This window comes from Prescottella sp. D32, assembly GCF_037287305.1.
GTDB lineage: Bacteria > Actinomycetota > Actinomycetes > Mycobacteriales > Mycobacteriaceae > Prescottella > Prescottella equi.
Map to the genome: position 1 here is coordinate 918,892 of NZ_JARBSW010000001.1, position 115,343 is coordinate 1,034,234.

88 protein-coding genes and 1 tRNA gene (2 of these 89 only partly in view) are annotated in these 115,343 nt (G+C 68.7%); 49 read left to right on the forward strand and 40 right to left on the reverse strand.

The genetic code is table 11. The features are described from left to right. The 4 genes in view from PSS76_RS04175 to PSS76_RS04190 are tightly spaced (at most 8 nt apart) and all read right to left on the reverse strand, a layout consistent with a single transcriptional unit that may run on beyond the window. Nucleotides 1-547: the 5' end (the start) of an ABC transporter substrate-binding protein gene (locus PSS76_RS04175; protein WP_238772321.1), read on the reverse strand. 626 nt of this gene lie to the left of the window's left edge; the window shows 547 of its 1,173 coding nt (coding positions 1-547); the start codon lies at nt 545-547; its stop codon lies beyond the left edge, outside the window. After that, nucleotides 544-1,290: an ABC transporter ATP-binding protein gene (locus PSS76_RS04180; protein WP_238772324.1), complete on the reverse strand. Its 747-nt coding sequence runs from the start codon at nt 1,288-1,290 to the stop codon at nt 544-546. The genes PSS76_RS04175 and PSS76_RS04180 overlap by 4 nt, the downstream gene beginning before the upstream one ends. Beyond that, entirely contained in the window at nt 1,266-2,315 is a 1,050-nt protein-coding gene (locus PSS76_RS04185) for an acyl-CoA dehydrogenase family protein (RefSeq protein ID WP_238772327.1), read from the reverse strand. The genes PSS76_RS04180 and PSS76_RS04185 overlap by 25 nt, the downstream gene beginning before the upstream one ends. A gap of 8 nt (nt 2,316-2,323) precedes the next feature. Next, on the reverse strand, nt 2,324-2,863 hold the full coding sequence (locus PSS76_RS04190) for a DUF4242 domain-containing protein (RefSeq protein WP_005517624.1): 540 nt from the start codon (nt 2,861-2,863) through the stop codon (nt 2,324-2,326). 318 nt (nt 2,864-3,181) lie between these two features. On the opposite strand from PSS76_RS04190, the gene PSS76_RS04195 reads away from it, so the two are divergent. The 3 genes from PSS76_RS04195 to PSS76_RS04205 all read left to right on the forward strand — a co-directional run bounded on the left by PSS76_RS04195 (nt 3,182) and on the right by PSS76_RS04205 (nt 6,141). After that, complete coding sequence (locus PSS76_RS04195; protein ID WP_238772330.1) at nt 3,182-3,781, forward strand: TetR/AcrR family transcriptional regulator; 600 nt, start codon at nt 3,182-3,184, stop codon at nt 3,779-3,781. Nucleotides 3,782-3,937: 156 nt separating this feature from the next. Further along, entirely contained in the window at nt 3,938-5,155 is a 1,218-nt protein-coding gene (locus tag PSS76_RS04200; RefSeq protein WP_337455886.1) for a S1 family peptidase, read from the forward strand. Nucleotides 5,156-5,343: 188 nt separating this feature from the next. Further along, nucleotides 5,344-6,141, forward strand: coding sequence for a hypothetical protein (locus PSS76_RS04205; protein WP_221278215.1), 798 nt, complete (start codon nt 5,344-5,346; stop codon nt 6,139-6,141). Nucleotides 6,142-6,214: 73 nt separating this feature from the next. Here PSS76_RS04205 and PSS76_RS04210 read toward each other — a convergent pair whose 3' ends face one another. Beyond that, nucleotides 6,215-6,607, reverse strand: coding sequence for a hypothetical protein (locus PSS76_RS04210; protein ID WP_041674849.1), 393 nt, complete (start codon nt 6,605-6,607; stop codon nt 6,215-6,217). Between the two features lie 372 nt (nt 6,608-6,979). On the opposite strand from PSS76_RS04210, the gene PSS76_RS04215 reads away from it, so the two are divergent. Beyond that, a complete protein-coding gene (locus PSS76_RS04215) occupies nt 6,980-7,108 on the forward strand; it encodes a hypothetical protein (protein WP_269455585.1) in 129 nt (42 codons plus the stop codon). A gap of 23 nt (nt 7,109-7,131) precedes the next feature. Here PSS76_RS04215 and PSS76_RS04220 read toward each other — a convergent pair whose 3' ends face one another. Together PSS76_RS04220 and PSS76_RS04225 are read right to left on the reverse strand one after the other, a co-directional pair. After that, complete coding sequence (locus PSS76_RS04220; RefSeq protein ID WP_337455887.1) at nt 7,132-7,401, reverse strand: hypothetical protein; 270 nt, start codon at nt 7,399-7,401, stop codon at nt 7,132-7,134. Nucleotides 7,402-7,493: 92 nt separating this feature from the next. Continuing rightward, nucleotides 7,494-7,622, reverse strand: a complete 129-nt coding sequence (locus PSS76_RS04225) for a hypothetical protein (protein WP_005517631.1) — start codon at nt 7,620-7,622, stop codon at nt 7,494-7,496. Between the two features lie 403 nt (nt 7,623-8,025). Here PSS76_RS04225 and PSS76_RS04230 point away from each other — a divergent pair, with 403 nt between their 5' ends. Then, the gene (locus PSS76_RS04230; RefSeq protein ID WP_337455888.1) at nt 8,026-8,166 is read left to right on the forward strand and encodes a hypothetical protein; all 141 of its coding nucleotides are present in this window, start codon (nt 8,026-8,028) and stop codon (nt 8,164-8,166) included. Between the two features lie 162 nt (nt 8,167-8,328). Here PSS76_RS04230 and PSS76_RS04235 read toward each other — a convergent pair whose 3' ends face one another. Next, nucleotides 8,329-8,646: a hypothetical protein gene (locus PSS76_RS04235; protein ID WP_337455889.1), complete on the reverse strand. Its 318-nt coding sequence runs from the start codon at nt 8,644-8,646 to the stop codon at nt 8,329-8,331. A gap of 264 nt (nt 8,647-8,910) precedes the next feature. Further along, nucleotides 8,911-8,981, reverse strand: a tRNA-Gly gene (locus PSS76_RS04240). Between the two features lie 156 nt (nt 8,982-9,137). Between PSS76_RS04240 and dcd the strand changes: the two genes are divergently transcribed. The 9 genes from dcd (at nt 9,138) to PSS76_RS23905 (ending at nt 20,131) form a co-directional block, all read left to right on the forward strand. Continuing rightward, the gene (gene dcd, locus PSS76_RS04245; protein ID WP_005517634.1) at nt 9,138-9,725 is read left to right on the forward strand and encodes a dCTP deaminase; all 588 of its coding nucleotides are present in this window, start codon (nt 9,138-9,140) and stop codon (nt 9,723-9,725) included. A 708-nt stretch (nt 9,726-10,433) separates the two neighbouring features. After that, nucleotides 10,434-11,981 (forward strand): sugar transferase, encoded by a 1,548-nt coding sequence (locus tag PSS76_RS04250; protein WP_306256223.1) that lies wholly within the window; start codon nt 10,434-10,436, stop codon nt 11,979-11,981. A gap of 86 nt (nt 11,982-12,067) precedes the next feature. Then, a complete protein-coding gene (locus PSS76_RS04255) occupies nt 12,068-13,396 on the forward strand; it encodes a UDP-glucose dehydrogenase family protein (protein WP_337455890.1) in 1,329 nt (442 codons plus the stop codon). Between the two features lie 88 nt (nt 13,397-13,484). Next, nucleotides 13,485-14,624: a glycosyltransferase gene (locus PSS76_RS04260; RefSeq protein ID WP_337455892.1), complete on the forward strand. Its 1,140-nt coding sequence runs from the start codon at nt 13,485-13,487 to the stop codon at nt 14,622-14,624. 6 nt (nt 14,625-14,630) lie between these two features. Beyond that, nucleotides 14,631-15,773, forward strand: coding sequence for a glycosyltransferase (locus PSS76_RS04265; RefSeq protein WP_337455893.1), 1,143 nt, complete (start codon nt 14,631-14,633; stop codon nt 15,771-15,773). Beyond that, entirely contained in the window at nt 15,770-17,047 is a 1,278-nt protein-coding gene (locus tag PSS76_RS04270; RefSeq protein ID WP_337455894.1) for a lipopolysaccharide biosynthesis protein, read from the forward strand. Before PSS76_RS04265 ends, PSS76_RS04270 begins: the two co-directional genes overlap by 4 nt. Before the next feature lie 52 nt (nt 17,048-17,099). Beyond that, nucleotides 17,100-18,143, forward strand: a complete 1,044-nt coding sequence (locus PSS76_RS04275) for a glycosyltransferase family 4 protein (protein WP_337455895.1) — start codon at nt 17,100-17,102, stop codon at nt 18,141-18,143. A 58-nt stretch (nt 18,144-18,201) separates the two neighbouring features. Further along, complete coding sequence (locus tag PSS76_RS04280) at nt 18,202-19,482, forward strand: hypothetical protein (protein WP_337455897.1); 1,281 nt, start codon at nt 18,202-18,204, stop codon at nt 19,480-19,482. 94 nt (nt 19,483-19,576) lie between these two features. Next, nucleotides 19,577-20,131 carry an acyltransferase gene (locus PSS76_RS23905; RefSeq protein ID WP_443147367.1) on the forward strand — a complete coding sequence of 185 codons (555 nt, stop codon included), beginning with the start codon at nt 19,577-19,579 and terminating at the stop codon, nt 20,129-20,131. A 566-nt stretch (nt 20,132-20,697) separates the two neighbouring features. Here PSS76_RS23905 and PSS76_RS04285 read toward each other — a convergent pair. Further along, on the reverse strand, nt 20,698-22,425 hold the full coding sequence (locus PSS76_RS04285) for a DUF4012 domain-containing protein (RefSeq protein ID WP_443147368.1): 1,728 nt from the start codon (nt 22,423-22,425) through the stop codon (nt 20,698-20,700). A gap of 327 nt (nt 22,426-22,752) precedes the next feature. On the opposite strand from PSS76_RS04285, the gene PSS76_RS04290 reads away from it, so the two are divergent. After that, entirely contained in the window at nt 22,753-41,466 is an 18,714-nt protein-coding gene (locus PSS76_RS04290; RefSeq protein WP_337456140.1) for a non-ribosomal peptide synthetase, read from the forward strand. Between the two features lie 57 nt (nt 41,467-41,523). Beyond that, a complete protein-coding gene (locus PSS76_RS04295; RefSeq protein ID WP_081205897.1) occupies nt 41,524-42,984 on the forward strand; it encodes a tyrosine-protein kinase domain-containing protein in 1,461 nt (486 codons plus the stop codon). Nucleotides 42,985-43,069: 85 nt separating this feature from the next. On the opposite strand, the gene PSS76_RS04300 is transcribed toward PSS76_RS04295, so the two are convergent. After that, on the reverse strand, nt 43,070-43,594 hold the full coding sequence (locus PSS76_RS04300) for an arsenate reductase/protein-tyrosine-phosphatase family protein (RefSeq protein WP_084922836.1): 525 nt from the start codon (nt 43,592-43,594) through the stop codon (nt 43,070-43,072). Nucleotides 43,595-43,691: 97 nt separating this feature from the next. Here PSS76_RS04300 and PSS76_RS04305 point away from each other — a divergent pair, with 97 nt between their 5' ends. Further along, nucleotides 43,692-44,867 (forward strand): DUF7159 family protein, encoded by a 1,176-nt coding sequence (locus PSS76_RS04305; RefSeq protein WP_337455901.1) that lies wholly within the window; start codon nt 43,692-43,694, stop codon nt 44,865-44,867. Nucleotides 44,868-44,877: 10 nt separating this feature from the next. On the opposite strand, the gene PSS76_RS04310 is transcribed toward PSS76_RS04305, so the two are convergent. The 4 genes from PSS76_RS04310 to PSS76_RS04325 all read right to left on the reverse strand — a co-directional run bounded on the left by PSS76_RS04310 (nt 44,878) and on the right by PSS76_RS04325 (nt 48,522). Then, nucleotides 44,878-46,200 carry a YibE/F family protein gene (locus PSS76_RS04310; protein WP_337455902.1) on the reverse strand — a complete coding sequence of 441 codons (1,323 nt, stop codon included), beginning with the start codon at nt 46,198-46,200 and terminating at the stop codon, nt 44,878-44,880. A 283-nt stretch (nt 46,201-46,483) separates the two neighbouring features. Next, a complete protein-coding gene (locus tag PSS76_RS04315; RefSeq protein ID WP_005517658.1) occupies nt 46,484-47,746 on the reverse strand; it encodes a pyridoxal phosphate-dependent aminotransferase in 1,263 nt (420 codons plus the stop codon). 89 nt (nt 47,747-47,835) lie between these two features. Then, nucleotides 47,836-48,003, reverse strand: coding sequence for a hypothetical protein (locus tag PSS76_RS04320; protein ID WP_337455903.1), 168 nt, complete (start codon nt 48,001-48,003; stop codon nt 47,836-47,838). Nucleotides 48,004-48,099: 96 nt separating this feature from the next. Beyond that, the gene (locus tag PSS76_RS04325) at nt 48,100-48,522 is read right to left on the reverse strand and encodes a TIGR03668 family PPOX class F420-dependent oxidoreductase (protein WP_337455904.1); all 423 of its coding nucleotides are present in this window, start codon (nt 48,520-48,522) and stop codon (nt 48,100-48,102) included. A gap of 48 nt (nt 48,523-48,570) precedes the next feature. On the opposite strand from PSS76_RS04325, the gene PSS76_RS04330 reads away from it, so the two are divergent. Next, nucleotides 48,571-50,520 (forward strand): dipeptidyl-peptidase 5, encoded by a 1,950-nt coding sequence (locus tag PSS76_RS04330; protein ID WP_081185227.1) that lies wholly within the window; start codon nt 48,571-48,573, stop codon nt 50,518-50,520. A gap of 101 nt (nt 50,521-50,621) precedes the next feature. Here PSS76_RS04330 and PSS76_RS04335 read toward each other — a convergent pair whose 3' ends face one another. Together PSS76_RS04335 and PSS76_RS04340 are read right to left on the reverse strand one after the other, a co-directional pair. Next, entirely contained in the window at nt 50,622-51,581 is a 960-nt protein-coding gene (locus PSS76_RS04335; protein WP_337455905.1) for a type IV toxin-antitoxin system AbiEi family antitoxin domain-containing protein, read from the reverse strand. A 236-nt stretch (nt 51,582-51,817) separates the two neighbouring features. Continuing rightward, nucleotides 51,818-55,036, reverse strand: coding sequence for a (Fe-S)-binding protein (locus tag PSS76_RS04340; protein ID WP_337455906.1), 3,219 nt, complete (start codon nt 55,034-55,036; stop codon nt 51,818-51,820). Nucleotides 55,037-55,554: 518 nt separating this feature from the next. Between PSS76_RS04340 and PSS76_RS04345 the strand changes: the two genes are divergently transcribed. Next, the gene (locus tag PSS76_RS04345; RefSeq protein ID WP_013417187.1) at nt 55,555-56,190 is read left to right on the forward strand and encodes a DUF8020 domain-containing protein; all 636 of its coding nucleotides are present in this window, start codon (nt 55,555-55,557) and stop codon (nt 56,188-56,190) included. Between the two features lie 99 nt (nt 56,191-56,289). Here PSS76_RS04345 and PSS76_RS04350 read toward each other — a convergent pair whose 3' ends face one another. From PSS76_RS04350 to PSS76_RS04365, 4 genes are all read right to left on the reverse strand, one after another. After that, the gene (locus tag PSS76_RS04350; RefSeq protein WP_064059149.1) at nt 56,290-57,606 is read right to left on the reverse strand and encodes a S1 family peptidase; all 1,317 of its coding nucleotides are present in this window, start codon (nt 57,604-57,606) and stop codon (nt 56,290-56,292) included. A 161-nt stretch (nt 57,607-57,767) separates the two neighbouring features. Continuing rightward, nucleotides 57,768-59,144, reverse strand: a complete 1,377-nt coding sequence (locus PSS76_RS04355) for a S1 family peptidase (RefSeq protein ID WP_005517675.1) — start codon at nt 59,142-59,144, stop codon at nt 57,768-57,770. A gap of 82 nt (nt 59,145-59,226) precedes the next feature. Next, nucleotides 59,227-61,728: a LuxR C-terminal-related transcriptional regulator gene (locus tag PSS76_RS04360; protein WP_337455907.1), complete on the reverse strand. Its 2,502-nt coding sequence runs from the start codon at nt 61,726-61,728 to the stop codon at nt 59,227-59,229. Between the two features lie 3 nt (nt 61,729-61,731). Next, the gene (locus PSS76_RS04365) at nt 61,732-63,507 is read right to left on the reverse strand and encodes an Hsp70 family protein (RefSeq protein ID WP_337455908.1); all 1,776 of its coding nucleotides are present in this window, start codon (nt 63,505-63,507) and stop codon (nt 61,732-61,734) included. 301 nt (nt 63,508-63,808) lie between these two features. Here PSS76_RS04365 and PSS76_RS04370 point away from each other — a divergent pair, with 301 nt between their 5' ends. From PSS76_RS04370 to PSS76_RS04380, 3 genes are all read left to right on the forward strand, one after another. Continuing rightward, a complete protein-coding gene (locus PSS76_RS04370; RefSeq protein ID WP_337455909.1) occupies nt 63,809-66,292 on the forward strand; it encodes an IniB N-terminal domain-containing protein in 2,484 nt (827 codons plus the stop codon). 146 nt (nt 66,293-66,438) lie between these two features. Continuing rightward, nucleotides 66,439-68,283, forward strand: a complete 1,845-nt coding sequence (locus PSS76_RS04375) for a dynamin family protein (RefSeq protein ID WP_022597877.1) — start codon at nt 66,439-66,441, stop codon at nt 68,281-68,283. Further along, nucleotides 68,280-69,827, forward strand: a complete 1,548-nt coding sequence (locus tag PSS76_RS04380; RefSeq protein WP_069855589.1) for a dynamin family protein — start codon at nt 68,280-68,282, stop codon at nt 69,825-69,827. The genes PSS76_RS04375 and PSS76_RS04380 overlap by 4 nt, the downstream gene beginning before the upstream one ends. Here the strand turns inward: PSS76_RS04380 and PSS76_RS04385 are convergent, their stop codons facing one another. Further along, complete coding sequence (locus tag PSS76_RS04385) at nt 69,828-71,636, reverse strand: penicillin-binding transpeptidase domain-containing protein (protein WP_337455910.1); 1,809 nt, start codon at nt 71,634-71,636, stop codon at nt 69,828-69,830. Between the two features lie 123 nt (nt 71,637-71,759). Between PSS76_RS04385 and PSS76_RS04390 the strand changes: the two genes are divergently transcribed. The 4 genes from PSS76_RS04390 (at nt 71,760) to PSS76_RS04405 (ending at nt 74,219) form a co-directional block, all read left to right on the forward strand. After that, the gene (locus tag PSS76_RS04390; protein ID WP_005517683.1) at nt 71,760-72,656 is read left to right on the forward strand and encodes a LysR family transcriptional regulator; all 897 of its coding nucleotides are present in this window, start codon (nt 71,760-71,762) and stop codon (nt 72,654-72,656) included. Further along, nucleotides 72,653-73,546, forward strand: a complete 894-nt coding sequence (locus tag PSS76_RS04395) for a serine hydrolase (protein WP_337455911.1) — start codon at nt 72,653-72,655, stop codon at nt 73,544-73,546. Before PSS76_RS04390 ends, PSS76_RS04395 begins: the two co-directional genes overlap by 4 nt. Nucleotides 73,547-73,797: 251 nt before the next feature. Beyond that, nucleotides 73,798-74,037: a hypothetical protein gene (locus tag PSS76_RS04400; RefSeq protein ID WP_005517685.1), complete on the forward strand. Its 240-nt coding sequence runs from the start codon at nt 73,798-73,800 to the stop codon at nt 74,035-74,037. A gap of 32 nt (nt 74,038-74,069) precedes the next feature. Further along, on the forward strand, nt 74,070-74,219 hold the full coding sequence (locus PSS76_RS04405; RefSeq protein WP_005517686.1) for a hypothetical protein: 150 nt from the start codon (nt 74,070-74,072) through the stop codon (nt 74,217-74,219). Between the two features lie 33 nt (nt 74,220-74,252). Here the strand turns inward: PSS76_RS04405 and PSS76_RS04410 are convergent, their stop codons facing one another. Further along, nucleotides 74,253-75,668, reverse strand: a complete 1,416-nt coding sequence (locus PSS76_RS04410) for a phytoene desaturase family protein (protein WP_337455912.1) — start codon at nt 75,666-75,668, stop codon at nt 74,253-74,255. Continuing rightward, nucleotides 75,665-76,237: a hypothetical protein gene (locus PSS76_RS04415; RefSeq protein ID WP_081205886.1), complete on the reverse strand. Its 573-nt coding sequence runs from the start codon at nt 76,235-76,237 to the stop codon at nt 75,665-75,667. The genes PSS76_RS04410 and PSS76_RS04415 overlap by 4 nt, the downstream gene beginning before the upstream one ends. 251 nt (nt 76,238-76,488) lie before the next feature. Between PSS76_RS04415 and dnaK the strand changes: the two genes are divergently transcribed. From dnaK to PSS76_RS04435, 4 genes are read left to right on the forward strand one after another with little or no spacing between them, the layout of a single operon-like run. Next, nucleotides 76,489-78,330 carry a molecular chaperone DnaK gene (dnaK, locus tag PSS76_RS04420; protein ID WP_005517690.1) on the forward strand — a complete coding sequence of 614 codons (1,842 nt, stop codon included), beginning with the start codon at nt 76,489-76,491 and terminating at the stop codon, nt 78,328-78,330. Next, a complete protein-coding gene (grpE, locus tag PSS76_RS04425; RefSeq protein ID WP_005517691.1) occupies nt 78,327-78,896 on the forward strand; it encodes a nucleotide exchange factor GrpE in 570 nt (189 codons plus the stop codon). The genes dnaK and grpE overlap by 4 nt, the downstream gene beginning before the upstream one ends. A gap of 34 nt (nt 78,897-78,930) precedes the next feature. Further along, nucleotides 78,931-80,100: a molecular chaperone DnaJ gene (dnaJ, locus tag PSS76_RS04430; RefSeq protein WP_064059138.1), complete on the forward strand. Its 1,170-nt coding sequence runs from the start codon at nt 78,931-78,933 to the stop codon at nt 80,098-80,100. A gap of 33 nt (nt 80,101-80,133) precedes the next feature. Then, nucleotides 80,134-80,541 (forward strand): heat shock protein transcriptional repressor HspR, encoded by a 408-nt coding sequence (locus tag PSS76_RS04435; protein ID WP_005517693.1) that lies wholly within the window; start codon nt 80,134-80,136, stop codon nt 80,539-80,541. 72 nt (nt 80,542-80,613) lie between these two features. On the opposite strand, the gene PSS76_RS04440 is transcribed toward PSS76_RS04435, so the two are convergent. Continuing rightward, entirely contained in the window at nt 80,614-81,477 is an 864-nt protein-coding gene (locus tag PSS76_RS04440; RefSeq protein WP_084979993.1) for an endonuclease domain-containing protein, read from the reverse strand. Nucleotides 81,478-81,909: 432 nt separating this feature from the next. Here PSS76_RS04440 and PSS76_RS04445 point away from each other — a divergent pair, with 432 nt between their 5' ends. The 5 genes from PSS76_RS04445 to PSS76_RS04465 all read left to right on the forward strand — a co-directional run bounded on the left by PSS76_RS04445 (nt 81,910) and on the right by PSS76_RS04465 (nt 87,570). Further along, nucleotides 81,910-83,124, forward strand: a complete 1,215-nt coding sequence (locus tag PSS76_RS04445) for an ABC transporter substrate-binding protein (RefSeq protein ID WP_005517695.1) — start codon at nt 81,910-81,912, stop codon at nt 83,122-83,124. A gap of 46 nt (nt 83,125-83,170) precedes the next feature. Beyond that, nucleotides 83,171-84,028: a branched-chain amino acid ABC transporter permease gene (locus PSS76_RS04450; RefSeq protein WP_005517696.1), complete on the forward strand. Its 858-nt coding sequence runs from the start codon at nt 83,171-83,173 to the stop codon at nt 84,026-84,028. A gap of 2 nt (nt 84,029-84,030) precedes the next feature. Beyond that, on the forward strand, nt 84,031-85,854 hold the full coding sequence (locus tag PSS76_RS04455; protein WP_005517697.1) for a branched-chain amino acid ABC transporter ATP-binding protein/permease: 1,824 nt from the start codon (nt 84,031-84,033) through the stop codon (nt 85,852-85,854). Continuing rightward, nucleotides 85,854-86,573, forward strand: a complete 720-nt coding sequence (locus tag PSS76_RS04460) for an ABC transporter ATP-binding protein (protein WP_013417170.1) — start codon at nt 85,854-85,856, stop codon at nt 86,571-86,573. Before PSS76_RS04455 ends, PSS76_RS04460 begins: the two co-directional genes overlap by 1 nt. Before the next feature lie 112 nt (nt 86,574-86,685). Further along, complete coding sequence (locus PSS76_RS04465) at nt 86,686-87,570, forward strand: TIGR03619 family F420-dependent LLM class oxidoreductase (RefSeq protein ID WP_069855945.1); 885 nt, start codon at nt 86,686-86,688, stop codon at nt 87,568-87,570. Between the two features lie 4 nt (nt 87,571-87,574). Here PSS76_RS04465 and PSS76_RS04470 read toward each other — a convergent pair whose 3' ends face one another. Then, nucleotides 87,575-88,447, reverse strand: a complete 873-nt coding sequence (locus PSS76_RS04470) for a TIGR03619 family F420-dependent LLM class oxidoreductase (protein WP_064079226.1) — start codon at nt 88,445-88,447, stop codon at nt 87,575-87,577. A gap of 72 nt (nt 88,448-88,519) precedes the next feature. Further along, nucleotides 88,520-88,771 carry a hypothetical protein gene (locus PSS76_RS04475; protein ID WP_005517705.1) on the reverse strand — a complete coding sequence of 84 codons (252 nt, stop codon included), beginning with the start codon at nt 88,769-88,771 and terminating at the stop codon, nt 88,520-88,522. A 150-nt stretch (nt 88,772-88,921) separates the two neighbouring features. Here PSS76_RS04475 and PSS76_RS04480 point away from each other — a divergent pair, with 150 nt between their 5' ends. Further along, complete coding sequence (locus tag PSS76_RS04480; protein ID WP_005517706.1) at nt 88,922-89,626, forward strand: PadR family transcriptional regulator; 705 nt, start codon at nt 88,922-88,924, stop codon at nt 89,624-89,626. Between the two features lie 36 nt (nt 89,627-89,662). Here the strand turns inward: PSS76_RS04480 and PSS76_RS04485 are convergent, their stop codons facing one another. The 4 genes from PSS76_RS04485 to PSS76_RS04500 form a co-directional block, all read right to left on the reverse strand. Beyond that, nucleotides 89,663-90,454: an IclR family transcriptional regulator gene (locus PSS76_RS04485; protein ID WP_069855944.1), complete on the reverse strand. Its 792-nt coding sequence runs from the start codon at nt 90,452-90,454 to the stop codon at nt 89,663-89,665. Between the two features lie 197 nt (nt 90,455-90,651). Beyond that, a complete protein-coding gene (bphC, locus tag PSS76_RS04490) occupies nt 90,652-91,584 on the reverse strand; it encodes a biphenyl-2,3-diol 1,2-dioxygenase (protein WP_005517708.1) in 933 nt (310 codons plus the stop codon). Between the two features lie 44 nt (nt 91,585-91,628). Then, complete coding sequence (locus tag PSS76_RS04495) at nt 91,629-92,810, reverse strand: acyl-CoA dehydrogenase family protein (protein ID WP_005517709.1); 1,182 nt, start codon at nt 92,808-92,810, stop codon at nt 91,629-91,631. Nucleotides 92,811-92,852: 42 nt separating this feature from the next. Then, nucleotides 92,853-94,019: a 3-ketosteroid-9-alpha-monooxygenase, oxygenase component gene (locus tag PSS76_RS04500; RefSeq protein WP_013417167.1), complete on the reverse strand. Its 1,167-nt coding sequence runs from the start codon at nt 94,017-94,019 to the stop codon at nt 92,853-92,855. Between the two features lie 257 nt (nt 94,020-94,276). On the opposite strand from PSS76_RS04500, the gene PSS76_RS04505 reads away from it, so the two are divergent. The 4 genes from PSS76_RS04505 (at nt 94,277) to PSS76_RS04520 (ending at nt 98,481) form a co-directional block, all read left to right on the forward strand. Further along, on the forward strand, nt 94,277-95,086 hold the full coding sequence (locus PSS76_RS04505) for a mycofactocin-coupled SDR family oxidoreductase (protein WP_005517712.1): 810 nt from the start codon (nt 94,277-94,279) through the stop codon (nt 95,084-95,086). Further along, on the forward strand, nt 95,086-95,919 hold the full coding sequence (locus PSS76_RS04510; protein ID WP_145273212.1) for a mycofactocin-coupled SDR family oxidoreductase: 834 nt from the start codon (nt 95,086-95,088) through the stop codon (nt 95,917-95,919). The genes PSS76_RS04505 and PSS76_RS04510 overlap by 1 nt, the downstream gene beginning before the upstream one ends. Nucleotides 95,920-95,929: 10 nt before the next feature. Then, nucleotides 95,930-96,754, forward strand: coding sequence for an SDR family NAD(P)-dependent oxidoreductase (locus PSS76_RS04515; protein WP_081184252.1), 825 nt, complete (start codon nt 95,930-95,932; stop codon nt 96,752-96,754). A gap of 149 nt (nt 96,755-96,903) precedes the next feature. Next, nucleotides 96,904-98,481 (forward strand): AMP-binding protein, encoded by a 1,578-nt coding sequence (locus PSS76_RS04520; protein ID WP_041674435.1) that lies wholly within the window; start codon nt 96,904-96,906, stop codon nt 98,479-98,481. Nucleotides 98,482-98,506: 25 nt separating this feature from the next. Here the strand turns inward: PSS76_RS04520 and PSS76_RS04525 are convergent, their stop codons facing one another. The 6 genes from PSS76_RS04525 to PSS76_RS04550 form a co-directional block, all read right to left on the reverse strand. Continuing rightward, entirely contained in the window at nt 98,507-99,265 is a 759-nt protein-coding gene (locus PSS76_RS04525) for an FAD-binding oxidoreductase (RefSeq protein ID WP_005517716.1), read from the reverse strand. Between the two features lie 43 nt (nt 99,266-99,308). Beyond that, nucleotides 99,309-99,686, reverse strand: coding sequence for a hypothetical protein (locus tag PSS76_RS04530; RefSeq protein ID WP_084979907.1), 378 nt, complete (start codon nt 99,684-99,686; stop codon nt 99,309-99,311). Nucleotides 99,687-99,765: 79 nt separating this feature from the next. Further along, on the reverse strand, nt 99,766-100,620 hold the full coding sequence (locus PSS76_RS04535; RefSeq protein WP_084979905.1) for an NmrA/HSCARG family protein: 855 nt from the start codon (nt 100,618-100,620) through the stop codon (nt 99,766-99,768). A 61-nt stretch (nt 100,621-100,681) separates the two neighbouring features. Beyond that, nucleotides 100,682-101,179: a nuclear transport factor 2 family protein gene (locus PSS76_RS04540; protein WP_013417161.1), complete on the reverse strand. Its 498-nt coding sequence runs from the start codon at nt 101,177-101,179 to the stop codon at nt 100,682-100,684. A gap of 16 nt (nt 101,180-101,195) precedes the next feature. Continuing rightward, on the reverse strand, nt 101,196-102,416 hold the full coding sequence (locus PSS76_RS04545) for an ABC transporter substrate-binding protein (protein ID WP_084979903.1): 1,221 nt from the start codon (nt 102,414-102,416) through the stop codon (nt 101,196-101,198). Nucleotides 102,417-102,614: 198 nt separating this feature from the next. Continuing rightward, on the reverse strand, nt 102,615-103,778 hold the full coding sequence (locus tag PSS76_RS04550; protein ID WP_064079233.1) for an FAD-binding oxidoreductase: 1,164 nt from the start codon (nt 103,776-103,778) through the stop codon (nt 102,615-102,617). 242 nt (nt 103,779-104,020) lie between these two features. On the opposite strand from PSS76_RS04550, the gene clpB reads away from it, so the two are divergent. Beyond that, nucleotides 104,021-106,573, forward strand: coding sequence for an ATP-dependent chaperone ClpB (clpB, locus tag PSS76_RS04555; protein WP_337455917.1), 2,553 nt, complete (start codon nt 104,021-104,023; stop codon nt 106,571-106,573). 65 nt (nt 106,574-106,638) lie between these two features. On the opposite strand, the gene PSS76_RS04560 is transcribed toward clpB, so the two are convergent. Beyond that, the gene (locus tag PSS76_RS04560) at nt 106,639-107,583 is read right to left on the reverse strand and encodes an alpha/beta fold hydrolase (protein WP_013417158.1); all 945 of its coding nucleotides are present in this window, start codon (nt 107,581-107,583) and stop codon (nt 106,639-106,641) included. Nucleotides 107,584-107,731: 148 nt separating this feature from the next. Here PSS76_RS04560 and PSS76_RS04565 point away from each other — a divergent pair, with 148 nt between their 5' ends. Together PSS76_RS04565 and PSS76_RS04570 are read left to right on the forward strand one after the other, a co-directional pair. Next, nucleotides 107,732-107,875 carry a hypothetical protein gene (locus tag PSS76_RS04565; RefSeq protein ID WP_005517726.1) on the forward strand — a complete coding sequence of 48 codons (144 nt, stop codon included), beginning with the start codon at nt 107,732-107,734 and terminating at the stop codon, nt 107,873-107,875. A 94-nt stretch (nt 107,876-107,969) separates the two neighbouring features. Next, nucleotides 107,970-108,368 (forward strand): DUF1801 domain-containing protein, encoded by a 399-nt coding sequence (locus PSS76_RS04570; protein WP_337455918.1) that lies wholly within the window; start codon nt 107,970-107,972, stop codon nt 108,366-108,368. Nucleotides 108,369-108,429: 61 nt separating this feature from the next. On the opposite strand, the gene PSS76_RS04575 is transcribed toward PSS76_RS04570, so the two are convergent. Further along, nucleotides 108,430-110,055 carry a flavin-containing monooxygenase gene (locus PSS76_RS04575; protein ID WP_337455920.1) on the reverse strand — a complete coding sequence of 542 codons (1,626 nt, stop codon included), beginning with the start codon at nt 110,053-110,055 and terminating at the stop codon, nt 108,430-108,432. A 262-nt stretch (nt 110,056-110,317) separates the two neighbouring features. Here PSS76_RS04575 and PSS76_RS04580 point away from each other — a divergent pair, with 262 nt between their 5' ends. From PSS76_RS04580 to pyrE, 5 genes are all read left to right on the forward strand, one after another. Continuing rightward, nucleotides 110,318-110,737 carry an Hsp15 family ribosome-associated heat shock protein gene (locus PSS76_RS04580; protein ID WP_005517730.1) on the forward strand — a complete coding sequence of 140 codons (420 nt, stop codon included), beginning with the start codon at nt 110,318-110,320 and terminating at the stop codon, nt 110,735-110,737. A 38-nt stretch (nt 110,738-110,775) separates the two neighbouring features. After that, a complete protein-coding gene (locus tag PSS76_RS04585; protein WP_337455921.1) occupies nt 110,776-111,660 on the forward strand; it encodes a DUF5666 domain-containing protein in 885 nt (294 codons plus the stop codon). Between the two features lie 62 nt (nt 111,661-111,722). Next, complete coding sequence (locus PSS76_RS04590; protein ID WP_013417154.1) at nt 111,723-112,394, forward strand: TtfA family protein; 672 nt, start codon at nt 111,723-111,725, stop codon at nt 112,392-112,394. A gap of 70 nt (nt 112,395-112,464) precedes the next feature. After that, complete coding sequence (locus PSS76_RS04595) at nt 112,465-113,010, forward strand: LemA family protein (RefSeq protein ID WP_237168220.1); 546 nt, start codon at nt 112,465-112,467, stop codon at nt 113,008-113,010. Between the two features lie 84 nt (nt 113,011-113,094). Beyond that, on the forward strand, nt 113,095-113,628 hold the full coding sequence (pyrE, locus tag PSS76_RS04600; protein WP_005517738.1) for an orotate phosphoribosyltransferase: 534 nt from the start codon (nt 113,095-113,097) through the stop codon (nt 113,626-113,628). 81 nt (nt 113,629-113,709) lie between these two features. Here the strand turns inward: pyrE and PSS76_RS04605 are convergent, their stop codons facing one another. After that, nucleotides 113,710-114,219 carry a hypothetical protein gene (locus tag PSS76_RS04605; protein ID WP_013417152.1) on the reverse strand — a complete coding sequence of 170 codons (510 nt, stop codon included), beginning with the start codon at nt 114,217-114,219 and terminating at the stop codon, nt 113,710-113,712. A gap of 155 nt (nt 114,220-114,374) precedes the next feature. Between PSS76_RS04605 and galT the strand changes: the two genes are divergently transcribed. Further along, a protein-coding gene (galT, locus tag PSS76_RS04610; RefSeq protein WP_337455924.1) for a galactose-1-phosphate uridylyltransferase crosses the window boundary here: on the forward strand, nt 114,375-115,343 show its 5' portion. It continues 147 nt past the right edge of the window; the window shows 969 of its 1,116 coding nt (coding positions 1-969); it begins with the start codon at nt 114,375-114,377; its stop codon lies beyond the right edge, outside the window.

The following is a 115,343-nucleotide window of genomic DNA, read 5'->3' on the forward strand; positions in this document are numbered from 1 at the left end:
CCGTGCCGTCCGATCTCGACGGGGCGGTGCGCACCACCGGACGGAGGCCGCCCGCGCGCAGCAACTTCTGCAACACGATGTTGTGGATCGACCACCAGAAGGGGATCGCGACCTGGCGTCCTGCGAGCTGACCTAGTTCGGTGATGTCGGGCGCCACGGTCAGCGCGGACCCGTTGGTGTGGTTCCAACCCAGGACACGCGCCGCGCCGCCGAGCGAGTAGCGCAGCTGCACCGCCATCGGCATCAGCAGGTGCACGACGTCGACGTGCCGACTCATGAACGCCTCGGCAAGGCTCGACCAGCTGCGGAACATCACCGGTTGCGTGGGGCTCACCGGGTTGCCGTCGAACGATCCGGTGTTGTGAGCAATCAGCAACGGGGCCGCGTCGGTGATGGGCAGGTAACCCACCCGTAGGTGCCCGGTGGTGTTCGCCCGGCTGGTACCGGCGGTCCGCGCGAGGTCGACGATCCCGGCGATCCCGCCGGCCGCGGCCAGTCCCACCGCGCCCTGCAGCAGCGTGCGCCGGCTCAGCGCTCCTCCGCTCACGGTCGGGGCGCCCCGACCAGTGTGGACGTGCGGTAGGCCGACAGGATGTCGCTCCGCAACGCGTCGTCGTCGACAGTGGCTGTCGCACAGTCCCATTCGCGTCGAACAGTGCCGCCTTCCCCGATCAGGACGATGCGGTGTCCGAGGACGATCGCCTCGTCGATGTCGTGCGTGACGAGGATCGTGGTGCAGTCGAGGTCCTCGGCGACGCCCGCGAGCCAATGCTGCAGATCGCCACGGATCGCGGGGTCGAGGGCGCTGAACGGCTCGTCCAGCAGCAGCAGGCGGGGTCGGATCGACACCGCGCGGATCACCGCGACACGCTGCGCCTGACCGCCCGAGAGCTCGTCCGGGTACGCGTCGGCCAGCTCGGCGAGTCCGAAACGGTACAGGAGGTCGTCGGCGTACGACGGATCGAAGACGGCGTCGTTGGCGGCGAATCTTCCGCCCAGCCGGACGTTCTCGCGGACCGTGAGCCACGGCATCAGGAGAGGCTTCTGGAACACGACGCCGGTGCGCGGACGGGTGTCGCCGCGCACTCCGTCCCAGTCGATCGTGCCGGAGTCGAATTCGTCGAGCCCCGCGATGATCCGGAGCAGGGTCGACTTGCCGCTTCCGCTGCTGCCGACGATCGCGAGGATCTCGCCCGATTCGACGTCGAGATTCACCCCGTCCAGGACGGGTCGGCGACGACCGTGGAAACTCTTGCGGCCGTCGGCTATCGAGACTGCGCGAGTTCCCACCGCAGTTGTCCTTCCGAGGGTGACTGGATGGGTAGGAAGGCGGCTTCGCGGAAGCGCCGGTTGGTCGGGTGCTTCGCGGCGTACCCGGCGCCGCCGCGTAGCGTCGCCTCCAGACGTGTCGCCGCGACCGCGACCTGCGATCCGTCCAGGCGGAGCTGGATCAGGTCCCGAACAGGAGTGTCGTCGATTCGCGTGGCGAAGTCGTACAACCGATTTCGCAGCGAACGACAGTCGTTCTCGAGTCTCGCGTGCTCGTCGACGAACTCCTCGCCGAGGCCCGTCAGCAGCGCCGCGCTCTCGGTCAGCGACGTGCCCGCGATGCCACTGCAGAACGACGTCTGCAGCGCCAGGAAGGTGGGCCGGATGGACCGGCAGAACGGGGTCAGCTCGGTGCTGATGATCTGCGACACGGGCACGAACACCCGGTCGAAGACCAGGGACGTCGAGGCGGTGGCGCCGAGTGCGAGGAGCTCCGGCGCGGGATTGATGCAGACCCCCGACGAGTCGGCATCGACCACCGCGACGTACGTGGACCCGTCGTCGCCGCGTGCCGGGAACACGATCACGGCATCGTCGAACACGTTGGACGCCCAGCGGATCGGGCCGCTCACTTCGATGCCGCCGTCCACCGTCGTGGCGATGAGCGGGACGTCGCCGAGGCCGGCGGCCTGCCGCAGTCCGGCCGCCATCGCGGTCACACCGATCGTGTCGCCGGACGCCAGGCGGTCCCGGTACCGCTCACGCACGGCCGCCGGCCCCCGGTCGACGTACTCGAGGCACATCCGGTGCGCCCACACGCCGAAACCGGCGCTCAGGCTCTCCGCGGCGACGTCCTCGATGACCGCGACCATCTCCGCGAGCGGTCCTTCTCCGAATCCGAGGTCGAGCAGCCCGAGGGAACCGAGCAGCGCGACATCCTCGCGGGTGTCGGTCTCGCCCCGGTCGAGCTGGACGGCCCGATCGCGCACGAAGGCACGAGCCTGCACCCGTTGCGGGGTGTGCGTGGAAGAGATGATCGCGGTCATGGGAGGTTCTACCGTTCGGTGTCGAGCTGGTGCAGGCGGCTGACGGGGGTGCTGACGACCTCGCGGGCGCGGCGCACGGCGTCCTCGTCGGGGGCGTTGTAGAAGCACAGGCACTTGGCGGTGTCCTCGCGGACGTACGTCCGCAGGAAGCTGACCTCCGGGATGTTCGCGTAGAGCGGCGACTTCTCCTTCTTGCGGGTCAGGTAGGTCTCCATGTCGATCTCGGCCGGGATGTCCCACTCGACCAGGTAGCCGGCGTCGGGGCGGGCTGCCTTGATCTCCTCGATGTCCGCGCCGACGATGCGAACCAGGTGCGGGCCGTCGAGTTCTGCGGCGTCGAGGGCGTCGGCGTCGAGCAGCGGCGCTGCGCAGCCGTCGAACTCGGTGATGGCGAAGATGCGTTCGCCGCCCTTGGTCACCTGGGTCTCGATCAGCTCGCCGCCGGCAGCTGCGGTGGAGGAGTCGAACTCCTTGATGATCTGCTCGATCTGGTCCCGGCGCGCGGCGCTGGGGGCGATCTCGTACAGGTACAGGGCCTTCGAGGACATGACGGAACCTTCCGGGAGTGGGTTGTGGACACCGCCGCGGGGCCGCGCCGACGGAGGTCGTGCGACGGTGGCGCGAAGAGCCGAAGGAACGGCAGCTGCAGACAGGCGTGAGCGAACGCCGATGGCAGAGAGGCGGGTCCGGGGTCGCTGAGATCAGCGCATCATGGGACGACGACACGCAGCGCCGGCGACCCGCACCAGATCAAGGTGCAGGCGGCGGGTGAGGAAACTGCGGGTCACGGGCAGCAGTCTAGGCATAGACAGACCTGTCTGTCTACTCGTGCACGGTGGCGCGACCGGGGTCGCTACGCTGTCCTGGTGTCTCCCTCCCTGCAACTGCGGAAACCGACCCCGACGGACGTGGCGTCGCCTGCCGAGCGACTGCTCGCGGCCGCGACGGAACTGTTCGCAGCCAACGGGATCCGCGCGGTCGGGATCGATCGCATCCTTGCCGAGTCGGGGGTGGCGAAGGCCAGCCTGTATTCCTCGTACGGGTCCAAGGACGGGCTGGTGCACGCCTATCTCGAGGCACTCGACCTCCGGGACCGCACCCGCTGGGAGGGGGCGGTCGCCGACGTCGCCGAGCCGCTGGATCGGGTTCTCGCCTTCTTCGACCTGGCTGCCGCGTCCGCGCCGGTGCGCAACTTCCGCGGATGCCAGTACCTCAACGCGGCAACCGAGTTCCCGGGCGACGAGGTCCCGATGCTCGCGCCGGTGCAGGCGCACCGGGAGTGGGTGCTCGCGCGGATCGTCGAGAACCTCGCGGCGGCTGCCGTCCCGGATGCGGAGGCGGTCGCGGCTCGGGTCCAGCTGATCTACGACGGCGCGCTCGCCGGCTCCAAGTTCACGCATTCGGAGGAACCGATCCACCTCGGTCGACGGATGGCCGAGGAACTGTTGCGGCCTACCCGGAACTGACTGCGCGGAACCGCGGTACAGATCCGGTGTCGTGCCGTATCTTTGCCATGCCGCTCGGCGCCCAGGTCGTCGACCCGCGGCGGGGTGCGGTCACCTATTGACGGCACCCACCCGAGGGGCGATATGCGTTCGAGGCTCATGCGTTCCGCTGTTGTTGTGTCCGCCACGATCGTGGCGGCAGCGTTGTCGGCCACCGCAGGTGCACAGGCCGCGCCCGATTCGGCTCAGCCGTCGCCGGCCGCTCTGCCGAAAGATCTCGTCATTGCACTGCAACGCGACCTGGACATGACGCCGCAGGAGTACCTCGACCGCGCTGCCGCTGCGCAACGGGTCGCCGCGTACGCGAGCGAGCAGCGCCGATCGGATTCGGTTGGGGTCGGTGGTGCATGGCTCGCGCAGGACGGGACGCCGACCGTCGCGGTCACCACGCAGGCGGCGGCCAACCGAGTTGCCGCCGCCGGCTATCGGGCCCAGATGGTTCCGCTCTCGACCAGCGGCCTGGAGTCGGCGCCGACGGTGCCGAACCTGCGGTCCACGCCGCCGCCGAGCTTCCACGTCGCGACCGGCACGACGCCGTCCACGATGGGCGGCGACTCCTACATCACCGCCGCAGCGCCCATCGCGTCGGCGTCGTCGTACCTCGTGTGTTCGTTCGGGTTCGCAGCGGCCGACTCGGCGGGCAATCCCCTGGCGCTCAGTGCCGGTCACTGCGACCCGAACCGGCCCGCGACCGGCACGTCGAATGCGGCGGGAGTGTACGAGCCGAAGATCGGAGACCTGCGAAACAGCAGATTGGTGGGCAGTTTCGCGGAGTCGGGCATCGGAGACGAGGGCGGGAACCTGGACTACTCCGTGATCGGGCTGGTCTCCGACGTCGTCCCGACGACCGGTCTCGGACAGCCGACGGTCCGCGGCGAGAACGGCAGCACGCTCACCATCACGGGGGCCGCGGTTCCGGTGGCCGGGGCCCCGGTGTGCAAGTCCGGTCAGACGTCCGGATACACGTGCGGGACGATCGATTTCGCCGACTACAGCACCCTTCTCGGCGGAGACGATGGCGAGAGCTGGAACGTGCGTGGATTCTCGACCACCGCGTGCACCCTCGGTGGCGACAGCGGCGGCGCGATCGTCACCGGCACGCTCGCGCTCGGCATCACCAGTGGATCGAGCGTCGCGCAGTACAGGGACTGTGCCACCGCGGCAGCCGAGAACCCCGAGGGCGTCATGAGTCTCGGCATCCCGATTCAGGCGGTCCTCGCGAGGGTGAATCAGTCGTCGAACGGCTGTGTCACGCTCCGCACCGCCGCCAATACCGCAGGCCTCGCGAACTGCGGTGTCGAAAGCGGCTTCGGCTCATTGTCGTTCGGTAGCTGAGACACAGCCGACATCTGCTGGTCGGTGTTCGACTGCTGAGGGCGGCGCGACGCCCGCAGCCGGACGCGCATGGGGGGCGCTCACCACCCCTCGGGGGGCTATCCGCAGGTAGGGGGCCCGACGGACGCTGGATGCCGGAACTCGACGACATGTCGAGAGAGGCTCCTCGACCGAAAGGACCCGCCCTCATGCCACGCATTCTCGGTACCTCCGCCCCCACCGTCGTCGCCGACCTGCACGAGCACGGACCTCCGACCGCCGCCGAACCCGTCGGGACGACCACACGTCACCACTGGACCTTCGCCCGGATCGGGTTGTACCTGCTGCTCGCGTCGCTGCCGCTGCTCGCGATCTCCGCGCAGGTGTTCGGCGTCGTGTCCATGAACGCCACGGGTGCGCTGGTGATCATTCCGCTCGCGGCCGTCCTCGTCGTAGCGTGCGTCATCGCACCGCACCCGATCGACCGCATCGTCGGGTACGGACTGGGTTGGGGAATGTTCGCGTGCCTGGTGTACGACGTCTTCCGGCTCGACACCGTGTACCTGCTCGGTCTGTGGGACGACTTCATCCCGAAGATGGGCACCTGGCTCCACTCGGGCACGGACACCCAGACGGGCGCGATCGTCGGCTACCTGTGGCGCTACTTCGGCGACGGCGGCGGCATCGGCATCGCCTTCTTCCTCATCGCTCTCGCGCTCGGACTGCAGCACCGGTCCCGCCGCACCGTCCTGGCCGCGTTCGTCACCGGCGCCGTCTTCCCGGTCTGGGCCGGGCTCATCGGAACGGTCGCCCTGTCGCCGAGCGGGGAACACGACATGTTCCCCCTCACGACGAGGACGGTCACGCTGTCGCTTATCGGGCACCTGATCTTCGGGCTGGTGCTGGGGCTCGGCTTCCTGCGGGCGCGGTCCACCCTCGGTCGGCATTGGCCGTGGCCGCCGCTGCTGGCGGGGCGGTCGGCCGGCACCGACGGATCGGATCGGTAGTTCCGAGAGCGGGAGGGGCAGAGCATGTGTGCTCTGCCCCTCCCGTCGCGGTGCGACCGATCCTCGGTGCCTGTCAGGGAACGACGATGTCCGTCGAGACCGGGATACTCGGATGGTCGGTCCGCATGGTGAGGCGCACCCGGCCCGGACCGGTGTCCACGTGAACGAACGCCGGGCTGGTGCTGTTGTTGCTCGCCGGTACGTACCGACTCACCGTGCCCGAGCGGCCGGTGTCGAAGTTCTGCCAGTCGACGATGGCGGTCACGTCGCAGGCGAGAGTGGTCGACGCCCACTCGCCCAGCGGCGAGAAGCCCTGCGCGATGCGGAGTTCGACGGAGTGCACGGCACCCGGCGCGGAGGAGTACTCCCACAACGGGCCGTCGAACGCATTGCCCGAGGCTGTCAGCATGCCGGCGCACAATCCGTCGCCGAGGGTCCAGACCGGGGCCATCCCGACGTCGGTCATCGCGCACGTCCGTGGTCCCACATTCGACCATCCGAGCATGCACGGATCGGCGGCACTGGCCACGCCCGGCGCCGCGACGAACACTGCAGCGCCGAGGGTCCCGGCGGCTGCGGCTGAAACGAGTCGATGTGAAGTTTTCATGCCCGGAACATCGTGCGGTTGGTCGCCTTCATTACGGACGGCCACGCTCGACCTGCCTCAGCAAGTACTTCCGCTGCGCCCCACCGGAATCGATTCGTTTTCTTTCACCATTCAATGAGACAGAGTGCACAATTTGGACTACTGTGCACTCGGGCGGCCCGGAACGGACCGGGCAGTCTGTCCTGCCGTGCTTATGCCGGAGGGCATTCATGGAAGTCGGGGAGTAGGAATATGGGCTCGTCTGAAGCTGATCTCGCGCTGATCAAGAAGATTCAGCCAGTTGTCACGGGCGTCGGAACCCTCATCGGAGGTCTCGGTGCAATTCTCGGCCTCATCGGCGCAGTGGCTGCGCTCGGCTGACGCCGGTCGTCCGGGCTACCCCGCTACTTTCGTCGATCGCTGTCCGACGCACGCCGCCAGGTCCAGACGGCAACCACTATGGCCGCTGCCGACAGCAGGTCGGAGACCGTCAGGCCATGGCCAGGGTTGAGGGTCCACAGCACGGTGCCCTCGAGTGGGCCGTTGCCGAATACCCACGCCACTGCCAGGGCGGCCAAGCACAGTGCCGCGGGGCGGCTCGGCTTCGCCAGACACCAGGCCTCCGCGACGACAAGCAGATTCATCGTCAGCACGGGGTAGAAGACGTCGGCCACGAGTGTCCTTATACACGACGTCGGCCGGGTGTACGAGGTCCAGACGTACACCCGGCCGACGCCGTTCCGCGGGCGCGCAAGCGCCGGCGGGATTACTCCGCGCTGCCGAACAGTGCCGCGCTGCCGAAGTCGATGAGGTTGCGGAACGAGTTCAGGAATCCCGTGCCGAGAGCATCGATGCTCATGACGGGGATGCGAATGATGTCGACGAGCGAGCCCATGGAATTACCTCCGATGTAGGGGAGCGCCGTGCCCGCGGGGAATGTGCGGACGCCATTTCGGCGCAGGTTGGGTGTGGGGAACTGACTAGTCGGCGCTGCTGCCGAAGAGGCCGCCGACCCAGTCGAGCAGCGTGTTGATCGTGCTCGATCCGAGATCGATCGACGTGACGTACGTGAAGATGTCTTCGAACGAGCCCATGAGGCCTCCTTGGATTCGTGGCGACGCGAACGCGCCGGCCGGATTCGCGAACGATGCGGCGCTTCGCCCCCGTGCGCGTCACGATCGATGCTCGTGATTCGCGGGACGTTACCAGACAAACCGGTTGCTTTCCTGGTGTTAAGGGTGATGCGCGGAGACCGCATCGACCGCCGGTGAACGCCGGGCCGTCTGGCCGTTTGTTCGGTGGCAGGGTCACGTCCGAGTGACCACCAGCGCTACCGCGAGGGGTCGTCCCGCGCCGGCCGCGGCAGGGGCCGGTTCGCGGACGCCGCTGCCGTCGCCGACGGTGCCGTCGAGACGGCAACCGCGCTGGCCGGAATGTAGCGTGAGACGTACTGGTGGTCAACGTGTTCGGCCCGGTAGCCGATCGCCTCGTACAGTGCTGCCGCGGCGAGGAGGGAGACGGCGAAGGTTGCCCAGAACGCGGCGTCCTTTCGCGTACTCGCCGGGAGGGGCCTTCGGCGCCGAGGGGGCTGACGGTGGCGCTTACCCATGCTGAGGGCCCTTCTCCATCGGATCGGCGGCCGGACTGACGGGCAGTCCGGCCGGCCGGTTCTTGCCGTTGACGTCCGCCCGCTCCTGCTCCGTCGTCGGAAAGAGCCTTCCGTTACCGCTGCAGAATGCGATCTGGAGCGCGCCCAGAAAGAGCGCGACGAGGGTGCCGGCAGCGATGGGAATCGAGAGGTCGCGCTGCTCCTCCGCCAGCGCGGCGATGGTGGCGACGGTACCGGCGCCGGCAGCGGTCGCCAGCGACGCGATCGGGATGCGGCATAGCAGTTTTCCGTGTCTTGGGCGTGCACTCACCCCGCGAGTATCGACACTCCTGGGTGAAACCGGTTAATCGGTTGGTTTCTGTATCGATCATGAAAGGGGTGGGCCTCGACGCTGCGGTCGTTGCGGTTACACCCAGTTGCGCCTACGGAATCGCGGCTGACGTCAAGAAGGCGTCCACCGGCTGGGCGAATGGGACGAGAGTGAACGAGGAGCTCTCCCGCGGCGGTGGGCGGGTGTGGGCGCTCTGGCGCGAGCTTGCCGACGAGGATCCACTGAGAGGACCTCGGTAATGAGAGCCGATGACGGGAATCGAACCCGCGTATTCAGCTTGGGAAGCTGATGTTCTACCATTGAACTACATCGGCATGCAGGGTTTTCCCTGGTCCAGGGTGTTTATCGCCTGCAAGCGGCAACTGTAGCAGACCGGCCTCGTGTGGGTGTCGCAGTGGCCGCCGTAACGCCGGACCGCGCAGGTGGCGAGGTCCGCGATCGGCTCAGCCGCCACCCGGTAGCCTCTTGCTGTGCTGCTCTCAGATCGTGACATCCGTGCCGAGCATTCCTCTGGGCGATTGGGCATCGACCCTTTCGATCCGGAGGCGGTGCAGCCGTCCAGTGTGGATGTGCGGCTGGACGGACTGTTCCGAGTGTTCGACAACACCAAGTACACGCACATCGATCCGGCGTTGCGTCAGGACGAGCTGACGTCGCTGGTGGAGCCGGCTGCGGGGGAGCCGTTCGTTCTGCACCCCGGCGAATTCGTGCTCGGTTCCACGCTCGAGGTGTGCTCGCTGCCCGATGATCTGGCTGGGCGGCTGGAGGGCAAATCCAGCCTGGGGCGACTGGGGCTGCTGACGCACTCGACCGCAGGCTTCATCGACCCGGGGTTCAGCGGGCACATCACGCTCGAACTCTCCAACGTCGCGAACCTGCCGATCACGCTGTGGCCGGGGATGAAGATCGGGCAGCTGTGCCTGTTCCGCCTCAGTAGCGCCGCCGAGAATCCTTACGGCAGTTCCGTAGTCGGATCGAAGTATCAGGGGCAGCGAGGCCCCACACCCTCGCGCGCCTACCTCAACTTCCCCAAGCATCCGGGCGGACTTGTCCGCTGACAGCTCAGGGCTCCCTGAGGCCGAGGGCGGTGCAGACCCGGGTGGTTGAACCCTGAATCGGTCGGCGACCAGCCGGTATGTGTTCTTCATCACACCGACAAGTCGGTTTGGCCCGCCGCGAAGGCGATGATTCGCGCCGGCACGGTCGGGGTCGGCTGCAGCCCCGAGGTGGGTTGACGTGACCTTTCGGCCCGAAACGGGCACAAAGAATCCGACCAGTCCCCCTGTGGGGCCGGGTACGGTTGATTGCTGCGAGATGTCTCCGCAGGTCCCGCGCCGTTACTTGCGAGTAGCCGTGCGGCCCCATGGCTGGTGCGCGGCCGGCGGGCACCCTGTCCTCGATCGGGACCTTCGATCCGCGCATCTGAACTGGACATACGTTCAGCGACAGGTCGGGACGAATCGCACACCAGTGGTCCCGGATCGAGACTTCGTTCGTCCGACTCGTGGGCGTCGGTTACCCGTGCTACAACGATTGCTGCGGCTACCGGAACGGACCTATCAGCCCTCCGGAAGCGCACCCCGGAAGTGCTGGCCATGGATCAGACCCGAAGGTCCGTAAGCGCGAAGTGTCCAGTACGGTTGATCGGTCGATCGAGCGCTTGATGGCGTGAGTCGGCCGAGGGGGTGGATGTAGTGGGGATGCCTTCGGGGGGCAACTCATGGTGATCGACCCGTCGGGGGTCATGGCAAGTCTGTGCACGGTCGATGGAGGGTGGAGGAGTGACGGCGACGCATTCCCTGGAGACAGGGGCGGGGGACAGATTCGAGGCCGATACACGGCTTCGGGTGGTCGATTCCGCTGACTCACAACATAGTTCGCGTAGCGTATGGCAGCGCCGCTACGTCGCTGGCCTGTGGCTGGCGGATGCGCTCATTGTCGGCGTGGCAGTGGGTATCGCTCAGCTGGTTCGGTTCGGAACCGAAACCCGTGAGGTCACGGCGACAGCGGTTTCCGGGCTGAGCTACACCGCGGCGTCGGTGGCCCTGGCGTTGTCGTGGCTGTCGATGCTGACGATCCACCGGACGCGGTCCGCGCGAGTAATCGGAAACGGTGCCGAGGAGTACCGGCGCATCGTCGTCGCCACCGTCCAGCTGTTCGGCATCGTCGCGATCATCAGCCTCCTGTTCCAGCTCGAAATCGCACGCGGCTACTTGGCTATCGCCTTCCCGGTCGGCTTGCTGAGCCTCCTCACGGCGCGATGGCTGTTCCGGAAAGTAGTGGCGCGCCAGCGATCGAGTGGCAAGTGCAGTACGTCGGTTCTGGTTGTGGGCAGCCGGCAGTCGGTTCTGACGATGACGCGCAACTTCGGTCGCGACGCAGGATCGGGTTTCCGGGTGGTGGGCGTGTGTCTGCCCGGTCCCGGCAGCACCGACGGCGACAGCGTGGTGGTGGACGGGCGTGAGATTCCCGTTCTCGGGGACGAGTACTCAGTGGTCCAGGCACTCCGGCACTGTGGCGCCGACACTGTGGTGGTGACCGCCACCGAACAACTGGGGCACGAGGGGATTCGGAGCCTGGTTTGGGAGCTCGAGCCCCACGACGTGGACCTGGTGGTCGCGCCGGGCGTTGTCGACGTGGCGGGACCGCGGCTCGTGATGCGTCCGGTGGCGGGCTTCCCCCTGATCCATGTAGAGAAGCCGCGATACCACGGAGCCAAGCGTTTCGGGAAGTCCGCCTTCGATTTCTGCTTCTCGCTGCTCGCGCTGGTCCTGGTGTCGCCCGTGATGCTGATGATCGCGATCGCCGTGAAAGCCACCAGCACAGGTCCTGTGCTCTACAAGTCGGAGCGGATCGGCCTGGACGGCAAGCCGTTCCAGATGCTCAAGTTCCGCACCATGGTGGACGGCGCCGACAAGCAGGTGGCTGCGCTCCTCGGCGAGAACGAGGGCGCGGGCGTGCTGTTCAAGATGAAGCACGACCCGCGGATCACACCGGTTGGCCGGTTCCTCCGCAAGTTCAGCCTGGACGAGCTACCCCAGTTCCTGAATGTACTGCGCCGCGAGATGAGCGTCGTAGGTCCGCGCCCGCCGCTGCGTCGGGAGGTCGAGGCCTACGACGGAGAGGTGCGGCGGCGACTGCTCGTAAAGCCGGGTCTGACCGGCCTGTGGCAGGTGAGTGGCCGCAGCGATCTGTCCTGGGATGAGACTGTGCGCCTCGATCTCTCGTATGTCGAGAACTGGTCGATGATGCAGGACATCCTCATCGTTGGAAAGACCGTCCGCGCCGTCACTGCTGGCAGTGGAGCGTACTAAGCCGGTCTTCCGTATTTCTTTCATGGCGCTTCTGGATGTGGACGCAATATCCGGCATCCGACTTCTCTTGGATTGAGGCACAAACGATGAGCACTTCAATTGCAGTGTTCGGCACTGGATACCTCGGAGCGACCCACGCCGCGTGCATGGCGGAGCTTGGCCATCAGGTTCTCGGCGTTGATGTCGACGAATCGAAGCTTGCAAAGCTAGAGGCCGGAGAGGTGCCGTTCTATGAACCGGGGTTGGACGAGGTTCTTCAGCGGAACATCGCTGCCGGCCGCCTGCGGTTCACCGCATCCTATGAGGAGGCCGCCGATTTTGCGGACGTGCACTTCATCGGTGTGGGCACGCCTCAGAAGAAGGGGGAGTTTGCTGCTGACCTTAGGTATGTCGACGCAGTGATCCAACGGCTCGCCCCGCTCTTGACCCGCCCTACGGTCATCTTCGGTAAGTCGACGGTGCCGGTCGGCACCGCGGAGCGATTGGGCGCCATGGCCCGTGCCTTGGCGCCAGCGGGTTCCGACGTCGAGGTTGCCTGGAACCCGGAGTTCCTCCGGGAGGGTTTCGCAGTCCAAGACACTCTGCATCCGGACAGGCTCGTTCTTGGGATCGATCGCGACCGGCCAGGACGCGCCGAGGAAGTTGCTCGTGAAGTTTACGGCCGACTGCTCGATGAGGAGATCCCGTTTCTGGTCACAGACCTTGCTACATCGGAATTGGTGAAGACCTCGGCAAATGCATTCCTCGCCACGAAGATCTCCTTCATCAATGCAATGGCTGAGGTCTGCGAGGCTGCCGGTGCGGATGTAACGGTCCTTGCCGACGCAATCGGGCATGATGCCCGAATCGGTCGCCGGTTCCTCAACGCCGGTGTCGGATTCGGCGGCGGATGTCTGCCCAAGGACATTCGGGCCTTTATGGCCCGGGCGGGCGAGCTCGGAGCGGATCAGGCGCTGACCTTTCTGCGTGAAGTGGATGCGATCAATATGCGTCGGCGCACACGAATGGTGGAGATGGTCCGCGAAGCCTGTGGAGGGGCGCTGTTGGGGAGCCGTATCGCCGTGCTAGGTGCGGCCTTCAAACCGGAGTCCGACGACGTGCGTGATTCGCCAGCTTTGAATATCGCGGGCCAAATTCAATTGCAGGGCGCTGCGGTAACTGTCTATGACCCGAAGGCGATGGAGAACTCACGCAATCTATTCCCGACGCTTAGTTATGCCTCCAGTTTGGTCGATGCAGTGGAAGGCGCTGACGTAACCTTAGTGCTGACTGAATGGCAAGAATTTCGTAACCTGAAACCATCTCGGATCGCCGATCTTGTTCGCCATCGCCGAATTATTGATGGAAGGAATTGCTTGCAATCGGAAGCATGGCGCGCGGCTGGGTGGGATTACCGCGGGATGGGTCGAGGGTAACTATCATGTGTCGTAAAGGATCGACGCCGTGCAATGTGCGGCGCACCGATGAGCAACTCCCGGGTCGCATTCGAGACTGGCGTGGTCGATGAGCGGGATTATTGCTCATGAATGGATTGAAAATACTGGTGGCGCCGAAAAAGTGGTGGAGGCATTTTCGGAGCTTTCCCCCAACTCGCCATTGCTATGCCTTTGGGACGATGCTCCGGGGCGCTTCCATGAATCGAGGGTCGTCGAAAGTGTGATTGCAAAGACGCCGCTACGCAGAAATAAGGCGCTTGCGCTACCTGTGATGCCGTGGGTCTGGAGGCGTTGGCCGAAAACCCAGGGTGATTGGGTGCTCATAAGCAGTCATCTATTCGCCCACCACCTTCGTATAACCGGAAATGAAGAAATCGACCGTTTTGTATACGTGCATACACCTGCTAGATATATATGGGAACCTGATTTAGATGAACGGGGTAAGTCAGCGGCAGCGCGAACCGTCGCTCCATTGCTGAGGCTGCTCGATCGACAGCGGGCGCAAGAAGGTGGCACGTATGCTGCCAATAGCCGGTTCGTGGCCGAACGGATCGCCCGCTGTTGGGAAATAGATGCGCAGACAATATATCCGCCAGTTGATGTCGCGGCGATTCAGAGCGTCGCTGATTGGCGAGATGAACTGAGTGACGAGGATTCGGCGCGTTTGGCGGGTTTGCCCGACAGTTTCATTCTTGGCGCCTCCCGACTGGTCTCGTACAAGAAGCTTGACGTTGTGATCCAGGCTGGGCAAACTACCGATACGCCCGTCGTCATCGCAGGTGAAGGCCCCGACCTTCCGAGGCTCAAGGCAATCGCCGACGCTGCGCGAGTGCCGGTCCACTTTATGGAGCGTACAAGCACTGCGCTACTCTACGCTCTCTACCAACAGTGCTTGGTCTACGTCTTCGCTGGCGTCGAGGACTTCGGAATTATGCCGGTAGAAGCGATGGCGGCCGGTGCGCCTGTTGTGGGAAATCGAGTTGGAGGTGTCGCGGAGACAGTGCTCGACGGCTTTAGTGGCGCACTATGCGACCCTAGCGATGGTAAGGATCTGCATGCCGCGCTTACTCGTGCAGCGAGCTGTGATCCGGAGATTAGCCGCCTTCAAGCCCGAAAATTCGATGTAATTCGATTCAAAGAAGAAATTGTCGAGTGGATCGGAAATGACAGGATCTCAGGGCACGCCGAGAAGGCTCGAAAGGTGTAGACGCGAGTGGCGCCGAACGTAACGATACTTTCGACAGCTGATTTCCACAGCGCAGTGTGGACGAACAAGCAATATATGGCTGTCGGTTTGGCAGGCCATACCGATGTTCAGTACATCGAGTCAATGGGGCTACGGACCCCTACCTTGTCGCGATCGGATTTGGCACGGATGGCGAACCGGGTCAACCCGTTCCGGGCGAAGGCTGGAGGGGTGACACCAGCAGCGCCTTCGATTCCCGAGTCGTTAACCATCATCTCTCCGCCGGTGGTGCCAGTCCACGGCAGTTCGGCGGTCAGGGGCTTCAATCGAAGGTTGGTAGAGCGAATACTTGTTCCGAAACTGAGAGCCGACGAGGGCGATGTACTTTGGACATTTTCGCCTATCACATACGGACTTGAAGATCGATTCTCGAAAGTTGTATACCACTCGGTCGACCTTCTTCACACCCTCCCCGGCGTCCCGGCCCGTGCACTGCTCGACGCCGAGCGGCGCCTAGTCCGGGCCGCGGACGCAGTGATTGCGAGCAGTAAAGGGGTGCACGATCACCTATGTCGACTCGGTGCCAAGGTCCATTTGTGGGAAAACGTCGCGGACGTCGAACTCTTCGGTAAAGCGCCGATTTCTGAGCGGCTTCCTCGGGTGCTCTTTGCCGGCAACATTACGCCAACAAAAGTCAACTTTGAACTTCTTCACGAGGTTGCGCGCCGCGGAATCAGACTCGACCTGGCCGGGCCGGTCAGTATCGACGGCGTGGAAAGCCGTCGCGAACTCGAGGAACTACTTGACAATCCGAACGTTAAATACCTCGGAAACTTGCCCCTGGAGGATCTAGCCCGAAACTGTGCTGAATCAACTGTCGGCGTAATTCCATACCACGTGAACGACTATACTCGAGGCGTGTTCCCGCTGAAAGTATATGAGTACATGTCGGCCGGAATGGATGTAGTGAGTACGCCTATCCCCAGTCTGGAGCAATCGCTGCCGGAAGGCGTCAAGCTCGCGCCGCCGGAATCTTTCGTCGACGCTGTCGAGCAAGCTGTCAATGAGTGGACGGTCGAGGCTGCTTCTCTCCGTCGCAGGCTGGCGGAAGGACACTCGTGGTCCCATCGCATTGACCAAGCTTGGAATTTGATTGGCGGGGGTTCGTGACGATCGGCGAAACTCCGGTTAGGCGCGACGAGCCGCGAGGCCGTATGCACTCGGCGATATTTGGTGAGAAATCTCGAGGCATCCTGGCCTATGGATTGGGGCCCGTGCTGGGTTTGATGAGTGGCCCTATTCTAGCTCACGCAATGGGGCCGGTAGGTCGTGGTCAGTTTGCGGGGGTAATGCAGCCGATTACGATCGCCGCGGCGTTTGCCAGTATAGGCATCCCTAGTGCGGTAGCCTTCTTTTCTGCGAGCGGCACGGATGTTCGAGCCTGTTTCCGAGTCGGGCTTAGGCTCTGCATTATTCCCGCGACAATCGTCGCCGCGGTAATGATCTGGTATGCCGGCATAATTAGCGAGAGACAGGGGATCGGGCTGGCTTTCGTTCTTTCGTGCTGGTCCGCGATTCTACTATCAGCCGTTGTTCAAATTCGACGTGGATCTTGGCAAGGCGTCGGACGGTGGCGTATTCTTGATACAGAGCGCGCCACGGGGGCTCTACTTAGGTTCATTTTCGTCGTCGTTGTCGCACTGCTAGGAGCGACATCTGCAGAGTATTTTGTCGCTGCAGCGCTCGCGTCTTTCGCTATCGCCGCCTCGCTTCTGTTTAGACGGCTTCCGAAGACCCGTTTCGATTCGGACGTTACCACGCCACCCAATCGCAAAGCTGTGGCGAAATACGCTATTTTTGCTTCAGTGGGCACCATCGCCACAATAGCTAGTTCGCGTCTGGATCAGTTGTTGATGCCAGCCGCATCCACCAGTGCAGAGCTTGGGTACTACGCGATCGCCGTCACAGTTGCCGAAATCCCATTAGTCCTCGCAACACTCGCTGCACGAAATGCGCTTCCTAGTGCTGCGCGAGGAGCCGCGAACTCGAAGATATTTCGCGATGCCAGCCTGTTTTTCGTAGTGTGCGTTGTCTCGGTTGTCGGAATCGTCGCCCTTGCGGGGCCTATAACTCCGATTGTGTTTGGTGCCGATTTCGCCCCGAGTGTGGTCCCCATGCAGATCCTGGCTATTTCCAGTATCCCCCTCTGGATTTCTGTATTCTGCTCGTCGATTCTCTCGGGCCGGGGCTATCCGGGTGCAGGATCTGTTGTTTCTCTTACCTCGCTCGGGGTTACGGCGGTGGCCTTCGTTGTACTATGGGACCACATCGATAGCTTGGTGGCCGCGCAGATCTCTCTTGCAACGAGTGCTATATCAGCAATAGTAGGTGCCGTCATGGTCATAAAACTACGGCGATGCCGAGTGAATGGTGTGCGAGAGTGAAGAGCGGCCTATTCGGCGGGCGCTTCGCGGAGTTTCTGAAGGGGATCCAAGAATGAAGATTGCGGTCGTTGCTTCCTCTGAGACTGCAGGCGGGGCGGAGCAGTATCTTTACCGCTTGTACGCTGAGCTAAGAAAGTCGTACGGCATTCAGCCTTATCTAGTTGGAAGTCTGCCTCATTGGCCGGAATCGTTGGGTCCGGTAATTGCTGCGGGTATCACGCCGAAACTAACCCGACGTGAACCAATGATTCGGCAGGGAATACGCTCGGTCAGTTCGCTGAGAAGCACACTGCGGGCATTGGACGAGCTCGGGCCTGACTTGGTGCACGTTCAATACTTCAAAGAAAAGCTGATGCTCCCTAGGATCCTGCAGAGAAAGGGAGTCCCGGTTGTCTGGACTGAGCATGGACCGGTCCCGGACAGCCTTCCTCGTGCAGCGCGCACAATATACGCTTGGCAGGCTGCCGTATCGAAGCCGATCGGGATCAGCGCTGGAGTAACTGAGTCGCTCCAGCGGTCTGGCATTGCGGCAGTTACAGTTGGGAATCCCTTCCCCGATGTCGCTTCGGCAAATTCCGACGGCGTCAACGAAAAGATTCGTCCGACAGTCCTCTACGCGGGCCGACTTCATAAGTTCAAGCGTGTTCATTTGGTACTTGAGGCTGCTGCGGCGCTTCCTCATGTTGATTTCATTGTTGCGGGTACGGGGCCTGAAGCTTCGAACCTGGAGAACCAGGCGGCTTCGAACGTACAGTTGGTCGGAAATTTGCCGAATCTTGATGAACTGTATGCCAAGGCTGATGTATTGGTAATTGCTTCAGGGTCTGCTGCTCGGGAGGGATGCCCAATGGTGATGCTCGAGGCTCGGTCGCGCGGAATACCCGTTGTTATGGCTAAAGATTGCCATGCGGCACTTGAGGCGGTTGAACTGGGCTGCGAACTTTTCGAACCCACAGACGCGGAGTTGGTCGCCGCGATCGGCAGAGCGCTAGCGGGTGGGCGACGTGAGGTTTCGGACGAGGCTCGTGCAGAGCGTTCCACGAGTCACTGGGCGAGGTTGCATTATGGCGTAATGCAGGAGGCGGTTGGCCGATGACACGGAACTTTGATTTCACCGCCTCTCTTGGTGGAAGAGTCGGACCTTGCTAGGGCAAATGGCGTTGGCGGCGGTGGTGCTCGGCGTCTTTTGGCGTGGGTACCGAAAGTTTGTGAGCCGGCGGTTGTGGGACGCTGTGGTTTCGCTGACAGCAGCAATCATGTATGTATTCTGCTTGTGGATACCAGGGCGGTTGCAAGCAGCGGAGGTCCTTGACAGCAAGATTTCGTCCGCTGGGATAGTCTTCAGGCCGGATCCCCTTGAGCTCGATCAACTGGCCTTGTTCTGGGCGCTAGAATTGCTTGTAGTGTTCCTGGTGGAATTGGGGATTGTAGCAACCTTCCCTCGGGTGAAGGCAATAGAAGATCGCCATTCACGGAAACATTGGCAGATCGTCGCGGTTGTCCTAATTATAGCTGGGTTCTGCGCCTATATGGTGTTCCCAGTAGCTCTTGAATCGAGAGGCTTGGAGGGGCAAGGTCTAGTCGTCCTGTTGCGGACTGCCTTGGTTTGCGGACTGGCGGTACTAGCATACTTTGATGGATTCGGGCTGTGGCGATTTAGGATTGCCCTGTTCGCCGGAACGTTCTTCCTCATCCTAGAAAACGTTCGAAGCCCGTTGGCAGTGATTGTCATTGCATACGTTTGCGGTCTACTTGTCCGAGGATCCATATATAGGTTGCGTATCGTCGTCGCAATGCTATGCGTCACCGTGTGCGCGATCTTGGCTGGAACATTCATGTCGGAAATGAGAGCAAATTCGACTCGAGGCGAAGGTCGAGATGCGGGTGCGATCGTCGCAGAAGTGCTGGATGACCCCGCGGACGCGGTATACGGTGCTGGCATCGATACGCTTGATGGGTATAGATTCGCGCGCGAGATTGCGGGTTTTGAACCAGCTAGGCCGGCAGACTTGTTCTCGCCGGTGACAACGTTCATTCCTCGGTCGCTCTGGCCGGAAAAGCCGCGTTCGGTTTCAGTGGAAGTCAGTTCCAAGTATCTTGGGTATAAAGCGAGTGGTCAGTTCCTGTCGCCGATAGGCTATCTTCGGCTGACCATGGGGAGCTACGTTTCTGGACTCCTTTTGTTTGCAGTAATATTTGGGGTTTTTGCTTATCTTGCCCAAAGACTCAGGGGGACCATCTGGTTTGCGATTCTTATGGTCGTGGTTTTCCGGTTCCTTCTCGGCGGGTCAATGTTTGATGTTTACTACGGCCTGGTGCTTGTTGTAATTCTGTCCGGTGCGTCGCTAGGGGTGTCATTGCTGAAGCGAGATTTTCCGGTCGTTGAACATAGAGAGAATCGCGGTTTGATTTCCACGTCTGCGGCGTCTGACTGACCTGCATTGTTGTCGGCGGGTTGAACTTGTCCAAAAGCGAAGGGAAGTCGAGGTTTCAGGACCCGACACCCGGCATAGAGGGAATTGGGAGTTGATGGTGACTGCGCGAAGCGTTCGGTCAAAGCTTGCAGAGGTGGTTTATCGGGATGGTGGTGACCCGCATTCCCTGGTGTGGTCCTTCTTTGTCAATGGGGTGGTTTCTTCGTATATTTTCTCCGCACGGGTTCGGCCGCAACTTCTCCGATTGCTCGGGTTGAAGATTAGTCGACGCGCCACCGTGCGGCCTGGCGCTTTCTTTCGGAGTAAGGATGTCACCATCGGGGATGGGAGCTTCATCGGGTACCACGCCTTCTTCGACTGCAGAGCTGGCATCAAGATCGGAAAAAATGTCAGTATCGGTTCTCATACCGTATTCGTCGACTCCGACCACGATATTAGCAATCCTAAAAATCGGGCTGGCGTTGGGGTTCGGCGGCCGATTGTGATCAACGACGGTGCGAGAATTTCGACGCGCTCGATGATCCTCCCCGGCGTCACGATTGGTGAAGGTGCGGTCATCGGCGCCGGGTCCCTAGTCACAAAGGATGTTGAGCCACATTCTCTGTATTATGGTGTCCCAGCGGTTAAGCGGCGCGAACTGCCCCGGTAGAGGTAATCGGGTCTCGTTGTAGCCTCGACGGGGCGTGCACACTACAACGGTCCGTCGATGGGGGTCGATCAACACGATCGGTTTGCTCCCCAGAAGGACAGCACGGCCGTCTCTATTATTCTATGCCGACCAGTGGGAAGATGGTTGTGTAGAGTCGAGTACTCGGTCGGACAGCTTTACGGCGTTCACGGCATAGTCGGCGGTGATACTTGGTTCGCGTTGCCCTCAGTGCCGTTGGGTGGGGAGTATCCGCAATAGGCACGCTGCCGCGTTCGGTGGCGCGTTGCGGAGGGTGGTGCGAGGGGAGGTCCGGGGCCAGAGATGACTTGTTTATTGCATCGCGTCCGCGAGCGATTGGTTCTCGTTTGGTTACTGAGGGCGAAGTATTTCGCATGAGTAGATCAGTGTGTAACGATATTTAGGGCAGCGGTGGGGTCGGCGGTAGTCGTGTGCGGTGGTTCCCGACGCTGGAAGTCTGGAGTCGTTGTCGCTCCCACACACACGTAGGCATGGCGAATCCGCCTGATGGTGGAATCGGGATCCGCATGACCTAGGTGAGAATGTGTCTAGTATCCGCAGGAAGGTGCGGACGTAGTGATGGTGGCGTTGTCGACGAGCGCCTGCATTGGGACACGGGCGTTGCCTGGGCTGGCAGGCTCCGTCAACTCGTACTTCACCTCGATCGTCTGCCCCTGCCGCACCTGGGTCTGGATGTCGAACACCGGGTGCCCGCGCTCAGCGCCTGTGAAGGCGAAGGCCGGCTTGCCGTCCACGGTCACCTTGTTGAGCTTCGCGCCCTGGGTTGCGACCAACGACAGATTGGTGAGATTGGTGCCCACAGGGGCGCCCGCCGGGTTGTCGAACATGCCCGCAACATATTTCGTGTAGTCACCAGGCGGCAGCGTGTTGGTGAGGCGGATAGTCACCGTCGACTTGCGAGTGTCGCCCACACAGCTTTCGGCGGTGTAGTCGATCTCCCGCTGCAGGTAGTAGTCGAGCTTGTTTCCGCCCAGATTGTTCACCACCACACCGGCATACGGCGCCGGATCGTCCGGGACGGTGTGCCCCAGCACCGTGCCCTCGAGAACCTGCTGCTCCGTGGGATTCGCGCTCCACACGGCAATCCGACGTTCGCTCGCGGCGCGTCCGAGCGCTTCCAGCAGCGCCTGAGGGTTCGAGATCTTTCCGGTCATGCGCTCCACCACCTTGCCGGCGATGGTCTGCAGGTATGCCTTGCGGGCGTTGTTGTCGTTCGCGAAACGCGAATACGCGGTGGATTCGGTGAGCTCCACGACATTGTCGGCCGTGACCTTCTCGCCGTCCGGCATCGTCACCGGGCCCACCACGTCCAGAATGTAGCTGAGCGCCACCGGATCCGTGGCGATCACACCATCCACCTGCTCACCCGATTCCTGCGCCCACAGCGACCGCCAGATCTGCGCCGCGTACGGGAAATGCGAGCTGACGTTGCTGTTGCGGAAATCGGTGGTGGGGCGACTGATGCCGTACTGCTTCTCGAAGTCCGGGCCGAGGTCGAGAGGCTTCTTGTCCTCGATCGAGAGTTCCTTGTTGCTGCCCAGATCCTCCACGCGGACGGCGCCGTCCACGGCGCGCAGTTCGCCGAAGCCTCCCAACAGCCCACCGGTACCGCGCGCCTCGGCATTGGTCTGGAACCCGATGAAGTAGGTGCGGGGCCCGTCGGCCCCCATCATCGACGGAACGATCTCGGCGGCGGTGGATACATTCCCGAGCAGTTGGGAAAGGTCGGCCGTCTGCTCCTGCAACTGGATACGCGCCGAGTCGACGGCGCCCAGGAAAGTGCCGTCCACCGCATCGGCCTGTGCCGCCAATTCGGCTGCTGCGGCCGCGGAATCGGCGAGTGCGGGCGCCGCTTCGCGGAGCGGGCCGAGGTCGATCCGCGCGCCCTCACTGATCAGCCGATCAGGGGACAGCACCGAACCCGCCTGCACGGCCGGGGTGAGGACGTCGTCGGTGAGCCCACGCACCACACCGGTGATCTGTCGGGTCGTCTCGAGCGGGCTGCCCAGCCACGGAACGGCGGCTGCCACCCGCCAGCTCAGTGAGTCCGTCGAAGATTGCGCGTGCTCGGCGTATCGCGCGGCATCGCTCGCGGCGAGGGTTGCCTGCTCCGAGTTACCGGCCAGTAGCGCGTCTTTCGTCGTCGTCGCATGGTCCCGCGCCCGCTCGAGGTTCGACTTCACCTGCATCGCTTCGAACGCCACGTAGCCACCCCACGCAACGACGGCTGCGACGGCGCACGACGCTCCGATCACGATGCGGCGTCGACGCTTTCGAGCAGTGCGCGGTTGCGTGGATCGCCGACGCCGGCGGAGTTCGGGTGAGCTCCCGGTATCCGGCGAGGTCGAAGCGGTGCCATCGGAATCGATCTGGGCCACGAGACGAATCCCCCTTTTGTGGTGTGCGGGTCAGCGTAACCGGAACTCAATTGGGCGACCGCCCAAGTGGTGAGCTTCAATGGGGCACAGTAAGTTGTGAACAGCCCGGATCCGGACCAACAGGATCGTAGAGGCTCCGCGCCGAGCGTGGGAGCAACCGGGTTGATCGGTAGGTTTTCGGCGGGAGCAAAGGGGGGGTTGGCTGTGCACCCCTTCGCGCTGTCGGCCGCCCAGCGCGCACTGCTGCTGGCGCAGCAGCTCGATCCCGAAGTTCCGCTGGTCGTAGCGCTGTACGTGGAGCTGCGCGGCGCCCTCGATCGGGAGCTGTTGCTCGCTGCGTGCGACCGTGCGGCTCGCGAACTGGAGTCGGCCGTCGTCGTCCTCGTCCAGGAGTCCGGCGAGACGCGACAGGTCGTTGTCCCCGACATCGACGACGCCCCGGGCTTCCTCGATCTCGCGGACGAGGACGATCCGGAAGCAGCGGCCGCCCGTTGGATGACGGAGAGAACCAACCGGCCGATCGACCCGTTCCGGGATCGGCTCGCCGGCACCACGCTCATCCGGCTGCGAGACGGCCATCATTACCTGTACTGCTTCGCCCATCACCTGGTTCTCGACGGGTACGGCGCGACCGTGCTCGTCGATCGGATGGCACAGACCTACTCCGCGTGGGCGCGCCGAACCGAACCCGCACCCTTGCGTGCGATCCCGCTGCAGGAGCTGGCGGCTCAGGACGCCGCATACACGGGCAGCAGCCGGGAAGCGATCGACCGCGCCCACTGGCAGTCGCGGCTCGCGGACCTTCCCGCGTCGGTCTCGTTGGCCGATCGCCCCGGACCGCTGTCGGTCCCGTCCCGACGCGTCGGAGAGGTCCTCGGCGCCGACGTCGGCGCGGACGTCGCGGTCGTCACCGCCGCCTTCGCCGCGTATCTCGCACGGACCACGGGCGCGCACACCGTGAGCCTGAGTCTGCCGGTGGCGGCCCGCACCACCGCCGCGTCCCGTCGCACGTCGGGCTCGGTGTCGAACGTGGTCCCCCTCGTGGTGCGGATCGATCAGGACGACACCGTCGAGGCATTGGTTCGCCGCGTGCAGCTGGAGTTGACCGGAGCGCTGCGCCATCAGCGCTACAGCTACGCCGCGATGCTGGCGGACCTGCCCGACGGCGACGGCCGCGGCAGCATTGGGGGAGTGTTCGGCCCCGTCGTCAACGTCATGGCTTTCGCGCGGGATCTGCAGTTCGGTGACGTCGTCGGGGAGATGACGGTGCTGTCCACAGGACCCATCGACGACCTCTCGCTCACCGTGTACCCCGGATCGGCAGGTGGCGGGCTGCGCGTGGACCTCGAGGCCAATCCCGTGCGCTACAGCGAACGCTCGCTGCGGCGCCACCATCGGCGATTCCTCGACTACCTCACCGCCTTCGCCGCGGACCGGACCCGACGCGTCGAGAACCTGCCGCTGGGGACCCCCGACGAGCTGACCGGGCTCGCCCCGGCCATGGGCGCTGCCGTCCCGGCCCAGCCGGTACTGCTGCCCGATGTGCTGACGCGGCAGGCGTCGTCGAGTCGGACCGCGGTCCGCGGCGGCGACGTCGAGACCACCTACACCGCCCTCGACTCGAGCTCGTCGGCGCTGGCCAGGCGCCTGATCGCCCTCGGCTGCGGTCCGGAGGACCGGGTGGCGGTGATGCTGGCGCGCTCGGCCGAATCGGTTCTCGCACTGTGGGCGGTCGCCAAGACTGGCGCCGCGTACGTGCCGGTCGACCCGGCGCTCCCGGAACATCGACTGGCCCAGCATCTCGCCGGTGTCGCGATCGTGATCGCCGACCCGGCCGCCGACGCCGTCCTGCCGCGGCACGTCACCCGGATCGACGTCGCCCACGACGGCTGGTCCGGCGCGCCGGTCACCGACGCCGATCGCGTCCGCCCTCTGCATCCGGACCACCCGGCGTGGATTGTGCACACCTCCGGGTCCACCGGTCTGCCGAAGGGCGTCGTGGTGAGCCATCGAGGCCTGGCGCCGCTGCTCGCGACCCTGGGGTCGCGGTACGCGGCCACGGCGGATTCGCGGGTGATCCACCTCGCGTCGCCCACCTTCGACGCCGCGCTGCAGGAGATTCTGCTCGCCGCCGACGCCGGAGCCACCCTGGTCGTGGCGCCGCCGGACGTCGTCGCCGGTGACGACCTGGCTGTGCTGCTCGCCGCCGAGAAGGTTACGCATTTCGTGGCGGCCCCCGCGGTGCTCGCGGTGACGCCGTCCGACGCGCTGCCCGCGCTGGCGATGCTCGATTCCGGCGGCGATGTGCTGCCGCCGGCCGTGGCCGCCCGTTGGGCCCGCGGCCGCACCATGATCAACGCCTACGGACCCACCGAGACGACGATCCTCGCGACGGTGAGCGCGCCGCTCGACGCCGACGGCGTGGACGGGGTTCCCGCGGTGCCGATCGGCCGGCCCGTCGACGGCGCAGCGGTAGCGGTGCTGGACCGACGCCTGCGTCCGGTGCCGCCTGGATCGGTGGGCGAACTGTACGTCGCCGGACCGGCGCTCGCGCGCGGTTACGCCGACCGTCCCGCGCTCACCGCGGAGCGGTTCGTCGCCTCCACTCTCGGTCCCGGGCGGATGTACCGCACCGGCGACCTGGTCCGCTGGAACGGTGACGGGCAGCTCGAGTACGTCGGCCGCACCGACCGGCAGGTGCAGATCCGCGGCGTCCGGATCGAACTGGGCGACGTCGAGTACGCGCTCACCGAATATCCCGGAATCGACTCGGCTGCAGTGACACTCGCAGACGATCGTCTGATCGCACACGTGCAGGGCGATGTGCCGGCGCCCGGTGCGGTACGCGGCTGGCTCACCACGCGGCTGCCGCACCACATGATTCCCGACACCGTGGTGGTGCACGGCGAGCTGCCGTTGACACCGTCCGGCAAGGTGGACCGCGTCGCGCTCGCCTCCAACTCCACGCCGCCCGACAACACGGGCACCGACGCCGGTCGCGCCCCGTACGGTCCTGTCGAGATGCTCGTCGCCGACGCCGTCCGCGACGTCCTCGGAGTCGACCACGTCGATGCGACGTCGGACTTCTTCGCCCTCGGCGGCAATTCGCTCACCGCCACCCAACTGGTGGCCCGGATCTCCGCGGGGCTCGGCCGACAGGTGCCGGTGCGGGACGTGTTCATGCAGCGGACGGTCGCCGACCTCGCCGCGGTGGTGACCGGCCGCGGCGACCGGCCGGCGCTCACCCGTTCCACGGCCGAGGACGCCCCGCTCGCCCCGGCGCAGCACCGCCTGTGGCTGCACAACCGGGCGTGGACGACCAGCGCGGCCTACCACGTGGCGTTCGCCGTCGAGCTCCGCGGCGCGCTCTCAGTGTCCGCACTCGGTGTCGCCCTGCGTGACGTCCTGGACCGGCACGCCGTGCTGCGCACCGCCATCCGTGACGGCCGTGAGGGTCCGCGTCTGGTGGTGCGGACGGTCGACGAGGTGTTCCCGGAACTCGCTGTAGTGCAAACCGATTCGGATGAGGCGTCGGACGGGGACATCGCGGCCTTCGTGGCCGCGCCGTTCGACCTCGGGACCGGCCGGATGATCCGGTTCAGGCTCCACCGCCGCGCCGTCGACCACCACGTACTCGTCGTGGTCGCGCACCACATCGCGATGGACGGGCTGTCGTTCCAGCCGTTGCTGCGCGACCTCACCGCCGCCTACGTCGCGCGGCAGGCCGGCCGCGCACCCGCGTGGGAAGCGCTGCCGCTGCAGTACTCCGACTACGCGCGCTGGCACCACGCGGTGCTGCGTTCGCCGGCCTCGGCGTCGGCCGAGATGAGCGTGACCGAGCGCGAACTCGATTACTGGCGGGCAACTCTCGCCGACGTCGCCGATATCCCGGCACTCCCCACGGGCCGCCCCCGCACCGGTACCGCCGGCATCCCGGCCCGGGTGAGCTTCGACGTGGATACCGACACCCGTCACGCGCTCGTCCGCCTCGCCCGCGAGCACGACGCAACCACGTTCATGGTCCTGCACGCCGCCGTCGCTGCGGTCGTCGCCGCCGTCACCGGCCACCCCGACACCGTCGTGGGCGTCGCCACCTCGGGCCGCACCGATCCCGCACTCGATGCGCTCGTCGGCATGTTCGTCGGCACCGTCGCACTGCGTACCCGGATCCAGGCGGAGCAGAGCTTCGGCGACCTGGTCGCTGCGGTGCGCATCGCCGACGTGGACGCGTTCGCGCACGCCGAAACCCCGTTCGAACAGATCCTCGACGGAGCGGGACTGGCGGAGTCGCCCCTGCAGCTGATGCTGTCGTACGAGAGCTTCACCGACCCCGACGTCGAGCTGCCCGAGCTCGCGGTGAGCGGACGGGAACTGCCTGTCGCGCAGGCCCGGTTCCCGCTCGAGCTCACGGTCCGAGAGGTCCCCGGGGGCGGCCTCGCCGGCCACCTGACGTACGACACGGCACTGTTCGACCACGCCACCGTCGCCGGCTGGCGCACGCTTCTGCAGCGCGCCCTCCGGGCAGTCGCCGCCGACCGCGAAGCGCGCGTCGCCGACCTCGCCGCCGGCACGCTGCCGCCCCTACCTAACCCCGCGCCGGACGTCCGGACGCTGCCGGAGATCCTGTCCGGACCGCTGCGGACGACCGACTCGCTGGGTCGGGAGCTCGACGTCCGCCCGCGGGTGGCGGCACTCGCTTCCCGGCTGTCGGCCGTGGGAGTGGGCCCGGCGACCGCAGTGGGGGTGCTGGTGCCCCGATCCGTCGAATCGGTCACGGCAGCACTGGCCGTCTCGTTCACCGGCGCCACGTTCGTCCCGGTCGATCCCGCGCAGCCCGTTGCACGGCTGCACGCGATCCTCGCCCAGGCGGGTGTTCGCCACGTGGTCGCGGGTCCCGACGTACCCCTCCCCGCGGGAGTGCTGCGGATCGACCCGATCGTCGAAGCCGGTACCGAAACGTTTGCGGCGCCGATTGTTCCGCATCCCGACAACCCGGCCTACATCGTCTTCACCTCCGGCTCCACCGGCACCCCCAAGGGCGTCGTCGTGACGCATCGCGGGCTGGCCGCGGTCGCGACCACCCTCCGACGCAGTTTCTCGGTGGACGCCGAGGCGCGGGTGCTGCACGCCGCCTCACCGGCCTTCGACGGCGCGGTCCTCGAGTACCTGCTCGCGTTCGGCGCCGGCGCCACCCTGGTGATCGCGCCCCCCGACACCTACGGCGACGACCTCGCCGAGTTCGTCCGGGCCCGACGCGTCACCCATTGGTTCTCGACGCCCGCCGTCCCGGCGCAACTGGATCCGGCCGGGCTCGACACGCTCCGGGTGGTGGGGTTCGGCGGCGAGGCCTGGTCGGCCGACCTCGCGGCGCGCTGGGACAGCGCGGGCCGCACGGTCCTGAACCTGTACGGCCCCACCGAAACCACCGTCATCGCGACCGTCAGCCGTCCGCTGTGCACCTCCGGCGTCCCGCCCATCGGCGACCCCGTCGACGGCACGATCGCGGCAGTCCTCGACGCCCGCCTGCGTCCGGTCGCCGACGGCGTGGTGGGCGAGCTGTACCTCGCCGGACCGGGACTGGCCCGCGGCTACGTCGGGCAGGCCGGACACACCGCGGAGCGGTTCGTGGCATCGGTGCTCGGGCCCGGTCGCATGTACCGCACCGGCGACCTCGTGCGCCGGCGCGGCGACGGGCAGCTGGAATTCGTCGCCCGCGCCGACGACCAGGTCAAGATCCGCGGATACCGAGTGGAACCCGGTGAGGTGGAGGCGGTACTCGCCACCCACCCCGCGGTGGACACCGCGGTCGTCCTCGCACACGGCGACGGGCTCGCCGCGTACGTCCACGGCCGGACCGTGCTCGACGCCGACGACGTGCGCCGCCACGCCGCCGCCCGGCTGCCGCGCAACCTGGTTCCGACCACCGTCACGGTGCTCGACGAGCTGCCGCTCACGTCCACCGGCAAGGTCCGCCGCTCCGCGCTGCCCCTCCCGGTCCGGCCCGTGCCCGAGGGTGCCGTGCTGCGCGGCCCGCTCGAGGAACTGGTCGGCCGGATCGCCGCGGACCTGCTGTCGCTGCCGGCGGTGGGTCCCGACACCGACTTCTTCGCGTTCGGCGGCAACTCCCTGCTCGCGGCCCGGTTCGCGGCACGGCTGCGCGCCGCCCAAGGCCGACACGTCGACGTGCGCGACGTGTTCGAGCACCCCACCGTCGCGGGCCTGGCGGCACTGCTCGGCGGACGCGAGGCGGACGGCCCGATTCCCCCGGTCGGCAGTGGCGAACCGGGACCGGCGCCGCTGGCCCCCGCGCAGCAGCGGATGTGGCTGCTCGGCCGCACCCGGCCGAGCAGCGCCGACAACGTCGCGTTCGCCGTCGACCTGGACGGGCATCTGGACGCGGCTGCGTTGCGCGCCGCCCTCCTCGACGTCCTCGACCGGCACGCCGTGCTGCGCACCGTCTTCCCCGAGACACCCGACGGGCCCGTGCAGGTGGTGCTGCCCGCCGAAGACGACCTCGTGGTGGAGGACGCCTCGGCCGACGCGGTCGCCGCCGCCGAGTCCGCGGCGGCATCCCAGCCGTTCGACCTGACCACCGAGCGACCCATCCGGGTTCGGCTGTACCGGACCGCGGACGACCGTCACACCCTCGTCGTCGTGGCGCACCACATCGCGGTGGACGGCCTGTCGATTCCGCCGCTCGCCCGCGACCTCGACTGCGCATACCGGGCCCGCCTCGGCGGGCACGCCCCGCACTGGACCGCACCGGTCGTCATGTTCACCGACCACGCGCGCCGGCATCGGGCGTTGCTCGGCGATCCGGACGATCCCAGCAGTCGCGCGCACCGCGACCTGGCGCACTGGCGATCGGCCCTCGCCGGCGCGACCTCGGCGCCGGCCCTGCCCACCGACCGGCCCCGGACCGTCGACGCCGAACCGGCCGCCGCGGGCACAGCAGCCTTCACGATCTCCACCGATCTGCATCTGGCAGTGGAAAAGGTTGCGCAGGAATACGACGTGACGCCGTTCATGGTGCTTCACGCCGCACTCGCGGTCCTGCTGGCCAAGCTGTCCGGCAGCGGGGACGTCAGCATCGGCACCCCGGTCTCGGGCCGCGGATATCAGGACATCGACGACGCGGTGGGCATGTTCGTGAACACCGTCGTCCTGCGGACCGGGGTGGACGCGCGATCGTCGTTCGCCGAACTGCTCACTCACGTGCGACGGGCCGATCTGGCGGCGTTCAGCCACGCCGACCTGCCCTTCGACGAGGTCGTTGCCGCCCTGGAATCCTCACGCTCCGGTGCCCACCATCCGCTTTTCCAGGTGATGTTCTCGTACGACGACATCGTCCCCGCCGAACTCGAACTCGGCGGTCTGCGCGTCGACGGGCGCGAGATCGACACGAGCCGTAGCCGATTCGATCTCCAGGTGGCCGTCCGTGATCGGGATCCGGGGGACTGCCCGGCCGGTTTCGACGGTGTTTTCACCTACGCGCGCAACCTGTTCGATCACGAGACGGCCGAGCGGTGGGCGCACTGGTTCGTGCGGATCCTCGAGCTCGTCACCGACGATCCCACGCTCGACGTGGCCCGAATCGACCCGGTGCCGGCCGCTGCGCCCGCCGCGGAGCCGCGGACAGGCGCTGCGCCGTCGCTCGCAGATCAGTTCGCGCGGCACGTCGACGAACGCCCGGACGCTATCGCCGTCGTGGCCGGAGACGAACGCCTCAGCTACGCGGAGCTCGACCTCCGATCCCGCAGCCTCGCCGGGGAACTGGTCCGACGCGGGGTCCGCGCCGAGGACGTCGTCGCGATCGCGCTGCCGCGGTCGGTGGACCTCGTCGTCGCGATGCTCGCGATCGTCCGCACCGGCGCCGCGTACCTACCGCTGGACATCACGCAACCGGCGGACCGCGTGGCGGCGCTGCTTGCCGAGGGACGACCCGCGTGCGTCGTGTGCCACGACGGATTCACCGCACCGGTGCCGACCGTGGTGCCGGGCCGTGAGGTGGCACCGGACCTGCCGTCCCTCGATGCCGCCGGAAATCCCGGCCGCGCTGCCTACATCGTCTACACCAGCGGATCCACCGGAACGCCCAAGGGCGTCGTGGTCACCCACGCGAACGTGGCGGCGCTGCTGGCGAACACACGTGCCGACTTCGGTTTCGGTCCCGACGACGTGTGGACGATGTTCCACTCGCCGGCATTCGACTTCTCGGTCTGGGAGATCTGGGGTCCGCTCACCACCGGCGGACGGGTGGTCGTGGTCGACCACTCGGTGGCCCGTAGCCCCGACGACTTCCGGGCACTGCTCGTTCGCGAGCAGGTAACGGTGCTCAACCAGACCCCGACCGCGTTCGGACAGTTGGCGGACGTGGACGGCGACCCCGACGACCTGTCCGTGCGGACACTGATCTTCGGCGGCGAACCGGTCGACGCAGCCCGTGTACGCGGTTGGCTCGACCGGCACCCCGCCGTCGTCGCCGTCAACATGTTCGGCATCACCGAGACCACCGTCCATCTCACCCGGGCCGTCTTCGATCGGAATGCACTCCGCACCAACGACATCGGTGTCCCCCTGCCCGGAACGGTGCTGCACCTGCTCGACGGGGCGCTGCGGCCGGTGCTGCCCGGCGCGGTGGGTGAGATCTACGTCGCGGGCCCGCAGGTGGCCCGCGGCTACCGGGACCGTCCCGGACTGACGGCACAGCGCTTCGTGGCCGCCCCGAACGGTGAAATCGTCTACCGCACCGGTGACCTCGCCCGGCTGCGGGGCGACGGAGGGCTCGAGTACCGTGGACGCTCCGACGATCAGCTGCAGCTACGCGGCCACCGCATCGAACCGGGAGAGGTGCGCGCGGCACTCACCCGGCTGCCCGAGGTGACGGCGGCGGCGGTGCTCGTCCGCGACGACCGGTTGGTGGCATACGTGGTCCGGGACAACGGACCCGAACCGGCCACCGGCTTCGACGCGGCTCGGCTGATCCGCGATCTGCGCCGCGTGCTGCCCGACTACATGGTTCCCACCGCGCTGGTGGAGTTGCCTGCCCTGCCGCGGACCGTCAACGGCAAGCTGGACGTCGCCGCGCTGCCGGAGGCCACACCCGTCGATCGACTCGGCGCGGCCCCGCGCGGTGCGCTCGACGACCTGGTGGCCGACGCCTACCGGGAACTTCTCGGACTCCAGGGCATCGGGTCCGACGACGACTTCTTCGACCTCGGCGGCAACTCGTTGCTCGCGACGCAGCTGGCCGGGCGGGTCGCCGCGCTCACCGGGGCCGACGTGAGCGTGCGGGACGTGTTCGAGTCGGCCGTCGTGGCGGATCTCGCGCGACTGGTCGAGGAGCGGGTGGGCGCGCCACGCGACCACCGGCCACTGCCGGCATCCGACGGGTTGCGCATGCGCGGCCCGCTCTCGCCCGCGCAGCGGCGCCTGTGGTTCCTGCACCGTCTCGCTCCCGAATCCGCCACGCACAACCTGCCGTTCGTGCTGCACCTGCACGGCGACCTCGACGTGGCCGCACTCGGCGGCGCGCTCCGCGACGTTCTCGAGCGACACCGCACACTGCGGACCGTGTACCCGTCCGACGACTCGGGCCCGGTCCAGGTGGTCGTCGACGTACCGGAGATCGACGTGAGCCCGATCGCGGTACCCGGCACTGCACTGGACGACTACGTGCGCGCGTTCGCCGCGGCACCCTTCGCGCTGGAGTCCGAGCCGCCGGTTCGGCTCCGCCTGTACCGAACCGGTGCCCGGCATTATGTGCTGGTGCTGGTGGTCCACCACATCGCGGCCGACGAATGGTCGCTGACCCCGATGCTGCGCGACACCGCGGACGCGTACCGGGCCCGGCTGGCAGGCCGTGCGCCGCAGTGGGATCCCTTGCCCGTGCAGTACGTCGACTACGCGGCGTGGCAGGCGGACTGCGCGGAAGACGACCTGCAGACCTGGCTCGACGTCCTCGCCGGTCTGCCCGAGCAGTCGACCCTCCCGCACGATCGCCCGCGGCCGACCGGCGGCGACTCGCGCGCCGAAAGTGTTCGGATCACGCTGAACGCACAACAGGTCCACGGAGTGCGCGAGACCGCGCGGAGTGGCCGCGCCACGACATTCATGGTGCTGCACGCGGTGCTGGCTGCGGTGCTGGCCCGGCACAACGCGTCCGACGACATTCCGGTGGGCACCGTGGTCGCGGGCCGAGGCGACCCGCGACTGGACGACGTGGTGGGCATGTTCGCCGCCACGCTGGTGCTGCGTACCCGGGTCGCGGCGGATGCGTCCTTCGGTGATCTCCTCGCGCACGTCCGCGACCGTGACATCGCCGCATACACGCACGCCCGCACCCCGTTCGAGACCATCGTCGAACGCCTTGCCCCGGTTCGTGATTCGTCTCACCACCCGCTCTTCCAGGTCGCGTTGTCGATGCGGCGGCCGGCGCTCCCCGCCCTCGATCTGCCCGGCCTCGCGGTGTCCGCGGCGGCCGCACCGCACGATTCGGTACCGTTCGACCTGCAGTTGACCGTCACCGAGACCGCCGACTCGATCGACCTCGAGTTCACCTACCAGCGCGCCCTGTACGACGCGTCGACCATCGCGGGGTTCGCGGCCCGCTTCACCGGAATCCTCGACGAGGTCGTGGGCGATCCCGCCGTCGAGGTGGGGCGCATCGATCTGCTGACCGATACCGAGCGAACCGCCCTGGTGCCCGCCCGCGGCGGTGAGAGCCACCCGGCGTCGCTGTGGACACTGCTGGCCGAAGGTGCCCGACTCGGCGGATCCGGGGAGGCCGTCCGCGCCGGAGAGATCACCCTCGGATACCCGGACCTCGTCACGCGGGCCGAGGCCCTGGCATCGGTACTTCGTTCCCGGGGCGCACTGCCCGGAACGACCGTCGCCTGCGCGTTGCCGCGTTCGCTGGACGCGGTGATCGCCGTGTGGGCCATCGCCCGTACCGGCGCCGCCCCGGTCATGCTCGATCCGGCGCACCCGTCGTCGCGTCTCGCCGGGATGCTCGCGGCGTCCGGCGCCGTGATCGGCGTGAGCACGGGCGACCACATCGCGGATCTGCCGGCCGGGACGCAGTGGCTCGACGTCGCGGCCGTCGACTCGATCGACGAGGTCCGGCAGCTCACCGACATGCCGGTGCACCCCGACCACCCGGCGTACATCGTCTTCACCTCCGGCACCACGGGCGTCCCCAAGGGCATCGTCCTCACAGCACGCGGGCTGGGCGCGCTCGCGCAGGACTTGCGCGAGGTGTACACAGCCGGACCCCGCTCGCGCATGCTCGCCCTCGCCTCCCCCGGGTTCGACGCGGCCCTGCTGGAGCTGCTGGTGGCCGCCGGATCCGGAGCGTGCCTCGTCGTTGCACCCGAGAATGCCTACGGCGGAGAAGAATTGGCCCGCCTACTCGAGCGTGAGCGGGTCACCCACGCGTGCCTGACGCCGTCCGCGCTGGCGACGGTCCCGCCGCGCGCGCTGCCGGACCTCGAGACGGTCATGCTCGGCGGCGAGCGCGTGCCGCCCGAACTCGTCGCACGCTGGGCCCCGGGCCGGCGGCTGTACAACGGTTACGGCCCGGCCGAGTCGACGGTGTTCGCGACGTACTCTCGGGCCCTGCGGCCGGACCTACCCGCGACCATCGGCACCCCCGCCCGCGGTGTGGAGGCCCTGGTACTGGACGCCCGCCTGCAGCCGGTCCCCACCGGCGTGACCGGAGAGCTGTACCTGGCCGGGCACCGGATGTCCGCCGGGTACATCGGCAGCCCGGCCCGCACCGCGGAACGGTTCGTCGCCGCACCGGACGGACGGCGCTGGTACCGCACCGGCGACCTCGTCCGGTGGCTGGACGGACCCGACGGAGGCGTGCTCGACTTCCGTGGGCGCAACGACGACCAGGTCAAGGTCCGCGGCCTCCGCATCGAACCGGCCGAGATCGACGCCGCACTCACGCGCTGCACCGGCGTGGACCAGGCGGCGACCGTGGCCAGGGAGAACGAGGCCGGCACGACGACTCTCGTGTCGTACGTGGTGCCGGCGTCGGTCGACGCCGCGGCCCTACGACGAGCGCTCACCCACAGCCTGCCGTCCTACCTGGTGCCGACGGTGATCGTGCCGATGGCGGCCCTTCCGCTCACCACGAACGGCAAGATCGACACGCGCGCGCTACCCGCACCCGAGAACCACGTGGGCACCGAACCCGTCACCGCCACCGAACGGCTGGTCGCGGACGTGTTCTCCACGGTGCTCGGCCGCGACGTCGGGCGCACCGACGACTTCTTCGTCGCGGGAGGCGATTCGCTGCTCGCCACCACCCTCGTGGGCCGCCTGCGCGAGCGCCTCGGATTCGACGTGCCGTTGCGACTGCTGTTCGCCGACCCCACGGTGGCCGGGCTGGCCGCGGCGCTCGACGAGCCCGACGTCGCTGCCTCGGACCAGGGTCCGGTCGCGGGGGCACGGCCGTTCCGGATCCCGCTCAGCCGTGCGCAGGCTCGTCTGTGGGCTCTGCGCAGCACCGGCGCCGCCGAGGCCTACCGGCTGCGCGCCGAGGTGCGGCTCGACGGCCGGCTCGACGTCGACGCCCTGCACGCCGCCGTTGCGGACGTTGTCGCCCGCCACGATGTGCTGCGCAGCCGGGTCGAGACGGACGATGCCGGCCCGCATCTCACCATCGACCCGGTGGGTTCGGAGGCCTTTGCGGCGCAATTGCATTCGCTCGCTCCGGACCGGCACATCCTCGACGTGTCGGTCGACCACCTCGTCGCAGACGGGGGATCGGTCGCCGTGCTGGTACGCGATCTCGGTGCCGCCTACCGGGCGCGTCTCGCCGGCACTGCGCCCGGCTGGGAGCCGCTTCCGCTGCAGTATGCGGACTATGCGGCATGGGATCGTGTCCGGGAGGTGCCGGCCGATGCGCTGGAGCATTGGCGACGCGAGCTGGCGGATTTCGATCCCGCGGTGCTGCCGAGCGACACGGTGGGCGACAGGGCGCCCGGTGTCGCCGAGTCGGTGAGTTTCACGATCGCTCCCGCCGCCGCCCGCGCCCTCACCGCGGTGGCCCACGCACATCACGCTACCGAATTCATGGTGGTGCACGCCGTCCTCGCCGCGGTACTGGCCCGGCTCGGCGGCCACGGCGACATCGGGATCGCCACCGTGATCTCGAGCCGCCGCTTCCCGCAACTCGAACCGCTCGTGGGTCTGTTCCTCGACACCCTGGTACTGCGGGCGCGAGTGGAGCCCGACATGCCGCTGTCCGGGTTGCTCGCCCAGGTTCGGGACTTCGACGTCGCGGCCTTCGATCACGCCAGTGTCCCGCTCGAGGAGGTCCTGCCTCTCGCCGGTGGCCGGATCCCGCAGGTGGCGCTCGCCTTCCAGGACTTCACGCCTCCGGTGCTCCGGGTGGGGGAGTTGGAGGTGTCCGCACGCGAAGTCGAGACCGCTGCCGCGCGTTTCGATCTGCAGTTCACCCTGTCGACATCCGAGGACGGTGGAATCGACGGCGTTCTCACCTACGACGCCTCGCTCTTCGACGCCGCGACCGCGAACGGCCTGGCCACGCACGTAAGCGCCGCGCTCAGTGCCGTCGCCGAGAGTCCCCAGACGGCCGTGCAGGACCTGCCACTGTCGCTCGACGGCGCGCGGGTGGTCGAACCCCGCGAGACGCCTCGGCTGCTGGCGGATCTGCTGCGGGCCGCCGCCGCTGCGCACCCGGAGCAGGTCGCCGTCGTCGACGGTGCCTCGTGTCTCACGTATCGCGAACTCGACGAGCAGTCGGACGCACTGGCGGCCGCGCTGATCCGTGACCACGGCTACGGCACGGACGATGTCGTCGGGATCGCCCCGGTTCGCTCGCTCGACCGGATCCGGATGCTGTGGGCCGTCACCAAGACCGGCGCCGCATTCGGTGCCCGAACGGTACGCGCCGCCCACCCGTCCCGGACCGCGTCCGTCGACGCTCTCGCCTACGTCATCACCACCTCCGGCTCCACCGGCACTCCCAAGACCGTCGGTGTCACCCATCGCGGACTGGCCGCGCTCGCTGCCGAAGGCCGACGGCGCTACCGGGTCTCGGCAGGCGACCGCGTCCTGCACGGCTACGACCCGGCTTTCGACGCCGCGATCCTCGAGATCCTGCTCGCACACACCGGGGGCGCCGCACTCGTGATCGCGCCGCCCGACGTGTTCGCCGGCCCCGCCCTGCACACCCTGCTCCGCGAGCAGGCCGTCACCCACTTCCTGTCCACCCCGGCGGTGCTCGCGACCGTCGACGACACCGGCCTGGACGCGTTGCGGGTCGTGGCAAGCGGCGGCGAGGCACTGGCCCCGCACGTGGCGGACCGCTGGCGACGCAACCGGCTCATGATCGACGCGTACGGGCCCACCGAAGCGACCGTGGTCGCGACGCTCACCGAGGTCGACGGGCGTACCGGGCTCGGAGATCCGATTCCCGGCAACACGATTCGTGTGCTCGACGGCCGGCTGCGGCCGGTGCCCCTCGGCGGCGTCGGCGAGCTGTACCTGTCCGGTGACGGCCTCGCCCGCGGCTACCTGGGCGCCCCGGCGCTCACGGCGGCGAGCTTCGTCGCCGCACCGGACGGCGAGCGGATGTACCGCACCGGCGACCGGGTCCGTCGTCACGCCGACGGGCGGCTGATCTACCTGGGCCGCACCGACCGGCAGGTGAAGGTGCGCGGAGTGCGAGTCGAGCCGGGCCACGTCGAGGCGGTCCTCAGCCGCGTGCCCGCCGTCGGGCAGGCCGCCGTGATCCCGTGGAACAGCACCCTCGTCGCTTTCGTCACCGGCAGCGGTGACGGCGTCCCCGACGTCCCGGCGCTGCTCGCCGCCGTCGCCCAGGAGCAGCCCGCCGCGGCCGTCCCGACACGGGTGCACGTGCTCGACACCATCCCCACCACCATCAACGGCAAGGTCGACGCGGTGGCCCTGGCCGCACTCGCCGCCGAGTCGGCGCCCCGCGCGATGACGCGTGCGCTGACCAGCCGCGAGCAGCTGCTCGCCGACATCGTCGGCGACGTTCTCGGCTCCGCCGTCGACGTCGACACGAGCTTCTTCGCGGCCGGTGGGCACTCGCTTGCCGCCGTCGAGGTCGCGGCCCGGTTGAGTGTGGCGCTCTCGCGTACCGTGATCCCGCGCGCGATCCTCGAGGCGCCCACTCTTGCTGCGCTGCTCACCGCGTCGGATCACCCCGGCGAGACCGGACCGGCACTCGTGCCCGGCACCGACGACACCGCGCCCATGGCGCCCGCGCAACGTCGGCTGTGGCTGCTGCATCAGGCGGATCCCGCGCGATCGGTGTACACGATGCCCGTCGTGCTGCGGCTCGGCGGCGATGTCGACACGGTCGCGCTCGCTTCCGCACTCCGAGACGTCGTTACCAGGCACGAGATCCTTCGCACCGTGTTTCCCGATGCGGACACCCAGCGCGTCGTTCCCGTCGAGCAAGTCGAATTGCGGGTGGAGCCGGCCGACCCCGACGCGCTCGAGACCCGGATTGCCGCACTGCTCCGTCGGCCGTTCGACCTGACGACGCGACCGCCGCTGCGGGTCGAGCTGATTCGCACGGCAGACGCGGAATGGGTGCTCGTGGTGGTCGCGCACCACATCGCCGTGGACGGCGCGTCCGTCGCGCCGCTACTCGCCGATCTCGGGGCGGCCTACGCAGCGCGGGTCGCCGGTGCCGCCCCGGACCCGGCACCCCTCGCCCTGCAATACCGAGACTTCGCCCGCTGGCAAGTGGAACGCATCGGCGATCTCACCGACCCACTAGCGGTGGGCGGTCGGCAGCTGGAGTACTGGGTACGCGCGCTGGACGGGCTGCCGGACACCCCGCTGCCGATGCCCACCGATCGGCCGCGGCCACCGCGTCCGTCGTACCGGGGCGGGGCCGTGGAGCACTCCCTCCCCGCCCCCACCCATGCCGCTCTGGCCGCGTTCGCCCGCACCCACGACGTCACCGTCTTCATGGTGCTGCATGCCGCGCTTTCCGTGCTGCTCGCGCGGTACTCGGGGCGCACCGACATCGCAGTCGGCACCGTCGTGGCGGGGCGACCGGACCCCCGGCTGGCGTCGCTCGTCGGCATGTTCGTCGGCACTCTGGTGCTGCGTGCCCCGGTCGACCCGAGCGAGTCGTTCGAGGGCCTGCTCGGCCGGGTGCGCGGGACCGACCTGGCCGCCTTCGCTCACGCCGACGTGCCGTTCGACGACGTCGTCGCGCGCATCGCCCCGACTCGCGATCCGGCCCATCACCCGTTGTTCCAGGTGCTCCTCGCCCACACCGTCGGCGTCGAGACGACGCCGACACTCACCGGTGTGCGCGTCCACGAACTTCACGCAGCCGAGCCCGTCGCCCAGTTCGACCTGGCTTTCGACGTCCGGGAAGCGTTCGACGCCAAGGGCATCGACGTGCGGCTCGTGTACGCCACGGACCTGTTCGACCGCTCGACGGCGGTCCAGCTGCTGGCCGATTGGGTCGCGCTGCTGGACGCGGTCGTCGCCGCTCCCGCGACCTCGGTGGGTGATCTGCCCCTTCCGGCGCCCGCATCGGAACTGGTGCCGGCGCCGCCGTCGCGAACGCTCGCGGCGATCCTCGCCGACACGACCCGTGCCCACCCGCAGCGGATCGCTCTGCAGACGGGAAGCGAACGGTGGACCTATGCCGAGCTCGATGCACGCTCCGCCGCGCGTGCCGACGAGCTGCGTGCACAGGGCATCGGAGTGGGCGACCTGGTTCCGGTGGACGCGATCCGCGGAGCGGACTGGATCGTCGAGGTGTGGGCCGTCACCCGGCTCGGCGCTGCGTGGGTACCGATCGACCCGAGCCTGCCGGAAGAGCGTAAGGCCCTGCTGCGCAGCAGTACCCGTGATCGATCCTTGCGTCGGTCCGCCGCGTGCACGACGCCGGACGACCTGGCCTACGTGCTGTTCACCTCCGGCAGCACCGGCACCCCCAAGGGGGTCGAGGTGACGCATCGCGGACTCGCGGCGCTCGTCGATCTGCAGAGCCGAAGACTTGGCCTCACCCGAGATTCTCGCGTCCTCCAGGCCGCGTCGCCCACGTTCGACGCCGCTGTGTTCGAACTGCTCGCCGCGCACGCACACGGTGGAACGCTCGTGTGTGCACCAGAGTTCTCCTACGCCGGAGACGATCTGGCGTCCCTGCTGATCGAACACGCGATCACGCACGTCAATCTCACCCCCACCGTGTTGGGCACGCTCGACCCGGACGCACTGCCGGACACCCTCACGGTGGTGGCAGCGGGGGAGGTGCTGCCGGCTCCGCTCGCTCGCGCGTGGGCGGGTCACCGGCTGCACAACGGGTACGGCCCCACCGAGGGCACGGTGGGGGCGACCGTCAGCCAGGTGTTGCGGGCCGGTGACGTCACGATCGGCACCCCACTCGCGGGCGTCCGGACCGAGGTCCTCGACCCGCGACTCCATCCCGTCCCGATCGGGGTGGTGGGGGAGCTGTATCTCGGTGGCCCAGGGCTGGCCCGCGGATACCGGAACCTGCCCGGCCTCACCGCGACCCGATTCGTCGCCGACCCTCGTGGCGACGCCGGCGCACGGCTGTACCGGACCGGAGACCTCGTCCGGAGGCGGCGGGACGGCGCGCTCGAATACGTCGGTCGCGGCGACCACCAGGTCCAGATCCACGGAGTCCGCGTCGAACCCGCGGAGATCGACGCCGTGATCGGCGCCGACCCCGACGTCCGAACCTCGGTCACGGTGGCACACACCGGATCCGAAGCCGAACCCGTTCTCGTGACTTTCGTGGAGGCCGCCCCGGGTCGGCACCCCGACGCGGCCCGGCTGCGCGAGCGCGCGGCGCGATCACTGCCGCGCCACCTCGTGCCCGCCGCCGTGCAGGTGGTCGAACGGATGCCGCGGACCACGTCCGGCAAGATCGACCGATCCGCGCTGCCCGCACCCGTCATCGCCGACGACCCCGTGTCGGGCACGCCACCGCGAACGGATCTGGAGCGGCGGATCGCCGCCGTCTTCGCCGCCGTGACCGGGCACGGGTTCGTGCCCCGCGAGACCGGCTTCTTCGACCTCGGCGGGACGTCGATGGGTGCGGTACGGGTGGTCGCGCGCCTGCGCACCGAACTCGGCCGCGACGTGGCGCTCGCATGGCTGTTCACCGACCCGACTGTTGCGGGCCTCGCTGCCCGCATCGAACACGACGTCGACGTGGCCGATCCGCTCGCCACCCTCGTGCCGCTCAATCGCCCCGAGGTGCCGGCCGGCCCGCCGCTGTTCTGCGTGCACCCGGTCAGCGGCCTCGCCTGGTGCTACGCAGGACTCGCCGAGCATCTCGGTGACCGGCCCCTGTACGGCTTGCAGGCGACCGGTGCCGCAACCCCGGGTTCGCTCGTCGATCTCGCACACGACTACGTCGAGCAGATCCGCTCGGTGCAACCGGACGGGCCGTACCACCTCCTCGGATGGTCGCTCGGCGGAAACATCGCTCACGAGATGGCGATTCAGCTGCGTGCCGCCGGAGCCGACGTCGGCAGCGTGGTTCTCCTCGATTCTCATCCCTCGGACTCGGTACCGACGCCGATCGGGGATGCATGGGACGATCAGCGGGACGAACGGTTCGAGGACACCGAGCTCGGCGTCCTCGCCCCCGATGAGGTCCGCCGGATCGTCGAAGTCGGCGAAGCACTCGAGGCCGCGGCCCACGTGCATCGGACCGGGATCTATCGAGGAGACGTAGTGGTGTTCGTGGCGGCGCACGAGGACGAGGCGCGCCGCCGGAGCGTCGCAGGCTGGGCGCGTCACGTGACCGGGCAGGTGACGTCGGTCGAGGTACCGTGCACCCACTCGGACATGACGAGCCCGGCGACACTGGCACGGGTCTCGACTGTTCTCGTCGATTCGGCGGGCGAAACCTGATGACGCGAATGCGTACACAGGGTGTTGGAAGCGTTGAAAGCAAGTAAGGACGGGGAAATGGAAGTACAGGACTATCTACGGATCTTGCAGCAACGTTGGCGAATCATCGCGCTCGCAACGGTTGTCGGGGTGCTGGGGGCTCTCGTCGCATCACTGATGTCGACCCCGATGTATCAGGCGTCGACGCGGTTGTTCGTGTCCACATCCTCCGCCGCGTCGGTCAACGAGGTGTATCAGGGCAACCTCTTCTCGCAGCAGCGCGTGGCGTCGTACACCAAACTGCTGACCGGAACGACGCTGGCGCAGCGAACGATCGACCGTCTGGGACTCACCGGTGTCAGTGCGAATGACGTCGCAGCCCAGGTCAAGGCCACCTCGGCACCGGACACGGTCCTCATCGACGCCAGCGTCCAGGATTCGTCACCCGAGCGCGCCCGCGACATCGTCAACGCGCTGTCGGACGAGTTCGTGGTCATGGCCGCCGAGCTCGAGACCTTCGATCCGAATCGTCCCCCCACCGCTCGCGTTGTCGTCGAACAACACGCTTCCACTCCGACCTCGCCGGTGAGCCCGAAGACCAAGCGCAACCTCGCTCTCGGCTTCGCCGTCGGTCTGCTGGCCGGGCTCGGACTCGCCGTGCTCCGCGACCGACTGGACAACACCGTCAAGAGCCGACAGGTCCTCGACGAACTCGTCGGAGCCGGCGTCGTCGGCAACGTGCCGTTCGACAAGGAGCGCGAGCAGAAGGCGGCCATCGCCTTCCAGGACGGCTACTCCGGCAGCGCCGAGGCGTTCCGCGAGCTTCGAACCAACCTGCAGTTCCTCGAGGTCGACAACCCGCCCCGCGTCATCGCGGTCACCAGCTCCCTCCCGTCCGAGGGCAAGACCACGACTGCCATCAACCTGTGCCTTGCGCTGGCGGAGGCGGGCTACTCCGTCGCTCTGGTCGAGGGCGACCTGCGCCGCCCCCGCATCTCCAAGTACCTCGGTCTGATCGATTCGGTCGGTGTCAGCACCGTGCTTTCGGGCCAGGCGGAGCTCGACGACGTTCTCCAGGCCACGTCGTTCCCGAACCTGACCGTCCTCGCGTCGGGCGCCATCCCGCCCAACCCGAGCGAGCTGCTGGGCTCGAGCCACGCGACGACACTGTTCACCGATCTGAAGGCGCGTTTCGACTATGTGGTGGTCGACGCCTCGCCACTGCTTCCGGTCACGGACGCGGCCGTCATCGCGGCCAAGGTGGACGGCGCCCTCATCGCCGTCCGGTACGGCAAGACCAAGCGCGACCAGGTTGCGCGCGCGGTGGGCAACCTGCGCAGTGCGGGCGCGAACGTGCTGGGCACCATCTTCACGATGACGCCGACCAAGGGCGAGAACGCGTACGAATACAAGTACTACTACGACTCCGACGCACCCGCGCCGAAGCCGGGAAGCACTCCCGTCGCGTCGGCACCCGCCGTCCCGGCCGACGCCTCTCCGGGGCATGGCCCGGGTAAGTGGAGCGAACCGGTTCGCTGACCGAGCAGTACATTTCGCGCAGGTCCGGCCGCATCACGAGCAGAAGCTCGAGGTGCGGCCGGACCCGTATCGTTCTACGGATCGATCACCTGGGGTGCAGGCCATCCAGTACGGTCACCACGGCCTCGGCGATCTGCTCACCGACCTCCTCGAAAACGGACTCACTCCGCTTGATCGGGTCGCGGACGTCCGTGTCGGGGCTGCCTAGCCGCGGTGCGACGGCCCGCGCCGCATCGAGCTCCGCGACGGCACGCGCTCCGCCGGCCGTCACGAGATGCGCGGCCTCGAGAAGCGTGAAGGTGCGTCGCAGTTGCCGGGGCGCCAGCCGCAGTACCGCATCGCGATGCGTTTGCGTCATGGCGAGGATCAGATCGGCCTCTCCCACGATTGCGGGTGTGAGCTGCCGTCCGGCGAAGCCGTCGGAGTTGCCGCCCAGAGAGGAAAGAACCTTCGCTGCAGTCGATTCCATCGGTGAACCGATCATCGCGCGAGTGCCCGCGCTGGTGGCTTCGAGTTCGGCGACGCCGTGGTGGTCCGCCCAGGCCGCGGCGAGTCTCTCCGCGGTGGGGGAACGGCAGATGTTGCCGGTGCAGACGAACAGCAGTTTCATGAAACGAGTGTAGGTGCGGCCGTATAGGATCGGCTCGTCAAGTTGAGCGCTCATTCGGGTCGATCGGACGAGCGGGTGTCCGGATCGAAGGCGGCTCATGGGTGGGGTTCTGGGAGTGTCGGTGGGATCCGGGTTCGTCCGGATCGTGCGCCGCCCGTCGCCCGGTGCCCACAGCGCTGCCGGTCTGCGCGAGTGCCGGACGCTCGTCGTGGGCGACCACGACCCGGAGAAGCTGGCTGCGGAAGCGGTCGGCGTGCTGCTGGCGGGCGACGAGGACCCCGGTTCGGCGGACGCCGTCGCCATCGCCTACACCGACGAGTCGCAGGCCGCCGCCTTGGACGCCGCGATGCGGCGCGAGGGCGTCGCCGACTACCGGCTGATCCCTGAGCTGTCCGCCGTTCTCGAGCAGTTGGCCGCGACCGGGTTGCTGTCCGGGCTGGGTGCCGTCGTGGTGCTCGACCTGGGGTACGCGGGATCGACGGTGAGCGTCGTCGACGTGGAGTCCGGCACCGTCCGCGCCACCGAGCGGACCGCCCTGTGCGTCGCGGAAATCGAGGGAGTGGTCGACCTCGCCGACGAACTGCTGACGCAGACGGGGTGCGGCGCCGACGCGGTGGTACTCGTCGGCGGCGGGGCCACCGCCGCTGCGATCCGCGAGCGCGTGGCCGACCTGGCGGGGCTTCCCGTCGTCGTGCCGGAGGACCCCGAGTTGTCGGCGGCGTCGGGCGCCGCGATGGTCGCGAGCAGCGCCCAGGCCCCGGCGGAGTCGTCGCTGCGACCGACAGCGCATCGACGGACAGGGCACCGACCCGGCGCGCGTCGCCGCGGCTCTCGCCGCGCCGTGTCCCGCCGTCAGGTGCGCAGCGCCGGGGCGGCCGGGGTAATGCTCGCCCTCCTCGCCGTCATCGGTTTCGGGCTGGGCTACGGCAGAACCCTTTTCGGGTCCGCGCCGGACGAATCGGCGGGCAAGCCGGTGACCTCCTCGGTGACGATCGCGAGTGCACCGCCGTCGGCGCCTCCGTCGAGCCCGGTGGCTACTCCCGAATCCCTCCCGGTGGAGGCGCCGCTCCTCGCGCCGCCGGCCGGCAGTCGGCCGGTTGCGAACGGCGCACCCCGGCAGAGCCCGTCCACGCAACCGGCTCCGGATCCGCTGGGGACCGTGCTCGACGCCCTCACCGGGCTGCCGAACCTGCCGCCGCTTCCCCCGCTCGATGCGCTACCGCCGCTCGAATCGTTGCCGCTGCCGCCGATCCCGCAGATCCCGGGGCTCTGACGCTCGACGGTCAGCGTGCGTGGCGTCCGCCGCGGCGTCGTTCGGATGGGCTCGCCGCGCTGCGCGGGCGAGCGAGTAGCGCCGCGATCGCGGTCGTGAGCGGCACCGAGAGGGCGAGCGCGATGCCGCCCACCGACGAGCGGACGATCTCGATCGCGACGGCGTCACCCGTCAGCACGTCCCCCATCGAGCCGCCGGCCACGCTGAAGAGCAGTAGCAGGGGGAGCGCGCCACCGGCGTACGCGAGCACGAGCGTGTAGACGGTACTCGCGATGTGGTCGCGTCCGACCCGCATCGCCGACGCGAAGATGGTTCGTCGCGTGGCAGATTCGTCCATCGACGCGATCTCGAACGCGGCGGAGGCCTGTGTGATCGTGACGTCGTTGAGGACGCCCAGCGATCCGATGATGAAGCCGGCCAGCAGGAGCCCGGTGATACTCACGTGCTGGATGTAGGCCTGGACGTCGGCGTTCTGCTGCTCCGAGAGACCGGTCAGGTGCGTCATCCGAATCGCGATCACCGAGAGCACCGCCGCGACGAGCATGGATGCGAGCGTGCCGAGCAGGGCGGAACTCGTCCGCAGGTTCACCCCGTGGGCCAGGTAGAGCACCGCGAACAGGATCGCGGCCCCCGATACGAGGGCCACCGGCATGGCAGGTTTGCCGTCGAGCAGTGCCGGGAGGGTGAACACCACCAGGACGCCGAACGCGATACCCAGGCCCAGCAGCGCGCGCACGCCCCGCCATCGCGCGACCGCGACGATCGCGACGACGAACGCGGCGACGATCAGGAGCAGCGGGAAACCCCGGGCGTAGTCGTTGAACGAATAGATCGGCGCACCCGACGAATCCGTCTGTCGCACCAGGCGGAGGTGTTCGCCCACACTCAGATTCGGTTGCCCGGGTCCGGGCACGATCTCGAGGAGCGTGCGGGTGCCGGCGTGGGGGCCGGAGTCGATCGTCACCACGCTGCGGTGACAGTCGAACCCGGCGCCCACGTCCGGTGCCGGGGCGGGATCACCCGGGAACGCCCGACCGGCGGACGGGCTGCCGCACGGTGCGATGTCCTGCGCGACGACGGTGCCGGCTTCCGTGGTCACGGCGCCGCCGCCCGCGTTCTGGAAGGGCAGTGGGATGTCGATCTGTTGTTTGTTCGGCCACAGGAGGACGGCCCCGGCGACGACGGCGATCGCGATGGCGGCGAGCAGGCCGACGACTACGCGCGCCGCGGTCGGCCCGACTGGGGCCGGGCCGTCGAAGTGCCCGTGCCCATGCCCGTGTCCGTGGCCACGGTCGGGACTCCGCTCACGACGGGAGAACAGTTCGGGGGTCATCGAATTCGTCTCCGCACCGCACCAGGCTAGCGAGGACGTCGGTAAGCGTCGGTGGCGGGGAGCAGGGGGGGTCGTCCCCGCCACCGGTACCTCGTCGCCCAGGGGGGGAGGGGGCAAGACGAGGCGCTTACGGGCACCCGAGGGTGCCAATCGGTCAATCTACCTATACCGCAGCAATCCTGCAGTATTGGGGGGTCGTTTTTTCGTGTCGTGTCAGCGTGTAACGAAACGCTGCGGACCTCCCGCCCGGGATCGGGCCCGGACGGGACGTGCGGCGCGGCTGTTACTGCTTGTAGCTCGACAGGAAGTTGCCGAACCGCTCGATCGCCACCGCGAGGTCACGCGCCCACGGCAGCGTGACGATGCGCAGGTGGTCGTGGTTCGGCCAGTTGAAGCCGGTGCCCTGGACCATCAGGATCTTCTCCTGCAGCAGCAGGTCCTGGACCAGCTTCTCGTCGTCGTGGATCTCGTACACGTTGGGGTCGAGGCGCGGGAACGCGTACAGCGCACCGCGCGGCTTCACGCACGAGACGCCGGGGATCATGTTGAGCCGCTCGAACGCGACGTCGCGCTGCTCGAGCAGACGCCCGCCCGGCAGGATCAGATCCTCGATGCTCTGGTGCCCGCCGAGCGCCACCTGGATCGCGTGCTGACCGGGGACGTTGGGGCACAGGCGCGTCGACGCGAGCAGGTCCAGGCCCTCGAGGAAGCCGGCCGCGTGTTCCTTGGGTCCGGTGATCGCGACCCAGCCCGAGCGGTAGCCGGCGACGCGGTACGCCTTCGACAGCCCGTTGAACGTCAGACAGAGCAGATCGGGGGCGAGCGTGGCCAACGAGATGTGCTTGGCGTCGTCGTAGAGGATCTTGTCGTAGATCTCGTCCGCCAGCAGCAGCAGCTGGTGCCTGCGGGCCAGGTCGACGAGCTGTGTGAGGACCTCCGCCGAGTACACCGCGCCCGTCGGGTTGTTCGGGTTGATGACCAGCAGCGCCTTGGTCTTGTCGGTGATCTTGGACTCTATGTCCGCGATGTCCGGGTTCCAGTCGTTCTGCTCGTCACACAGGTAGTGCACCGGTGTGCCGCCGGACAGGCTCGTCATGGCCGTCCACAGCGGGTAGTCCGGCGCGGGGATGAGCACCTCGTCGCCGTCGTCGAGCAGGGCCTGCATCGTCATCGTGATGAGCTCGGAGACGCCGTTGCCCAGGTAGATGTCGTCGACATCCAGCTCCGGGAACCCGGGCACCAGCTCGTAGCGCGTGACGATCGCACGGCGCGCCGAGAGGATGCCCTTCGACTCCGAATAACCCTGCGCGTAAGGCAGAGCCGCGATCATGTCGCGCATGATCACGTCGGGGGCCTCGAAGCCGAACGGCGCCGGGTTGCCGATGTTGAGCTTGAGGATCCGGTGCCCCTCCGCCTCCAGCCGCGCCGCGTGCGCGTGTACCGGCCCGCGGATCTCGTACAGCACGTTCTGCAGCTTGGTGGACTGCTCGAGAGCGCGATGCGGCCGGCGGGGACGGGCGGGTTCTGGAGTGCTCACGGCCTCCATACTTCCACTCGAGCGCAAACGGATATCGGAGGGTGCGTTCGGGCGCCGTCGGGAACGTCACAAACGTCGCAGGTGCGACGCGGTCGGGGTCAGATGCAGATGGGATACACCAGCGATCCCAGCGGGATGACGAGGCACAGCCCCACCGACCCCTGCGCGGGTGTCGCTTCCTCTGCCGATGCAGCCGGTGCAGCGAACGCGGCGAACGAGAGCATCATCGCGAGCGCGGCGAGAATTCCGGCAATCCTGCGTGTCATGAGAAGACCGTCCTTCCAGGACGAAATACAGACAGGGTCCTTCCATCGTGAACCCGATGTGCCCTGCGTCACAAGGGCGTGCGATGCCCGAATGGGTCAGGACGCCGACCATTCACGCCAACCGGACACCCGCACTTCGATCACGGGGCCGGTCGGTCGCATCGACGCGTACTGGTGGTACTTCGCCACCAGCGCGTCGATCGCCGCGACCCCGACGTCCGAATCGGGTTCCAGCACCTCGCCGGTCCCGTCCGCGCGGATCCACCACAGCCGCGACCAGTCGTCGTCGTAGTGGTCCACGAGCAGGCTGACCCGGCCCGTTGCCGCGATGTTCGCCAGCCGACGCAGGCGTCGGGTGGACTTCGGCTTGTCGTCCACCGCCGTGAACACGACGTACCCGACCGCGGCGAACACCACCGGCACCAGGTGCGGGCCGCCGTCCGCCGACACCGTCGCCATCCGCGCGACCGGTGCGTCCACGAACCGTGAGGGCAGGGGCCCGGGCATCTCGGGAGCCATGTGGAAACGCTACGTGGTGGAGGCACGCTCGTGGCTAGGGTTGTGCACATGACGTCTGCCGCAGCCGCAACTGCTCCCTACGGATCCTGGATCTCGCCGATCAGCGCCGCCGACCTGGCTGCCAGCGGACACCCGGTGGACGGTGGTCGGTTCGTCGGCGAGCAGGTGTGGTGGTCGGAACTGCGCCCCACCGAGGGGGGACGCACCGCGATCCGGCGGCGCGGCGACGACGGCGATGTCGTCGACGTCCTGCCCGCACCGTGGAACGCGCGCACCCGCGTCCACGAGTACGGCGGCGGCGCGTGGACCGTCACCGGCGACGGGGTGCTGGTGTTCGCCGAGTTCAGCGACCAGCGGCTGTACCGATTCGACCCGCGCACCGACGTCGCCCCGGTCCCGATCACGCCGCTCCCGTCCGTCCCGGCGTCGGATCGCTACGGCGACCTCGCGATCGTCGGCGACGAGGTGTGGTGCGTGCGCGAGCGCCACGGGGTGTCGGCGTCGCCGGTGCGCGACATCTGCGCGGTGCCGCTCGACGGATCGGCCGCGGTCGATGCGGCGGCTGTGCGGTCGATCGTCGGCGGCTCCGACTTCCTCGCCTACCCGAGGTTGTCGCCGGACCGCTCGCACCTCGCATGGATCGCATGGAACCACCCGCAGATGCCTTGGGACGGAACCGAACTGCGCGTGCTCCGCCTCGACACCGGTGAGGTCGACGTGCTCCTCGGTGGGACCGAGGAATCGGTGCTGCAACCCGAGTGGATCGACGACGAGACGCTGCGCGTGATCAGCGACCGGAGTGGATGGTGGAACCTGTACCGCGTCAATCTGTTCGGTGAGGTCGCGCCGGTCCGCCCCATCGATGCGGACTTCGGTGCGCCACTGTGGCAGTTGGGGGCGGTGTGGCACGTCGAACTCGACGCCGGCACCGTCCTGACCACGCGGACCGTCGGGACGGACACGCTCGCGTTGCTCGACCCGGCCACCGGTGCGCTGCGCGACATCGAACTCGAGGACATCTCGTCGGTGCAGATCTGCGACACCGACGGACGTCGGATCCTGTTGCGCTGCGGTGGCGCCCGCGTCGCCTCGGGTCTGCGACTGCTCGACCTCGGTGTCGGCACGCTCACCGACGTCCGGCTGTCGGTCGACGACCTGCCGGACGTCGAGTACCTCCCGGAAGCGCAGGCACTCACCTTCGAGGGCCCCGAACGCGAGGTCCATGCGCTCGTCTACGCCCCGCGCAACCCGAACTTCGTTGCACCCGAGGGTGAACTGCCGCCGTACGTCGCGTTCGTGCACGGTGGCCCCACCGCGCACGTCGCGCCCGCGGTGCATCTGGTGTACGCCTACTTCACCAGCCGGGGCATCGGCGTTGTCGACGTCAACTACGGCGGGTCCAGCGGCTTCGGGCGCGAGTACCGAAATCGGCTGCGCGGGCAGTGGGGCATCGTCGACGTCGAGGACACCGTCGCGGCCGTCCGCGGCCTCGCCGACGCGGGCCTGGCCGACCCCGACCGTCTCGCGATCGAGGGTGGCTCGGCCGGAGGGTGGACGGTGCTGTCGGCGCTCACCACCTCCGACGTCTTCGCGTGCGGCGTGTCGTACTACGGCGTCGCCGAACTGATGGAGTTCGTCAAGGAGACCCACGACTTCGAATCCCGGTACATCGACGGCCTCATCGGTCCGCTGCCCGACGCCGCCGACCTGTACGTCCGGCGCGCGCCCGTCAACAACGTCGACGGTCTGTCGTGTCCGGTACTGCTGCTGCAGGGCCTGTCCGACCCGATCGTCCCGCCGTCGCAGGCCGAGCGATTCCGTACCGCCCTGCTGGACAAGAAGATTCCGCACGCATACCTCGCCTACGAGGGTGAGGCGCACGGATTCCGGCGCGTCGAGACGATCGTCAGCGCCCGCGAGGCCGAGCTGTCCTTCTACGGGCAGGTGATGGGCTTCGAGACGCCCGGGGTGCCGCGGCTGGAGCTGTGGCGGCCGTAGGTCGGGGGTGATCACCGCCGCTGCACACACCCCTTGTCGGCATCACACGTGCATTCGATGGTGAAGCGGTGTGTGGTGCGGGCAGGATGTGTGTGATCCGGTCAGCGCCTCGGCGTGTGTTCGACGCGTCCAGTGGGTGGCGGTGAGAGCCGGGCCCGGCGAACGGCGTCGAGGATCCGACGGGCCACCACGCCGGGGAGCTCGAGCTCGTCCCAGGTCCACCGCGCCACCTGCCAGCCGGCGTCCCGGATGGCGTCCTCGCGAACCTTCTCCGCCCACACCACGTCCGCCGGGACCTGTCCGTCGGGGACCAGCCGGCCGTACTTGCCGCGGCCGTCGAACTCGCCCACGACAGCGCACTCCTCGAACAGGAAGTCCACACGTCCCAGACGATCGCCGTCGGCCGAGTAGAGGTTGGGCTGACACTCGGGGACAGGCAACTGCTCGCGCAGCATCAACACCCGGCTGCGGGATTCGCCGACGCTCTCGGACCGGCCGTCGAGTTGCGCGAGGATGCGGTGAACGCGCTGCCGTCCCGCGTGGGGTGGCAGCGCGTTCGCCGCAGCAGCAACGTCCTCGGAAGTCAGTCCCGCCGCGTGGAGCGCATGATCGCCGGCGACGACGGCCTGCTCGAACGGCAACGTTCGTGCGAGGTCTGCCACCGTCCGGGCCACGGTCGTGACGGGCAGTCCGTCGACGTCCGCGATCTCCTCGGGTCGAAGTACCGCGGAGTGGACATGACGATGCCGGGTGCGTCGCCCACCGGTGGGGCGGTTACGAGTCAGATGTGTGACGGACAGTGGTGTGTTCCACAGGCCCAGGCCGTGGACGACCGCCGCCGATTGGTGGCTGAGGACAGCGTCGGCGGACGCCGCGCGCAGGGTTTCCACCGCCCGGAGTCGGTGTCGCTCGTGAGTGTCGAGAGCGTCGAACGCGTCCGCCGACGCGTATCGGCCCGGCCGGATCCGCCGCCACGCCCCGGTGCGGCACTGCCGTTGCAGTTGATGGTCGGCTGCCCCGCGTTGCAGGGCCTCGGAACGTCGAATGATGTGTGAGTCCACTCCGGCATCGTGCCGTCGACGCGGCCGGTCGAACGGCCGTCCGTGCGGGTTCCCGGGCGAGCCTGTGGATAGGCGCGGAGCTGTGCACAGCGTGGACCCACACACGTTTTGCCGGGTTCACACGGGACTTCCGCAGGGAAACCGTGTGTGACGCCAGGAAAGGGTGTGTGGTGCTGGGGGGAGCGCGGACACGAAAGCGCCCCCACCGCGAACGGTGGGGGCGCTGACGTGGGGAACTACTTCTTGCGGCCGGGAGCCTTCGCGCCGGCCTTGAAGCCCAGTGCACCGGGCTTGGCCTGCGGCGGAGGCGGAGTCGACTCCTCCTGCTTCGGCGCGGGCGCCTCGGCAGCGGGAGTCTCGGCAGCAGGTGCCTCGACCGGTGCGGCCTCGGCCTGGGGCTCGGCGGGCTCGGGCTCGGTGGCCGGCTCAGCCGCCGGGGCAGCCGGAGCCGGTGCGGCCGGGGCGGCCTTGCGGGCGCCCGGGGCCTTCGCGCCGGACTTGAAGCCCAGTCCGCCTGCCTTCGCCTGCGGGACCGGCTTGGCCTCGGCGGGCGCCGCCGGTGCCTCGGCTGCCGGAGCGGTCGAAGCTTCAGGTGCCTCGGGCTCGGCTGCCGGAGCGGCCGGAGCGGCCGGAGCAGCGGAAGCCTCGGGCGCCGCGGGCTTCGCGCCCGGAGCCTTCGCCCCACCCTTCATCTGCAGGCCCTTGCCGCCGGGTGCCTTGGCTCCGCCCTTCATGGCGAGTCCGCCGGGCTTGGCGGCCGGTGCTGCGGGTGCAGCCGGTGCTTCGGCGGCGGGTGCCTCGGCCGCGGGAGCCGCAGGAGCCGCAGGTGCCTTCGCGCCGGGAGCCTTAGCGGCGCCCTTCATCTGCAGGCCCTTGCCGCCGGGTGCCTTGGCCCCGCCCTTCATACCCAGTCCGCCGGGCTTGGCGGTCGGCGTCGCCGGCGTTTCGGCAGCGGGAGCAGCCTCGGCAGGAGCGGCGGCCTCGGCCTTGGCACCCGGAGCCTTGGCGGCGCCCTTCATCTGGAGGCCCTTGCCGCCCGGTGCCTTCGCGCCGGGAGCCTTGGCGAGGCCCTTCATCTGCAGGCCCTTGCCGGCGGGAGCTGTCTGCGCGGACGGGGTGGCCGCAGCCTCCTCGACCTCCTGCACCCGCTCGGCTTCCTTGACCTCGGCGACGGCCTCGGCTGCCGCCGGTGCGGCAGCGACCGGCGCCTTCTCACGCTGCTCGACCTTGAGGTTCGCGGTGAGCTGCGTGGAATCGAGGCGCGTGACGGTCTCGAGCATCATCTGCGCGACGTCGACAACCTCGACGCCCTCGCCCTGGCCCTGCTCCTGACGGGCGGTGACGCCGTCGGTGAGCATGACGCGGCAGAACGGGCAACCCGTCGCGATCTTCTTCGGCGAGGTCGTCAGCGCCTCGTCGACGCGATCGATGTTGATGCGCTTGCCGAGCTGCTCTTCCATCCACATGCGGGCGCCACCGGCACCACAGCACATGGACCGCTCGCCGTGACGCGGCATCTCGTTGAGCTTGGCGCCGGACGCCTCCATCAGCTCACGCGGCGCGTCGTACACCTTGTTGTGACGGCCCAGGTAGCACGGGTCGTGGTAGGTGACGTCCTCGTTCAGCTTGGCGACCGGAACCAGCTTCTTGGCCCGGACCAGGCGGTTGAGCAGCTGCGTGTGGTGGACCACCTCGTAGACGCCGCCGACCTGGGGGTACTCGTTGCCGAGCGCGTTGAAGCAGTGCGCACACGTGACGACGATCTTGCGCTTGCTCTCCGGGGTGCCGTCGAACACCGCGTTCAGGGTCTCGATGTTCTGCATCGCGAGCTGCTGGAAGAGGAACTCGTTACCGGCACGGCGAGCGGAGTCACCGGTACAGGTCTCCTCGGCACCGAGGACCATGAACTTCACGCCGGCGGTCGCGAGCAGCTCGGCGACGGCCTTGGTGGTCTTCTTCGCACGGTCCTCGTAGGCGCCGGCGCAGCCGACCCAGAACAGGTACTCGTAGTCCTCGAAGGAATCCGCGTCCTGGCCGTAGACCGGGATCTCGAAGTCCATCTCGTTGATCCAGTTGAGCCGGTCCTTGGAGTTCTGGCCCCACGGATTGCCCTTGTTCTCGAGGTTCTTGAACAGACCCGCGAGCTCGGACGGGAACTCCGACTCGATCAGCACCTGGTAGCGACGCATGTCGATGATGTGGTCGACGTGCTCGATGTCGACCGGGCACTGCTCGACGCACGCGCCACACGTGGTGCACGACCACAGCGTCTCGGGGTCGATGATGCCGCCGAGTCCACCCTCTACCGACTCGCCCACCAGCGGACGCTCGGCCTCGGCGCGGGCAGCTTCGGGAATCTTGGCGAGCGCGGCCTCGTCGGCGTTGCCGTCGGCGTCGACCAGGCCGACCTCGTCGCCGCCCATGTCCTTGCGGCCACCGGCCAGCAGGTACGGGGCCTTGGCGTAGCCGTGGTCGCGCAGCGACATGATGAGCAGCTTCGGGGACAGCGGCTTGCCGGTGTTCCACGCAGGGCACTGCGACTGGCAGCGACCGCACTCGGTACACGTCGTGAAGTCCAGCCAGCCCTTCCACGAGAAGTCCTCGACGCGGCCGGCGCCGAGCGTGTCGGTGTCGGGATCGACGTTCTCCATGTCGAGGGCGCGGCCCTTGGACATCATCGGCTTGGCAGCGCCCAGGGCGACGCCGCCGTCGTCCTCACGCTTGAAGTAGATGTTCGGGAACGCCGAGAAGCGGTGCCACGCGACGCCCCACGTGATGTTGCGGCCGACGACGAAGAGCCAGATCATGCCCGACATCAGCTTGACGAACGCGAAGATCGAGACCATCACGGCGCTGGCGGGCAGCAGCTTGGCGACCTGCATCGTGAAGAAGTCGGTCCACGGGTTGGAGTGGCCGGTCATCGCGATGCGGCCGGCCTTCACCAGGATCATGCCCAGGCCCTCGAGCAGGACGACGACCTCGACGAAGTATGCCGGCGTGAACTTGGAACCGGCGAAGCGCGACAGCCGCTCGGGGATGCGCGGATGGTTGAGCTGACGGATCACGATCAGCGTCAGGATGCCGACCACGGTGCCGATACCCAGGATCTCGTCCCACAGGTGCCACACCCACGTGTTGCCGAACAGCGGCCAGTGGAACGTCGGGTCGAAGGTCTGGCCGTACGCCTCGAACCACAGGGCTGCACCGCCGAGGAAGCCGATCATGACGAGCCAGTGCGCCCAGCCCACGGTGCGGAACTTCTGCATCCGGGTGTGCGCGATGAACTCGACGATCATCTGCTTGAAGCGGGGGAAGAACGGGCGCCAGCGGTCGGGCGCGGACTGCCCGATCTGCACGGTCTTCGCCATCCGCCAAGCTCCGCTGAGGAACGAGGCCCAACAGACGAGGCTCAGCAGTACGCCGACGGTGCCCAACGTAATCGTCAGGGCATTCATGTCGAAGCCTTTCGTTTCGGGGCAGCACGCGTGCCGCCTGTGGGTCAGCCCACAGATCGTAACCGCTCACAAGTTACTCGCCGGTAACTTGCAACATCTACTAACCGGTAACATAGCGCGAAGCGTCGTTTCCTGCATCTTCTGGTTCCTCGATGCGGCGCGCCGTGGCCGTTGGAGCCTTCGATCCGGGGACGCGAAGGGGGCTGGCCGTCGCGACTCGGAGTCGTATTCAGTTAACGGTATGCGGTGCTATGTGGCTGGTGTCGCACAGGATGTCCTAACTCGCCCGTGGTCATATTCGGGACACATTCAATTGGACGTATGTTTAGCAATTTGACGGGTTCATCCTGCGACGGATCAATGTCCGGCTGGGATATGATTCGCCGCGACCCGGGTTGCATTCCTCGCCCGTTTCGGCTGGTAGAAGCCGGTACCTGCGTAGCGGGACCGGCTCGGGTTTCGAAAATCGAATAATTCGGGGGGCCATTCGTGGCAGTCACAGAACGGAACGAAAGCCAATGAAGCTTCGGAAATTCGCCGCCACGTCGGCCCTCGTGATCGCCGCGATGGGCGTGGGCGCGGGCACCGCGTACGCACAGCCGGCACCCGCCCAGGACGGAGTCGGCTACCAGGCGCACATCGACGGGCGCAGCGTCGTGACCGTCCTCGACGCCGGTGGATTCCACGTCACCTCCGACGGCAGGTTCGTCGAGATCCGCAACGATGCGGGACAGGTCATCCAGACGCTGCCGTTGACCTACCGCCTCGGCGACCGCGAGTTCTCGATCGCCCCCGTCGTCGAAGGCCGTCAGCTCACGCTCACTCCCGAGACCGACCCGGCGAAGGCCACGATGGCCGACGTCGCCGGCCCGACCCTGCCGCCGCTGCCCATCGACCTGTCGATGCTCGACAAACTGGCCGAGGGCGTGGACTCGGCGGTCACGGTGGGTTCGCTGATCGGCACCGTGATCGGTGCTGTCATCGGGTGCGTCGGTGGCGGCTCGACCGGTCCAGCAGCTTGCCTGGGGGGAATTGCCACAGGCGCTACCGCCGGCGGAATCATCGGCACCATCGTCGCCGCCGGACCCGTTCTCGCCTACAACGGCTGGCAGGTGTACCAGACGATGAACACCCCGGCGCCCGCCGCGGGCTGATCGGGCACCTAACGAGAAGCGGGCACCGAACAAGAAGAAGGGGTTCGCTTCCTCCGAATTACTCGGAGGAAGCGAACCCCTTCTCTTGTCCGTTCGGAGTTACGAGGTGCGAACCGCCAGCCCCGGGTTGGCACCCAGGATGGAGTTGATCGGCGTGGCCGACAGCATCGGTCCCATTCCGCCGGTGGCCTGCTGCACCGCGGTGGCGTCGCACGTGGCCACGGCAGCAAGGTTCGAGGCGCTGGAGATACCCAGGGCCTGGGTGCCGGTGACGACCGGGCCGCCGCTGTCGCCGCGGAGCGCGCAGATGTCGGTGTCGAATCCGTTGTCGATGACGCGGTCGCCGACCGTGATGCTCCGGCCGACGTTGGTCACGACGCCACAGTTGAAGCCCGTGGTGCTACCGGCCTTGCAGACGGGGGCGCCGACGACGGGGTTCGCGGTGCCGGTGATGCGCAGCGCCTCGGCGTTGGGGACGCGGACCATGTTGTTCGCGAGCAGCGACGCCGACGTGCGGTTGGGCCGGATGATCGAGTAGTCCATTCCGCGCAGCACGGTCTTCTCGAAGGTGCCGACGGTCGGTCCCGTCAGGCCGCCCACCATGGTGTTGGCGACGGAGGCGGACGGGGTCCCCGCCGACGCCGGGCTGGGATCGCAGTGTCCGGCGCTGATGTTCACGGGCGCGCCGGCCTGGTCGACGGCGTTGAAGCCGAGCGAGCAGCGCAGGCCGTTTCCGCCGCTGCGGGCCTCGTACGAGTCGCCGCCGAGGAGGGCGTCGGTGCTGAAGTAGGCGGTCTGGAGACCGGTGGGCGCGGGCTCGAGCGAGCCGAGCGCCGGCCCGAGGACCACACGCGCCGCCTCCCGGAGACCCGGCGGCAGCAGATCGAGCAGCGGTTCGGCAGCGTTCTCGGTGCGGAGGACGACCGTGTTGGCGGCGATGTCGACGGAGACGCCGTTCACGAGGTTCGCGATCTCCGGCGGCAGCGTCGCGATCCAGTCGGTGAGCGCGGTGTGGTCGGCGTCGAGGCGGTGCGCGCTGCGCGCGACCTCCTGAGGCGTGAAACCGGCCTGCGCTGCCGCGTCCCGGAGTGCGGCACCGTCCGGACCCGCGACGCCGACGACGGGGACGCCCGCCGTATCGAGCCAGGTCCCGCCGAACGCGTCGGGGAACTCGACGCCGGCCATCGCCGCGAACTCGGCGAGTTTCTGTGCGGCCTCCGACCGTTCGAGGTACTGGCCGGGCGTGAGCTGCAGATCCCGCTGCAACGCGTCGATCAGTTGGATCGGCAGGTGCGCCGCCTGGTCGGAGACGCCGGAGGTGTCGGGCCCGGGAGCCGCCTGGGCGACGGCAGGAGCGACGAGAAGAAGTGCAGCGGAACCGAACACCGCAGCACGACGTGCGAGCGAGCTTCGCATGTGGGCCTTTCTATCGTCCGCCCTACGGCCGTGGACCCCGAGGCACGCAGAGAGGAACACCCGGCGGTGCGGGTGTTCCGAGTCGCGTTCGACTATATGGTCCGGCGAGCGGAGTGCCCACCCGATTCGCCCGATTGACGCCGGAAATTCACCGATGTCGGTCAGTGGGCGGCGGTTCCGGTGCGCACCGTCAGCCCGGCACCGAGGCCGCCGCCCGACGTGGCGTTCGCCGAGTCGAGGATGCTCTGGATCGGGATGCCGAGATTGCTGGCGCCGCCGTCGAAGGCGTAGACGATGTTGGCCTCGCCGCACGACGGCGCATCGGTGCTGTTGGAGCCACTGGTGATGCCGAGGGCCAGCGTGCCCGTGACGATCGCGCCACCGCTGTCGCCGCCGAGCGTGCAGGCGGTGCCGGAGAAGCCGCGGACCACCCGGATGTCGTTGGGGGCGACCGCCAGCAGAGCCTCGACCCGCTCGGCCGTCACGACGCCGCACGTGAACGACGACGTCTGACCCGACTTGCAGATCGGTGCTCCCACGACCGGGACGGCCGTGCCGGTGACGGTGAGCGCGCTGCCGCCGGCGCCGCGGATGACCGGGCGGTCCAGGCCGGCGCGGACACCCGCGTCGTTGAGGCGGATCAGCGAGTAGTCGAGGCCGTCGACGTCGCCCACCTCGGAGCGCGCGAACCGGCCCACCTCGAGGCTGTCGGGGACGTTCGCCCGGTTGGGCAGGAACACGGCGGCGTTGCGGCCGGGTGCGGGGTCGCAGTGGCCCGCACTGATGTTGACGGCGTTGCCGCCGCGGTCGACGCCGTTGAAGCCGAAGGAACACACGCTGATGCCGCCCTCGGGGGTGTCCACCAGGCGCTGTGGGGAGGTGATGTACGTGTCACCGCCGAGCGGTCCGCTCGCGACCGGCACCGGGCCGAACGACTGCACCTGCACCTTGATGTTGGCCAGCAGGGTCGGCAGGTCGAGTGCCCGGCCGACGGGGCTGTTGGCGACGTCGACGACGATCTGGTTGTTGAGGACGTCGACAGTGGCGCGGCCGATCTGGGAGGAGATCTCGCGGGGCAGCTCGGTGACCCAGTGGTTGAAGTCGGCGAGGGACTTCTCCAGGCCCTCCGACGACACGGCGGCCATCTGCGTGCGGTACCCGTCCCGGGCTGCGGTCAGCGCCGCCTCCGCGGTGGTCACCGAGACCACGGGGTGGCCGTCGAGTGCCATCCATGCGCCCGCGAACTCGTGGGGGCGTTCGGCGCGGAAGTCGTCGGCATACGAGACGAGTTCCTGGGCGCGGGCGGCACGGTCCAGGTATTCCTGCGGGGTGATCTTCAGATCCCGGGTGATGGCCTCGACCAGTTCGTCCGGCAGTTGGTCCGCCGACAGCTGGGAGACCTGCGAACCCGACGCGGCGGGTTCGGCCTGCGCGGAGGCGGACAGCGGTACGAGTACCAGGAGCGCAGACGATCCGACGACGGCGACGCGGCGGGCGAACGAATGCACAGCGGCGCGCGGCGCCAGCGGGATACGCATTGAATTCCTTCGGGTCTTCGGGATCAGCTGTCAACAATAGGGCACGTTGCGGCCGACCCGCCGGAGAACAAAGTCCCGAAGTTCACGAAGCAGAGGTTTCCGGGCCTCCGTGGCCGAGCGCCCGCAGCATCGACAGCAGCTCCGAGCGAGAGTTGGCGCCGAGACGTCGCCGGATGCGCGCGACGTGATGCTCGACGGTCTTGGGTGCGATGTAGAGGCGGGCGCCGATCTCACGGTGGGTGAGGCCGAGGACGAGCAGTTCCGCGACGTCGGCCTCCCGGTCGGTGAGGGTGCCCACCGCCGGATCGGTGGCGGTGATCTCGCCGCCGGACTGTGCCGCCGCGGCGCCGCGTAGCGAGCGCGCCACCTGGAGCAGCGCGGTCGCGCCGCGGGTGTCGGACACGCGCAGGGCCGCCTCTCCTGCGAGTCGTGCTCCGTCCCAAGGAAGTCCGATGCGGTCGAGCGTGCGCGCCGCGGCCTCCACCTCGGCCGACTCCGCTTCCTCGCGGAGCACGCGCAGCCACACGCGGCCCGCGGCGGCGAGACCGGCGGCGTACGAACTGACCTCGGCCGAGGCGGCCAGCGCCCGCGCGTGCGGGAGCAGTGCCGCCGGATTCTCGCCGAGGATCGCGGCCTGTACCCCGTACCAGTGCAGCGTGGCACCCCACAGCGCGGGCTCGCCGAGCCGGACGAGCAGGTCCTGTGCCTGCTCGACGAGATGCAGGATGCGTTGCTCGTCGCCCAGGCGAACCGCGGCCAGCCACAGTTCACCCAGCGGCAGCAGTCCGAAGAGATCGGCCGAGTACCCGGCGACGACCGGCTGCGCCTGCGTCCATTCGCGTTGCAGTGCTCCGACGTCGCCCTGGCGCCGGGCGAGGCCGATCCGAAGGCCGTGCAGGAAGAACGCTTCCCGGGCGGGCAGTGCCCGGTCGGTGGGCAGGCCGTCGAGGATCGTCCCGGCACCGGCGAGGTCGCCGCCGATCATCGCGGTCCAGGCCGACAGGACGAGGTGGCGGGATCGGGTGATCCCGGCGGTCGGGTCGAGTTCGAGGGCCTGCCGCAGCACCGCCTCGGCGTGGGCGAGTTCACCCGAATGCAGGCACAGCATTGCCGTGACGGCAGGTGCGGTGTCCGGCAGGATGCGGCTGCGGGCGCTACTCGACAGCATCGCCATCGCGCGGGTGAGCGAATTCATCGCCACGGCACCGGATCCGGCGATCGACTGGGCGAGGCCGTCGGCGAGCAGTGCGGTGCCCGCCGCCGCGGACGTGGGCGGACCCTGGCGTCCGCGCGCCAGCATCGCCTCGGCCGGCTCCGGACGCCCGGCGGCGAGCAGGACGGTGGCGGCGATGGGCGCGTCGACGCCGGCACGGTCCGGGCCCAGCCACTCGTACAGGTCGGCGCTGTGTCCCAGCTCGCCGCGTTGGGCGGCGATGCTCGACGAGATACGCACGGCGGCACATACTTCGGCAGGATCGAGGTCGTCGGCCCGCGTGAGCAGGGCGTCAGCCAGTGCGTGCGCGGTGTCGAGGTTGCCGCTCAGCGCGCCGGCCTCGCAGCGGTGCAGGGCCAGGGCGTCGGCGTCCGCGCCGGCCAGGATGGCGCAGTCGTAGATCGTGTACGCCTCCGACGGATCGGCCGAATGCGCTCGGGTGCAGAGGAACTCGGCGAGGCGGGGATCGTCCAACCCGGATTGGGCGAGCGTGCAGGCGGTTCGCGTATCCAGTGTGCCGGCGTCGAGGCGCGTCGCCAGCAGGCGGGACTGCAGGTCGCGCAGCCGCGTCACTCCGACAGCGGACGTCAGCAGCTGGCGCGCGAGCGGCAGGACGGAACCCGAGCGCGTCACGACGGCGCTCGCGCGGACCCGGTCGGCCAGCGCCTGCGCCTGTCCGGGTGAGATGTCCAGAGCCGGCGCCAGGTCGCCGGCGTCCGTGCCGCCCCCGTACAGGTGCAGTGCCAGCGCGGCGACGACATCGCCGTCGAGGTGCTGCAGCACGTCCTGCAGGTGCGCGATCACCGCAGCGCGCACGCCGGCCTCCCCGTGCCGCGCCGCCGCCAGCCCCGCGTCGACATGGGTGAGCGCGCCGCCGGTCCACTCGTGCAGCGACCGCGCGAGCGAGGGCGTCGGCTCGATGCGGCGGGCGCGGGCCCGGTCGGCGATGTCGGCCGGAGTGAGGGCTCCGAGGTCGAACACCGAACCGAGTGTCTGCATCGTGGTGCCGAGGGCGCACAGCGCCGGATCGTGCGGGCGCGGTTCGACGGCGACGACGACGCCGCGATCATTGCGCTGCACGAGACGGTGCAGCGCGGCCAGGTCGTCGGCGGGCAGGGTGTGTGCGCCGTCGATCACGAGGACCGCGTCGCCGGTCTCCGCGGCGGCGACAGTGGTGACCACGTCGTGTCCGTGCGCGATCAGGTGTTCCCGAATCACGGTGAGTACGAGCGACTTACCGCTCCCGGAGCGGCCGCGGACGAGCACGAGTGCGGACGGGTCCGAGCCGGCGGTGTCGAGGAGGCCCTGCGCCCCGCGCACTCCGGCCAGGACGTCGGCGCCCGGCGGGCTGGTGGTGGGTCCGGTCCGCATCGGCTACTTCCCGATCAGCAGGCCGGTCACCGGATCCACGACCGCACCGACGACACCGCCGACGACTCCACCGACGCCGTTCAGGACCGCGCCGACACCGTTGCCGACTCCCTCTGCGGCATTACCGAATCCGGTGCCGATCTGCGCGGGGGAGGGGCCCTGGACCGGAGCGGGTGCGGTGCCTCCACCGGCCGCCGGCGGCGGGGTGTAGACGGGCTGGGTCGGGGTCTCGCCCGGCGCGGGGTTGTCCGCGGTGGGGGCGGGGGCCGCCTCGGAGAAGGGGGCCGGGGATGCGACGCCCTGCGGCAGCGCCCGCCCGGTCGGATCGACGCCCGTCGCGGTGGACCCACTACGCGCCGCGACCGTCGCGGGATTCGTCGAGTTTCCGCCGGTGCTGCCGACGACGGTCACGGTCCCCGTCGGCGAGCCGTCGCCGGTCGGGCCCGCGCCGGTCGCGGCGTTCTCGGCGAGCGGCACCGACGATGCCGGGGGAGTGGACTGTTCGGGAGCGGGATCGGCGGCGGTTCCGATGGACAGACCCCCGGCGGCGAGCACGCCGATGGCTGCCGCGGACGCCGCGATGATCGCGATGCGGCGCCGGACGTTCGTGCCGCTGCGGGTGGAGTGCAGGCGCGACGGGAACACCGGCGTCAGTGGTTCGGTGGAGTCGCTGCCCCGCGTGATCCCCGTCGGTGCCGTGGGGACGGCCGGCGCGGCGACGTGGGCCTCGGCGTCGGCGGCGAGAAGCGCGGCGCCGAGGGCTGCCGTGTGCGCCGGGTTCGGCGCCGCGACCACGGTCATTCCCAGTTCGGAGGAGACGAGTTCGGCGAGCAGGGGGATCGCGCCACCGCCACCGGTGAGCAGCACGTGGTGGACGTCGCCGGGTTCGACGTCGGCGGAGCGCAGCGCTTCGCGTATCAGGTCCAGGGACGTGGTCAGTGGTGCCCGGACGAGGTCTTCGAGTTCGGAGCGGACGAGTCGTACATCCGTCTCGAGGTCGGGCAGGGCGACCGGGATGACGGCCTCGGTGTCGGTGGACAGGGCCTCCTTGGCTGCGGAACAGTTGCGCCGCAACATCGTCAGAGCCTCGAGGACGGCCGGATCGAACGGGTCGAATCCGGGTGTCCTTCCGGTGAGGTCGTCGAGCACGTGCCGGGTGACCAGATGGTCGAACTGCGCGCCGGTCACGTCCTCGGACCGCAGCGTCCGCCCGAGCAAGCCCGCCTCGGCGCCGGTGCCCATCACCGAGACGTCGAGCGACGCGGCCCCCAGGTCGTACACGACGACGACACCGTCGTCCTGCGGGCCGCGTGCGGATTCGAGCCATCGCAGGCACGCGGTGGCCTCGGACGCCAGGATCACCGGCGGCAGCCCGATGCGTTCGAGCGCGGACTCGAGAGCTCGAACCGTGTGGCTGTTCCACGGCGTCGGATGGGTGACGACGATCGGCGTCTGCTCGTCGGGGGCGGACTCGGTGTCCGCGCGGACCTCGTCGACGAGGCACGTGACGGCCGCCGCGAACAGGTCTTCTCCGGAATGCGCTCGACCGTCGGGACCGAGGAGGCCGACCGGATCGGCCACCCGTTCGACGAAGCCGGTGAGGCCCGCCCGGCCTGTCCCCGAGGAACCGAGCGTCGCGGTGCCGTCGGGCGACAGTTGGACGATCGTGGAGCGGGACGCGATCACCGAGGCGGTACCGTCTTCTCCCACGTCTCCGGCGCGGGTGACCGCGGCGTCCGAATTGGCCGTTCCGACAGCAATTCCGAGCCCTGCGGTCATGTCCATCTCCGATGCGTTCGGGGCGGGGCACGGCACCGCCGGTGGTATGCCGATTGTCGGCGGCGCCGCACCGAGCGTTACGGGAAACGTCTGCGGACATCGCAGGTTGGGGGCTCTCCCCCTATCCTCCGGCGATCCCCTATACGGGGTCGACGGGGTCCCCCTCGCGGCGCTCGGGGGGATCTGCCCCGTTACCCGCCGGCCGCCGAATTCGTAGCGTGGAAGGCACTCTCGCCGCGGTTCCTCGTCGGACTTCACGGAATCTGTGGCAGCCTGCTTTTCTACTGTCAGGAGCTTTCCCATGGCCAGCAACGCGGTACTCGACTTCATCCTCCGGCTTCTTCGTGACGAGGAGGCCGCCGCTGCGTACTGCGCGAATCCGCAGGCGTCGCTCGCGGCGGCGGGCCTCGGCGACCTGTGCCACGCAGACATCGCGGCCGTCGCCCCGATGGTCGCCGAGTCCGGACTCTTCGGAAGCGCGGCCGGCGACCTCGGCGCAATCCTCGCGGCGGGCACCACCGCGGCCGGCACCATCGGTGCGACCGCCGGTGGCGGCCTCGGACTCGGCGGCGGACTCGGCGGCAGCGCCGGTCTCGGACTCGGTGCCGGGGCAGGTCTCGGCCTGGGCGCCGCGGCAGGGGGCGGCTTCACCGGCGACTTCGACTTCGGCGGCGACATCGCCGCTGCCCTCGGGGCGGCGCTGGCGGCCGGTGGCTCGATCGGCGCGCAGTTGGGTGCGGCGCTGGGCGGCGCCTTCGAGGCCGCTCTGGGACTGGGCGGCGGACTGGACCTGGGCGGCCTGGCGGACATCGGCGGCTCGATCGACCTCGGTGGGGCGCTGGCCACGGCACTGGGTGGGGTGCTCGACGTCAACGGTTCGCTCGTCACCGATCTCGGTGCCGCCCTGAACGCGGCGTTCGCGGGCGTGGGCAGCTTGGATCTGGATGGACTCCTGTCGGTCGACGGCGGGTTGAGCGCCGCGCTCGAGAGCGCATTCGGGATCGGAGGTGCGCTGGGTGGGGAGCTCGGCGCCGCCCTCGGTGCGCTCCTGGGCGCGGCAGTCGAGGCCGGCGCCGAGCTCGGTGGGGGGCTCGGTGCCGGCTTCGACGCGGCACTCGACAGCGCCCTGGCGCTGGGCGGCAGCCTGGGTGGCGCGCTGGGCGGTGACCTCGCCGCCCAGCTGGGTACGTCGCTGAGCGGCCTGTTGGAATCGGCGCTGTCGATCGGCGGGTCGATCGGCGGCGACCTCGGTGCCGCGCTGGGCGGCGCCCTCGAACTGGGCGGCATGATCGACGTCGCCGACCTCGTGAACATCGACGGAGCCCTGGACCTCGGCGCCTCGCTCGGCGCCCTGCTGGGTGGCTCGCTCGGTGTGGACGGCGCTCTCACCACGGAACTCGCCGCGGCCCTCGGCGCCGCTCTGGACGGTCTGGGCAGCCTCGATCTGACCGGCCTGCTCGCGACCGGCGGCGGTCTGACGGCGGCACTCGAGAGCGCGTTCGGGATCGGCGGCGACCTCGGGGCACAGCTCGGAGCGGCCTTCGGTGGCGTTCTCGACGGTGTGGTCGAGGCCGCCGGTGGTCTCGGTGGCTCGTTGGAAACCGCGCTCGGTGGTGCCCTCGGCATCGGTGGTGACCTGTCGGCGGCGCTGAACGGCGCGCTCGAGTCGGCGCTGTCGGTGGGCGGCAGCCTGGGGACCGAGCTGGCCGGCAACATCGGCGGCGATCTGACGGCTGCGCTCAGCGGTGCCCTCGAATCCGTGCTCGCCGCAGGCGGTTCGGTCGGTGCGGATCTCGGTGCCGCACTGGGAGGAGCGCTCGAGGGCGGAATCGGCGGAAGTCTCGACCTCGACGGCCTGATCGGTGCGGGCGGTGATCTGGGTGCCGCGATCAGTGCCGCGCTGGGCAGCGCCCTCGACGTCGACGGCGCGCTCACCGCGACGCTGGGCACGGCGCTGGGCAGCGCACTTGCGCTCGGCGGCAGCCTCGAAGTGGGTGCGGGCGCCGACCTCGGCGGCCTGCTCGAGGGCGCGTTCGGTGTGGGCGGTTCCGCGGGCGCAGATCTCGGCGCCGCGTTGGGCGGCGTGCTCGGCGGCGGCCTCGAGTCCGGTGGCTCCCTCGACCTGGGCAGCGTGCTCGCCGGCGACGGCGGCTTCGGCACCGAGCTGGGTGGTGCGTTGAGCGGTCTGCTCGGTGCGGGCGGCTCGCTCGGCGGCGACCTGGGCGCGGCACTCGATGCGGCGATCGGGGCCGGTGGCGGTCTCGGTTCGACCGTCGATCCGGGCGGCCAGGTGGGTGGCGGTCTCGGTTCCACCGGTGACCTCGGCGCGGGCCTGGGCGGTGGGCTCGACCTCGGCGGGAACATCCTGGGCGACGTCTCCGGTGCTCTCGACGGCGCCCTGGGCGGCGCGGTGGATGCCGCGACGACGGCGATCGGGAATGCCCAGATCGGTGGCGACTTCGGTTCGAGTGCAGGCTTCGACGCTGGCGTCGACACCGGGCTCGACACCGGGTTCGAGACCGGCGTCGGCGCGGCGACCGGTGCGGGCGTCGCAGGAACCGGCGACATCGTGGCCGACCTCACCGGTGGCGTGAACTCGGCGCTGCAGGGCGCGCTCGACGCTGCCGGAAACGCGTGGTCCTCGATCGACGTCGACGCGTTCGGTTCGGGTCAGTCGGACGCCGGCCTGTTCGCGAACGGTCTCGGTGACCTGGGCGGGCACATCGATCCGGTCGTGGTCGATCCCGCGGCGGCGCTGGATCCGGGACACGATCTGCTGCCGTGACGCCAGGACACGGTCTGTAACGAACGGGGCCCCGTGCGCGCTAAGGCGAACGGGGCCCCGATTCGCATCCAGCGGACCGGCGGATCAGTCAGCACGCGGACGTCGGTGCGCGTGCAGGTCGGAAGAGAAGCGGGGCAGCGGGACTCATGGACAACGTCGGTAGCGCCACCTCGGAATCGGCTCTCACGAGCCTGCTCGATCGGACGTCGGAGATCGCGTCGTCCGCGGGCAGAGCGGATCTGGTGGATCGCCTCGCAGTGGTCCGGCGCCGCGTCGTCGACCCACGCTTCCGGGTCGTGGTGGTCGGTCAGCTCAAACAGGGCAAGAGCCAGTTCGTGAACTCGTTGCTCAACCTTTCGGTGTGCTCGGTCGGCGACGACGAGACCACGGCGGTACCGACGGTGGTGCAGCACGCCGAACAGGCGTCCGCCGAGCTGGTTCTCGCCGAGCCCGGTGGGGAGACGCGCCGGGTGGAGGTGCCGCTCGCGGAACTGGACTCGGTGACGCCGTCGACGCCGCTCGCGCAGGGCCGGGAGGTGCTGCGCCTCGAGGTGGGTGTGCCCAGCCCGCTGCTCGCCGACGGGCTGGTGTTCGTCGACACCCCCGGGGTGGGCGGTCACGGAAACCCGCACGCGGCAGCCACTCTGGGTCTGCTGCCGGGGGCCGACGCGGTCCTCGTGCTCTCCGACGCCAGCCAGGAGTTCACCGAACCGGAGCTGGCGTTCCTCCGACAGGTGACGGGTCTGTGCCCGGCTGTCGCGTGCCTGATCACCAAGACCGACCTGTACCCGCACTGGCGGCGGATCGTCGAGGCGGACGCCGGACATCTGACGCGGGCCGGCATCGACGTCCCGCTGCTGCCCGTCTCGTCGCTGCTGCGCTCGCACGCGATGCGCCTCGACGACCGGTCGCTGCACGACGAGTCGGGTTTCGCGGCGCTGTACGACTTCCTCCGGGAACGGGTCGTCGACCATGCGGCGGGTGGACTGCGCCGGGCCGTTTCGCTCGACGTCCATGCCGTCGTCGAGCACCTCATGCTCTCCCTCGGCAGCGAGCTCGCGGCGCTGCGCGATCCCGCGAAGGGCGCCGCGGCCGTCGCCGAGCTGCAGCGCGCGAAGGCCGTCACCGAGGAACTGCAGAAGAAGACGTCGCGCTGGCAGCAGACCCTCGCCGACGGGATCGCCGATCTCGCGTCGGACATCGATCACGACCTGCGCGACCGGCTTCGGCAGGTGACGCGGGAGGCCGAACGCGCCGTGGACGAATGCGATCCGGGCAAGGAGTGGGACGAGCTGGGGGAGTGGCTCGAGCAGCAGATCGCGCAGTCGGTGGGTGACAACTTCGTGTGGGCGCACGAGCGTGCGCTGTGGCTCGCGGAGGTGGTGGCCGAGCACTTCGCGGACGCGGGCACCGTGGAACTGCCACACCTGGACGTCGGGGATCTCGACAGCGTGCTCGATCCCGTCGCCGCACTCTCCGATCTCGAGTCGGGCCGCATCGGCATCGCCCAGAAGGTGCTGGTCGGGATGCGCGGCTCGTACGGCGGCGTGCTGATGTTCGGTCTCATCACGACGCTGATGGGCATGACCCTGCTCAACCCGATCTCGGTGGGCGCGGGAGTTCTGCTCGGTACCAAGGCCTATCGCGACGACCGGGAGACCCGGGTCGTGAAACGGAGGGCCGACGCGAAGGTCGCGATCCGGCGTTTCACCGACGACGTGAGCTTCCAGGTGGGCAAGGAGTCCAAGGACCGGCTACGGCTGATCCAGCGCCTGCTGCGCGACCACTTCACGGCCATCGCGGAACAGACGCTGCGTTCGCTCGGGGACTCGTTGCGGGCCGCGCAGGAGGCGGCGAAAGTCGAATCGACCGGGCGGACCCGGCGCGCCGGCGAGGTGGAACAGCAGATGGCCGTGCTCGAGACCTTGAAGGGCCGTGCGGCGCAGCTGTTTCCGGTCGACTCCGCCGCGAACGAGGAGCTGTCCGCATGACCGCCGCGATGACGCTGGGGCGCGCGCGGGACCTGATCGCCGCAGCCAAGGCCGCCTACTCCGACAACCCGGAGGCGCGCGCGCAACTGGCCGAGTGCGCGGCCCGGCTCGAGGAGCCGCTGCGCGTCGCGCTGGCCGGCTCGCTCAAGGCCGGGAAGTCGACGCTGCTCAACGCCTTCGTGGGGCAGGACATCGCCCCCACCGACGCGACCGAGTGCACCCGGGTCGTCACGTGGTACCGCAGCGGTACCACCCCGACGGTCACCGCCCGCTACGACGGCGACGCGTCGGCCAACGTGGCGGTACGCAGACACGAGGGACGTCTGACGTTCGACCTCGGCGACCTCACCGCGGACCGCGTCGACCGGCTGGACGTGGAATGGCCGGCCAGCGCGCTGGCGCAGACCACGATCATCGACACACCGGGCACGTCGTCGCTGTCGAAGGACGTCTCGGCCCGCACCTTTCGGATGCTCACCCCCGAGAACGCGGTGTCCGGGGCCGACGCCGTGGTCTACCTGCTGCGCAGCCTCAGCGCGTCCGACGTCCAGTTCCTGGGCCGGATCGGTGCGCACGTGGGTGGCGAGTCGGGTCCGCTGGGCGTGGTCGGTGTGGTCTCCCGGGCCGACGAGGTGGGCGCAGGCCGGGCCGACGCGATGATGTCGGCGCAGGAGGTCGCGGCGCGGTTCACCGACGAACTCGAGCTCACCGGGCTGTGCCAGGCCGTGGTTCCGGTCGCCGGGCTGCTGGCGCTGGGAGCACGCACGTTGCGGCAGAGCGAGTTCGCGGCCTTCGAGGCGCTCGCCCGGGTGCCCGACGCCGATCTGCAGCTCGCGATGCTGTCCGCCGACCGCTTCTGCCGCGACGACTCCGCGCTCCCGGTGGACGCCGCGATGCGACGTCAGCTCGCGGACCGGTTCGGGCTCTTCGGTATCCGCCTCGCGATCATGCTCATCCGGCTCGGTGTGAACGATTCCCCGGGCCTGGCAGCCGAACTGGTCGCCCGCAGCGGACTCGACGAGCTGCGGCAGGTGATCGACGTCCAGTTCGGTCAGCGCGCCGAACAGTTGAAGACGCACTCCGCGCTGGTGGCGCTCGAACGGGTGCTCACCGCGCACCCGGCCGACGCGACGACGCGCCTGCTCGACGAGGTCGGACGCCTGCTCGCCGACGTCCACGGGTTCCAGGAACTACGGATGCTGGGACGGCTGCGCAGCGCCGAGACCGGGCTCTCCGCCGAGGACCTCACCGAACTGCAGCGGCTCATCGGCGGGTTCGGCATCGATCCGGCGCAGCGTCTGGGCCTGGCGGCGGACGCGTCGATCGAGGACGGCCGGGAGGCCGGGCTCACTGCGGTGCGCAAGTGGCGCGAGCGGGCCGCGCACCCCCTGGTCGACCAGTTCACGGCGCGCGCCTGCCGCGTCGCGGCCCGCAGCGCCGAGGGCGCGCTGGCGGACCTGGGCGGTGTCGGCGGCGCCGGGGGCTACGGCGGGGCGATGCGGCTGGACCTCGACACCGGTTCGGTGCGGGTGACGCCCGCCTAGCTACTGCTCGTCGAGCGGCCGCAGGAAGTGCCCGGCGATGTCGAGGGCGGGACCGGAACTCTCCCCCGAGACCACCAGCACCGCGAACGCGACGGTGCCGCGGATCCCGACGAACCAGCCGTGGGAGTGCTTGCCGTCGCCGAACTCCGCGGTGCCGGTCTTACCCATCAGCCCGGAGATGTCGGAGAGGCTCGTGGCGGTGCCGCTGCGAACGGCCTCGGTCATCATGGCCTTCAGATCCCGCACGTGCGCGGGGTCGAGCTTGTCGGGCTCGTGGTCGGCGGTGGTGGTCTCGCCGCCGATGAACTGCGGCAACGGGGCGCTGCCGCGGGCGATCGCCGCGGCCACCATCGCCATCCCGAACGGGCTCGCGAGATTCTCGCCCTGGCCGATCGCGGCCTCCACCCGCTGTGCCGGGGTGTCCGCCGACGGCACCGAACCGGTGACGGTCGTCAGCCCCGGGGTCACGTAGTCGACGCCCAGGCCGAACTCGCGCGCCTGGTTCTGCAGCGCGTCGGCGGGCAGGTCGACCGCGAGCCGGCCCATCGTGGTGTTGCACGAGTGCGCGAACGCGGTGTGCAGCGGAACCCGGCCCAGATCGAACTCGTTCTCGTTGGGGATGACGCGCCCGGAGATGTTCGCGGTGCCCGGGCAGTCGACGACGCTGTCGGCGTTCACGGCGCCGCTCTGCAGTGCCGCCATCGTCGTGACGGTCTTGAACGTCGAGCCCGGCGGATACAAGCCGGTGAGGGCGATCGGCCCGGACCTGTCGGCGGGTGCGTTCTGGGCCACCGCGAGCACCTGGCCGTTCCCGGAATCGAGGGCGACCAGCGCGGCCGCACGAGGCTCGGTGTCCACCGCCCGCTGGGCGAGATACTGCAGCCGGGGATCGAGAGTCGTGCGCATCGCCGTCCCGGCGGGCGGATCGCCGCCGGCGAGGGTGCCGGTCACGCCGCCGTCGGCGTCGACGGCCTGGACCCGCCAGCCCGCCGAATCCTTCTGCCGGGCCTCCCATGTCGCCCGCAGCCCCGCCACGACCGGGGACGTCATCTCCCGATCGACGGTGAGCAGCCGCAGCTGGTCGGACAGGTGGATGCCGGGAATTCGTTCGAGGTCCGCGCGGATCGGTTCGACGTCCTCCTGGCGCAGCGTCACCAGGTCGATCCGCGCGTCCGGCGCGGTCGGCGCACCGGGGTCGGGCGGCGCGAGTTCGAATCCCGGCACGGCCTTCGCGAGCAGTGCGCCCAGGCGGGTGCGGACCGTGGGCACGACCGCGCTCGACTCGACGGCGACCACCGTGACCGTCCGCGGTTCCATCAACGCCATGCCGTTGGCGTCCAGCACCGCCCGGGTGTCGGTGACCGGCGTGTACTGCAACGCCTGGTCGCCGCGGAGTCGTTCGTTGACCACCGAGGCGGACCAGTCGACGCGCCGGGACCCGTCGGCGGTGGTGAGTGGCACCGTCGTCGAATAGCTCCACGTCCGGCCCCCGCCGAAGTCCCAGTCGGAGCGGTACGTGAATGCGGTGTCGTCGGCGTGCTCGACGGTGAAGTCGGCGTCGGTTTCCTCGCCGAGGCCGTCGAACGTCCGGCGCAGCACGTCGCTCGCGCCGTCCGGGTCGTCGGTGAGCGCCGCGGCCGCTGCCACGTCGGCGCCGCCGAGGGCACCGACGAACTTCTTCGCCACCTTCTCACCGGAGTCCGGCCCGCCCAGCATCCCGCACGACGTCAGCGTCAGCGCCGCGGAGAGCACCAGCGCCCCGCGCCTCCATCCGACCGGACCGACCGGGTTCGTCCCGATGGGGGTCATCGTCACTCCGCTCGCTCGACGTCGATACCGAGTGGCAGCGAAGCATCGACGCCCAGGTCCAGTCCAATATGCTATCGGGGTGAGCGTGATAGTCGATCAGAATAATTGCAGTTCAGAGTCGTAATGAACCTGCTGCTACATCTCGAATTCTTCGTCGCGGTGGCCGAGGAACAACACTTCGGCCGCGCGGCCGCGCGCCTCGGGATGACGCAGCCGCCGCTCAGCCAGGGCGTGAAGAAGCTCGAGCGCGAGCTGGGCGTCACCCTCTTCCACCGAGGATCGAAGGGTGTCGTGCTCACCGCGAGCGGGCACGCGCTGCTTCCCGACGCGATCGACCTGGTGCGGCAGGCGGGGCGGTTCACCGACACCGCCAGACGCCGCAGGGTCCAGGACCGCACGCTGCGGGTCGGGGTGATGCCGAAGGTGCCGACCGCCCTCGTCGCCGATGTCGCCGCGACCCTCCGGACGTTCGACGAGCCGGCGCGGGTCGAGGTGAGCATCGCGCCCAGCACCGACCTCGTCGACCAACTGGCCGCGGGCGCGCTCGACCTCGGGGTCATCGAACATCCGGCGCTGGTGGACCCGCTCACCGGTACCGACGTCGTATCGCTGCCGCTGACGCTGCTGGTCCCGGCGTCACATCCGGCCGCCGCGCAGGACCCGTGCGGGCTGTCCCGGCTCACGGGCCTGCGGTTCGCGTCGCCACCACGATCCGACGGTCCGGCCGCGTACGACCTGCTGGACGACGCGTTCGCGCGTGTCGGCGCCGACCTCGACGTCGTCAACGCGCCCGACGACCGATGGGCCCTCGCGCTCGTCGCGGCCGGCCAGGCCTTCGCGCTCACCGCGGACCGCACCCTCGATGCGACCGGGGTGGCGCGGGTCCGTCCGGGCGACGACTCGATCCGGCTACGCCTGCGCTGTCTGCGGTCATCGTCGGCGGACGTGCCGGACGGCGTGCTCGACGCCGTCGCCACCCGGATCGCCGTCTACGCGGCGGGCGGGCAGGTGACATCGTGACGGCGACCGGTCGCGTCGCGGACGTGTTCGCCGACGCCGCAGTCCGCGGTTGGATGCACGCCGTCCCGGTGTCGGGCGGTCGCGCCGGGGTGGACATCGGGGTCGGCGCCGACGACCCGGTGGTCACGGCGTCGGTATACAAGTTGCCGCTCGTCGTCGCGTTCTGCCGCCTCGTCGACGCCGGCGACCTCGACCCGCGGGAACAGGTGACGCTCGACCCGTCGACCCGGACCACCGGACCCACCGGCGTCTCGCAGATGTCGGATCCGGTGCGAATGTCGCTACGCGACATTGCGCGGTCGATGATGGCGATGTCCGACAATGCGGCCGCCGACGAACTGCTCCGCCGCGTCGGCGTGGACCGGGTGAACGAAACCATGCGGTCCCTCGGGCTGTCGTCCACCCGGATCGTCGGTGGCACGTCGGACATTCTCGAGTCGCTGGTGGCCGACACCGGCACGCGTTCGCCCGCCGAGGCGTTCGCCGCGATCGGCGACAACGACAGCGTCGTGTTCCCCCGTGGCTACGATCCGGTGCTGTCGAGCGCGACGACGCCGCGGGACATGACCACGCTGCTGTCGGCGGTGTGGAGCGGTGCCGTGCTGTCCGCGGACCAGACGGCTTTCGTGCGCGCGGTGATGGCGAGTCAGATCTTCACGGCGCGACTACGGTCCGGGTTCCCGTTCGCCGACGTCGTGGTGGCGGGAAAGACCGGAACGCTCGGTGCGGTCCGAAACGAGGTGGGTGTCATCGAGTTTCCCGACGGCGACGCGTTCGCGGTCGCGGTGTTCACGCGTGCCGCTCGCGCGGACGCGTTGTTGCCCAGGGCCGATGCGGCGATCGGGCAGGCGGCCCGCACCGCGATCGCGGAACTGCGCAAGTTGGCCTGATCGGGCGGGCGCCGGCACCCGGTCCGCGAAATCCTCGCCCCGTCAACTCGAGTGGCGGAAACGTTCTCGAGAACCGACGAGTCCTGCCGCAGCCGTGAATCATTCACAGAGCTGTCCACAGGTGTGAGTGGTCGGTTTCCGAGCCTTGCCGGAGAAGTGCTGTCCAGCAGAACACTCCGCCAGCCGTCATGATGGAGATCCGGCCGGAAACCTTGCGAACGACGAACAGGCGGAAACGAGGTGGAGATCTGATGACGACTCGAGGAACGGGAAGTCGCAACGAGGCCGACCGAGTCACGTTGAACGCGATCGCGGCGAGTCTGGACGCGATGATCGGCAGCGGCGCGAGCTCGAAGGCCGCCGGCGTCTCGGGCGCGGACCTGCGCCGGGACTTCGGATTGGTGCACAAGTTCCTGACGGCATACGACATCGGCCAACCCGGGCTGGTCGACGCCGACGAGTTCGACCGACTGGTTGCGCAGTACACGTAGCCGTACCCGACACGAACGGAGGAACGAGACGAATGACCCCTGACGAGAAGAACCGTGAAACCGCTCGAGAAGACGTCGAGTCCGATCCGGGTGGGCGCGGGACCTGGGCGGAAGAGGGCGGCGCGACCCCGCAGGGACCGGCGACGGACGCCGGCCCCGACTCGAGGGACGAGCGCGACTGATACGAAACCCGTTCTCGAGAAGTAGGGAACGGACTAGCGCTGCAGCATGCGCAGCGCCGACAGTGCCGCGTTGTGCCCACCCATGCCGTGCACTCCGCCGCCGGGCGGTGTCGATGCCGAACAGATGTAGACGCCGGGAATGCCCGTCGAGTACGGATCGAGCGCGATCCGCGGCCGGGACAGCATCTGCACCGGATCGTTGGCACCCGACGCGATGTCGCCGCCCACGTAATTCGGGTTGTAGCGGGGCATCTCGGTAGCCGACCGGGCGAAGGCGCCCACGATCCGGTCGCGCACGCCCGGTGCGAAACGCTCGAGCTGACGCAGGATCGCCTCGGTGGCGTCCCCGGGATAGCCGTGCGGTACATGCGCGTAGGTCCACACCGGGTGCACATCGCCCGCGGAGCGGGACGGATCGGCGAGATACTGCTGAGCGACCAGAACGAACGGCCGCTCCGGCATCCGGCCGCGGTGCACGTCGCGTTCGGCGGCCGTGATCTCCTCGAGGGTGCCGCCCACATGCACGGTGCCGGCACGGCGGCACGCCGGATCGCGCCACGGGACGCCACCCTCCACCGCGAGATCGAGCTTGAACGCCGCCGGGCCGTACCGGAAGCGGCGGTACGCCCGTGCGACCCGGCCGGGCAGGAGGTCGCCGGCCAGGTCCGCGACACCGGTGGGGGACAGGTCGAGCAGCGTGACGTCGGCGCGGGGCAGCTCGCCCAGCGAGCGGACGCGTCGGCCCGTCTCGATACGGCCGCCGTGTGCCCGCAGCAACGACGCCAGCGCGTCGGTGACGGCGCGGGACCCGCCCTTGGCGACGGGCCACCCGTAGCGGTGGCCGGCACCGAGCATCAGCAGCCCCGCGGCCGCCGTCGTGGGACGGGTGAGGGGGTAGTAGGCGTGCGCGGCCACCCCGGCGAACAGGGCGCGGGCCTGGTCGGTGCGCCAACGTCGGGCCGTGAGCGTCGCGGGCGCGAGCGCGCCGATTCCGAAACCGGCCAGTGCGATCGGATGGCGGGGCAGGTGGGCGATCGGACGGAGCACCTCGGCGGCGATGTCGTCGAAGCGATCGGCGATGGGGCCGAACAGTTTCGCCCACGCCCGGCCGTCGGGCCCTAGGCGGCCGGCCGTCTGTTCGAGGGACCGCACGAACACGGCCGCGACCGCGTCGTCGAGCGGGTGCGCCAGATCGATTTCGGGGTAACACCATTCGAGCCCGTGCGCGGCGAGGTCGAGGGAGCGGAAGAAGGGCGACGCCACCCCCATCGGGTGGACTGCCGAACAGTCGTCGTGCAGCAGGCCCGGGGCCAGTCGCTCGGTGGTGCGGGTGCCGCCCCCGATCGTGTCGGCGGCCTCGTAGACGGTGACCCGCACCCCGCGCAGCGCGAGCGTCACCGCCGCGGCCAGTCCGTTGGGGCCGGCGCCGACGACGACTCCCTCGGTCATCGGACCGCGTCACCCCGCTGACGGAGCCATGCCGAGGCGGCCCCCGTGTAGAGCAGGGCCGTCCCCACGGCGGCCAGTCCGGCCTGCAGCAGCGGCGCCCAGGTGAGCGCGTGGAGTGTGAGGTCGCCGGCATCGGCGAGCACACTCCACGCCGTCACCGCCCCGGCGACGGTGAGGACGGCGACCGCGGTGAGCCACACCCGGCCGCGACCGCTGCGCAGTCGCACGATGCCGAGCACGGCGGCGAGGACCAACAGCAGTCCGACGCCGCCGACTCCCAGCACGGTGAGTCCCGCCACCTGGTCGACCGTGGTCGGATCGGCCGTCGGGTTGCGTGAGCCGAGCCCGGAGGCGAGGGCGTCGACGACGGCGTCGTACTCGATTCCGAGGGCACCGGCCAGGATCGCGAACGCCGCGAACGAGAGGGCCCAGGTGGTGACCGCCGCGCGCAGGCTCCGCGGTGCGGTACCCGGATCGACCGCGCGGACGTGCAGCGGCGCGACCGCTACGTCCGGACGGGGCGGTCGGGGGCGGTGCGCGGTGGCCTCGGGTTCGCCGGTGGTGTCCACGTCCGAATCGTATCCAGCGTGGGGAACGAATCGGCGGAACCGGAACGTTCGACGGGCCGGGAACAAACTCGCCACCGCGCCCGTTGAGCCTATCGAGAACCTGAGTGTAAGAGACTCAACTTTGGAGTTGACTTCGATCGAGGTCGGATGCAAACTTGAGTCGAATACGCTCATCTGAGGTTCGTCAGGTCAGTGTACGGATCGGAAACCGCAGCTCACAAAGCTGCAACAGAGGGAAGTGAGGGATCACTATGGCTCGTGCGGTCGGAATCGACCTCGGGACCACCAACTCGGTCGTGTCTGTGCTCGAAGGCGGCGAAGCTGTAGTGGTCGCCAACGCCGAGGGCTCGCGCACCACCCCGTCGATCGTCGCCTTTGCCAAGAACGGCGAAGTGCTCGTCGGTCAGCCCGCCAAGAACCAGGCGGTCACCAACGTCGACCGCACCATCCGCTCGGTCAAGCGCCACATCGGCACCGACTGGACCGTCGAGATCGACGACAAGAAGTACACGCCGCAGGAGATCAGCGCCCGCACGCTGATGAAGCTCAAGCGTGACGCCGAGGCCTACCTCGGTGAGGAGATCACCGACGCGGTCATCACCGTCCCCGCCTACTTCGAGGACGCGCAGCGCCAGGCCACCAAGGAGGCCGGACAGATCGCAGGCCTGAACGTCCTGCGCATCGTCAACGAGCCCACTGCGGCCGCGCTGGCTTACGGCCTCGACAAGGGCGAGAAGGAACAGACCATCCTGGTCTTCGACCTCGGTGGCGGCACCTTCGACGTGTCCCTGCTGGAGATCGGCGACGGCGTCGTCGAGGTCCGGGCGACCTCCGGTGACAACCACCTCGGTGGCGACGACTGGGACGAGCGCGTCGTGTCGTGGCTCGTCGACAAGTTCAAGGCGCAGAACGGCATCGACCTCACCAAGGACAAGATGGCCCTGCAGCGTCTGCGTGAGGCTGCGGAGAAGGCCAAGATCGAGCTGTCCAGCTCGCAGAGCACCTCCATCAACCTCCCGTACATCACCGTCGACGCGGACAAGAACCCGCTGTTCCTCGACGAGCAGCTCACCCGCAGCGAGTTCCAGAAGATCACCTCCGATCTGCTGGACCGCACCCGCGCGCCGTTCCAGGCCGTGGTCAAGGACTCGGGCATCGCCGTCAAGGACATCGACCACGTCGTGCTCGTCGGTGGCTCCACTCGTATGCCGGCCGTCTCCGACCTGGTTCGCGAGCTCACCGGTGGCCGTGAGCCCAACAAGGGCGTCAACCCGGACGAGGTCGTGGCCGTCGGTGCCGCGCTCCAGGCCGGTGTCCTCAAGGGTGAGGTCAAGGACGTCCTGCTGCTCGACGTCACCCCGCTGTCCCTCGGCATCGAGACCAAGGGTGGCGTGATGACCAAGCTCATCGAGCGCAACACCACGATCCCCACCAAGCGGTCGGAGACCTTCACCACGGCGGACGACAACCAGCCGTCGGTGCAGATCCAGGTGTTCCAGGGTGAGCGCGAGATCGCCTCGCACAACAAGCTCCTCGGATCGTTCGAGCTGTCCGGCATCCCGCCGGCCCCGCGCGGTGTGCCGCAGATCGAGGTCACCTTCGACATCGACGCCAACGGCATCGTGCACGTGACCGCGAAGGACAAGGGCACGGGCAAGGAGAACACGATCAAGATCCAGGACGGCTCCGGTCTGTCCAAGGAAGAGATCGATCGGATGATCAAGGACGCCGAGGCGCACGCGGAGGAGGACAAGAACCGCCGCGAGGAGGCCGAGGTCCGCAACCAGGCCGATTCGCTGGTGCACCAGACCGAGAAGTTCATCAAGGACAACGAGGACAAGGTGCCCGCCGACGTCAAGGAGAAGGTCGAGGCCGCGATCACCGAGGTCAAGACCGCTCTCGCCGGGACCGACATCGCCGCCGTCAAGGCTGCGGTGGAGAAGCTGTCGACCGAGTCGCAGGCCCTGGGCCAGGCGATCTACGACGCCCAGGCCGCCGATTCCGCCGCCGGTGACGGCGCCGGACAGGCCCAGGACGGCGACGTCGTCGACGCCGAGGTCGTGGACGAGCCGACCGATCAGGACAAGAAGTGACGGCGGAGAACCCCGAGCGCGAGGTGACCGCCGACGACCAGGTCACGGACACCGCCGACGCCACCGCCGCGGCCGCCTCTCCGGAGGCGGCCGAGGCCGGCGCGACGGAGTCCGACGACCTGAGCGCCATCACCGCCGAACTCGAGAAGGCCAGCACCGAGCTGGGCTACGCGAAGGCGGAGATCGCCAACATCCGCCGCAACGCCCTCGCCCGGATCGATCGGGCCGTCGAGGACGAGCGGGTGTCGGTGGTGTCGAAGTTCCTCGACCTCGTCGACGACCTCGACCGGGCGCGCGCCCACGGCGACCTGGAGACGGGTCCGCTGAAGGCGCTGTCGGACAAGCTCTCCGGAGTGCTCGACGGGCTCGGCCTGGCCGGGTTCGGCGAGGAGGGCGACCCGTTCTCCCCGGATCTGCACGAGGCTGTGCAGATGGAGGGCAACGGCGACAACCCCGTGCTCGGGAACGTGCTGCGCAAGGGCTACCGCCTCGGAGACCGGGTTCTCCGCACGGCGATGGTCACCGTCACCGACGGCGAGCCTGCAGCCGATGCGGCAGCCGAGTAGATAGACACACAACAGTGAAAGGAGGAGGCGCCCAGTGAGCCAACGGGAGTGGATCGAGAAGGACTTCTACAAGGAACTGGGCGTCTCCTCCGACGCGTCCGCCGACGACATCAAGAAGGCGTACCGGAAGCTGGCGCGGGATCTGCATCCTGACGCCAACCCCGGCGACACCAAGGCGGAGGAGCGGTTCAAGGCGGTCAGTGAGGCCAACGCGGTTCTCTCCGATCCGGCCAAGAAGAAGGAGTACGACGAGGCCCGTCGGCTCTTCGCGAGCGGCGGATTCGGCCCCGGCGCCGAGTACTCCACCGGCGGTGGTGGATTCGGTGGCGGCGGCTTCGACTTGGGCGACCTGTTCGGTGGCGGCGCCGCCGGCGGCGACGGTGGACTCGGCGACATCTTCGGCGGGCTGTTCAACCGGAGCGGCGGCCGATCCGCCTCGAGCACACGACCGCGCCGCGGCAGCGATGTCGAGACCGAGACCACCCTGGACTTCCGCGAGGCCGCGCAGGGTGTGACCGTCCCGCTGCGCCTCACGAGCCCGTCCGCCTGCACCACCTGCCACGGCAGTGGCGCCAAGCCGGGTACCAGCCCGCGAGTGTGCCCGCGCTGCAACGGCACCGGTGTCGTGAGCCGCAACCAGGGTGCATTCGGATTCAGTGAACCGTGCGACGACTGCCGCGGCACCGGATCGATCATCGACGAGCCGTGCAGCGACTGCCACGGCAACGGTGTCACCAACCGGACCCGCACCATCACCGTCCGCGTCCCCTCCGGGGTGAGTGACGGTCAGAAGATCCGTCTTGCCGGCCAGGGCGAGGCCGGTCTGCGCGGCGCGCCGTCCGGCGACCTGTACGTGACCGTCCACGTCCGCCCCGACAAGGTGTTCGGGCGCAACGGCGACGATCTGACGCTCGTGGTTCCCGTGAGCTACGGCGAACTGGTGCTCGGCACCACGCTGTCCGTTCCGACGCTGGACGGCCGGGTGGGCGTGAAGGTTCCCGCCGGTACCGCGGACGGACGAATTCTCAGGGTGCGAGGGCGCGGTGTGCCCAAGCGCGGCGGAGGCGCCGGAGATCTGCTCGTCACCGTGAAGGTGGCGGTTCCGCAGAAACTCGACGATCCCGCCATCGAAGCCCTCCGGACGTACCTGGAGGCGGAGAAGGCCAGCGGATTCGATCCGCGAGCAGGATGGGCCGGGGCCTGACCGGCTCCGAACCGATCGGACAGGTGAACCATCATGAGCGACAAGCCACGCAAGAAATCGGAGGTCCCCGCGGACCCCGACGCGCGGGTGTTCGTCATCTCGGTGGCCGCCGAACTCGCCGGCATGCACGCGCAGACGCTGCGCAACTACGACCGGCTCGGACTGGTCACCCCGCACCGCACCACCGGTGGTGGACGCCGGTACTCGCCGCGGGACGTGGCGCTGCTGCGTGAAGTGCAGCGCCTGTCCCAGGACGAGGGCGTCAACCTCGCGGGCATCAAGCGCATCATCGAGCTGACCAATCAGGTGGAGGCGCTGCAGAACCGCGTCGACGAGATGGCCGCCGAGATCGCGCGCGTCCACGCGAGCTACCGCCGCGAACTCGTACCCATCCCGCGCAGCAACGCCCTCGTCGTCTGGAAACCGCGCAACCAGCGCTGATTTCGGGCCTCCAACGGGAATCCACGGCACACCTTCCGCCCGGAAGCGTGCCGTGGATTCCCGTTCGGCTTTTCACACCGGGGCGCCGGCGTCGCGTAGAACGCGGGTCACCTGCGCGATCAGCGTGGCCCGGCCGTGGATCAACTGCCGGGCCTTCACCCGGATCACCCGCCACCCCGCTGCCTCGAGCGCGTTCCAGCGTTCGACGTCGCGGTTGCGCTGCTCGGGTTCGAAGTGGTGATCACCGTCGTACTCGACGATGACGCCCCACTGTTCCCACACCATGTCGACTCGGCCGACGAAGCGGCCACGATCCCGGATCGCCAACTGAGTGCCCGGGCGGGGGAGGCCGGCCCGGACGAGCGTCAGCCGGGTCCTGGTCTCCCACGGTGATTCGGCGCCCTCGTCGGAGGCGTCGATCACGGAGCGCAACTGCACGATTCCGCGAGCACCCGGGTGCCGTTCGGCAAACGACGCGAGTTCGGCGCGGGTGGTTCCCGTCGACTGGTAGAGCGCGTCCACGATCTCCACTGCCCGGTCGAACTCGAGTCGACGTCCCAGATCGAATGCCGTACGCAGCGGGCTCGTCAGCGCGACGCCGCCGCGGGAGGCGACCTCGGCCGCCGGGATCGCGTCGCGGTAGAGCGCGATGCCGGGTGGCGGACGAAGGTGGTCGGTGGACGCGAGCGCGCCGGGCGCAGCGCCGTCTATCCATTTGGTGCCCCACAGGGCCGCGGCGGAGTGTCCCGCGAGCGCGCCGCGGCCGCCGGCCCAACACCACACCGCTCGGGCGCGCAGGCAGGCGTCGACGTCGAGATCGTTGCGTACGTAGGTGTCCGGGTAGAGGCGGGTGTAGTGGCGACGCAGGCCGCGTCGACTTACCAACCCCCGGTCGAGCGCCACGGTGCCACGGAAAGGTTCCAGGAGTGCGGTCATGCCGAAACCGTTGCCGCGTGATCCGACGGGAAGTCGGTTCGGGAGACGCGTTCGAGAATCGTTGTGGAATTGCCGGGAGCTGTGGACAACTCCTCCGCCGGTCGGCGAACGGGAGTTCAGGACACGCGGTGGCCCGGGATCCGTGCCGGGGCTTCCCGTTGGCCGCTTCCCACCCCGTGGGGCTCCCGGTTGACGTTACCTATGTCACACCCATATGCTCCCACTCAATCAAGTGCTTGGTGAATCAAGCAAGTGCTTGATGGGAAGTGCTCGGTCGGTGAGACAGTGCAGTTCGACGTGTCGGGGCGTCTGCTGCGCCACTACCGGTTGTCAAGGTAGGGCCCTCGTGGTCGTCGGCCGGGCATTTCTGCGTCCCAAGACGCCAAGCGAGCGCTTGGTTTTGTACGTAGCGGGTGTTCTAGGAGGGCAGTCATGAAGAGTCGGCGTCCAGTTCTCGTCGCGGCAGTGGCCGCGTCGGTGTTGACGATGGCCGGGTGTGGAAGTGCGGATTCCGCCGAGGCCGGCGGTGCCGATCAGCCGTACCGCGTGCTCGTCACCGGCGGCATCAGCGCGCAGGGTGTCCTCAAGGCCAACGCGGACACGTCGATCCTCGCGACCAAGGCCGGCGTCGAGGTGCAGAACCAGGCGGGCGGCATCGGCGGCCGCAAGATCGAGCTGACCGTCGTCGACGACGCCGGCGACGCCACGATCGCGGTCACCAAGGTGCGCGAGGCGATCAACAAGCAGAAGCCGGACCTGGTCCTCAACTCCGGCCCGTCGTCCGTCGGCGCGGCCGTCCTGCCGATCCTCAAGCAGAACAAGATCCTCTCGTTCAACGTTGCGCCGACGCAGGACTCGACGGATCCGTCGAAGTTCCCGCTCAACTTCGACCTCGCGCCCGGTGCCGCCGACAATGCTCGCGGCATCGTCGGTCACGCGAAGGAGAAGGGCTACGACAGCATCGGCGTCATCCACGGCAGCACCGCCTACGGCGAGCTGTTCGGCAAGGAGATGACGACCGCGCTCGAGTCGGCAGGTCTGAAGCAGGCCGGCAACGAGGAGTACGAGGCTACCGCCCTCGACATGACCGCCCAGCTGCAGGCGCTCAAGAACGCCGGTGCCAAGGCCCTCGCGGTGGACGCCTACGGCGCCCCGCTCGGCTACCTCCTGCAGAGCATGCAGCGTCTGGGCTGGGACGTGCCGCTGGTCGGCAACACCTCGGTGGCCAGCACCAGCCTCGTCGCGAACGAGCCGCCGAACGGTGTCCTGGGCACCCCTGAGGTCAAGAACCTTGTCGCGCAGGTCTTCACGAGCACCGTGTACGACCCGGACAACGCGGCCGTGAACCAGATGGTCGACACCATGGCCTCTCTGGGCACCATCCCGTCGACGCTCATCATCGCCGACAACTACGACGCGTTCCCGCTCGTCGCCGCGGCCGCGGAGAAGGCCGGCACCACCACCGACGCCGAGAAGCTCGCGCAGGCACTCGAGACCGAAGAGGTCCAGGCGAACGCCAAGACCGCGTTCCTGTCGCGCTACAACTTCACCGCCGACAACCACGGTCCCAACCCGAACCAGGACGAGATGAAGTTCATCGCGCCCACCAAGGTCGTCAACGGCCAGTTCGGTAACCCGGCGGCATGAGTTCCCTGACCAACGCTCCCTCCGCGACGCGAAGGAGGTTCTCGCAGTGACGATTCTGTGGTCGGGGCTCGCCCTCGGCGCTGTGTACGTGCTCGTCGCCATCGGGTACAACATCGTGTTCGTCTCGTCGAACACCTTCAACTTCGCGCAGGCGCAGTTGATGATGGTCGGCACGTTCGTCGCTTACACGGGTCTGGTGACCCTGAAGCTTCCCGTGCTGGTCGTCGCCGTCATGGCGACGGTGACGGTGATGGTCCTCGCCGCGATCGAGGAGGTGGTCGCGATCAGACCGGTCGCCGACCACCAGAACCAACTGGTGACGACATTGGGCGCGGCGACCCTGCTCAACGGCGCGACGCAGTTGATCTGGGGCAGCGAGCCGCTGACGGTTCCGTTCTTCGGATCGAACGATCCCATCACCCTGCTGGGTGGGCGCACGTATCCGGTGGAGATCGCGCTGCTGGTGCTGTCGATCGTGCTCGTGATCGCGCTGGGACAGCTGAGCAAGCGGACCATGACCGGTCTGGCGCTGATGGGTGTCTCGGAGGACCGCGAGGCCGCGATGCTCCGTGGCGTGAACGTGCGCCGGATCGCGATGGGCGCGTTCGCCTTCTCCGGTGCGCTCGCCGGCGTCCTGGGCCTGTTCGTCGGCCCGAAGACGTTCGCGGTCGCGACGCTCGGCGCGGCACTCGCCCTCAAGGGCTTCGTCGCACTGGCGATCGGTGGATTCGGTTCGCTGCCGGGCGCTCTCATCGGTGGCCTGACTGTCGGACTGGTCGAGTCGTTCACCGCGCTGTGGTTCGGCAGCCAGTACAGCAACATCGCCGTGTTCGTGGTGCTGATCGTCATCCTGATGGTCAAGCCGGCCGGGCTGTTCGGCACGGTGAAGGAACGGGTGGTGTAGCCATGCAGATCTGGCGGACTCTCCGCGCGATCCCCAGCTGGATCTTCGCGCTCGTCTTCGGTGCCGCGGTGTTCTTCGCGCCCATGCTCGGCATGGACGCCACCAACACCCGTCAGCTGCAGCTCGCCTGCATCCTCGCCCTGGTGGTCAGTGGTCTGAACCTCAGCCTCGGCTACGCAGGCGAACTCGCACTCGGTCAGGCCGCGATGTACGCGGCCGGCGCGTACACGGCCGGGCTGCTGTCACAGGCCGGGCACACCGAGATCCTGCTGCAACTGGTGGCCGCCGGTGCGGTCGCGCTCCTGGTCGGCATCATCACCGGTATCCCGGGTCTGCGCCTGGGCAGTTGGTCACTGGCGATGACGTCGTTCTTCCTGATCCTGTTGGTGCCCGACATCCTGGCGATCTTCGGTGGCAACACCGGTGGCCGTAACGGCCTGTCCGGCATGGAGCCTCCGACGCTTTTCGGGCAGGACATCGACAAGGACTTCTACTACCTCGTCGTCGGCGTGACGATCCTGTGGTTCGTGGTGATGCGCAACCTGGTGGTCTCGCGTCACGGCATCGCGTTCCGCACGCTCAAGCAGTCGCCGGTCCTCGCCCAGTCCCAGGGCGTGTCCGTGTACCGGATGAAGCTGCTCGGCTACGCGATCGGTGCCCTGCCGGCCGGTCTGGCGGGTGCGCTGTTCGCGAACACCGACCTGTTCATCTCCCCGGAGGCGTTCGGGTTCACGTTCGCCACCGCGGTGCTGGCGGCGTCGATCCTCGGTGGCTCGGCCAGCGTGTACGGCGCGGTCATCGGTGCGGCCATCATGCAGTTCGGCCCCAACCAGTCCACCGCGTTCCAGGAGTACTCGCTGCTGTTCTACGGCGGCTTCCTGATCCTCGGTGGGGTGCTGCTCTCGGGCGGTCTGACCAAGGTGTTCCGCGCCCTGGCGACCAAACTGGACCGCAAGTCCGGCATCGGGGCGATGGAGCGGCCGGAGCCACGGGATCCGAACGAGATTCCGGTCGTGGCGCCGATCTCCGGGTCCACCCTGGTGGTCGACGGCATCTCGAAGGCGTTCGGCGGCAATCAGGCGCTGAAGTCGGCGACGCTGCGCGCCGAGCCGGGGCAGGTGACGGCGTTGATCGGCCCGAACGGTTCGGGCAAGACGACGATGCTGAACATGATCTGCGGCTTCTACACCGCGGACGCGGGCCGGATTGTCATCGGCGACACCGAGGTTCAGAAGTTCTCGTCGCACCGGGTGGCACGGGAGGGCGTGGCCCGCACGTTCCAGACCCCGAACATCCCCGAGAACGTCACCGTGCTCGAGGCGGTCGCGTCGGGTCGGTACATGACCGACCGGGCGTCGATGATCTCCGCGATCCTGCGGCTGCCGAGCTTCCGCAAGGTCGCCAAGGCGGACATCGCCGAGGCCGAGCGGGTTCTCGAGCTCGTCGGTATGTCGCACCTGCGCAACGAGGTCGCCACGTCGCTGCCGCTGGGCATGCGGCGCATGCTCGAGGTGGCCCGCGCGGTGATCGCCGAACCGCGCGTGCTGCTGCTCGACGAGATCGCGTCCGGCATGGACGAGGACGAACTGGTGCGGTTGTCGGTGCTGATCCAGGCACTGCGCGACGCCGGAGCCACCGTGCTCCTGGTGGAGCACAACTTCCGACTGGTCCTCTCGCTCGCCGACACCATCGTCGTGCTGGCACAGGGACAGGTCATCGCGTCCGGCCCGCCCGCGGAGATCGAGCACCACCCTCGGGTGCTCAGCGAGTACCTCGGTGTCGATCCCGACAGCGGCACGGCCTCCGAGCTGGAGAAGGTGGAGTGATGAAACCGGTTCTGAGCGTTCGGAATCTGCAGTCCGGTTACGGTGACCTGCGGGTGGTGTGGGACGTCTCGTTCGACGTCTACCCGGGGCAGGTCACGGCACTACTGGGCCGCAACGGTGCCGGCAAGACCAGCACGCTGCGCGCCGTCTCGGGCCTGAACAAGGTCCACGGCGGCACCATCGAGATGGACGGCCAGGACATCTCCGGTGTCGCCGCGCACCAGCGGGTGCGCCGCGGGATGGCGTACGTGCAGGAGGGCAAACGGGTCTTCCACAAGCAGACCATCGAGCAGAACCTGCTGCTCGGCGGCTACACGCGGAAGATGAGGCGCAGCGCGCTCAAGCCCGACGTCGAGCGCATCTACGAGATGTTCCCGATCCTGGGTGAGAAGCGGAACCTGCTGGCGGGCTCGATGTCCGGTGGCCAGCAGCAGATGCTTGCGATCGGTGCGGCACTGATGTCGAACCCGACGCTGCTGCTCCTCGACGAGCCGTCCGGCGGTCTCGCCCCCGTCATCGTCAACGAGGTGATGGAGCGGGTGCAGCTGCTCAAGGAGACCGGCCTGGCCGTGCTCCTCGTCGAGCAGGCCGTCGAGGCGGCGATGAGCGTCGCCGACCACGTCACCGTCCTCGACATCGGCAAGGTCGTCATGGACTCGCCCGCGGCGGAGATCGACGACATCGCGGTCCTCAAGGACGCGTACTTCGGGCGCGTCTGACACACCCCGCCGAACGGGAGTTCCCGGCACGCTTCGCTCGCGAAACCGTGCCGCGGACTCCCGTTCGGCATTTCACGGATACGGCATTTCACGGATACGAGGAGAGGAACACATGCGGATCGGACTGGACGTCTTCGGCGCCGAGCGCTTCTACGACGGCGACCACCGCGGGCTGCTCGATCTGGCGGCCGAGGCCGACCGGCGGGGCGTCGACCTGATCACGACGTCGGACCATCTCGGGTTCTCGAGGCAGGCGCACGCCGAACGGGTGCGGGACAACGGCTTCCCGTTCGAACTGGGGCAGCCGTGGCTCGAACCGATGTCGCTGCTGTCGGCGGTGGCCGCGGTGACCGAGCGGGTGGACCTCGGGGTGTACGTGCTGGTGGCCCCGCTGCGCCCGGCACTGCTGCTGGCCAAGCAGATCGCGACGCTGGACGTGTTGTCCCGCGGCCGCACCCGGATCGGGGTGGGGGTGGGCTGGCAGCAGGCCGAGTACGCGGCGGCGGGCATTCCGTTCGAGCGTCGGTTCGGCCGGCTCGAGGAGACGGTGGCCGCGTGCCGCGAACTGTGGGACGCGCCGCCGGCGTCGTTCACCGGCAGCGGATTCGCGTTCGACGACTTCCACAGCCTGCCCCGGCCCGTGCAGACCCGGGTCCCGATCATCTTCGGGATGGCGCCGTCCAAGCGGAACTTCGACCGGATCGCGCGCGTCGGCGACGGCTGGACCGCGGCACCCGCCGACACGGTCCGGCTCGCGGAGAGCATCACGCTGCTGCGCGCCTGCTTCGAGGAACAGGACCGCGACCCGGCCGAGGCCGAGGTCCAGATGATGCTGCCGACGGCCCGCGGCTTCGACGCGATGACGGCGTCGGCGCGCGAAGCGCGGGACCTCGGCGTCGACACCGTGCTGGTGCGGCCGTCGGCGCTGGACATCGGCGCCGACGACCTCGACGAATTTCTCACCTGGACGGTGGGACTCGACGGACGCCGGGACTGACGTCTCAGACGCGCGCGGCGTCGTCCGCGAAGCGGCGGACGGCGTCGAGGCGCCCCCGCGGATCCGACGGGTCGACGTCGTACAGCCGCCACGGCGTGACCCGGCACCGGGTGACGCCGATGTCGGCCAGGGCGCGGTAGCCGTCGATGTCGGAGACGTCGGTGGGGGAGACGTCGATCTCGAACGGCTCGTTCTCCCGGCCGTTTTCGGTGCGCAGTTCGGTCAGGCGCGCGATCGCGTCCTTCAGTTGCACGGTGTCGGTGTTGACGGAGATCCAGCCGTCGGCGAAGCGTGCGGCACGGCGCAGTCCGGCCTCGCTGTGGCCGCCGCCGTAGACGGGCACGGGACGATCCGGCGCGGGGCTGATCATCAACCGGTCGAAGTCGTAGTGCTTGCCGTGGAACTCGACCCATTGGGGTCCGTTGCCGGCGCAGACGGCTCGCAGGATCTGGATGGCCTCGTCGGTCCGGGCGCCGCGGGTGCGCATCTCGGTGCCGGTGAAACGGAACTCCTCGGGAATCCACGACAGTCCGACGCCGATCGCGATCCGGTTGCCGGACATCACCGCCATCGTCGAGACCTGCTTGGCGGTGAGCAGCGGGTCACGCAGCGGCAGTTTCAGGACGTTGGTGTAGAAGCCGATTCGCGTGGTGACGGCGGCCATCGCGGTCATTGCGATGAACGGGTCCGGCATCGGGGTCTCGGGGGACCACATCCGCTTGCCGTCGGGCGAGTACGGGTAGTCGGCCGAGACGTGTTCGGGATAGAACACCGAATCCGGCATGGCGATCGCGTCGTAGCCGCACTCGTCGGCCACGCGCGCCAGTTCGATCAGCTCTGGGGTCGCGATCATCGCGCCCGGCAATGCCCACTTCATCGTTCGAACGTAGGGCACGAATCGAGCTGGGGGCGTGACAATCCCGGTAGCAGGGACTGCCACGCCGACCGATCACTCGAGGCGTCCGGGCACCGGGTAGCTGCGCAGCGACAGGCCGAGCTGGCCGGAGATGATCAGGTCGTCGATCGTCTCCTGCAGCTTGTGGCAGGTGGGGACCCATGCGCGACCGTCCTGGGTCCGCGACTCGGCGAACTGGGGGCACGCGTTGTCGGCGTCGTCGAGCCACTGGATGCTGGTGTGGGCATCGCTGTACTTCTCGACGAGCACTCGGTTACCGCAGGTGTTGCAGTTGACGCTTTCCATGGACGGACCTCCTGATTCCTCCGGTGACGGTAGTCACTTCTCGGGCCACGCGCGTGCGGTTCTCCCACCGAGCGGGAGGCTCGCTCCCGGTGAGTGGGCATGTGCTACTCGCCTGTAACCCGCTTCTACCTGGGCTGTTAGGCTTCGGCCATGTCCGACACCGAGCCCGTCACCGACGCCGACGACGCCGGCTACCCGTCGCTGCCCGCGACCAGCTGGGCGGTTCTGGGGATGCTGACCCTGGGCGAGGGGCTCACCGGATACGACCTCAAGAAGTGGGCCGACTGGAGCATCGGGTTCTTCTACTGGAGCCCGTCGATCAGCCAGGTGTACGGCGAACTCAAGAAGCTCGAGGCCTCCGGGTTGGTGGAGTCCGAGATGGTCTCCGAGCCCGGCGAGCGCGGACGTCGCGTCTACACGATCACCGCGCGCGGGACCCGTGCCGTGCGGAACTGGTCCCGTGACGCGCCGGTCGAGCAGCCGGTGCTCAAGCACGGTTTACTGCTCCGGTTGTGGATGGGCCATCTCAACGAGCCCGAGCAGCTGAAGGCGTTGGTGCAGTCGCACATCGACAACATGGAGGACCTCCGGCAGCGCGCGCAGCTGCACGGCGACCACGCCACGCGCGAGCCGGCGTGGGCGTTCTCCAAGATGAGCTTGAAGTGGGCGCAGCGCTACTACCAGTCGGAGATCGACCTCGCGAAGGAACTGCTCGCCGACATCGACGACGCCGCCGAGACGCTCTCGCGGGTGCGCGAACGCGACGAACTCGGCAACCCGATCCCGGAGGTGGCCGGATCCTGGCGTGATGTCGAGGATTTCGTCCAGGGCCTGGGGAAGGGCGAGCAGGGCTGACTGCCCTACCCTCCCTCGGGCCGGTCTGATCGGAACTCAGGCGTACTGCAGTCGGGTGCGCGGCGCCGCCGTGGGCAGGCTCTGCAGACGATTGCGGTGCGTGATCGGTGCGGCGCCGCGGGTGCGTCCGGTCATCGCCTGGAGGATCGAGGCGGCGGCCATCCGCACCGGCGCGGTGTGCCGGTGGTCGAACTTGAGATGGGTGGTCGGCCCGCAGATCGAGATGGCGGCGGTGACCCCTCCGATGGGTCCGACCGGGACCGCGATCATGCCGATGCCGCCGGAGATCTGGCTGACCTCGTACGCGACCCCCATCTCGCGGACCTTGTGCAGTTCCGGCGTGAAGTCGAGGAGGTCCTCGCAGCCGCCCGGCGTGTACGCGAGCAGGGCCTTGCCGATCGCGGAGTTGCGGGCCGGGTAGCGGCTGCCCACGCGGGTCGGTAGCTCGGCGGCGAGGCGACCGCCGACCTTGTCGAGGTAGAGCACGTCGGTGCCGTCGAGCACGCCGAGGTGGACGACGTACCCGGTGACGCGGTGCAGTTCCTGGAGGATCGGGGCCGCCGCGGTGTGCAGGCGGTTCTGGTGGACGGCGATCGAGCCGAGCTCCATCAGCCGCGTCCCCAGCTCGTAGTCGCGACCCTCGCGTCGCAGCCACCGCATGTCGACGAGTCGTTCGAGGATCCGGTGCGCCGACGAGCGCGGCAGTCCGGTGCGCTTGACGACCTGGGCGAGCGTGAGGCGGCCGGGGCCGTCGAACGTGTCCAGGACGAGCGAGACTCGCTCGAGAATTGCGGTCGGAGCCGCGTCCGTGGAGTCGTGTGCGGTCATCGATGTCTCCCTCACTGTTGTCGAGCATCGCGGCGAGACCCATCTGACGTGGGTGTTTCGATTAGAAATAATGGCACACGATTCGAGATTTGTGAAGTGGATCACCAAGATCGGTAAACGCCGAAAGGGGGAACCCGGCTGTCCCTGGTGGGACGGGGTTCCCCCTGACGGGAGCGGTGTGCAGTTGTGGAGCGGTCTTACATCGCGGCGAGCGGCTCGCTACCGGACCAGTCGTGGCCCCAGTAGCTGTCGGCGGTGATCTCCTCGGACGTGTAGAACGCCTCGTCGACCAGACTGCCTTCGGTGCCGAACTCGATGTCCCAACCACCGGGGGCGCGGACGTAGAAGGACACCATCTTGTCGTTGGTGTGGCGGCCCAGCGTCGAGGACACCGAGAAACCGTCCTTCATCACGCGGTCGAGCGCCTGGCCGACGGCGTCGAGGGTGTCGACCTCGACCATGATGTGCACCAGGCCGGGGGCTCCGCCGTGCGGGGCCGGGCACAGCGCCAGGCTGTGGTGACGCTGGTTGACACCCAGGAAGCGCACCCGCAGCGGACCGAACTCCGGCGGTGCCGGGATCCGGAAGGCGCCGCGCGGCAGGAAGCCGAGGACGTCGGTGTAGAAGTCGAACGTGCCGTTCGGATCCATCGTGGGCAGCACGACGTGGCCGAGACCCTGTGCGCCGGTGACGAACTTGGCGCCGAACGGGGTGACCACCGGGCTGTGGTCGAGGACCGCGCCGTGGAAGACCTCGAGCGTGGTGCCGGCCGGATCCTGGAAGGTGATGACCTCCTCGACGCGGCGGGCGTCCGCCTCCTCGAGTGAGAGCGGCTTGACCGCGATGCCGGCGCGCTCGACGGCCTCCTTGACCCGGACCAGGGCAGCGTGGTCGCGGACCTCCCAGCCGACGGTGACGACCTCGTCGGTCTCACCCGGCACGACGACGATGCGGGCGGCCCGCTCGTCCACGCGCAGGTAGAGGGCATCGGGGTCCGGGCCGGAGCCCTGTGCGAAGCCGAGCACGTCGAACGCGAAGGTGCGCCAGCGCTCGATGTCGTTGGTCTGGACCTTCACGTAGCCCAGAGCGCGGATGTCGGTGCCGAAGCCGCCGACATTGGGGTTCGTCATGGTTTGTCTCCGTTGTTAATTCGAAGTAGTGGTGATCCAGCGGATCAGATCATGGAACGCAGCGGACCCTGCGGATCCACGCCGAGGCTGCTCAGCGTCGCCGCGTGGTACACGGTGCCGGGGACGTGGATCGCGTGGTGCAAACCCGCGTGTGCGTCACGCCAGAAGCGCTGCATCGGCTTGTCCATGCGCAGTGCGTTGCCGCCGCAGCGGGCGTAGACCTGGTCGATCGCCGTGACGGCCTGCCAGGCGGCGTTGACCTGGGTCTCGCGGCCGAGCGCGCGCTGCTCGAACGTCGGAGTCTTGCCGGCGTCCACCAGATCCCACATGCGATCGACGTTGGCCAGCAGCGAGTCCCGGGCCGCACGCAGCTTCGCGGTGGCCTCGCCCACCGCGAACATCGTGTACGGGTCGTCCTTGACCGCGGTGCCCTGCGGGTTGATCCGCTCGCGCTGGTACTCGTTGGCGTGGTGCAGCACGCCCTCGCAGATGCCGATCGTGGCCGACGTGATGCCGAGCGGGAACATGTTGGACCACGGCATCAGGTACAGCGTCTCGGTGCGGCCGTACTTGCGCACCGCGGTGCCGTCGATGACCTCGTCGCAGTCCATGACGCGGTAATCCGGCACGAACGCGTCCTTGACGACGACGTCCTTGGAGCCGGTGCCGCGCAGACCCACGACGTCCCACGAGTCCTCGATGATCTCGTAGTCGGTGCGCGGGATGATCACGTGCAGCATCCGGGGCGGCATCTCCATGCTGCCGTCCGGGTTGCAGGCGAAGGCCCCCAGGAAGGCCCAGTCGCAGTGGTCCGTTCCCGAGGAGAACGACCACTTGCCGGAGAACTTGTATCCGCCGTCGACCGGCACGCACATGCCGCCGGGCATGTACGGCGACGCGAGCCACGTGTCCTGATCCTCGCCCCAGACCTCCTGCTGGACCTTGGGATCGGCGAAGGCCAGCTGCCACGGGTGCACGCCGACGATGCCGTGGACCCAGCCGGCCGACGGATTCAGCGACGCCGTGCGCATGACGGTCTCCGCGAACTCGCGCGGATGGACCTCGAGGCCTCCGTGCTCCTTCGGCTGGAGCATCCGGATCGAGCCGGCCTCCTTCATGCGCTTGGCGGTCGCATCGGCCACCTTGCCGATCCGCTCGGCCTCCACGCCCTCGACGAAGATGTCGTCGGCGGCGGCCTCGATGCGGGACAGGACTTCGTAACTCATCTGGATTTCCTTCTGGGTGGGTGTGGTTCGGCGAACCGGAGGCTAGGAGTTCGCGGGCGAGTTCGGGGCCTGCTTGGCCATGTTCTCGGCGACTTCCTGCTCCCAGCTCGCGACCGCCCGGGTGGTGTCGATCTCGAACTCGAAGCGCTTGGTCATGTCTTCCGTGATGTCTTCGACATCGACGTAGAACTGCTGGTACCAGCGACGCAGCTGGTAGACCGGACCGTCCTCCTCCGACAGCAGCGGGTTGTCGATGGGCGCCTTGTTCTTCCAGATCTCGACGTCCTGCTCGAAGCCCATCTCGACACCCTCGGCGAACTGCGCCGCCATGCCGGTCGACTCCTCCTCCGACAGGCCCGGCAGCTTCTTGACGATCGCGCCGTACTGCAGCACGAACTCGTTGTTGCTCACCGGGTAGTGGCAGTTGATGAGGACGGTCTCGATGGTCTGGCCGTTGGCGTCCGACTCGAGCCAGTCGATCATGTACGACGGGCCGAAGTACGTGGCCTCCGAACGCAGCTCGGCGTTGGGGTCGTCGTAGTTGGTGCCCGAGACGATGTCCTCACGGCCGGTCGAGTGCATGTACTGCGTGGCGGTGTGGCCCTCGAAGACGTTCTTGAAGTAGCGCGGGAACGAGTAGTGGATGTAGAAGAAGTGCGCCATGTCGACGACGTTGTCGACGATCTCGCGGCAGTGCGAACCCTTGATGCGCAGGGTCTTCCAGCTCCAGTCGGTCCACTCGTCGGTGCCGTAGCCCGCGATCTCGGGGATCGTGACGTCGGCCGGCGGCGGGTTGCCCTGCGGGTCGTTCCAGACGTACAGCTGGCCGTTGCGCTCGAGCGTGGTCCACGCGCGGGTCTTGGCGACCGGGGGAACGCGCCGGGCGTAGGGGATGTCGGTGCACTTGCCCTTGCCGTTCCAGCGCCAGTCGTGGAACGGACACGCGATGGTGTCGCCCTTGATCTCACCCTGGCTCAGGTCACCGCCCATGTGGCGGCAGTACGCGTCGAGGACGTTGAGCTCGCCCTTGCTGTCGGCGAACACGACCAGCTTGGTGCCGAACGCCTCGATCGAGTGCGGCTTGCCGTCCTTGAAGTCCCGGATGAGACCGATGCAGTGCCAGCCGCGCGCGAAACGGGTGGGCGCCGCAGCGGCCACGATCTCGCGGATCTCGTCGGTGTCGTTGGTGGGGGCAGCGTCGAATGCCATGTGTTCCTCCGTGCAGTGAGGGGTCACCGTCCTGTGATGCGCCTCATAGAACTCGGCGGCGTGTCGCGCGGGAAGGGCTTCTCCCGCTGGGTGGAACACCCTGGTAGCTGTGGTATAGCACCACGTCGTCCCGCTGCTCACGCGGTCCGTGAGATGCGGGACGGCCGGACACCACGGGGGCCTCCCACCACACGGGACGAACCCTGCCGCCGGCTCGGTCGCGCTGGTTAGCGTCGCGAAGGGCGAAAGGACTGACCATGACACGAATGGCCGGCAAGGTCGTGCTCATCACGGGCGCAGGCAAGGGAATGGGACGCACGCACGCGGTCCGTCTCGCGGAGGAGGGCGCCGACATCCTCGCGATCGACCTCCCCGGGGAGCAGTCGGAGGCCGACCTGGCCGAGACCGCGCGCCTCGTGCGGGAACTGGGCCGCCGCGCGGTCACCGGCACCGCGGACATCCGGGACCTCGACGCGCTCACCGCGGCCGTGCAGGCGGGCGTGCGCGAGCTGGGCCCGCTCGACACCGTTGTCGCCAACGCCGGTATCTGCGACAACCCCGGACCCTCGTGGACGATCGACGACGACATCTGGAACCGGTCGATCGACGTCAACGTCACCGGCACGTGGCACACCGTCAAGGCGGGTGTCGCCGAACTGAACCCGGACGGCGGTTCGGTCGTCATCGTCAGTTCCACCGCCGCGATCAAGGCCGTGCCCGGCGCGTCGCACTACTCGGCGGCCAAGCACGCGATCACCGGTCTGTCCAAGACTCTCGCGAACGAACTGGGCAAGCGGTCGATCCGCGTCAACACGATTCACCCCGGCGCCGTCGCGACTCCGATGACGATCAATCCGACGACGTTCGCCCGTCTGCGTCCCGACCTCGAGAATCCGACCGAGGCGGACGTCGCCGAGGTGCTGTCGCAGCGGATGCTGCTGCCGGTGCCGTGGGTGGAGTCGATCGACGTGAGCAATGCGGTGCTGTTCCTGGCATCGGACGAATCCCGGTACGTCACAGGCCTGCAGATGGTCATCGATGCCGGTCAGACCCAGAAGGTGGCGTGATGAGCGGACGTCTCGAAGGCAAGGTCGCGCTGATCACCGGCGCCGCGCGGGGAATGGGCCGCGCACAGGCGGTGCGCTTCGCGCAGGAGGGCGCCGACATCATCGCCGTCGACGTGTGCGCGCCCGTCGAACATTCGACCACCCCCGGGGCGTCGCCGGAGGATCTCGCCGAGACCGTGCGGCAGGTGGAGTCGCTGGGCCGCAAGATCTGCGCGTTCGAGGCCGACGTCCGGGACCAGCAGGCGCTGACGTCCGCGGTCGACGCCGGTGTCGAGGCGCTCGGGCGGCTCGACGTCATCTGCGCGACCGCCGGTATCAGCTCGTCCGGTGCCGCCGTCGAGATGGGCGCCGAGCGTTGGCGGACCATGCTCGACGTGAACCTCACCGGCGTGTGGCGCACCTGCAAGGCCGGCATCCCGCACATCGTCGACGGCGGCCGCGGTGGCTCGATCATCCTGATCAGCTCCATCGCGGGTCTGCGCGGACTGGTGAGCGTCGGGCACTACACGGCCGCCAAGCACGGCGTCGTCGGCCTCATGAAGTCGCTGGCGAACGAGCTTGCGCCGCACAGCGTGCGGGTCAACACGATCCATCCCGCGAACACGCGGACCACGATGATCCAGAACGAGTCCACGATGCGGACGTTCTGCCCCGGTGTCGACGAGCCGACGCAGGAACAGTTCGAGGCGGGAACGCAGTCGATGCACCTGCTGCCCGTCGCGATGATCGAACCCGAGGACATCGCCAACGCGAGCCTGTTCCTCGCGTCCGACGAATCCCGCTACATCACCGGCGTGACGTTGCCGGTCGATGCCGGCCACTGCGTGAAGTAGGAGGAGACCTGTGAGGCTCGAGGATCTGCGAGGCCGCACCGCGGTCGTGACCGGTGCGGGCAGCGGGATCGGGGAGGGCGCCGCGCGGTACGCGGCGTCGCTCGGCATGAACGTGGTGCTCGCCGACGTCGCGGCCGAGCGGTTGGACGCCGTCGCCGCCGACCTGCGGGCCGACGGCGCCGCCGTGCTCGCGGTGCCGACCGACGTCCGCGACGCCGCCGCGGTCGACGCGCTCGCCGAAGCCGCCTATGCCGAGTTCGGCGAGGTGACGGTGCTGCTCAACAACGCCGGACTCGAGTCGCTCGGTTTCACGTGGGAGGTGCCCGCCGACGAGTGGCGGCGGGTGATCGATGTGAACCTGCTCGGCGTCTTCCACGGCATCCGGTCGTTCGTTCCGCGGATGGGCGCCGACCCGCGGCCGTCGCACATCGTCAACACGTGCTCGGTGGGCGGCATCGCGATCACCCCGCGGATGACCGCGTACGCGGCGTCCAAGCACGGCGTCCAGGCGCTCACCGAGAGCGTGTATCTCGAATGCGCCGAGGCGTTCCCGCAGATCGCGGTGTCGGTGTTCAGTCCGGGCCAGGTGGCCACGCGCATCTTCGAGGACGCCCCGGTGCACGAGCAGACCGCGGCCGACGCCGGATTCTGGCGCGACCAGATCCGGGAAGGCATGACCGCGGACGAGGCCGCGAAGCTGCTGTTCGACGGCATCGCCCGCGACGACTTCTGGATCCTCACGCACCCCGAGTCGTTCGAGCGGCTCGCGTCCAAGCGCGCCCGGGTGCTCGGCGAGAAGCTACGTCCCGACGCGCTGTTCGACGGCCGGAACTGAGGGGTGCGGGTCCGGGCGGGAAGGTGTAACAGGTTCCAGTTCTGCCGTAATGCGGTTATCGTGTCGGTGACCCGGGCCACACTGGCCGACCCGGCGCGACGGGCGCGCGCAGCGCTGCCGTCGGATCCGTGCACGCAGAAGGAACACACATGACCGACGAGTTCGACGACCTTCTCCACCGCCCGCGTTTCCTGGCTGACCTGCTGATCACCGCGCTCGAGCGCAACGCCGACCGGCCGGCGCTCTACCTCGGTGACGTCGTGCTCACCGGCGGCCAGATGCGCGACCAGATCAGCAGTTTCGGGCAGGCCCTCGAATCGCTGGGCGTCGGCAAGGGCTCGACCGTCGCGATGCTGTCGAAGAACCGCCCCGAGGTCCTCATCAGTGTGGGCTCGCAGATGATCCTCGGCTGCCGCAACACCGCGCTCGCCCCGATGGGTTCGCTCGACGACCACAGCTACATCCTGGGCGACGCCGAGATCGAGACCCTCATCTTCGACCCGACGGCCTTCGAGGGCCGGGCGGCGGAGCTGAAGGCCGCGGTGCCGACGTTGAAGAATCTGTTCTCGCTCGGCCCCTCCGAGGTGGGCGTCGACATCCTCGAACTGGCGAAGACGTTCGCGCCGCAGCGGCTGGTGGCCGCGGCCGTGGACGGCGACGACCCGTCGAGCATGGTCTACACGGGCGGCACCACGGGTAAGCCGAAGGGCGTGGTCAACACGTTCCGCTCCGGCGTGACGCTGCCGCAGATCCAGATGGCCGAATGGCAGTTCCCGGACGAGATGCGATTCCTCGCGTGCACGCCGCTGTCGCACGCGGGCATGGCGTTCTTCGTGCCGACGCTGATGCGCGGTGGCTCGCTGGTGGTGCTGCCGGCGTTCGAGCCCGGCGCCGTCCTCGAGGCGATCGAGAAGTACAAGATCACCTCGACCATGTTGGTGCCCACCATGATCTACATGCTGCTCGACCACCCGGATCTCGAGACCCGCGACGTCTCGAGCCTGCAGACACTGTTCTACGGCGCCGCCGCGATGTCGCCGTCGCGACTGCAGGAGGGCATCGCGAAGCTCGGACCGATCTTCTTCCAGTACTTCGGGCAGAGCGAGTGCGGCATGACGATCACCGTCATGCGCAAGGAGGAGCACGACCCGGAGAACGTCGAGCGACTCGCGTCGTGCGGCCGCCCCGTGCCTTGGCTCGACGTCCGCCTGCTCGACGACGATCTGAACGAGGTGGCGCAGGGCGAACTCGGCGAGATCTGCGTGCGCGGGCCGCTGGTGATGAAGGAGTACTGGCGCAAGCCGCAGGAGACGGCCGAGGCGCTGCGCGGCGGGTGGCTGCACACCGGTGACATCGCCCGCGCCGACAAGGACGGCTTCCTCTACATCGTCGACCGCAAGAAGGACATGATCGTCACCGGCGGCTTCAACGTGTTCCCGCGCGAGATCGAGGACGTCATCTCCGGGCACCCCGCGGTCGCGTCCGTCGCGGTCGTCGGAGTGCCCGACGAGAAGTGGGGCGAGGCCGTCAAGGCGTGCGTCGTGCTGCGCGACGGGCAGACGGTGGAGTCGGCCGAACTCGTCGAACGCGTCCGGTCGGCAAAGGGTTCCGTGCATGCACCCAAGTCGGTGGACTTCGTCGACGCGCTGCCGCTGACCCCGCTCGGCAAGCTCGACAAGAAGGCCCTGCGCGCGCAGTTCTGGGAGGGCGCCGCGCGCTCGGTGTGATCCGAACGCGGTCCGCGCCGATCCGTCAGAACGGGTCGGCGCGGATGGCCTCGGCCGGGGTTCCGGTGGCGATCAGCCGCTCCCGGGTGGTCTGCACCATCGCCGGCGAACCACACAGCAGCACCTGGTGGTCGACGAAGGCGCCGTGATCGGCGACGACGTCGGCGAGGGTGCCCTCGAGCAGATCGTCCTCGTGGAAGTTGACCGGCCCCACCTCCGCGACGATGCGGTCGTACCACTCGTCGGGCCCGCCCGGATCGGTGACGTCCTCGACGATCGGAACCGTGGTGAGCCACGGCAGTTGCTGCGTGAGAACCCACAGCATGTCCGACGCATACAGATCGGTGGCGGTGCGGCCCCCGACGAACAAGTACACCTGCGGCGGATTCTCGACCTGCAGCAGATCCAGGATGAGCGCCCGCAGCGGGGCCAGGCCCGTGCCGCCCGCGACCATCACCACCACGGCCGGGCCGTCCTCGTCGATGCGGAGATCGCCGCGCGGCGAGGAGATCTGCCACCGATCGCCGGGCCGAGTGTCCTCGACGATGCTGCGGCTCACCCAACCGCCCGGCACCGTCCGCACATGGAACTCCAGCTTGCCGTCGAGCGACGGCGGCAGGGCCGGGGACAACCGGCGCGGCAACCGCGGGTGCTGCGGCACGGCGACGTCGACGTACTGTCCGGCACGGAACGGGACGGGGTCGCCGATCAGACGCACCACCGCCAGATCGTTGCGGAGACGGTGGTGTTCGACGACGGTCGCGGTCCAGGAATCCTGCTGCATGCCGATATTGTCCCCGGTTCGGAGGAACCGTGTGAATGTCAGGTCACGAGGTGACGACGTGGCGGTTGTGCCGCCACTGGGCGGCGCACAGGACGCCGGTGAGTACGGCTACGACGGCAATCGGCAGCACCACAGCCGCAGTGGGGCTTCCCACGGTGCGGCCGAAGACGCCCGCTCCGAACGCCACCATGGGTGCTCCGCTACCCGACAGCAGGTCCCATCGCCGGGGACGAACCGGGGGCCGACCCGACCACGGCAGCCGCAGCCCGCGGTTCTCCCGCAGCGTGCGGGCCGTCGCCGCCGCAGCGAGTGCCCCGCCGACGCACGTCACCAGGGCGCTGACGACTGCGAGGCCGGTGGACGGCGGTGCGACGCTCAGTGCGACGCCCGCGGACACGATCGCGACGAACCAGACCCCCACGACCCAACCCCGTTGGGGCGGGGGAGTGTCGGGGCGACCGCGGTCGACCGGTCGCATGGGTGGGATGTGGTGCACGCCGTCAGCTCGCCGTCCCGAACGTGCGGGTGGCCCAGTCCGCGAACGACGTCCAGCCGACGTCCGGGATTTCCGCGTGCAATGCGTCCAGGTCGACCCGGTAGCCGGGGCCGTTGAGGAACCACCACATCGCGTGCATGTCGGGGCTGTCGATCGCGCCGAGGGGCACCGGTTCGAACCGGACCGGCGACCCGATCGCGGCGGTGAGTGCCACGGCCATGGCCTCGGGAGTCGGCGCGTCGCTTGCCAGTTCGATGCGGCGTCCGGAGAAGGACTCGGGGGAGAGCAGGACGTGCGCGGCGAAGGCGCCCAGATCACGACGATCGAGTTGCTGCAGCGGGCGGTCCGGCGGCAGCGGCAGGTCGAGAACCCCCTCGGTGCGGATCCGGTCCTCGCCGCCGAGCGCGTTGTCGTAGAAGTAGGTGGGCCCGAGGATCGTGTGCGCCAGACCGCTCGACCTCAGATCCGCCTCGATCACCCGCTTGCTCTCGAAATGCGGGACACCGCTGTCCTGGTCCGCGCCCGCGACGGAACTGAACACCAGGTGCGGCACCCGCGCCCGCCCGGCCGCGGTGATGATCGTGCGTCCCTGATCGATCTCGGCGTCGACACCGGACTCGAACGGGGTCGTCATCGCGAAGACCGCCGCGACGTCCGTCATCGCGGCGGCCAACGAGTTCGCGTCGTCGAGCGACCCGGTGACGATCTCGGCGCCACGCTCGGCGAGGGCCCGGGCGCCGGACGAGTTCGGGTTCCGGACCAGGGCGCGCAGCGGTGCACCACGCTCGAGCAGTGCGGTGCACACTGCACGTCCCTGCCCGCCGGTGGCGGCGAGCACGAGAATCGGGTGGTCGGGCATCGGATCTCCTCCGGTCGCGGACACGGGGTGCTGCCGACGCGAGCCTACATCCGGGCCGGGGTCAGTACGAGTGGAACCAGCCTCGGTCGCGCCGCACCGCCACCTCCCGTCGATGCGCGATTCGCCAGCCTTCCGGCGTGCGCCGATACTGCACCGTGTAGTGGCCCGCGACGTGGGCGTGGCGGGTCTCGGTGTCGGACGAGGCGCCCGATCGGAACTCGAAATGTACTCGCGCCGTAGCCTCGTCGCCGTCCAGCACGATCGAGGGAGTGTTGAGCAGATGGATCCCGGACGTCGTGGCGGTGAAGTCGACGCAGAACTGTCGGAGAGCGTCGCGTCCCCGGATCGTGGTGCCGGGGACCGCCCCGACCTCCGCGAGTTCGAACACGCCGTCCACGGTGAACAGCGCCGCCCACGCGTCGGCGTCGCCGGAATCCCACGCCGGCGAGTAGGCGCCCTCCAACTGCAGGACGGCGAGGGTGTCCTCGACCGCCCGCAGCCGGTCCTCGACCGAACCGCCCGGTGGTGGACTCGGTGCGTGCAGCGGTGATGCCGTCATGGTTGGAGTCCTTCGTTCACGCGGCTGCCGGATTGCCGTACTGGCCGTTGACCACCTTGCTCGGCGGCACGAAGCGGTAGCCGTCGTCGGCGAGGTTGGGGGCGTGCGACTGCGCCGAGTAGTGGTAGCGCGGCAGGAACGCGGTCTTCGCGTCGTCGAGCACGTCCTGATCCTCGAGTGCCTTCGCGAGTTCGGTGGCGTCCGCGGTGGATCCGACCTTCTTCGCGGCGGCGGCGACGAGGCCGAACGGGTCGTAGTTGTCGGCCAGGATCAGCGTCGAGGGAATCGATCCCATCGAGGCCATCGCGTCGACCATCGTGTTGACGGCGGTGTCGGACGCGTCGTAGACGGTGCTCGGGAACACCTGCATCACGAGATTGGACGCCGCCCGGGTACCGAGCGCGCCCTCGGGGGCCGGCTTCGCGATCAGCGCCGTGCCGGAGACGGACGTGTTGCCGATCAGCGGGATGTTCCAGTCGAGACGCTCGAGGCTCGAGAGCAGATAGCCCAACGGCGCACCGTAGGCGTCGATGACGAGTGCCTGCGTCCCCTTGTTCTTGAGCGCCTGCAGCTGCGCCGTCATGTCGAGGGCCGCAACGTCGTACTCCTCGGCGCCCGATGCGCTGACGCCCTCGGCGGACAGCGCGTCGTCCATCGCCTGGCCGAAGGCCTCACCGTAGGCGCTGCTGCCGTGGATGACGCCCACCTGCTGGTAGTTCTTGCTCTTCGCGTACCGGGCGATCGACACCGCGTACTCGGTGGGCGACGGGGACAGGTCGAAGTTGAGCGGGAACTGCGCCGGGTCCGAGGAGTCGTTGGTGGGACCGACATTGAAGGAGAGGATCTTGTTCTGCTTCAGGATCGGGAGCGTCGCCGCGGACACCGTGGACGGACCCGAGTTGAGGTACAGGTCCGGCCTCTTGCCGGAATTGATCGCGTCGCGCAGGTTGGACACGGCCTTGGTCGCGTCGCCGCCGTCGTCGGTGACGGTGAGTTCCACCTGGCGGCCGCCGATTCCGCCGTCCTTGTTGACCTGCTCGACGCCGGCCTTGGCGGCGAGGATCGAGGTCTGCGCGTTCGCGGCCAACGATCCCTGACCGCTGATCGCCCCGGTCACCAGGACGCGGAACGGCCCGCTGTCGGACGCCTCGTCGTCGGCCGCCGAACTCGAACAGCCCGCGAGGGTCAACGCGGACACGGCGATCGACGCCACGAGCGCTGAGTGCCGAAACTTCATGCCAGTTACCTCCAGTGGAGACACGACGGATGGCAAGCGGATGCTTGGATGCGCCGACACTAGGGGTGTGACATGGGTCGCGTCAACGACATCGGCTCACCGTGCGCGTGTCGAATGAATCTGCGCGACAGTGTGTTTCGAGTCCACTAGTCCGGTCGGGCGACGGATTCCACAGGTGCTCCCGCTGGGTGGGCCGTTTCAGCGCAGCGGGTCGTGCGAGATGGCCTCGACCGGAGTGCCCGCCCGCTGCAACGCGTACGCGGTGGTCTTGACCATCGACGGCGAACCGCAGATCTGGACCTGCCGGTCGGCCCACGATCCGAAGCGGCTCACCACGGCGCCGATCGGCCCGCGCAGTCGCTGGTGCAAGCCGTGTGGCGGTTCGAGCACCGGATACGGGTGCCACCACGGGTTCTCGTCCTCCTCGGTGACCGGGACGATGGTGAGCCACGGGTTGCTCAGCGAGAGATGCCAGAGCGTCTCGATGTCGTACAGGTCGCACGGGTAGGCGCCGCCGACGAACAGGTGTACGCGCGGATTGATCCCCCGGTGCGCCATGTCCATCACCTGGGCGCGCAGCGGGGCCAGGCCGGTGCCGCCCGCGATCATCAGCACGTCCCGGTCGCTCGCGAGGTCCACGTGCAGGCCGCCGAGCGGAGAGCTGATCTGCCAGCGGTCTCCGACCGCCGTCTCGTTCACCATCGCCGGGCTCACCCACCCGCCGGAGACCCGCCGCACGTGGAACTCGATCTGGCCGAACGGGTTCGTCGGGATCGCGGGCGAGAGATAGCGCCACATCTGCGGCCGCTGCGGAATCTGCACGCTCACGTACTGGCCGGCCGCGTACGGGATCGGTGAGTCGCACTCGAGGCGGATGATGGCGAGGTCGCGCAGCACCCGCTCGTGACCGACGACGGTGGCACCCCACAGGGCCGGGAAGTCGTCGGCGTCGGCGGCGTCGGACATCGTGGTGGTGATCAGCGCGATCATCTCCCGCCACGCGGCGTCGCTCTCCGGGCTCCACGGCTCGTCCGAGTCGATGTCGCGAGCCGCGTCCAGCAGGGCGTTGCCGGCGGCGGCGTAGTGCTCGCGCTCGACACCGTACTTGCGGTGGTCGCGACCGAGCTGGGCGAGGAACGGCAGCAGGCGATCGGTGTCGTCGAGCCCGCGCACGATGAACTCGACCGCGGAGACCAGCTTCGCGCGCTGCGCGTCCATCCCGGCCGGGAACAGCGACCGGCACTGCGGGAGCCGTCCGAAGAACTGCGTGTAAAAGGTGCGGGCGAAGCGGTCGCGGTGGCCGGGGGACGCGGTGACGGTAGTGAAAAGTGAGCGGATGAGCCCGATCTCGGCCGTGTCCACGTCGTCCTCCCTCGCGTGTTCCTGGCCCGGGCGTGGGAAACCGACCGGCACCGCATACCAGTGTGCACCGCGCCGGACGGTGTCCCGGTGGTGGCCTCGCCGACCGTGGGGAAATCTCTTCGATATTGTCGAAGTTGAGCGGAACAGACTCAAGGTTTCGTTCGTTGAGGGTAACGACAGCCGTACGGATCCGTCCGCCGCGGCACAATGCTTACGTTCGTTCGTCGCAAGGAAGGTGACCAGTGGACTCGTTCTCTCCCACCACCAAGACCCAGGCCGCGCTGACGGCTGCGTTGCAGTCCGCGGCCGCGGCGGGCAATCCGGACATCCGGCCCGCGCACCTGCTCGTGGCGCTGCTCGACCAGACCGACGGCATCGCTGCGCCGCTGCTCAAGGCCGTCGGGGTCGATCCGACGGTGGTGCGGCGCGAGGCGCAGGTCATCGTCGACCGGCTGCCGCGGGCCACCGGTGCCACCACCCAGCCGCAACTCGGCCGCGAGGCCCTCGCCGCCATCACGTCGGCGCAGCACCTGGCCACCGAACTCGACGACGAGTACGTCTCCACCGAGCACGTCATGGTGGGGCTCGCCGCCGAGGACTCGGACGTCGCGAAGCTGCTCGTCGGGCACGGCGCCACCCCGGAGGCGCTGCGCGACGCGTTCACCGCCGTCCGCGGTAGCGCGCGCGTCACCAGCCCCGACCCGGAGGGCAGCTACCAGGCGCTCGAGAAGTACTCGACCGACCTCACCGCCCGCGCCCGCGAGGGCAAGCTCGACCCGGTGATCGGCCGCGACACGGAGATTCGCCGCGTCGTGCAGGTGCTGAGCCGGCGCACCAAGAACAACCCGGTGCTCATCGGCGAACCCGGCGTCGGCAAGACCGCGATCGTCGAGGGGCTCGCACAGCGCATCGTCGCCGGTGACGTCCCGGAGTCGCTGCGCGGCAAGACCGTCATCTCCCTCGACCTCGGGTCGATGGTGGCCGGCGCCAAGTACCGCGGCGAGTTCGAGGAACGCCTCAAGGCCGTGCTCGACGACATCAAGAACTCGGCCGGCCAGGTCATCACGTTCATCGACGAACTGCACACCATCGTCGGTGCCGGCGCGACGGGCGAGTCGGCGATGGACGCCGGCAACATGATCAAGCCGATGCTCGCCCGCGGTGAGCTGCGGCTTGTCGGTGCCACCACGCTCGAGGAGTACCGCCAATACATCGAGAAGGACGCCGCGCTCGAACGCCGGTTCCAGCAGGTGCTGGTCGGGGAGCCGTCCGTCGAGGACACCGTCGGCATCCTCCGCGGCCTCAAGGAGCGGTACGAGGTGCACCACGGCGTGCGCATCACCGACTCCGCGCTCGTCGCCGCCGCCACCCTGTCGGACCGTTACATCACGTCGCGCTTCCTTCCGGACAAGGCGATCGACCTCGTCGACGAGGCCGCGTCGCGCCTGCGGATGGAGATCGACTCGCGGCCCGTCGAGATCGACGAGGTGGAGCGCACCGTGCGTCGCCTCGAGATCGAGGAGATGGCGCTCGAGAAGGAGACCGACGCCGCATCCAAGGATCGGTTGGCGAAGCTGCGTGAGGAACTCGCCGACGACCGCGAGAAGCTGCGTCAGCTCACCGCGCGGTGGCAGAACGAGAAGAACGCCATCGACTCGGTGCGCGAGGTCAAGGAGCAGCTCGAGGCGCTGCGCGGCGAGGAGGAACGCGCCGAACGCGACGGCGACCTCGGCAAGGTCGCCGAGCTGCGCTACGGCCGGATCCCCGAGCTGGAGAAGCAGCTCGAGGCCGCCGCGGCCGTGTCGGACGGGGCGTCCGACGGAGCCGTCATGCTCAAGGAGGAGGTCGGCCCGGACGACGTCGCCGACGTCGTCGCCGCATGGACCGGCATCCCCGCCGGCCGCATGATGGAAGGCGAGACCGCCAAGCTGCTGCGCATGGAGACCGAACTCGCCAAGCGGGTCGTCGGGCAGACCGAAGCGGTGCAGGCTGTGTCGGACGCGGTGCGCCGCGCCCGGGCCGGCGTCGCCGATCCGAACCGGCCCACCGGATCGTTCCTGTTCCTCGGCCCCACCGGTGTCGGCAAGACCGAGCTCGCGAAGGGGTTGGCGGACTTCCTGTTCGACGACGAACGCGCGATGGTGCGCATCGACATGTCGGAGTACAGCGAGAAGCACTCGGTGGCTCGGCTCGTCGGTGCCCCTCCCGGCTACGTCGGCTACGAGTCGGGCGGGCAGCTCACCGAGGCGGTGCGACGCCGGCCGTACACCGTGGTGCTGTTCGACGAGGTCGAGAAGGCGCACCCGGACGTCTTCGACATCCTGCTGCAGGTGCTCGACGACGGCCGCCTCACCGACGGCCAGGGGCGCACGGTCGACTTCCGCAACACCATCCTGATCCTCACCTCCAACCTCGGTGCGGGCGGTGACCGGGACCAGGTGATGGCGGCGGTGCGGTCGGCGTTCAAGCCGGAGTTCGTCAACCGGCTCGACGACGTCGTCGTCTTCGACCCGCTCTCGGAGGAGCAGCTCGAGTCGATCGTCGACATCCAGCTCGACCAGCTGGCAACCCGTCTCGCGGCGCGCCGGCTCACGCTGGAGGTGTCGGACGGGGCGCGGCTGTGGCTCGCGGTGCGCGGCTACGACCCGCTGTACGGCGCCCGTCCGCTGCGTCGCCTCATCCAGCAGGCGATCGGCGACCAGCTCGCCAAGCTGCTCCTCGCGGGCACCGTCCGGGACGGCGACACCGTGCCGGTGACCGTCTCCGAGGACGGGGATCGTCTGGTGCTGGGCTAGGCGCTGCGCGCCCGTGCGCCTTTTCGGTAGTACCCACTACCGAAAAGGCGCACGGGCCGAAGGCCTCAGCCCGTGAACGGCGGGACGAAGAAGCACGGCACCGGACGCGGATTCGCCGGGTCCAGCGCATTGAGCACGTGCGTGGCCGCGATCGGGTCGGCGGCGATGCCCGCGTGCTCGGCGTAGTCGAGTGCGCAGCCGTCCTGCACGACGATGTTGGTGGCGTTCGGGGCCTCGACGAACCCGGCGGTGTACGGGACGACGGCCTCGTCGTAGCGGGTCATGATGTTGGTGTACGTCACCTGCGGCACGTACGGCCCACCTTCGTTCATCTTGTTCATGAAGTCGGTACCCGCCGCCATCTGGAAGCATGCCCCGCACAGCTTCTCGACCGTGTCGGCCTGCACCTGCTCGAGCCCCGCACGCTTGACAGCCGGTGCCAGCTGCGAGACACCGAGCGCGTCGACGCCCTTCCACAGGGGCGCCAGCGATACGTACTTGTCCACCTTGTCGGCACCGCCCAGGAACTTGAGGTAGTAGCTGGGCATCAACGTGCCCTGTGAGTGTCCGACGACATTCACCTTCGACGCCCCGGTCGCGGCGAGCACCCGGTCGACGAACTGCCCGAACTGCTGCGCGCTCTGCTCGATCGGCAGCATCCCGCCGATCGCGCTCACCGGCCACGGCATCCCGGGCACCCCACCGTAGGTCAGGGCGAACACGCAGTAGCCCTCGTTGGCGAGCAGCGGCGCGTACTTGCCCCAGTTGGTCTGCTGCCCACCGCCGGTGCCGTGTACCAGGATCACCGGTTCGGGATGCTCGGCGGTGGGCTTGCACGAGAAGTCGTTGGAGCCGGGCAGCGAGCCGGCCGGATTGATCAGCTCCGGCGGGATGCCGGAGAAGAAGCCGTCGGGCACAGCGAGCGGCGGGGTCGGCGCGGCCTGCGCGGTACCCGCCGCCAGGAGTATGGTCGAGGCTGCTATTGCAAGTCCTGCGAACAACTTTCGCACGTGAGCTCCCTGTCTCGGTGTGACGTCCCGACCGCTCGGGGGAACCTAGCACGAGCGGTACCGGCCGTAACGTGAAATGCGTGGACTGAAACGTTCGGACCCGCATCGCCGACAGGCAGGGTGAATTGACTACTGGAGGGGTGCACGAATGGGATCGGCTGCAGATATCACGTCCTGGCTGGCGGAGGGGTACCTCGCGGGCGACCCGATCCGGTATCCGCTCTACGTCGGCTCGATGTTCCTGGCGATGCCACTCCAGCTTCTGGGTCTCATCACGGGGCATCCTTTCTGACAACCGCTTTCGCTCCGATTCGTGGTGCGGTCTGCGCCGCCGTCGTCGATACTCGGGTGACCGGAGAACCCCACGCGCAGAGAGCGACCGCGACATGGCCACGAACAGTTCGAAGAACGCCGACGGTGTGCTCGCGCCGTCCGACCTGATCGATCAGCGCATCGAGGAACTGGGTGACTGGCGCGGCGAGAAGCTCGCCGAGATCCGGGAACTGGTGCACCGCGCGGATCCCGAGGTCGTCGAGGAATGGAAGTGGCGCGGGGTCCCGACGTGGTTCCACGCCGGGATGATCTGCACCGGCGAGACGTACAAGAAGATCGTCAAGGTCACGTTCGCCAAGGGTGCATCGCTGGACGACCCGACGGGGATGTTCAATTCGAGCCTCGAGGGAAACACCCGACGTGCCATCGATTTCCACGAGGACGACGAGATCGACGGTGCGGCGTTCGCGGCCCTCGTGCGGGCTGCTGTGCAGCTGAACCTGTCGAAGTAATGGATACGGCGAAGGCCCGGCACCTCACCACAGGTGCCGGGCCTCCGCCGTCATGCAGCGATCACCCCTCCAGGATCGCGAAGCCCTTGTAGCCGGAATCGGCGACCTCCGTGATGATCTGGCGGTAGCCGGCGAAGCCGCCGAGGAACGGCATGAACACCCGCGGGCGGCCGGGGATGTTGGCGCCGAGGTACCACGAGTTCGCGGTGTTCAGCAGCGATGCCTCGGCGCGGGTGCGGCATTCCTCGACCCAGTCGGCCACGGCCTCCGGGGTGCCCTCGATCGCCGCGGCACCGCGGTCGCCGAGGTAGGCGATCGCGTCGGCGACCCAGTCGACGTGGAGTTCGGAGTGCAGCACCATGTTCGCCAGCACCGACGGGCTACCGGGCCCGGTGAGGTTGAAGAAGTTGGGGAAGCCGTCGATGCCGAGACCGAGGTAGGTTTCGGGGCCGGCAGCCCACTTCTCCTTCAGCGACTGCCCGCCGCGACCGACGATGTCGAGCTTGTCGAGCGAGCCGGTCATGGCGTCGAACCCGGTGGCGAGGACGATCGCGTCGAGGTCGTAGTGGGCCTCGGTGGTGTTGACACCCGCGGCGTCCATGCCGACGATCGGGGTGGCCTTGAGATTGACCAGCTCGACGTTGTCGCGGTTGTAGGTCTCGTAGTAGCCGCTGTCGGTGACGATGCGCTTGGCGCCGATCGCGTGGTCGTCGGGGATGAGCAGATCGGCGATCGCGGGATCGTCGATGACGGCGCGGACCTTCTCCTCCCAGAACTTGCGGGCGGCGTCGTTCGCGGCCTGGTCGGTCAGCTGGTCGGGGAACGTCTTGGAGTAGAGGACACCGCCGAGCTTCCAGCGCTCCTCGTACGCGGCGCGGCGCTCCTCCTCGGTTGCCTCGAGCGTCAGCTTGGGGTGCGCACGGTGCGGCGAGCCGCCACCGGACTCCCACGACAGCCGGCGTCGTTCCGCGTAGTTGGCCTTCTGCTCGGCGCGGGTGGCGTCGTCGAGCGGGGCGTTGCCGGCGGGGACGCTGTAGTTCGCCGACCGCTGGAACACGAACAGCTTGTCGGCCTGCTCGGCGATGTGCGGGATCGACTGGATGCCCGACGAGCCGGTGCCGATCACCCCTACCCGCTTGCCGGTGAAGTCGACGCCGTCGTGGGGCCAGTGCGCGGTGTGGAAAACGTCGCCGGCGAAGGTGTCGAGGCCGTCGAAGTCGGGGGTGTTGGCGTTCGACAGCGGACCCGCGGCGACGACGAAGAAGCGCGCCGAGACGACGTCGCCGCGGTCGGTGCGGACGGTCCAGCGCAACGTCTCTTCGTCGAGGGTCGCGGACGTGACGCGGGTGTCGAACTGGATGTCGCGGCGCAGATCGAAGCGATCGGCGACGTGCTCGAGGTAGGCGAGGATCTCCGGCTGGGTGGCGTACTTCTCGCTCCAGTCCCATTCCTGCTCGAGCTCCGGGGAGAACGAGTACGAGTAGTCCACGGACTCGACGTCGCAGCGGGCGCCGGGGTAGCGGTTCCAGTACCAGACGCCGCCGACGCCGGACGCGGCCTCGAAGGCGCGGACCGTCAGACCCTGCTGACGGAACCGGTGTACCGCGTAGAGTCCCGCGACGCCGGCGCCGACCACGACGACGTCGAACGAAGCGGTGGTCCCCAGTGCCGAATCCTGTCCGTTCACGAAAACTGTCCTTCCACGAGCGTGAGCTGCCGGCCCGGATCGGACCAGACCTCACGGTTCTTGCGATGAATTCACGCTATGGCCGTGTGAACCACGTGACAGCGGACCGTCCCGCCCAGCGGGTCGTTTCCCTGGAACAGGGACTTTCGGCGAGCGACGAAACCGGCTTCTTGCAGGGCGGATGCCGCTCCGGTGCAGGCGCGGCAGGCTCCCACCACGAGGGACGATTCCGGCCCACGGGAGCCTCGGTAGCCTGGGCGACGTGCCGACCCCGAACCCCGATCCGACGAGTGCCCGCCTCGACAGCTGGATGTGGGCGGTGCGGCTGTTCAAGACGCGTTCGCAATCCGCGTCGGCGTGCCGTTCCGGTCATGTCCGGGTGAACGGGACGGCCGCGAAGGCGTCGGTGCAGGTCAAGCCGGGGGATGAGGTGCGGGTGCGGATCGCCGGGCGCGAACGGATCGTCGTCGTGGTCCGGCCGGTCGCGAAACGGGTCGGCCCGCCGATCGCGGCCGAGTGCCTGCAGGACAACAGCCCGCCGCCGCCGTCGCCGGAGTTGATCGCGTCGATCCCGCGGCGTGACCGGGGCGCGGGCCGGCCCACCAAACGTGAGCGCCGGGACATGGAGAAATTCCGCGGCTCGCGGGCTTCAGACGGATCTCAGAATCCGGATCTACCCTGAACTGTCGGCGCCCGGACGGAAGAGAGCAGGCCCGCCCCATGACCAACCCCGAGGATCCGCGCACTCCGCAGGAACGCGCATACGACCCGGCCGAGCAGCAGGCGCCGGACGAGACCGTCCAGTGGGCCCGCCCCGCGGACGGCCCGACCCAGCAGCTCGGGCCGGTCGGGACGCCGGCCCCGGAGCAGCCGACCGAGCAGTACTACACGGCCGACCCGTACCAGGCGTACGGCGCGCAGGCCCCCGAGGCGACGCAGGCGTACCCGACGCAGGCGTATCCGGCGTACGACCCGCGCTACGACCCGCAGGCCGCGCCGCCGAACGCGACACAGGCGTATCCGACCTACTACGGCGCAGGTGGCTACCCGCCGGGCGGCTACCCGCCGCCCGGACAGCCACCCACCGGTGAGGTCCCGCCACTCGAGAACGGTCCGGGCAACAAGCCCGGACGCCGGGTGGGACTGTGGGCGGCGGCCGGCGCCGGCGTGGTGCTGCTGGCGCTGGGCCTGATCGTCGGGTTGATGCTGAACGGGAACTCCGACGAGAGCGACACCGCGGCCGCGCCCTCGCCGCGGACCTCGGCGCCTGCCGTCCCGCCCCGTGCGGGTGCGCCGACGGAACCCGAGACCACCTCGCCCTTCGAGATCCTGCCCGGTGGCATCGGTGACGTCATCGGCAACGCCGGGACGGCGATGGGCACGATCACCGCCAACGACGGTGGCACTCTCACCATCGACGGGCTCGGCGGAACCACGATCACCGTCAAGACCACGCCCGACACCTCGCTCATCTCGTTGACCGCGAACAGCATCGCCGAACTGAAGCCCGGCGAGTCGGTGCTGGTGCAGGGCGACAAGGTGAAGGACGGCACCCTCACCGCGAAGTTGATCATCGGCACCACGCTTCCCGAGTTCGGTAACTGACTCGCGGCACCGGATGCCCGGAAGTGCGCCGGGAGTGGCTAGGCTGACCCTCGATGACGGCTATGTGGTTCGGATTGGCAGTGATAGCGCTCGCGGGTGCTGTCGTGCTGCTCTATGTCGATCGTTCGCGTCGTGACCAGACCGGTCGGGTGCGGCAGATCTGGGCGAAGGCGCAGGGGTACACCTACAACACCGCGGACGAGCATCTGCCGTCGCAGTGGCATCGGGCGGCCCTCGCCAAGCAGGAGTACCTGGGCGCCGTGGACGTCGTGCGCGGCGTCCGCCGCGGCGAGCAGTTCGTGCTGTTCGACCTCGAGGACACGGCGACGATCGTCGCGGTGCACCGGGAGGTGGGCTCCGACGTCGACATCGATCTGCGCCTGAAGTCGACGCCTCCGCCGCGCGACAGCGACCTGAACCTGCTGGGCGCGATCGGCCCGCGCGTCGTGTTCGCGACCGATCTCGAGATCGCGCGCCGCGTGTGCGATCAGCGCATGGTGGCGTTCACCGAGTCGGTGCCGCCGCAGCTGCAGATGCTGTGGAGCGAGGGAGAATGGACGCTCGGTTCGCTCCCGATCGGCAGCACCGGCCGCGACTGGGACGCCGCGATCGAGGTCGTGGCCCGGCTGTCGGGGATGCTGCGCGTGCTGCCGCCGGCCGTCGAACCGCCGGCGATGCAGCCCGCCGCGCACGATCCCGGCCGCCCGATCGCCCCTGAACCCGTTCCCGAATAGCGGCTCGGATCCTGTTTCAGTAGATTCCGCAGCTGTGGTTGCTGTGTCGGGTGTTGTTCTTGTTGTTGTTGTGATTCTTGTGGCCTGGCTGGCGTCGGTGAACCGGGACCTGCGCCGCCTCGACGCCAATCTGCGCACCGCGCTGTCGTTGATCCACGTGGAACAGGACCGTCGCTGCGAGTACGTGCCCGGTCTCGTGCTCGCCGTCGCGGACACCGTGGGCCGCGAACTGGTCAGCACGGTCACCGGGGCGCGTTCCCTGGCGATGCGGGTCCGCGAGGAGAACCTGGACCTGGGCCGGCAGGCCGGCGCCGAGAACGCTCTCTCCGCCGCGCTGGCGTCGTTGATGGGGACCGCGCGCAGCTATCCCGCGCTGCGCCGCGACTGGGCGTTCGTCCGCCCGGCACACGAGATCGACCAGACCGAGACGCGTCTCGCCGGCGCCGTCACCGTCTACAACGATCTGGCCCGCAAACTGAACGACTCGCTGCGCACGTTCCCCGCGTCGCTGCTCGCGCGGCCCGCGGGAATCGCCGCGGCACCGCTGTTCGAGGCGGCGACACTCGAGATGCCCACGAGCGCGGGCGACGCGTCCGCCGCCGAGCAGGCCGCATAGGGCCGCCAGCGCTGTGACCTGGCCGCCTCGCTAGGCTCGACACGACGAAAAGTCACTGACTTCGAACGATGATGGGAGCGGCCGATGACGGATCGCGACGAGCTCGCCGCGCTGGTGCGCGAGCTGGCGGTGGTGCACGGAAAGGTCACCTTGTCCTCCGGCAAGGAAGCCGACTACTACGTGGACCTGCGCCGCGCGACCCTGCATCACCGGGCCGGACCGCTGATCGGCAAGCTGCTGCGCGAACTGGTCGCCGACTGGGACTTCGCCTCCGTCGGTGGCCTGACGATGGGCGCCGACCCGGTCGCGATGGCCGTCATGCACGCCGAGGGCCGGCCGATCGACGCGTTCGTCGTCCGCAAGGCCGCCAAGGCACACGGCATGCAGCGTCAGATCGAAGGCCCCGACGTCGTCGGCAAGCGCGTCCTGGTCGTCGAGGACACCACCACCACCGGCAACTCGCCGCTCACCGCCGTCAAGGCACTGCGTGACGCCGGCGCCATCGTCGTCGGTGTCGCCACCGTCGTCGACCGCGCCACCGGCGCCGACGCCGTCATCGCCGCCGAGGGCCTCGAGTACCGCTCGCTCCTGGGCCTCGACGATCTGGGGCTGAGCTAGGCGCCTTTTCTCAACAGCTGAAGGGACCCTTCGTGCGCTCGCGGCGCATGAAGGGTCCCTTCAGCTGTAAGTGGCGTCCGGTCAGGGGACGAGGAAGAACGCGCTGACGACGCCGTATCCCGCCTGCGGGCGCAGTTCGTTGTACCAGGGGCCGATCGGGCTCACCTGCATCGTCAGCCTCGCGAGCCCGGAACCGGGATTGATCTCGGTTCGGACGGTCTCGCCCTGGCGTGCGAGGAGTTCGACATCCCTGAGCTGCCCGGTGAAGATCCCGAAATTCCATCCGACGGCGACCTTCAGCCGGCAGACCGGGTTCTGCGCCCAGCCCGGTCCGACACCGTTCAGGACACGCGGCGTGAACGCGATGGTCGCGAGACCCGGTCGCGCCGGATCGGTCTCGACGACGGTGTCGATGAGGCCGTTGCAGAAGTCGTTCTGCCCGAGCACCGGCAGGGTGGGTCCGTTGATCGTCGTGTGCACGAGCGGCGCCGGTGCCGGTGCGGCGCTCGCGGTGGTGGCGACGCCCGTGATGGTGGCGGTCGCGATGGCCGCGGCGCCGAATGCGCGCACGGCAAAGCTGCGAAGCTTCATGTGAATCCCCCGTTTTTCGATGTGTTTCGTTCCCCCGGCCGTCCCGTGACTCCCCGTCACGGTGCAACAGCCTCGAGCATGCTCACACACAACCCGCGGCGACACCAAACCGGATGGTCGGCGACGGAACAGTGGCTGTCGCATATCGTGTTCCGATGCCGATCCGGAAGACGCGGACACGCCTGTCCGACGGGCGCGAGCTGATCTATTTCGACGACACCGAGCCGTACGCAAGTGGGGTAGTGACACGCGAGTTGCACGACGGCCGTGACCTGGCACCGGTCGAGGCGGCGTCGACGATGCGCTTCGACGTGCTGACGGGGGAGTGGGTGACGCTCGCCGCGCACCGGATGAATCGCACCTTCCTGCCGGCGACCGACGAGTGCCCGCTGTGCCCGACGCGGCCCGGACGTCCGGCGACCGAGATTCCGGCCGGCGACTACGACGTCGCGGTGTTCGAAAACCGCTTCCCGTCGCTGGGTTCGGCAGCGGAGGAGGTTCCGGGACTCGTTGACGGCGAGCGTCTTTGGCCGCAGCACACCGCCGACGGCCGGTGCGAGGTGGTGTGCTTCACCCGCGACCACGACCGCGGCTTCGCGCAGCTTCCGGTCTCCCGCGTGCGGACCGTGCTCGAGGCGCTGCGGGACCGGACACGCGAGCTGTCGACGCTGCCGTCCGTCGCGCAGGTGTACTGCTTCGAGAACCGCGGCGAGGAGATCGGGGTGACGCTGTCGCACCCGCACGGTCAGATCTACGCGTATCCGACGCTGCCGCCGCGCACCACCGCGCTGCTGCGTCAGGCCGAGGAGCACCGAAAGCGCACGGGGCGTTCGCTTCTGCGCGACGTCCTCGACGCCGAGCGGCGCGCCGGTACCCGCGTGGTGGTCGAGGGCGAGCACTGGACCGCGTACGTGCCCGCTGCGGCGCGGTGGCCCGTCGAACTGCATGTCGCGCCGCACCGGGACGTCGCCGATCTCACCGAGCTCGACGACGCCGAACTCGACGAGCTCTCGCACCTCTACCTCGACGTGCTCGGTCGGCTGGACCGCTTCTTCGACGGCGTCGATCGGCTGCCGTACATCGCAGGGTGGCACCAGGCTCCGATCGGCGCAGGCCGTGACCTG

Coding starts and splice junctions, on each gene's coding strand:
- PSS76_RS04185 (WP_238772327.1), bottom strand. CDS start 2,315: ATGACCGCGATCATCTCTTCCACGCACACCCCGCAACGGGTGCAGGCT.
- PSS76_RS04190 (WP_005517624.1), bottom strand. CDS start 2,863: ATGTCCTCGAAGGCCCTGTACCTGTACGAGATCGCCCCCAGCGCCGCG.
- PSS76_RS04205 (WP_221278215.1), top strand. CDS start 5,344: ATGCCACGCATTCTCGGTACCTCCGCCCCCACCGTCGTCGCCGACCTG.
- PSS76_RS04210 (WP_041674849.1), bottom strand. CDS start 6,607: ATGACCGACGTCGGGATGGCCCCGGTCTGGACCCTCGGCGACGGATTG.
- PSS76_RS04215 (WP_269455585.1), top strand. CDS start 6,980: ATGGGCTCGTCTGAAGCTGATCTCGCGCTGATCAAGAAGATTCAGCCA.
- PSS76_RS04225 (WP_005517631.1), bottom strand. CDS start 7,622: ATGGGCTCGCTCGTCGACATCATTCGCATCCCCGTCATGAGCATCGAT.
- PSS76_RS04250 (WP_306256223.1), top strand. CDS start 10,434: ATGGAGGGTGGAGGAGTGACGGCGACGCATTCCCTGGAGACAGGGGCG.
- PSS76_RS04255 (WP_337455890.1), top strand. CDS start 12,068: ATGAGCACTTCAATTGCAGTGTTCGGCACTGGATACCTCGGAGCGACC.
- PSS76_RS04260 (WP_337455892.1), top strand. CDS start 13,485: ATGAGCGGGATTATTGCTCATGAATGGATTGAAAATACTGGTGGCGCC.
- PSS76_RS04275 (WP_337455895.1), top strand. CDS start 17,100: ATGAAGATTGCGGTCGTTGCTTCCTCTGAGACTGCAGGCGGGGCGGAG.
- PSS76_RS04280 (WP_337455897.1), top strand. CDS start 18,202: ATGGCGTTGGCGGCGGTGGTGCTCGGCGTCTTTTGGCGTGGGTACCGA.
- PSS76_RS23905 (WP_443147367.1), top strand. CDS start 19,577: ATGGTGACTGCGCGAAGCGTTCGGTCAAAGCTTGCAGAGGTGGTTTAT.
- PSS76_RS04295 (WP_081205897.1), top strand. CDS start 41,524: ATGGAAGTACAGGACTATCTACGGATCTTGCAGCAACGTTGGCGAATC.
- PSS76_RS04300 (WP_084922836.1), bottom strand. CDS start 43,594: ATGAAACTGCTGTTCGTCTGCACCGGCAACATCTGCCGTTCCCCCACC.
- PSS76_RS04305 (WP_337455901.1), top strand. CDS start 43,692: ATGGGTGGGGTTCTGGGAGTGTCGGTGGGATCCGGGTTCGTCCGGATC.
- PSS76_RS04310 (WP_337455902.1), bottom strand. CDS start 46,200: ATGACCCCCGAACTGTTCTCCCGTCGTGAGCGGAGTCCCGACCGTGGC.
- PSS76_RS04315 (WP_005517658.1), bottom strand. CDS start 47,746: ATGGAGGCCGTGAGCACTCCAGAACCCGCCCGTCCCCGCCGGCCGCAT.
- PSS76_RS04320 (WP_337455903.1), bottom strand. CDS start 48,003: ATGACACGCAGGATTGCCGGAATTCTCGCCGCGCTCGCGATGATGCTC.
- PSS76_RS04325 (WP_337455904.1), bottom strand. CDS start 48,522: ATGGCTCCCGAGATGCCCGGGCCCCTGCCCTCACGGTTCGTGGACGCA.
- PSS76_RS04330 (WP_081185227.1), top strand. CDS start 48,571: ATGACGTCTGCCGCAGCCGCAACTGCTCCCTACGGATCCTGGATCTCG.
- PSS76_RS04340 (WP_337455906.1), bottom strand. CDS start 55,036: ATGAATGCCCTGACGATTACGTTGGGCACCGTCGGCGTACTGCTGAGC.
- PSS76_RS04345 (WP_013417187.1), top strand. CDS start 55,555: ATGAAGCTTCGGAAATTCGCCGCCACGTCGGCCCTCGTGATCGCCGCG.
- PSS76_RS04350 (WP_064059149.1), bottom strand. CDS start 57,606: ATGCGAAGCTCGCTCGCACGTCGTGCTGCGGTGTTCGGTTCCGCTGCA.
- PSS76_RS04355 (WP_005517675.1), bottom strand. CDS start 59,144: ATGCGTATCCCGCTGGCGCCGCGCGCCGCTGTGCATTCGTTCGCCCGC.
- PSS76_RS04360 (WP_337455907.1), bottom strand. CDS start 61,728: ATGCGGACCGGACCCACCACCAGCCCGCCGGGCGCCGACGTCCTGGCC.
- PSS76_RS04365 (WP_337455908.1), bottom strand. CDS start 63,507: ATGACCGCAGGGCTCGGAATTGCTGTCGGAACGGCCAATTCGGACGCC.
- PSS76_RS04370 (WP_337455909.1), top strand. CDS start 63,809: ATGGCCAGCAACGCGGTACTCGACTTCATCCTCCGGCTTCTTCGTGAC.
- PSS76_RS04375 (WP_022597877.1), top strand. CDS start 66,439: ATGGACAACGTCGGTAGCGCCACCTCGGAATCGGCTCTCACGAGCCTG.
- PSS76_RS04380 (WP_069855589.1), top strand. CDS start 68,280: ATGACCGCCGCGATGACGCTGGGGCGCGCGCGGGACCTGATCGCCGCA.
- PSS76_RS04385 (WP_337455910.1), bottom strand. CDS start 71,636: ATGACCCCCATCGGGACGAACCCGGTCGGTCCGGTCGGATGGAGGCGC.
- PSS76_RS04390 (WP_005517683.1), top strand. CDS start 71,760: ATGAACCTGCTGCTACATCTCGAATTCTTCGTCGCGGTGGCCGAGGAA.
- PSS76_RS04400 (WP_005517685.1), top strand. CDS start 73,798: ATGACGACTCGAGGAACGGGAAGTCGCAACGAGGCCGACCGAGTCACG.
- PSS76_RS04405 (WP_005517686.1), top strand. CDS start 74,070: ATGACCCCTGACGAGAAGAACCGTGAAACCGCTCGAGAAGACGTCGAG.
- PSS76_RS04410 (WP_337455912.1), bottom strand. CDS start 75,668: ATGACCGAGGGAGTCGTCGTCGGCGCCGGCCCCAACGGACTGGCCGCG.
- dnaK (WP_005517690.1), top strand. CDS start 76,489: ATGGCTCGTGCGGTCGGAATCGACCTCGGGACCACCAACTCGGTCGTG.
- PSS76_RS04435 (WP_005517693.1), top strand. CDS start 80,134: ATGAGCGACAAGCCACGCAAGAAATCGGAGGTCCCCGCGGACCCCGAC.
- PSS76_RS04440 (WP_084979993.1), bottom strand. CDS start 81,477: ATGACCGCACTCCTGGAACCTTTCCGTGGCACCGTGGCGCTCGACCGG.
- PSS76_RS04445 (WP_005517695.1), top strand. CDS start 81,910: ATGAAGAGTCGGCGTCCAGTTCTCGTCGCGGCAGTGGCCGCGTCGGTG.
- PSS76_RS04455 (WP_005517697.1), top strand. CDS start 84,031: ATGCAGATCTGGCGGACTCTCCGCGCGATCCCCAGCTGGATCTTCGCG.
- PSS76_RS04460 (WP_013417170.1), top strand. CDS start 85,854: ATGAAACCGGTTCTGAGCGTTCGGAATCTGCAGTCCGGTTACGGTGAC.
- PSS76_RS04465 (WP_069855945.1), top strand. CDS start 86,686: ATGCGGATCGGACTGGACGTCTTCGGCGCCGAGCGCTTCTACGACGGC.
- PSS76_RS04470 (WP_064079226.1), bottom strand. CDS start 88,447: ATGAAGTGGGCATTGCCGGGCGCGATGATCGCGACCCCAGAGCTGATC.
- PSS76_RS04475 (WP_005517705.1), bottom strand. CDS start 88,771: ATGGAAAGCGTCAACTGCAACACCTGCGGTAACCGAGTGCTCGTCGAG.
- PSS76_RS04480 (WP_005517706.1), top strand. CDS start 88,922: ATGTCCGACACCGAGCCCGTCACCGACGCCGACGACGCCGGCTACCCG.
- PSS76_RS04485 (WP_069855944.1), bottom strand. CDS start 90,454: ATGACCGCACACGACTCCACGGACGCGGCTCCGACCGCAATTCTCGAG.
- bphC (WP_005517708.1), bottom strand. CDS start 91,584: ATGACGAACCCCAATGTCGGCGGCTTCGGCACCGACATCCGCGCTCTG.
- PSS76_RS04495 (WP_005517709.1), bottom strand. CDS start 92,810: ATGAGTTACGAAGTCCTGTCCCGCATCGAGGCCGCCGCCGACGACATC.
- PSS76_RS04500 (WP_013417167.1), bottom strand. CDS start 94,019: ATGGCATTCGACGCTGCCCCCACCAACGACACCGACGAGATCCGCGAG.
- PSS76_RS04505 (WP_005517712.1), top strand. CDS start 94,277: ATGACACGAATGGCCGGCAAGGTCGTGCTCATCACGGGCGCAGGCAAG.
- PSS76_RS04510 (WP_145273212.1), top strand. CDS start 95,086: ATGAGCGGACGTCTCGAAGGCAAGGTCGCGCTGATCACCGGCGCCGCG.
- PSS76_RS04520 (WP_041674435.1), top strand. CDS start 96,904: ATGACCGACGAGTTCGACGACCTTCTCCACCGCCCGCGTTTCCTGGCT.
- PSS76_RS04525 (WP_005517716.1), bottom strand. CDS start 99,265: ATGCAGCAGGATTCCTGGACCGCGACCGTCGTCGAACACCACCGTCTC.
- PSS76_RS04535 (WP_084979905.1), bottom strand. CDS start 100,620: ATGCCCGACCACCCGATTCTCGTGCTCGCCGCCACCGGCGGGCAGGGA.
- PSS76_RS04540 (WP_013417161.1), bottom strand. CDS start 101,179: ATGACGGCATCACCGCTGCACGCACCGAGTCCACCACCGGGCGGTTCG.
- PSS76_RS04545 (WP_084979903.1), bottom strand. CDS start 102,416: ATGAAGTTTCGGCACTCAGCGCTCGTGGCGTCGATCGCCGTGTCCGCG.
- PSS76_RS04565 (WP_005517726.1), top strand. CDS start 107,732: ATGGGATCGGCTGCAGATATCACGTCCTGGCTGGCGGAGGGGTACCTC.
- PSS76_RS04570 (WP_337455918.1), top strand. CDS start 107,970: ATGGCCACGAACAGTTCGAAGAACGCCGACGGTGTGCTCGCGCCGTCC.
- PSS76_RS04585 (WP_337455921.1), top strand. CDS start 110,776: ATGACCAACCCCGAGGATCCGCGCACTCCGCAGGAACGCGCATACGAC.
- PSS76_RS04590 (WP_013417154.1), top strand. CDS start 111,723: ATGTGGTTCGGATTGGCAGTGATAGCGCTCGCGGGTGCTGTCGTGCTG.
- pyrE (WP_005517738.1), top strand. CDS start 113,095: ATGACGGATCGCGACGAGCTCGCCGCGCTGGTGCGCGAGCTGGCGGTG.
- PSS76_RS04605 (WP_013417152.1), bottom strand. CDS start 114,219: ATGAAGCTTCGCAGCTTTGCCGTGCGCGCATTCGGCGCCGCGGCCATC.